Source organism: Allobosea thiooxidans (assembly GCF_900168195.1).
Lineage (GTDB): Bacteria > Pseudomonadota > Alphaproteobacteria > Rhizobiales > Beijerinckiaceae > Allobosea > Allobosea thiooxidans.
The window spans coordinates 1-112,585 of the sequence record NZ_FUYX01000003.1 but is presented as its reverse complement, the minus strand read 5'-3'; the positions used below and the strand labels follow the sequence as shown (position 1 = coordinate 112,585).

98 protein-coding genes and 2 tRNA genes (1 of these 100 cut by a window edge) are annotated in these 112,585 nt (G+C 67.8%); 45 read left to right on the top strand and 55 right to left on the bottom strand.

Annotated elements, in window-relative coordinates:
- Both B5Y19_RS06435 and dusB read right to left on the bottom strand, forming a co-directional pair.
- On the bottom strand, positions 1 to 1,034 hold the 5' portion of the coding sequence (locus B5Y19_RS06435) for a two-component system sensor histidine kinase NtrB (protein WP_079591320.1). Its footprint begins 106 nt before the window's first position; 1,034 of the gene's 1,140 nt are visible here — the first part of the coding sequence; it begins with the start codon at positions 1,032 to 1,034; its stop codon lies beyond the left edge, outside the window.
- Positions 1,035 to 1,060: 26 nt separating this feature from the next.
- A complete protein-coding gene (gene dusB / locus B5Y19_RS06430) occupies positions 1,061 to 2,050 on the bottom strand; it encodes a tRNA dihydrouridine synthase DusB (protein WP_055726987.1) in 990 nt (329 codons plus the stop codon).
- A 134-nt stretch (positions 2,051 to 2,184) separates the two neighbouring features.
- On the opposite strand from dusB, the gene B5Y19_RS06425 reads away from it, so the two are divergent.
- A complete protein-coding gene (locus B5Y19_RS06425; RefSeq protein ID WP_079591260.1) occupies positions 2,185 to 3,429 on the top strand; it encodes a bifunctional 2-C-methyl-D-erythritol 4-phosphate cytidylyltransferase/2-C-methyl-D-erythritol 2,4-cyclodiphosphate synthase in 1,245 nt (414 codons plus the stop codon).
- A 2-nt stretch (positions 3,430 to 3,431) separates the two neighbouring features.
- The gene (locus B5Y19_RS06420) at positions 3,432 to 3,929 is read left to right on the top strand and encodes a CinA family protein (RefSeq protein WP_055726988.1); all 498 of its coding nucleotides are present in this window, start codon (positions 3,432 to 3,434) and stop codon (positions 3,927 to 3,929) included.
- 4 nt (positions 3,930 to 3,933) lie between these two features.
- On the opposite strand, the gene B5Y19_RS06415 is transcribed toward B5Y19_RS06420, so the two are convergent.
- From B5Y19_RS06415 to B5Y19_RS06370, 10 genes are all read right to left on the bottom strand, one after another.
- Positions 3,934 to 4,404, bottom strand: a complete 471-nt coding sequence (locus tag B5Y19_RS06415) for a type II toxin-antitoxin system RatA family toxin (protein WP_055726989.1) — start codon at positions 4,402 to 4,404, stop codon at positions 3,934 to 3,936.
- A 14-nt stretch (positions 4,405 to 4,418) separates the two neighbouring features.
- Positions 4,419 to 5,414, bottom strand: a complete 996-nt coding sequence (gene lipA / locus B5Y19_RS06410; protein WP_055726990.1) for a lipoyl synthase — start codon at positions 5,412 to 5,414, stop codon at positions 4,419 to 4,421.
- A 98-nt stretch (positions 5,415 to 5,512) separates the two neighbouring features.
- Entirely contained in the window at positions 5,513 to 5,791 is a 279-nt protein-coding gene (locus B5Y19_RS06405) for a GlsB/YeaQ/YmgE family stress response membrane protein (protein ID WP_055726991.1), read from the bottom strand.
- 82 nt (positions 5,792 to 5,873) lie between these two features.
- Entirely contained in the window at positions 5,874 to 6,212 is a 339-nt protein-coding gene (locus tag B5Y19_RS06400) for a GlsB/YeaQ/YmgE family stress response membrane protein (RefSeq protein ID WP_055726992.1), read from the bottom strand.
- Positions 6,213 to 6,269: 57 nt separating this feature from the next.
- Complete coding sequence (locus tag B5Y19_RS06395) at positions 6,270 to 7,094, bottom strand: FkbM family methyltransferase (protein ID WP_055726993.1); 825 nt, start codon at positions 7,092 to 7,094, stop codon at positions 6,270 to 6,272.
- Positions 7,095 to 7,162: 68 nt separating this feature from the next.
- A complete protein-coding gene (lpdA, locus tag B5Y19_RS06390) occupies positions 7,163 to 8,602 on the bottom strand; it encodes a dihydrolipoyl dehydrogenase (protein ID WP_055726994.1) in 1,440 nt (479 codons plus the stop codon).
- A gap of 15 nt (positions 8,603 to 8,617) precedes the next feature.
- Complete coding sequence (locus B5Y19_RS06385; RefSeq protein ID WP_079591259.1) at positions 8,618 to 9,976, bottom strand: pyruvate dehydrogenase complex dihydrolipoamide acetyltransferase; 1,359 nt, start codon at positions 9,974 to 9,976, stop codon at positions 8,618 to 8,620.
- 14 nt (positions 9,977 to 9,990) lie between these two features.
- Positions 9,991 to 11,409, bottom strand: a complete 1,419-nt coding sequence (locus B5Y19_RS06380) for a pyruvate dehydrogenase complex E1 component subunit beta (protein ID WP_055729890.1) — start codon at positions 11,407 to 11,409, stop codon at positions 9,991 to 9,993.
- Positions 11,410 to 11,462: 53 nt separating this feature from the next.
- On the bottom strand, positions 11,463 to 12,560 hold the full coding sequence (gene pdhA / locus B5Y19_RS06375) for a pyruvate dehydrogenase (acetyl-transferring) E1 component subunit alpha (RefSeq protein WP_055729893.1): 1,098 nt from the start codon (positions 12,558 to 12,560) through the stop codon (positions 11,463 to 11,465).
- 168 nt (positions 12,561 to 12,728) lie between these two features.
- Complete coding sequence (locus tag B5Y19_RS06370; protein ID WP_055729889.1) at positions 12,729 to 13,040, bottom strand: FtsB family cell division protein; 312 nt, start codon at positions 13,038 to 13,040, stop codon at positions 12,729 to 12,731.
- 127 nt (positions 13,041 to 13,167) lie between these two features.
- On the opposite strand from B5Y19_RS06370, the gene B5Y19_RS06365 reads away from it, so the two are divergent.
- Positions 13,168 to 13,242 (top strand) — tRNA-Lys (locus tag B5Y19_RS06365).
- Positions 13,243 to 13,490: 248 nt separating this feature from the next.
- Here the strand turns inward: B5Y19_RS06365 and B5Y19_RS25610 are convergent.
- Both B5Y19_RS25610 and B5Y19_RS06355 read right to left on the bottom strand, forming a co-directional pair.
- The gene (locus B5Y19_RS25610; protein ID WP_139384285.1) at positions 13,491 to 13,694 is read right to left on the bottom strand and encodes a DUF4167 domain-containing protein; all 204 of its coding nucleotides are present in this window, start codon (positions 13,692 to 13,694) and stop codon (positions 13,491 to 13,493) included.
- 691 nt (positions 13,695 to 14,385) lie between these two features.
- The gene (locus B5Y19_RS06355; protein ID WP_055729887.1) at positions 14,386 to 14,661 is read right to left on the bottom strand and encodes a hypothetical protein; all 276 of its coding nucleotides are present in this window, start codon (positions 14,659 to 14,661) and stop codon (positions 14,386 to 14,388) included.
- 221 nt (positions 14,662 to 14,882) lie between these two features.
- Between B5Y19_RS06355 and B5Y19_RS26025 the strand changes: the two genes are divergently transcribed.
- Entirely contained in the window at positions 14,883 to 15,050 is a 168-nt protein-coding gene (locus tag B5Y19_RS26025) for a hypothetical protein (RefSeq protein WP_156367118.1), read from the top strand.
- Between the two features lie 17 nt (positions 15,051 to 15,067).
- Here the strand turns inward: B5Y19_RS26025 and B5Y19_RS06345 are convergent, their stop codons facing one another.
- A complete protein-coding gene (locus B5Y19_RS06345; RefSeq protein WP_244555497.1) occupies positions 15,068 to 15,334 on the bottom strand; it encodes a hypothetical protein in 267 nt (88 codons plus the stop codon).
- Between the two features lie 175 nt (positions 15,335 to 15,509).
- On the opposite strand from B5Y19_RS06345, the gene B5Y19_RS06340 reads away from it, so the two are divergent.
- Complete coding sequence (locus tag B5Y19_RS06340; protein ID WP_055729884.1) at positions 15,510 to 16,061, top strand: PRC-barrel domain-containing protein; 552 nt, start codon at positions 15,510 to 15,512, stop codon at positions 16,059 to 16,061.
- Positions 16,062 to 16,122: 61 nt separating this feature from the next.
- Here B5Y19_RS06340 and B5Y19_RS06335 read toward each other — a convergent pair whose 3' ends face one another.
- On the bottom strand, positions 16,123 to 17,619 hold the full coding sequence (locus tag B5Y19_RS06335; RefSeq protein ID WP_055729883.1) for an NAD(P)H-hydrate dehydratase: 1,497 nt from the start codon (positions 17,617 to 17,619) through the stop codon (positions 16,123 to 16,125).
- Between the two features lie 306 nt (positions 17,620 to 17,925).
- On the opposite strand from B5Y19_RS06335, the gene B5Y19_RS06330 reads away from it, so the two are divergent.
- Together B5Y19_RS06330 and glnA are read left to right on the top strand one after the other, a co-directional pair.
- Positions 17,926 to 18,264: a P-II family nitrogen regulator gene (locus tag B5Y19_RS06330; protein ID WP_055729892.1), complete on the top strand. Its 339-nt coding sequence runs from the start codon at positions 17,926 to 17,928 to the stop codon at positions 18,262 to 18,264.
- 100 nt (positions 18,265 to 18,364) lie between these two features.
- Positions 18,365 to 19,774, top strand: a complete 1,410-nt coding sequence (gene glnA, locus B5Y19_RS06325) for a type I glutamate--ammonia ligase (protein ID WP_055729882.1) — start codon at positions 18,365 to 18,367, stop codon at positions 19,772 to 19,774.
- A 117-nt stretch (positions 19,775 to 19,891) separates the two neighbouring features.
- Here glnA and B5Y19_RS06320 read toward each other — a convergent pair whose 3' ends face one another.
- The 4 genes from B5Y19_RS06320 to B5Y19_RS26020 form a co-directional block, all read right to left on the bottom strand.
- Complete coding sequence (locus B5Y19_RS06320; protein ID WP_139384284.1) at positions 19,892 to 21,109, bottom strand: glycosyltransferase family 4 protein; 1,218 nt, start codon at positions 21,107 to 21,109, stop codon at positions 19,892 to 19,894.
- 55 nt (positions 21,110 to 21,164) lie between these two features.
- Positions 21,165 to 22,115 (bottom strand): glycosyltransferase family 2 protein, encoded by a 951-nt coding sequence (locus tag B5Y19_RS06315; protein ID WP_244555496.1) that lies wholly within the window; start codon positions 22,113 to 22,115, stop codon positions 21,165 to 21,167.
- Entirely contained in the window at positions 22,100 to 23,482 is a 1,383-nt protein-coding gene (locus B5Y19_RS06310; RefSeq protein WP_079591256.1) for a hypothetical protein, read from the bottom strand. Before B5Y19_RS06310 ends, B5Y19_RS06315 begins: the two co-directional genes overlap by 16 nt.
- 182 nt (positions 23,483 to 23,664) lie before the next feature.
- The gene (locus B5Y19_RS26020; protein ID WP_156367139.1) at positions 23,665 to 23,826 is read right to left on the bottom strand and encodes a hypothetical protein; all 162 of its coding nucleotides are present in this window, start codon (positions 23,824 to 23,826) and stop codon (positions 23,665 to 23,667) included.
- A 303-nt stretch (positions 23,827 to 24,129) separates the two neighbouring features.
- On the opposite strand from B5Y19_RS26020, the gene parE reads away from it, so the two are divergent.
- From parE to B5Y19_RS06295, 3 genes are all read left to right on the top strand, one after another.
- Positions 24,130 to 26,211, top strand: coding sequence for a DNA topoisomerase IV subunit B (parE, locus tag B5Y19_RS06305; RefSeq protein ID WP_055730306.1), 2,082 nt, complete (start codon positions 24,130 to 24,132; stop codon positions 26,209 to 26,211).
- Positions 26,212 to 26,370: 159 nt separating this feature from the next.
- The gene (locus B5Y19_RS06300; protein ID WP_079591255.1) at positions 26,371 to 27,318 is read left to right on the top strand and encodes a LysR family transcriptional regulator; all 948 of its coding nucleotides are present in this window, start codon (positions 26,371 to 26,373) and stop codon (positions 27,316 to 27,318) included.
- A gap of 96 nt (positions 27,319 to 27,414) precedes the next feature.
- Positions 27,415 to 27,675 (top strand): hypothetical protein, encoded by a 261-nt coding sequence (locus B5Y19_RS06295; RefSeq protein WP_055730304.1) that lies wholly within the window; start codon positions 27,415 to 27,417, stop codon positions 27,673 to 27,675.
- A 2-nt stretch (positions 27,676 to 27,677) separates the two neighbouring features.
- Here the strand turns inward: B5Y19_RS06295 and B5Y19_RS06290 are convergent, their stop codons facing one another.
- On the bottom strand, positions 27,678 to 28,373 hold the full coding sequence (locus B5Y19_RS06290; RefSeq protein WP_079591254.1) for an alpha/beta fold hydrolase: 696 nt from the start codon (positions 28,371 to 28,373) through the stop codon (positions 27,678 to 27,680).
- Positions 28,374 to 28,547: 174 nt separating this feature from the next.
- On the opposite strand from B5Y19_RS06290, the gene B5Y19_RS06285 reads away from it, so the two are divergent.
- Both B5Y19_RS06285 and B5Y19_RS06280 read left to right on the top strand, forming a co-directional pair.
- On the top strand, positions 28,548 to 30,023 hold the full coding sequence (locus B5Y19_RS06285; RefSeq protein WP_055730310.1) for a DEAD/DEAH box helicase: 1,476 nt from the start codon (positions 28,548 to 28,550) through the stop codon (positions 30,021 to 30,023).
- Between the two features lie 189 nt (positions 30,024 to 30,212).
- On the top strand, positions 30,213 to 31,271 hold the full coding sequence (locus tag B5Y19_RS06280) for a GGDEF domain-containing protein (protein WP_055730302.1): 1,059 nt from the start codon (positions 30,213 to 30,215) through the stop codon (positions 31,269 to 31,271).
- A 27-nt stretch (positions 31,272 to 31,298) separates the two neighbouring features.
- On the opposite strand, the gene B5Y19_RS06275 is transcribed toward B5Y19_RS06280, so the two are convergent.
- Complete coding sequence (locus B5Y19_RS06275) at positions 31,299 to 31,688, bottom strand: HesB/IscA family protein (protein ID WP_055730301.1); 390 nt, start codon at positions 31,686 to 31,688, stop codon at positions 31,299 to 31,301.
- Between the two features lie 204 nt (positions 31,689 to 31,892).
- Between B5Y19_RS06275 and B5Y19_RS06270 the strand changes: the two genes are divergently transcribed.
- Positions 31,893 to 32,960, top strand: coding sequence for a malate/lactate/ureidoglycolate dehydrogenase (locus B5Y19_RS06270; protein ID WP_055730300.1), 1,068 nt, complete (start codon positions 31,893 to 31,895; stop codon positions 32,958 to 32,960).
- Between the two features lie 8 nt (positions 32,961 to 32,968).
- Positions 32,969 to 33,328: an MmcQ/YjbR family DNA-binding protein gene (locus tag B5Y19_RS06265; protein ID WP_055730299.1), complete on the top strand. Its 360-nt coding sequence runs from the start codon at positions 32,969 to 32,971 to the stop codon at positions 33,326 to 33,328.
- Here B5Y19_RS06265 and B5Y19_RS06260 read toward each other — a convergent pair.
- The 8 genes from B5Y19_RS06260 to B5Y19_RS06225 all read right to left on the bottom strand — a co-directional run bounded on the left by B5Y19_RS06260 (position 33,325) and on the right by B5Y19_RS06225 (position 41,234).
- Positions 33,325 to 34,212 (bottom strand): PhzF family protein, encoded by an 888-nt coding sequence (locus B5Y19_RS06260; RefSeq protein WP_079591252.1) that lies wholly within the window; start codon positions 34,210 to 34,212, stop codon positions 33,325 to 33,327. The two genes, B5Y19_RS06265 and B5Y19_RS06260, sit on opposite strands and share 4 nt — an antisense overlap.
- Positions 34,213 to 34,428: 216 nt before the next feature.
- Positions 34,429 to 34,767, bottom strand: a complete 339-nt coding sequence (locus B5Y19_RS06255; protein ID WP_411914145.1) for an SUF system Fe-S cluster assembly protein — start codon at positions 34,765 to 34,767, stop codon at positions 34,429 to 34,431.
- 61 nt (positions 34,768 to 34,828) lie between these two features.
- Positions 34,829 to 36,067, bottom strand: a complete 1,239-nt coding sequence (locus B5Y19_RS06250) for a cysteine desulfurase (RefSeq protein ID WP_055730296.1) — start codon at positions 36,065 to 36,067, stop codon at positions 34,829 to 34,831.
- A 4-nt stretch (positions 36,068 to 36,071) separates the two neighbouring features.
- Positions 36,072 to 36,281, bottom strand: coding sequence for a tautomerase family protein (locus B5Y19_RS06245; protein ID WP_055730295.1), 210 nt, complete (start codon positions 36,279 to 36,281; stop codon positions 36,072 to 36,074).
- Positions 36,281 to 37,630: a Fe-S cluster assembly protein SufD gene (sufD, locus tag B5Y19_RS06240; protein WP_055730294.1), complete on the bottom strand. Its 1,350-nt coding sequence runs from the start codon at positions 37,628 to 37,630 to the stop codon at positions 36,281 to 36,283. The genes B5Y19_RS06245 and sufD overlap by 1 nt, the downstream gene beginning before the upstream one ends.
- The gene (gene sufC / locus B5Y19_RS06235; protein WP_055730293.1) at positions 37,630 to 38,382 is read right to left on the bottom strand and encodes a Fe-S cluster assembly ATPase SufC; all 753 of its coding nucleotides are present in this window, start codon (positions 38,380 to 38,382) and stop codon (positions 37,630 to 37,632) included. Before sufC ends, sufD begins: the two co-directional genes overlap by 1 nt.
- A gap of 113 nt (positions 38,383 to 38,495) precedes the next feature.
- The gene (sufB, locus tag B5Y19_RS06230; RefSeq protein WP_055730292.1) at positions 38,496 to 39,968 is read right to left on the bottom strand and encodes a Fe-S cluster assembly protein SufB; all 1,473 of its coding nucleotides are present in this window, start codon (positions 39,966 to 39,968) and stop codon (positions 38,496 to 38,498) included.
- 60 nt (positions 39,969 to 40,028) lie between these two features.
- Positions 40,029 to 41,234 carry a cysteine desulfurase family protein gene (locus B5Y19_RS06225; protein WP_055730309.1) on the bottom strand — a complete coding sequence of 402 codons (1,206 nt, stop codon included), beginning with the start codon at positions 41,232 to 41,234 and terminating at the stop codon, positions 40,029 to 40,031.
- A 292-nt stretch (positions 41,235 to 41,526) separates the two neighbouring features.
- Between B5Y19_RS06225 and B5Y19_RS06220 the strand changes: the two genes are divergently transcribed.
- A complete protein-coding gene (locus B5Y19_RS06220; protein WP_055730291.1) occupies positions 41,527 to 42,198 on the top strand; it encodes an alpha/beta hydrolase in 672 nt (223 codons plus the stop codon).
- A 10-nt stretch (positions 42,199 to 42,208) separates the two neighbouring features.
- Here the strand turns inward: B5Y19_RS06220 and gcvA are convergent, their stop codons facing one another.
- A complete protein-coding gene (gcvA, locus tag B5Y19_RS06215; protein WP_079591250.1) occupies positions 42,209 to 43,162 on the bottom strand; it encodes a transcriptional regulator GcvA in 954 nt (317 codons plus the stop codon).
- A 122-nt stretch (positions 43,163 to 43,284) separates the two neighbouring features.
- On the opposite strand from gcvA, the gene B5Y19_RS06210 reads away from it, so the two are divergent.
- The gene (locus tag B5Y19_RS06210) at positions 43,285 to 43,512 is read left to right on the top strand and encodes a hypothetical protein (protein WP_055730290.1); all 228 of its coding nucleotides are present in this window, start codon (positions 43,285 to 43,287) and stop codon (positions 43,510 to 43,512) included.
- A 92-nt stretch (positions 43,513 to 43,604) separates the two neighbouring features.
- Entirely contained in the window at positions 43,605 to 44,849 is a 1,245-nt protein-coding gene (tyrS, locus tag B5Y19_RS06205; protein WP_055730289.1) for a tyrosine--tRNA ligase, read from the top strand.
- Positions 44,850 to 44,864: 15 nt separating this feature from the next.
- On the opposite strand, the gene B5Y19_RS06200 is transcribed toward tyrS, so the two are convergent.
- Complete coding sequence (locus tag B5Y19_RS06200; protein ID WP_055730288.1) at positions 44,865 to 48,284, bottom strand: YhdP family protein; 3,420 nt, start codon at positions 48,282 to 48,284, stop codon at positions 44,865 to 44,867.
- Positions 48,285 to 48,507: 223 nt separating this feature from the next.
- Here B5Y19_RS06200 and B5Y19_RS06195 point away from each other — a divergent pair, with 223 nt between their 5' ends.
- Positions 48,508 to 48,972 carry a peroxiredoxin gene (locus B5Y19_RS06195; RefSeq protein ID WP_055730287.1) on the top strand — a complete coding sequence of 155 codons (465 nt, stop codon included), beginning with the start codon at positions 48,508 to 48,510 and terminating at the stop codon, positions 48,970 to 48,972.
- Between the two features lie 79 nt (positions 48,973 to 49,051).
- A complete protein-coding gene (locus B5Y19_RS06190; protein WP_176168581.1) occupies positions 49,052 to 50,356 on the top strand; it encodes a M23 family metallopeptidase in 1,305 nt (434 codons plus the stop codon).
- A 66-nt stretch (positions 50,357 to 50,422) separates the two neighbouring features.
- On the opposite strand, the gene prfB is transcribed toward B5Y19_RS06190, so the two are convergent.
- From prfB to B5Y19_RS06175, 3 genes are all read right to left on the bottom strand, one after another.
- A protein-coding gene (prfB, locus tag B5Y19_RS06185; protein WP_139384283.1) for a peptide chain release factor 2 occupies positions 50,423 to 51,551 on the bottom strand; the annotation gives its coding sequence in 2 pieces (ribosomal slippage) (positions 50,423 to 51,481 and positions 51,483 to 51,551; 1,128 coding nt in all).
- 168 nt (positions 51,552 to 51,719) lie between these two features.
- Positions 51,720 to 54,167: a penicillin-binding protein 1A gene (locus B5Y19_RS06180; RefSeq protein ID WP_055730284.1), complete on the bottom strand. Its 2,448-nt coding sequence runs from the start codon at positions 54,165 to 54,167 to the stop codon at positions 51,720 to 51,722.
- A 193-nt stretch (positions 54,168 to 54,360) separates the two neighbouring features.
- Positions 54,361 to 55,566, bottom strand: a complete 1,206-nt coding sequence (locus B5Y19_RS06175) for an N-acetylmuramoyl-L-alanine amidase (RefSeq protein WP_079591246.1) — start codon at positions 55,564 to 55,566, stop codon at positions 54,361 to 54,363.
- 697 nt (positions 55,567 to 56,263) lie between these two features.
- Here B5Y19_RS06175 and B5Y19_RS06165 point away from each other — a divergent pair.
- Together B5Y19_RS06165 and B5Y19_RS06160 are read left to right on the top strand one after the other, a co-directional pair.
- Complete coding sequence (locus B5Y19_RS06165; protein ID WP_079591245.1) at positions 56,264 to 59,074, top strand: Rne/Rng family ribonuclease; 2,811 nt, start codon at positions 56,264 to 56,266, stop codon at positions 59,072 to 59,074.
- Positions 59,075 to 59,205: 131 nt separating this feature from the next.
- Complete coding sequence (locus B5Y19_RS06160) at positions 59,206 to 59,556, top strand: hypothetical protein (protein ID WP_055730331.1); 351 nt, start codon at positions 59,206 to 59,208, stop codon at positions 59,554 to 59,556.
- Positions 59,557 to 59,608: 52 nt separating this feature from the next.
- On the opposite strand, the gene B5Y19_RS06155 is transcribed toward B5Y19_RS06160, so the two are convergent.
- Complete coding sequence (locus B5Y19_RS06155; protein ID WP_055730332.1) at positions 59,609 to 61,900, bottom strand: mechanosensitive ion channel family protein; 2,292 nt, start codon at positions 61,898 to 61,900, stop codon at positions 59,609 to 59,611.
- 120 nt (positions 61,901 to 62,020) lie between these two features.
- Complete coding sequence (locus B5Y19_RS06150; protein WP_079591243.1) at positions 62,021 to 63,211, bottom strand: pyridoxal phosphate-dependent aminotransferase; 1,191 nt, start codon at positions 63,209 to 63,211, stop codon at positions 62,021 to 62,023.
- Between the two features lie 181 nt (positions 63,212 to 63,392).
- Here B5Y19_RS06150 and B5Y19_RS06145 point away from each other — a divergent pair, with 181 nt between their 5' ends.
- The 4 genes from B5Y19_RS06145 (at position 63,393) to accC (ending at position 66,724) form a co-directional block, all read left to right on the top strand.
- Positions 63,393 to 64,199: a DsbA family protein gene (locus B5Y19_RS06145; RefSeq protein ID WP_055730333.1), complete on the top strand. Its 807-nt coding sequence runs from the start codon at positions 63,393 to 63,395 to the stop codon at positions 64,197 to 64,199.
- Positions 64,200 to 64,328: 129 nt separating this feature from the next.
- Entirely contained in the window at positions 64,329 to 64,784 is a 456-nt protein-coding gene (gene aroQ / locus B5Y19_RS06140) for a type II 3-dehydroquinate dehydratase (RefSeq protein ID WP_055730334.1), read from the top strand.
- A gap of 72 nt (positions 64,785 to 64,856) precedes the next feature.
- Positions 64,857 to 65,321, top strand: a complete 465-nt coding sequence (accB, locus tag B5Y19_RS06135) for an acetyl-CoA carboxylase biotin carboxyl carrier protein (RefSeq protein WP_055730335.1) — start codon at positions 64,857 to 64,859, stop codon at positions 65,319 to 65,321.
- Between the two features lie 41 nt (positions 65,322 to 65,362).
- Positions 65,363 to 66,724, top strand: a complete 1,362-nt coding sequence (accC, locus tag B5Y19_RS06130; RefSeq protein ID WP_055730361.1) for an acetyl-CoA carboxylase biotin carboxylase subunit — start codon at positions 65,363 to 65,365, stop codon at positions 66,722 to 66,724.
- A 314-nt stretch (positions 66,725 to 67,038) separates the two neighbouring features.
- Here accC and B5Y19_RS06125 read toward each other — a convergent pair whose 3' ends face one another.
- Together B5Y19_RS06125 and B5Y19_RS06120 are read right to left on the bottom strand one after the other, a co-directional pair.
- A complete protein-coding gene (locus B5Y19_RS06125) occupies positions 67,039 to 68,151 on the bottom strand; it encodes a M20 family metallopeptidase (RefSeq protein ID WP_055730336.1) in 1,113 nt (370 codons plus the stop codon).
- 177 nt (positions 68,152 to 68,328) lie between these two features.
- Positions 68,329 to 69,681: an amidase gene (locus B5Y19_RS06120; RefSeq protein WP_055730337.1), complete on the bottom strand. Its 1,353-nt coding sequence runs from the start codon at positions 69,679 to 69,681 to the stop codon at positions 68,329 to 68,331.
- A gap of 411 nt (positions 69,682 to 70,092) precedes the next feature.
- Here B5Y19_RS06120 and B5Y19_RS06115 point away from each other — a divergent pair.
- Positions 70,093 to 70,166, top strand: a tRNA-Gln gene (locus B5Y19_RS06115).
- A 221-nt stretch (positions 70,167 to 70,387) separates the two neighbouring features.
- On the opposite strand, the gene glpK is transcribed toward B5Y19_RS06115, so the two are convergent.
- A complete protein-coding gene (glpK, locus tag B5Y19_RS06110; protein WP_055730338.1) occupies positions 70,388 to 71,890 on the bottom strand; it encodes a glycerol kinase GlpK in 1,503 nt (500 codons plus the stop codon).
- 214 nt (positions 71,891 to 72,104) lie between these two features.
- Here glpK and B5Y19_RS06105 point away from each other — a divergent pair, with 214 nt between their 5' ends.
- Together B5Y19_RS06105 and B5Y19_RS06100 are read left to right on the top strand one after the other, a co-directional pair.
- Positions 72,105 to 73,262, top strand: coding sequence for a Ppx/GppA phosphatase family protein (locus B5Y19_RS06105; protein WP_411914144.1), 1,158 nt, complete (start codon positions 72,105 to 72,107; stop codon positions 73,260 to 73,262).
- Positions 73,263 to 73,272: 10 nt separating this feature from the next.
- Complete coding sequence (locus B5Y19_RS06100; protein WP_055730339.1) at positions 73,273 to 74,031, top strand: RlmE family RNA methyltransferase; 759 nt, start codon at positions 73,273 to 73,275, stop codon at positions 74,029 to 74,031.
- 9 nt (positions 74,032 to 74,040) lie between these two features.
- Here the strand turns inward: B5Y19_RS06100 and B5Y19_RS06095 are convergent, their stop codons facing one another.
- Both B5Y19_RS06095 and B5Y19_RS06090 read right to left on the bottom strand, forming a co-directional pair.
- The gene (locus tag B5Y19_RS06095) at positions 74,041 to 74,661 is read right to left on the bottom strand and encodes a hypothetical protein (protein WP_055730340.1); all 621 of its coding nucleotides are present in this window, start codon (positions 74,659 to 74,661) and stop codon (positions 74,041 to 74,043) included.
- A gap of 36 nt (positions 74,662 to 74,697) precedes the next feature.
- Positions 74,698 to 76,155, bottom strand: coding sequence for an MFS transporter (locus B5Y19_RS06090; RefSeq protein ID WP_411914143.1), 1,458 nt, complete (start codon positions 76,153 to 76,155; stop codon positions 74,698 to 74,700).
- A 269-nt stretch (positions 76,156 to 76,424) separates the two neighbouring features.
- On the opposite strand from B5Y19_RS06090, the gene B5Y19_RS06085 reads away from it, so the two are divergent.
- The 8 genes from B5Y19_RS06085 (at position 76,425) to B5Y19_RS06050 (ending at position 86,210) form a co-directional block, all read left to right on the top strand.
- Positions 76,425 to 76,757 (top strand): hypothetical protein, encoded by a 333-nt coding sequence (locus B5Y19_RS06085; protein WP_055730341.1) that lies wholly within the window; start codon positions 76,425 to 76,427, stop codon positions 76,755 to 76,757.
- A gap of 184 nt (positions 76,758 to 76,941) precedes the next feature.
- Positions 76,942 to 78,435: an IMP dehydrogenase gene (guaB, locus tag B5Y19_RS06080; RefSeq protein WP_055730342.1), complete on the top strand. Its 1,494-nt coding sequence runs from the start codon at positions 76,942 to 76,944 to the stop codon at positions 78,433 to 78,435.
- Between the two features lie 69 nt (positions 78,436 to 78,504).
- A complete protein-coding gene (locus B5Y19_RS06075) occupies positions 78,505 to 78,915 on the top strand; it encodes an MAPEG family protein (RefSeq protein WP_176168580.1) in 411 nt (136 codons plus the stop codon).
- Positions 78,916 to 79,085: 170 nt separating this feature from the next.
- Positions 79,086 to 80,186: a DUF2865 domain-containing protein gene (locus tag B5Y19_RS06070; protein ID WP_055730344.1), complete on the top strand. Its 1,101-nt coding sequence runs from the start codon at positions 79,086 to 79,088 to the stop codon at positions 80,184 to 80,186.
- A 226-nt stretch (positions 80,187 to 80,412) separates the two neighbouring features.
- A complete protein-coding gene (locus tag B5Y19_RS06065) occupies positions 80,413 to 81,423 on the top strand; it encodes an extracellular solute-binding protein (protein ID WP_055730345.1) in 1,011 nt (336 codons plus the stop codon).
- On the top strand, positions 81,420 to 83,105 hold the full coding sequence (locus tag B5Y19_RS06060; protein WP_139384282.1) for an ABC transporter permease: 1,686 nt from the start codon (positions 81,420 to 81,422) through the stop codon (positions 83,103 to 83,105). The genes B5Y19_RS06065 and B5Y19_RS06060 overlap by 4 nt, the downstream gene beginning before the upstream one ends.
- 95 nt (positions 83,106 to 83,200) lie before the next feature.
- On the top strand, positions 83,201 to 84,955 hold the full coding sequence (locus tag B5Y19_RS06055) for an AsmA family protein (RefSeq protein WP_055730346.1): 1,755 nt from the start codon (positions 83,201 to 83,203) through the stop codon (positions 84,953 to 84,955).
- Positions 84,956 to 85,031: 76 nt separating this feature from the next.
- Entirely contained in the window at positions 85,032 to 86,210 is a 1,179-nt protein-coding gene (locus B5Y19_RS06050; RefSeq protein WP_055730365.1) for an E22 family MetX-like putative esterase, read from the top strand.
- A 143-nt stretch (positions 86,211 to 86,353) separates the two neighbouring features.
- On the opposite strand, the gene B5Y19_RS06045 is transcribed toward B5Y19_RS06050, so the two are convergent.
- The 3 genes from B5Y19_RS06045 to B5Y19_RS06035 are packed head-to-tail and all read right to left on the bottom strand — an operon-like array spanning position 86,354 to position 87,689.
- On the bottom strand, positions 86,354 to 86,977 hold the full coding sequence (locus tag B5Y19_RS06045) for an ATP-dependent Clp protease proteolytic subunit (RefSeq protein ID WP_055730347.1): 624 nt from the start codon (positions 86,975 to 86,977) through the stop codon (positions 86,354 to 86,356).
- Positions 86,978 to 87,024: 47 nt separating this feature from the next.
- Complete coding sequence (locus B5Y19_RS06040) at positions 87,025 to 87,378, bottom strand: SRPBCC family protein (protein WP_055730348.1); 354 nt, start codon at positions 87,376 to 87,378, stop codon at positions 87,025 to 87,027.
- Entirely contained in the window at positions 87,375 to 87,689 is a 315-nt protein-coding gene (locus B5Y19_RS06035; RefSeq protein ID WP_055730349.1) for an ArsR/SmtB family transcription factor, read from the bottom strand. The genes B5Y19_RS06040 and B5Y19_RS06035 overlap by 4 nt, the downstream gene beginning before the upstream one ends.
- A 754-nt stretch (positions 87,690 to 88,443) precedes the next feature.
- Between B5Y19_RS06035 and B5Y19_RS06030 the strand changes: the two genes are divergently transcribed.
- Together B5Y19_RS06030 and B5Y19_RS06025 are read left to right on the top strand one after the other, a co-directional pair.
- Positions 88,444 to 88,701, top strand: coding sequence for a YjhX family toxin (locus B5Y19_RS06030; RefSeq protein ID WP_055730350.1), 258 nt, complete (start codon positions 88,444 to 88,446; stop codon positions 88,699 to 88,701).
- 200 nt (positions 88,702 to 88,901) lie between these two features.
- Positions 88,902 to 89,540, top strand: a complete 639-nt coding sequence (locus B5Y19_RS06025) for a VOC family protein (RefSeq protein WP_079591241.1) — start codon at positions 88,902 to 88,904, stop codon at positions 89,538 to 89,540.
- A gap of 17 nt (positions 89,541 to 89,557) precedes the next feature.
- Here B5Y19_RS06025 and B5Y19_RS06020 read toward each other — a convergent pair whose 3' ends face one another.
- The gene (locus B5Y19_RS06020; protein ID WP_055730352.1) at positions 89,558 to 90,187 is read right to left on the bottom strand and encodes a MarC family protein; all 630 of its coding nucleotides are present in this window, start codon (positions 90,185 to 90,187) and stop codon (positions 89,558 to 89,560) included.
- 294 nt (positions 90,188 to 90,481) lie between these two features.
- On the opposite strand from B5Y19_RS06020, the gene gyrA reads away from it, so the two are divergent.
- Together gyrA and aat are read left to right on the top strand one after the other, a co-directional pair.
- Positions 90,482 to 93,199, top strand: a complete 2,718-nt coding sequence (gyrA, locus tag B5Y19_RS06015; protein WP_139384304.1) for a DNA gyrase subunit A — start codon at positions 90,482 to 90,484, stop codon at positions 93,197 to 93,199.
- 455 nt (positions 93,200 to 93,654) lie between these two features.
- Positions 93,655 to 94,326 (top strand): leucyl/phenylalanyl-tRNA--protein transferase, encoded by a 672-nt coding sequence (gene aat / locus B5Y19_RS06010; protein WP_079591319.1) that lies wholly within the window; start codon positions 93,655 to 93,657, stop codon positions 94,324 to 94,326.
- A 30-nt stretch (positions 94,327 to 94,356) separates the two neighbouring features.
- On the opposite strand, the gene B5Y19_RS06005 is transcribed toward aat, so the two are convergent.
- From B5Y19_RS06005 to B5Y19_RS26410, 3 genes are all read right to left on the bottom strand, one after another.
- Entirely contained in the window at positions 94,357 to 94,734 is a 378-nt protein-coding gene (locus tag B5Y19_RS06005) for a VOC family protein (protein ID WP_055730354.1), read from the bottom strand.
- Between the two features lie 3 nt (positions 94,735 to 94,737).
- Positions 94,738 to 95,355, bottom strand: coding sequence for a DUF2155 domain-containing protein (locus B5Y19_RS06000; protein ID WP_055730355.1), 618 nt, complete (start codon positions 95,353 to 95,355; stop codon positions 94,738 to 94,740).
- A 99-nt stretch (positions 95,356 to 95,454) separates the two neighbouring features.
- A complete protein-coding gene (locus tag B5Y19_RS26410) occupies positions 95,455 to 96,111 on the bottom strand; it encodes a CGNR zinc finger domain-containing protein (RefSeq protein ID WP_079591240.1) in 657 nt (218 codons plus the stop codon).
- Between the two features lie 84 nt (positions 96,112 to 96,195).
- On the opposite strand from B5Y19_RS26410, the gene B5Y19_RS05990 reads away from it, so the two are divergent.
- Complete coding sequence (locus B5Y19_RS05990; RefSeq protein WP_244555495.1) at positions 96,196 to 97,101, top strand: alpha/beta fold hydrolase; 906 nt, start codon at positions 96,196 to 96,198, stop codon at positions 97,099 to 97,101.
- Between the two features lie 95 nt (positions 97,102 to 97,196).
- On the opposite strand, the gene B5Y19_RS05985 is transcribed toward B5Y19_RS05990, so the two are convergent.
- On the bottom strand, positions 97,197 to 97,607 hold the full coding sequence (locus B5Y19_RS05985; RefSeq protein WP_055730358.1) for an NADH:ubiquinone oxidoreductase subunit NDUFA12: 411 nt from the start codon (positions 97,605 to 97,607) through the stop codon (positions 97,197 to 97,199).
- Between the two features lie 891 nt (positions 97,608 to 98,498).
- Here B5Y19_RS05985 and B5Y19_RS05980 point away from each other — a divergent pair.
- The gene (locus B5Y19_RS05980) at positions 98,499 to 102,224 is read left to right on the top strand and encodes a vitamin B12-dependent ribonucleotide reductase (RefSeq protein WP_055730359.1); all 3,726 of its coding nucleotides are present in this window, start codon (positions 98,499 to 98,501) and stop codon (positions 102,222 to 102,224) included.
- A gap of 392 nt (positions 102,225 to 102,616) precedes the next feature.
- Here the strand turns inward: B5Y19_RS05980 and B5Y19_RS05975 are convergent, their stop codons facing one another.
- Together B5Y19_RS05975 and B5Y19_RS05970 are read right to left on the bottom strand one after the other, a co-directional pair.
- Positions 102,617 to 104,227 (bottom strand): non-canonical purine NTP pyrophosphatase, encoded by a 1,611-nt coding sequence (locus B5Y19_RS05975; RefSeq protein WP_176168579.1) that lies wholly within the window; start codon positions 104,225 to 104,227, stop codon positions 102,617 to 102,619.
- On the bottom strand, positions 104,220 to 105,206 hold the full coding sequence (locus tag B5Y19_RS05970; RefSeq protein WP_176168578.1) for a beta-ribofuranosylaminobenzene 5'-phosphate synthase family protein: 987 nt from the start codon (positions 105,204 to 105,206) through the stop codon (positions 104,220 to 104,222). The genes B5Y19_RS05975 and B5Y19_RS05970 overlap by 8 nt, the downstream gene beginning before the upstream one ends.
- On the opposite strand from B5Y19_RS05970, the gene B5Y19_RS05965 reads away from it, so the two are divergent.
- From B5Y19_RS05965 to B5Y19_RS05955, 3 genes are all read left to right on the top strand, one after another.
- The gene (locus tag B5Y19_RS05965) at positions 105,169 to 105,828 is read left to right on the top strand and encodes an alpha/beta fold hydrolase (protein WP_079591237.1); all 660 of its coding nucleotides are present in this window, start codon (positions 105,169 to 105,171) and stop codon (positions 105,826 to 105,828) included. The two genes, B5Y19_RS05970 and B5Y19_RS05965, sit on opposite strands and share 38 nt — an antisense overlap.
- A 196-nt stretch (positions 105,829 to 106,024) precedes the next feature.
- Positions 106,025 to 107,074, top strand: coding sequence for an ABC transporter substrate-binding protein (locus B5Y19_RS05960; protein ID WP_055729989.1), 1,050 nt, complete (start codon positions 106,025 to 106,027; stop codon positions 107,072 to 107,074).
- Entirely contained in the window at positions 107,071 to 108,825 is a 1,755-nt protein-coding gene (locus B5Y19_RS05955; protein ID WP_079591236.1) for an ABC transporter permease, read from the top strand. Before B5Y19_RS05960 ends, B5Y19_RS05955 begins: the two co-directional genes overlap by 4 nt.
- Positions 108,826 to 108,972: 147 nt before the next feature.
- Here B5Y19_RS05955 and B5Y19_RS05950 read toward each other — a convergent pair whose 3' ends face one another.
- From B5Y19_RS05950 to B5Y19_RS05940, 3 genes are all read right to left on the bottom strand, one after another.
- On the bottom strand, positions 108,973 to 111,351 hold the full coding sequence (locus tag B5Y19_RS05950; RefSeq protein ID WP_055729990.1) for a heavy metal translocating P-type ATPase: 2,379 nt from the start codon (positions 111,349 to 111,351) through the stop codon (positions 108,973 to 108,975).
- Positions 111,352 to 111,429: 78 nt separating this feature from the next.
- On the bottom strand, positions 111,430 to 111,696 hold the full coding sequence (locus tag B5Y19_RS05945) for a heavy-metal-associated domain-containing protein (RefSeq protein ID WP_055729991.1): 267 nt from the start codon (positions 111,694 to 111,696) through the stop codon (positions 111,430 to 111,432).
- A gap of 84 nt (positions 111,697 to 111,780) precedes the next feature.
- Entirely contained in the window at positions 111,781 to 112,557 is a 777-nt protein-coding gene (locus B5Y19_RS05940; RefSeq protein WP_079591317.1) for an amino acid ABC transporter ATP-binding protein, read from the bottom strand.
- Positions 112,558 to 112,585 lie beyond the last annotated feature (28 nt).

The window sequence follows — 112,585 nt, the reverse complement described above, 5'->3', positions numbered from 1 at the left end:
CCGATCACCTTGGCGACGAGTGCAAGTCCAAGGCCACTTCCCTGCGCCTTGGTCGTCACGAAGGGATCGAACAGGTGCTGGACGAGGTCGGCCGGCACGCCGGGCCCGTTGTCGCGGATGCCGATTTCGAGCGGCAGCGCGATGCGCTCGGACGAGCCCGGAACCTGCAGGCGGATACCGGGGCGATAGGCCGTGGTCAGGATGATCTCGCCATCGACCGCTTGTTCGCCAATGGCTTCGGCCGCATTCTTGATCAGGTTGAGGAGCACCTGGACGAGCTGGTCGCGATTTCCGGCCACCGGCGGCAGGGAGGGGTCGTAGACCTCGCTGAACCGGATGTGCCGGGCGAAACCCGACTGTGCCAGGCGCTTCACATGGTCGAGCACGTCATGGACGTTGACGGGGTCGCGCTCGCTCGGCCGCTCGTCTCCGAACAGCTCGACGCGCTCCACCAGCTTCACGATCCGGTCGGTCTCGTCGCAGATCAGCTGGGTCAGCATGCGATCGTCGTCGGAGATCGAGCCTTCGAGCAGCTGCGCCGCGCCCCGGATGCCGGAAAGCGGATTCTTGATCTCATGCGCCAGCATGGCACCGAGTGCGGTGATCGACCGGGCTGCCCCGCGATGCGTCAATTGCCTGTCCATTTTTTCGGCAATTGTCCGTTCCTGCAGCATCAGCACCACCGCATCGCCCTGGCTGGGCAGGGGCGAGGCGAAGACGTCGACGACGCGGTCGCTGCCGAGCCGCGGCGAGCCCAGATCCAGCCGGTACTCGCTGACGCTGGCGCCGCGGCGCTGCACCTCCTCGATCAAGCCGAGCACGGGCGAGCCGAAGGCGATCAGATCGTCGATGCGCTGGCGCTTGAGCACGGCGGCACTCGACTGGAAGAAGTCCTCGGCCGCAGTGTTGGCGTAGATCACCGCATGGCCCTCCCCGATCACCAGCACCGGCATCGGCAGGACGTTCAGCGCCTGGACCTCGATCGGGTCGAGCAGATAGGACCGCTCGCTCCCGAGCCCCTTGTCGGCAAACATCGCCGTCATCGGCCCATCCTTTCCTCTCAGGCCGCTTCGCGGTTGCGCTCGGTCGAGAACAGCCCGGTCAGGGCCGCCTTGACGACGCGCGGATCGTCCGAGGTCAGCAGCAGGCGCCGCCGCTCCGGATCCGGCGCGCAGCCCTCCTCCAGGGCTTCGTCCGCATAGGCCGCGAGATGCTTGCGGGCGTGGCGCACGCCATGGGCCACGCCCATCAGCGCCAGCAGCCCCTCATAATGTTCGATCGCGACAGCGAGCTTCTCCGCCAAGGAGGGCGCGGCGATCTGTCGACCATCCAGCGCCGCTCCGATCGCGCCGGCAAGCCAGGGCCGGCCGAGCGCGGCGCGCCCGACCATCACGCAATCGGCGCCGGATTCTGCGAGGCAGGCCTCGGCATCGGCGAGGCCGTGGATGTCGCCATTGGCGACCAGCGGGAAATCGCCGGCCGCGCGCACGGCAGCGATGGCGCGCCAATCGGCCTTGCCCTTGTAGAACTGCTGCCGCGTGCGCCCATGGATGGTGATCATCCGGGCGCCGGCCGCGACCGCGCGGCGGGCGAGTTCCGGGGCGTTGCGGGAGGCATCGTCCCAGCCCAGCCGCATCTTCACCGTTACGGGGATCGTGACGGCGGCGACGGCGGCGTCGACCAGCGACACTGCATGGTCGAGGTCCCGCATCAGCGCCGAGCCGGCCCAGCCGCCGGTCACCTTCTTGGCCGGGCAGCCCATATTGATGTCGACGATCGCCGCGCCGTTCGCTTCCGCCAGCCGGGCGGCCTCGCCGAGCCAGTGCGGATCGCAGCCGGCGAGCTGGACGACATGCGGCGACACGCCCTCGCCTTCGGCCCGGATGCGCGCCTCCTCGCTGCCGCGGACGAATTCGTCCGACGCCACCATTTCCGAGACCACGATTCCCGCGTGGTAGCGGGCCGCGATCCGGCGCATGACGATATCCGTCACGCCCGACATCGGCGCCAGGAAGGCGCGGGTTTCGATCGGAATTCCAGCGATGTCCAAAGGGTGCAGCCTGATTTTGAGGCAATCGTCAGCATGCATATTTATTGGACAATGCTGCGCCAGCGCAAGCGCGCAGGAAATGCGCTGCATTGCAACATGGTCGCACCCCCTGCCCTCGGCCGCAGGAATTGGCTATGCCTGCCGCAAACTTGCTGTCAGCCAGGACCTTCCTCGTGCCGTACCCGACCGATACCTTCCCGCCCGTGGCCGCCCTGCTCGTCGCGGCAGGCCGCGGCCTGCGGGCCGGCGATGGCGAGCCGAAGCAGTATCGCCTCGTCAACGGCCGGCCCGTCCTCGCCCATGCGCTGATGCCGTTCCTCGCGGAGCCGGCGATCGAGCGCGTCGCGGTCGTCATCGGCGAAGGCGATGAAGCCCGTTATGCGAACGCCATCGCCGGCCTGGACAGCGCCCGACTTGTCGCCCCCACCTTGGGCGGCGAGACCCGCCAGGCTTCCGTGCGCCGCGGGCTGCTCGCCCTGTCCCGCGCCGGGTTCGACGGCATCGTGCTCGTTCATGACGCCGCGCGGCCCTTCGTTTCGCGCGCCCAGATCAGCGCGGCGATCCACAGGCTCGGCGCCGGTGACCTCGCCGCCATCCCGGCCATGCCCGTCACCGATACGATCAAGCGCACCGATACCAGCGGCCACGTCGCCGAGACCCCGCCGCGGGACCAGCTCGTCAGCGTCCAGACGCCGCAGGCCTTCCGCTTCGGGCCGCTGCTCGAGGCGCATGAGGCCGCTGCGGCTGCCTTGCAGCACGGCTTCACCGACGACGCCGCCCTGATGGAATGGGCCGGCCACACCGTCGCGACCTTCCGCGGCGACCCGGCCAATGTGAAGCTGACCCATGCCGAGGATTTCCTCAGGGCCAATGCCCGCCACGGCGCGGTGCTCGTGACGCGCGTCGGTACCGGCTATGACGTCCACGCCTTCGGACCGGGCGACCATGTCTGGCTCGGCGGCGTGCGGATCGGGCACGACCAGGGCGTCGTTGCCCATTCCGACGGCGATGTCGGCCTGCATGCGCTGACCGACGCCCTGCTGGGTGCGCTGGCCGATGGCGACATCGGCACGCATTTCCCGCCGAGCGATCCGCAATGGCGCGGTGCCGCCTCGGCCCAGTTCCTCGCCTTCGCGGCGCAGCGCGTGCGCGAGCGTGGCGGGCGGATCGACCATCTCGACCTGACGATCGTCTGCGAAGCGCCCAAGGTCGGCCCGCATCGCGAGGCCATCCGCGCCGAGATCGCGGCCATCACCGGCGTCGCCATCGGGAAAGTCGCCATCAAGGCGACCACCTCCGAGCGCATGGGCTTTACCGGCCGGCGCGAGGGGCTTGCGGCGCTGGCCACGGCGACGATCCGGCTTCCCGAGGAGGATTGACCGTGTTCGACCTCGACATTCGTTCACTGGCGGCAGAGCTGCTCGACTTGAGCAAGGAGCGTGGCTTCACGGTGGCGACGGTCGAGTCCTGCACCGGCGGCCTGGTCTGCGGCGCGCTGACGGCCATCGCCGGCTCCTCCGCCATGGTGCAGGGCGGGCTGATCACCTACGCGAACGAAGCCAAGGCCGCCCTGGCGGGAGTGCCGGCCGCTCTGCTCGAGAAATACGGTGCGGTGAGCGAGCCGGTCGCGCGGGCGATGGCGGAGGGCGGACGCCAGCGCCTGGACGCCACCTTCGCCGTCTCGATCACCGGCGTCGCCGGACCGGGCGGCGGAAGCGTCGAGAAGCCGGTCGGACTGGTACATTTCGCCTGCGCCGGTCCGTCGGGCACGCAGCATCGCGAGCGGCGCTTCGGCGAATTGTCGCGTGACGAGATCCGGCGGTTGAGCGTGCTGGAGGCGCTCGACCTGCTGCGCGAGACGGTCCTCGCCCGTCCCTGAGCCCTCAGCCGAGCGCCGGCGCCGCGCCCCGGCCATAGACCAGATCGGCACGCTTCTCGAAGGCTTCCGAGAACTTGTGGAAGGCCTTGTCGAACATCGCGCCCATCAGCATGCCGAGCATGCGGCTGGCGAATTCGTAGGAGATGAAGAACCCGACCTCGCAGCCGGCCTCATGCGGCTTGAAGGTCCAGCGGTTCTCCAGGTGGCGGAACGGCCCGTCGACATATTCGACCAGGATCTTGAGGCTGGCCGGGTCCAGCGTGACGCGACTGGTGAAGGTCTCGCGGATCGCCTTGTAGCCGACCGTCATGTCGGCCAGCAGCACCTCGCCGCCGCCGTCGCGCGGTATGCGCCGCCGCACCGTCAGCCCCTCGCAGAGCGGCAGGAACTGCGGGTATTTATCGACATCCGCCACGAGCGCGAACATCTGCTCGGGCGAGTGCTTCACCCGGCGGGTGCTGTTGAACATCGGCATGGGCAGCGGCGCCGCTACTGGCCCAGCCGCGCCGCCCGGTTCGCGCGCAGCCGCGCGAAATCCTCGCCGGCATGGTGCGAGGAGCGGGTCAGCGGCGTCGAGGAGACCATCAGGAAGCCCTTGGCATAGGCGATGGTCTCGAAGCTCTTGAACTCGTCCGGCGTGACGAAGCGGATCACCGCATGATGCTTGCGCGACGGTGCCAGGTACTGGCCGATGGTCATGAAGTCGACATCGGCCGAGCGCAGGTCGTCCATCAGCTGCAGGATCTCGTTCCGCTCCTCGCCGAGGCCGACCATGATGCCGGACTTGGTGAAGATCGTCGGGTCGAGCTCCTTGACCCGCTGCAGCAGCCGCAGCGAGTGGAAATAGCGCGCGCCCGGCCGCACCTTGAGGTACTTGCCCGGCACCGTCTCCATGTTGTGGTTGAACACGTCGGGCTTGGCCGCGACGACCACCTCGAGCGCCCCCGGCTTGCGCAGGAAGTCCGGCGTCAAGATCTCGATGGTGGTGCTGGGCGACATCTTGCGAATCGCGCCGATCACCTGCGCGAAATGCTCGGCCCCGCCATCCTTGAGGTCGTCACGGTCGACCGAGGTGATGACGACATGCTCGAGCCCGAGCTTGGTGACGGCCTCGGCGATCTTGCGCGGCTCCTCGGGGTCGAGCGCCTGCGGCACGCCGGTCTTCACGTTGCAGAAGGCGCAGGCCCGCGTGCAGGTGTCGCCCATGATCATGAAGGTGGCGTGCTTCTTCTCCCAGCACTCGCCGATATTGGGGCAGCCGGCCTCCTCGCAGACGGTGACCAGCTTCTCGGCCTTCACGATCGCCTTGGTCTCGGCCCATTTCGGCGAGCCCGGCGCCTTGACGCGGATCCAGTCCGGCTTGCGCAGGACCGGATTCTCCGCACGCTTCTGCTTCTCGGGGTGGCGGACTTCCGCCGGTTGCGCCTTCGGGTTGCCGGCATTGGGCCGCGGATCGCGGTTCAGCAGGTCGAGAACAAGCGCCATATCGGAGTCCGGGCTACATAAGCGGGAGCCGGTCTGGCCGGCTCCCTCTAGCTAATCCCCCGAGCGCGCTATCGCAACTGCCGGCGCCCTGGCGCAGGTCAACCGCGTCCGCGTGCCGCGTTCCAGATCGCGATCACGATGATGGCACCCGCCACCGCGGCGGCCAGGGTTCGCCAGAAGCCGTAGACCGGAATCTCCATGAGTTCCGCGACCTTGGCGCCAACGAAGGAGCCTGCGACACCGACGAGCATGTTGGTGAAGAGGCCGTGCCCGGCCGAAGTCAGGCGCTCGGCGATCCAGCCGGCGAGCAGGCCGATCAGCAGCGTCATGAAGAAGCCATAGCCCGGCTGGGCCATGGTGGCGGCAAAGCTTTCCATCGCAGAAGTCCCCCTAGCCATGCGCGAATGCGCGCCAACACAACCGCCGGCTCCTTGCCGGGTTCCGTGATCCAGCACGCCTTCAGGCGATGAAGCGCGCCAGCAGGATGACGAGGATCGCGCCCAGCACCGCCATGCCGGCCTCGTCGAGGAAACCATGGCCGGTTCGCAGCCGCCAGCCGGTCACCCGCACGATGCCCTGGCCAACCAGCATGCCGAGGACGCCGACCACCGCATGTCGGATCAATCCGCCGCCGCCGACCACTAGGCTGGCGACGAAGCCGGTCGCCGTGCCGAAGGCGACGGTCGGCACCACGACGCTCCAGTCGAGCGCCGTCGCCCGGCGCGGCGGCAGGATCTCGACCTCCTCGTCGCGGACGACACGGTCGGGCTTGGAGGATTTGCGGGAACGCGGGGCCATCAGCGCAGTATGCGGTTTCCGCGCCGCCCGGGCCAGAGCCCGGTTCGCCCGGCGCGTTCAGGCCCCGCGCCAGGCGTGGGTGTCGTACCATCCCGGCAGCGGATAGGGGCGGAAATGGCTGCCGAGGCGGACGAACTGGCCGATGACCGGCAGGTTCCTCAGGAAGGACTTGTCGCCGAACAGCCGGTAGAGCCGGAAGATACGGCGGTAATCCTCGATCACCGCGTCTCGTGACAGCCAGGGCTGGTCGAGATCGTCGCCGAAGGGGCCGGAGCCATGCCGCTCGAAGCGATGGACGACGGTGCCGCCGCCCAGCGTCCGGACCGGCAGGCGCCGGCCGACGACGTTGGCCTGCTGGACGGCGCGAAAGCGCCGATAGCCGAGCGAGACGAGGCGGTCGACCTCCTCGACCAGCACGTCGAAATCGACCTTCTCCGACTCGATGGAAATATGCTCCGGCGTCACGCCGGACGATGCGATCACGTCGAGGATATGGTGATCGGCGCCCTCGACGTCGATCTTGAGGAAATACGGCGCCTGATGGCGACGCAGCGCCTCGGCGAAATCCAGCCGCGGCAGCGTGATCGCCCCGCTCTGCCGGCCGAGCTTCTGGTTGCGCTCCTGCCAGTCCGGCGAGGTCGTACCCCAGACGGTCATCTCGTTGCGGTAGAAGGTGACCGCCTCGCCCGCGTCCGGCGGAGCGATGGCGCCGGACTCGATCGTCAGGCGTCCGTCGTCGATCTCGCGCGAGAAACGGCGCGCGCAGGCCTCGACCAGATCCGGATTGGCTTCGAAGGCGACGACGCGAAAACCCTTGGCCAGATAATAGGCCGTGTCCTCGCCCCGGTGCTGCCCGACATCGTAGATCAGGTCGTCCGGCATGGTTGTTTCCCGCCCGTTTGTTCTTGAACGAGGCAGGAAACACCGAATAGTGACGCTACGTCAACTCCTCAGGCGTTGAGGACCTTGCCATAGGCGTCGAGCACGCTCTCCTTCATCACCTCCGACAGGGTCGGATGCGGGAAGATGGTGTGCATCAGCTCTTCCTCGGTCGTCTCGAGATTCATCGCGACGACGAAGCCCTGGATCAGCTCGGTGACCTCCGGGCCGACGAGATGGGCACCGAGCAGCTTGCCGGTCTTGGCGTCGAAGATCGTCTTCGCCAGGCCGCTATCCTCGCCGAGCGCCACAGCCTTGCCGTTGGCGACGAAGTTGAAGCGACCGACCTTGATCTCGTAGCCGGCGGCCTTGGCCTTCGCCTCGGTCAGGCCGACGCTGGCGATCTGTGGATGGCAATAGGTGCAGCCCGGGATCATCGCCTTGTCCATCGGATGCGGGTGCAGGCCCTTGATCGCCTCGACGCAGATCACCGCCTCATGCTCGGCCTTGTGGGCCAGCATCGGCGGGCCGGCGACGTCGCCGATCGCGTAGACGCCCTTGACGTTGGTGCGGCAGAAATCGTCGATGACGATGCAGCCGCGGTCGGTCTTCACGCCGAGCGTCTCGAGCCCGATGTTCTCGATGTTGCCGACGACGCCGACGGCCGAGATCATGCGATCCGCCGTGATCGTCTGCTTGCCGCCCTTCTCGTCCTCGATATGGGCGGTGACGGAGTCCGCGCCCTTCTCGACCTTCGTCACCTTGGCGCTGGTGATGATCTTCATGCCCTGCTTCTCGAAGGCCTTGCGGGCGAAGGCGCCGATCTCGGCATCCTCCACCGGCACGACCTGCGGCAGCACCTCGACCACCGTCACCTCGACACCCATCGTCCGGTAGAACGAGGCGAACTCGATGCCGATGGCGCCGGAGCCCATCACGAGGAGCGATTTCGGCATCTTGGCCGGGACCATCGACTCGAAATAGGTCCAGATCAGCTTGCCGTCCGGCTCGAGGCCGGGCAGCGCGCGCGGTCGGGCGCCGGTCGCGACGATGATATGGTCGGCGGTATAGGTGCCCTCGCCCTTGGCGCCCTTCGGCACCGGTCCTTGCGGCTGCATCGCCGGCTTCTTGGTCGGCGCGACCGCGATCGTGCCGGGCTTGGTCAGCTTGGCCTCGCCCCAGATCACGTCGACCTTGTTCTTCTTCATCAGGAACTGGACGCCGTTGTTCATCCGCACGGCGATGCCGCGCGAACGCTTCACGATGGCCTCCAGATCGGCCTTGAACGAGCCTTCCAGCGTCAGGCCGTAGTCCTTGGCGTGCTGGCCGTAATGCAGGATCTCGGCCGAGCGCAGCAGCGCCTTGGTCGGAATGCAGCCCCAGTTCGAGCAGATGCCGGCGAGATGCTCGCGCTCGACGATCGCGGTCTTGAAGCCGAGCTGCGCGGCCCGGATCGCGGCGATGTAGCCGCCCGGGCCGGAGCCGATGACGATGATGTCGTAGTCAGCCATGATTGCCTCCGCCGCTCACACCAGCATCGCCATGGGCTTCTCGATATAGCCCTTGAACGCCTGCAGCAGCTCGGCGCCGAGCGCACCGTCGACGGCGCGGTGATCGGTCGAGAGCGTCACCGACATCACCGTGGCGACGGCCGGCTGGCCGTTCTTGACGACGACGCGCGGCTCGCCGGCGCCGACCGCCAGGATCGTCGCATGCGGCGGGTTGATCACCGCGGCGAAGTCCTTGACCCCGAACATGCCGAGATTGGAGACAGCCGTGGTGCCGCCCTGATACTCCTCGGGTTTCAGCTTGCGGGCCTTGGCGCGGGTCGCATAGTCCTTCATCTCGTTTGAGATCTGCGACAGCGTCTTGTGGCAGGCGTCGCGCACGATCGGTGTGATCAGGCCGCCGGGGATCGAGACCGCGACGCCGACATCGGCATGCTTGTGCTTGAGCATGGCGCCGTCGGTCCAGGAGACGTTGGCGTCGGGCACGGCCCTGAGCGCCAGCGCCAGCGCCTTGATCACCATGTCGTTGACCGAGAGCTTGTAGGCCGGCTTGCCGTCCTTCTCGGGAGCGGCGGCATTGAGCTCGGCGCGCAGCTTCAGGAGCGCATCGAGTTCGCAATCCAGCGTGACGTAGAAATGCGGGATCGTCTGCTTGGCCTCGGTGAGGCGGCGGGCGATCGTCTTGCGCATGCCGTCATGCGGGATCTCCTCATAGGAGCCCGGCTCGAACAGCTTCTTGATCTGCTCGTCGGACGGCCCGGCCGCGAGCGGCGCAGCGGCGGGCTTGGGCGCGCCCGGTGCGCCGGCGGGAACCGCCGCCGGAGCGGCCTTCGCACCGCCGCCCTTCTTCGCAGCCTCGACGTCCTTCTCGACGATGCGGCCATGCGGGCCGGAGCCCTGGATGGCGGCGAGGTCGAGCCCGGCCTCCTTGGCGAGACGCCGCGCCAGCGGCGAGGCGAAGGGCCGATTGCCGTCGGCCTTGGCCGGAGCCGCGGCTGCAGCCGGCGCCTCGGGCGCCTTGGCGGGAGCGGGAGCCGCCGCCGGCGCGGCTTCGGCCTTCGCAGGCTCGGCCTTGGGCGCCTCGGCCTTCGGAGCGCCGCCAGCCGCCGGAGCGGCGACGCTCTTGGCGTCCTCGCCCTCGCCGGCGATCACGCCGATGACCTCGTTGACGGCGACGTCGGCCGTGCCTTCCGGCACCACGATCTTGGCGAGGATGCCCTCATCCACCGCCTCGACTTCCATCGTGGCCTTGTCGGTCTCGATCTCGGCGATGATGTCGCCGGATTTGATCGTATCGCCTTCCTTCTTCAGCCACTTGGCGAGATTGCCCTTCTCCATCGTCGGAGAGAGCGCGGGCATCAGGATGTTGGTCGGCATCGGTCAGCCCCTTCTCAGCGATAGCAGACGGCCTTGGCCGCCGCGACGACCTCGCCGATGTTCGGAAGCGCGAGCTTCTCGAGGTTCGCGGCGTAGGGCATCGGCACGTCCTTGCCGGTGACGCGGGCGACGGGCGCGTCGAGATAGTCGAAGGCCGCCTCCATGATGCGCATGCCGATCTCGGCGGTGACGCCGGACTGCGGGAAGCCCTCCTCCACCGCGACGCAGCGATTGGTCTTCTGCACCGAGGCGACCACGGTCTCGATGTCCATCGGGCGGATGGTGCGCAGGTCGATGACCTCCGCCTCGATGCCGTCCTTGGCCAGTGCCTCGGCAGCGCCGAGCGCGTAGTTCATGCCGATGCCGAAGGAGACGATGGTCACGTCCGTGCCGGGGCGCACGACCTTGGCCTTGCCGATCGGAACCAGGAAATCGTCGCCCTTCGGCAGGTCGAAGGACTTGCCGTACATGATCTCGTTCTCGAGGAAGATCACCGGGTTCGGGTCGCGGATCGCGCTCTTGAGCAGGCCCTTCGCGTCCGAGGCGCTGTAGGGCACCACGACCTTGAGGCCCGGCACGTTCGAATACCACGCCGCATAGTCGTGGCTGTGCTGGGCGGCGACGCGGGCGGCGGCACCGTTGGGGCCGCGGAACACGATCGGGCAGCCCATCTGGCCGCCGGACATGTAGAGCGTCTTGGCGGCGGAGTTGATGATCTGGTCGATCGCCTGCATGGCGAAGTTGAAGGTCATGAACTCGACGATGGGCTTGAGGCCCGAGAGCGCCGCGCCGACGCCGACGCCGGCAAAGCCGTGCTCGGTGATCGGCGTGTCGATGACGCGCTTGGCGCCGAATTCCTGCAGCAGGCCCTGGGTGACCTTGTAGGCGCCCTGGTATTCCGCGACCTCCTCGCCCATGACGAAGACGTCCTTGTCGCGGCGCATCTCCTCGGCCATCGCGTCGCGCAGCGCCTCGCGGACCGTCATCGAGACGATCTCGGCGCCCGCAGGGAATTCGGAGGAGGCATCATAGGCCTTGGCCTGGGCCGGAACCGTGTCCGGCTTGCTGGCGGCCGGGGCATCGGCCGAAGCGGCCACCGCCGCCTCCTGCTTGGGAGCCTCGGCTGCGGGCGCCGGGACGGCCGGATTGATCTTCGCCGGGTCGGCCGCGGCCGCCTTGCTCACATCCTCGCCATCGGCGGCGATGATGCCGATCGGCGTGTTGACCGCGACGTTCTCGGTGCCGTCCGCGACGAGGATCTTGGCGAGGACTCCCTCGTCGACCGCCTCGACCTCCATGGTCGCCTTGTCGGTCTCGATCTCGGCGATAATGTCGCCTGCCTTGACCTGATCGCCCTCTTTCTTCAGCCACTTGGCCAGTTTTCCTTCCTCCATGGTGGGGGAAAGGGCAGGCATGAGAATGTCGATCGGCATGAACGCACCCGGATTCGAAGACGCGGGGAAAGGACGAAGCGGATGGCGCGGGCTCAGCCCTGCGCCGGCTCCAGCAGGATGTCGGTGAAGAGCTCGGACGGATCGGGCTCGGGGTCGTGCGTGGCGAATTCGGCGGCGTCGTTGACGATCTCGCGCACCTTGGCGTCGATCGCCTTGAGCTCGTCCTCGCCGATCTTGAACTCGCGGACGAGGCGCGCCCGGACCTGCTCGATCGGGTCGTGCTCCTCGCGCATCCGCTGGACCTCGTCCTTGGAGCGGTACTTCGCCGGGTCCGACATCGAGTGGCCGCGATAGCGGTAGGTCTGCATCTCGAGGATATAGGGCCCCTTGCCGGAGCGGGCGTGCTCGATGGCGCGCAGGGCCGCGTCACGGACGGCGCGGACGTCCATGCCGTCCACCTGCTCGCCGGGAATGCCGAAGGAAGCGCCGCGGCGGGAGAAATCCGTCTGGGCCGAGGCCCGGTTCACCGCGGTGCCCATGGCGTAGCGGTTGTTCTCGATGACGAACACGACCGGCAGCTTCCAGAGCTGGGCCATGTTGAAGCTCTCATAGACCTGGCCCTGGTTCGCGGCGCCGTCGCCGAAATAGGTCAGCGATACCGTGTTGTCGCCGCGATACCAGTCGGCGAAGGCGAGGCCCGTGCCGAGCGATACCTGCGCGCCGACGATGCCGTGGCCGCCATAGAAGTTCTTCTCGCGGCTGAACATATGCATCGAGCCGCCCTTGCCGCGCGAATAGCCGCCGCGCCGGCCGGTCAGCTCGGCCATGACGCCGCGCGATTCCATCCCGCAGGCCAGCATGTGGCCGTGGTCGCGATAGCCGGTGATGACCTGGTCGCCATCCTTGGAAGCCATCTGCATGCCGATGACCACGGCTTCCTGGCCGATATAGAGGTGGCAGAAGCCGCCGATCAGCCCCATGCCGTACATCTGGCCGGCCTTCTCCTCGAAGCGCCGGATCAGCAGCATCTCGCGATAGGCGTGGAGATCTTCTTCCTTGGTGAAGGTCGGCGTGTTGCTGAGGGCCGGGCCTGCCTTGCCGGCGCCGTCCTTCGCGGAACGCGCCCTTGCCGGCTTCCCGGCTGATTTCGATTGAGCGGGAGCTTTCGACTTGCGCGCGGCAACAGCCATCAGGCGGTCCTCCAAGGTCATTCGACCTTTGTTGTAGAGGATCGCAAAAACCTTGGCGAGCACGCTATCTCGCATTGCAGCATGAACTAAACCTTTGAAAACAAAGGCAGCTCAGCGCATAACCGAAATCAAGTTAATCGATACGTCCGGAACTAAATCCGGCCGTGATCAGCGGCCCATGACGACGACGTCGTTCTTGTGGGTCCGGCCGAGGACGTTGCGGGCATTCTCCTCGAGGAGGTCGCGATCGACCGCCTCGTCGCGGACGAGCGCGAGGTGTCGTTCCCAGGATTTGCGCTCGGCGACCAGGCTTGCGAGCTCCGCCTCGAGGTCGCGCAGCGACTCGCGCACGGCGCCGCGCGCCTCGAGGCCGCGCGCGCCATGCTGGGCGTGGAACATGAAATAGGCGACGGCCGCGCCCGACACGAGGTAGAGCGCCAAAGTCACGAAGATGGACCGGAGACCGCGACGGATGACCATGTCGCAACGCTATGACGGCTTGGTTTCCGGTCGGTTAACGCGCGCGGCGGGCGGTGGAAGGTGCTGGTGACATCTTCCTCGAAGAGTTGACCCGCGCCCAGCACCTCCGTATGTCACGGCGCGGTGAGGGCGGGTAGCTCAGTGGTAGAGCACGTGACTTTTAATCATGTGGTCGTGGGTTCGATCCCCACCCCGCTCACCACCGCAAGCCCCGGCCCGCGTATCGAGGCTTTGCCTCCCCCGCTTCCCGATCAGGCTTTGGGAAACCGTCTCCGCGCCGGGATGAGCGAATCTTCCGACCAGCTCGGTAACGGGCCGTGACCATTTCCCCTGGGGCGATCTCGGCTTCCCTGCCCGCGTGGATGGGATGAGCAAGCGGCTGGGCCGTGTTCGATACTCGTCCCCCGCTCCCGCGCCGCCAAGGATGCCGCGCGGCCTTTGGAGGGCCTTCTAGGCAGCTTCGCTGTTCAGCAGGCGACGCAGGTGATCGGCCTGCTGGTAAAAGCGTTCGGCTTCGACCCGGTCGCCTATGGCTTCGCACCCTCGCGCAAGCGCCAGGGCGCGGTCGTAGCGCATCTGCAGGCCCGCGCCTGCCCGTCGAGCAACCTGATCGCGCCTGAATCCATCCGTCGGCTTGCGATCATTGCGGTTCATGGTGTTCTCCTCAGCCCATGATCTGCGCGACGATCTCGCGCAGTTCCTCGCGCGAGAGGCCGCAAGATTCCGGCTTCCAGCCGGGTAGAGATTTCGGAGGCAAGGGGCGCGAGGCCGATGGAGTAACGCGCTTGGTGTTCTTGTGTTCGTATCGGGTTGTGTTTTTCATATCAGTCCAATGGCGCGCGGGTTTCCGCGCTGCCCGTAAGGCCGCCGGGCGCAATGCCGGCGGCAGCATGCCGCCGAGCGGCACTCAATTGTCGAAAGAGTGGAAAGTGGGGCACGCCTGTCGCGGCGAAGCCAGCCGAATAACTCGGTTCGATGCAGGCTTCTTAATGACCTATTGTGGCCGTTTGATGAGCCGAAAGCAGTGGCGGCAACGCAGGGCGGCCTCGCCACGACGGTCCGCAGGCAGGCTGGCCAGCGCGGCGATCCCCAGATCATCGATGGCCAGATAGGCAGCAAACAGAACGGTGATCGCCGCGCCTATGGCGAACCAGATCCAGAATTCAGGCGGCGGCCGTCTGCGGGACCCCGTTCTGGGGAAATCCCGGGCGAGCGCCCTTGTTCAATCCCGAAATCGCAGCGCCATTGTGGATTGCGCGATCTCCGGCTCCTCGCATTCGGGCCGGTCCCGCCGGCTTTCGCTTCGCGCAGGAGGCGCGGCATGCAAGCCTGCTCCTGACGACCGCTATCCCAATCTCTGGGTCACGCCGCCCTTCCGCCAGCGGGCGCCGGGCGCCGGCCCGAGGAAATAGGCTCCGCCCGCCCCGCCGACGCCAAGCGCCGGCCAGCCGGGATCGGCATAGGCGTTGAGCTCCCAGCAGCGCAGGTGCTGGCGCTCGGCCTCGGTGGTGGCGTCGTTGCAACGGGAAACCTGCGAGCGCTGCCAGAAGGCCGAGGCGCCCTGCGGCCCGGCCGCCACGGCGAAGCCGGACAGCAGCGTCAGGGCCAGCAGCCTCTTCATCACGGCGTTCCTTCCCAACATGGCAATCGACGTCCATGATGACGGCCCTGCCCTTGCCGAAGGCTTAAGCCCCAGGCGAGACCTGCAGCTGCCGTCATCCCGCGGCAGCCCCCCGGCGGGCGGCGGGGACGGCGAGGCGACGCCCCGTCACGATCGCGAAACCGTGGCGCGAGATGGCGCGCCATCCGCCCTGCCCTTTCGACCGCGACCAGGAGACCGATGTGAAACTGCCAATCGTGATCCACACCGATGAGGACTATGACCGCGCCCAGCAGCGAGTGAAGGAGCTCAACGCCATGCCCGACAGCGGCGAGAAGGAGCGTGAACTCGAGGCTCTGGCCGAGGCGATGCTGGCCTTCGAGCTCCGGCGCGACGACGCCGACGACTGACCGGCCGTCCGCGCCCTTCAGGAATCGTTGCTCGCATTGAGCTCCTCCGGGCGCATTCCTTCGTCGTGTGGCAGGGCGGCCTCCTTCCGGCCGGCCGTCCATCGCGAGACGATTTCCGCGACCAGATCGGCGCGTGACCGGCCGCGCCCCTGCGCCGCGATATAGCGGTCCAGCGCAGCGATATCCTCTTCACGCAAGCGGATGGTGACGGTAGCGGACGACATAACGGCCTCCCGGCGGGAACAGCGCCGCTCCCGCGGCGTTTCAGGCTGGCATTCGAGCACGCGCTCGTGCCGTGATCAAACATTCGATTTCGCACGCGTGGCTAGCTTCGCGCGAAGGATTATCGCGCCGGCATACCCATCGATCGATAGTTGTCACGAAGTCGTGATGAACAAAATCGCGTGTCGATCGTTGTTCAACCAGCCCGCACCACTGCGGAAAATCCAGGAGGAAGAAATGTTCAAACGCATCGTATTCGCTTCTGTCGGCGCGGGGCTTCTTGCGGCCACGGCCGTGGCGCAGACCAGCGCCCCGACGCCGCCCTCCTCTTCTTCGACCCCCGCGGCCCCGGCCGCCACCCCTGCCAGCAAGCCGGCGATGCCGGAGAACAACCTGGCGGGCAAGGGCAAGTGGCGGGCGAGCAAGCTGATCGGCGTCGACATCTACGGCCCCGACGACAAGAAGGTCGGCGACGTGACCGAGCTGGTCTTCGACAAGTCCGGTAAGGTCGAGATGGTCACGGTCGGCGTCGGCGGCTTCCTCGGCATCGGCTCGAAGGATGTCGCGATTCCCTTCGAGCAGGTAAGCTGGAGCGATCAGCCGATGGCTCCTGCAGCCCCCGCCCCTGCCGCAGGCGGCGGGACCGCCGGCACCGGAGCTGGTACGGCGTCGGCCCCGCCGGCGGCTGCTGCGCCCAAGGCTCCGGCCATGTATCCGGATCACGGCAAGATCACGCTGACCAAGGACCAGCTCAAGGAAGCTCCCGCGGTCACCTATTCCGGCTCCTGATCCGGTCGACCAGTCAAATCCGGGCCCGCCCCTGCCGGGGCGGGCTTGTTTCTGCGCGGTCTCAGACCGGCAGCGTTTCCCGCATCAGGGCCGGGATCGCCTCGGGCAGGTCGTCCGCGATCAGCCCGATTCCCAGGCGCTCGCCGGCGCGGCCATGAAGCCAGGCGGCTGCGCAGCTCGCCTCGAAGGCCGGCATCCCCTGCGCCAGCAACCCGCAGATCAGGCCCGCCAGCACGTCGCCGGACCCCGCCGTCGCGAGCGCCGGGCCGCCGGTCGTGTTGATCGCCGCCCGGCCATCGGGCGCGGCGACCACCGTGTCGGCTCCCTTGTAGACGACGATCGCCCCGCAACGCCGGGCAGCCTTGCGAGCCCGCTCCAGCTTCGAGCGCTCCTTGGCGATGCCGGCTTCTCCGCCAAACAGCCGCTGGAATTCGCCTTCATGGGGCGTGAGCACACAAGCCGCACGGCGACCCGCCAGCAGCGCGGCCGCCCCGCCCGGCGCTCTCGCCAGCAGGGTCAGGGCATCGGCATCGAGGACCGCAGGCGTGGCGCAGCCGGCGATCGCGCCGACCAGTTCGGCCCCACGTTCGCCGAGCCCCAATGCCGGCCCCGCAAGGACGGCCGACACGCGCGGATCGTCGAGGAAGGCCGTCAGCGCGGCGGCATCGGCGGCGGAGCGCTGCATCAGCGCATCCGGCCCGCGGGCAGCGTGCGCCATCAGGGCCGCGGGCTCGCACAGGATCGTCGCGAGCCCGGCCCCGATCCTGAGCGCGGCCCGTGCGCTCAGGCGCGGAGCGCCGACACCGGCCACTCCCCCCGCCACGACCGCGACGGCACCGCGCCGGAACTTGTGCGTATCGAGCCCGTGCCGCGGCCAGACGTCGCGCCAGAGCCCGACATCATTGCGGAACGTTGCTGCGCCGGCCGCGGCTTCCGGCAAGATTCCGATGTCGCTCAGGCTGACATGCCCGCACAGGCTTCGCCCGGGAAGCAGCAGATGGCCGGGCTTCAGCCGGAAGAAGGTCACCGTCTCGCTCGCCTTCACCGCGATGCCGTCGACCTGACCGGTATCGCCGGAAACCCCGCTCGGCACATCGACGGCGATGATCGGCCGTCCCGTTTCGTTCATGAAGGCGACCGCGGCCGCCGCCTCGCCGGCGAGGGCCCGCGTCAGTCCGGCTCCGAACAGGGCATCGATGAAGAGATAGCCCGGCGCTTCGCGGATCCGCGCCAGTGGCAGGATCGGGCCGTCCCAGCGCGCAGAGGCCGCAGCAGCGTCGCCGGTCAGCGCTTCCAGGCGTCCGTGCAGAAGGACGCGGACCTGCCGGCCGCGCTCGCGCAGGATGCGGGCGGCGACGAAGCCGTCTCCGCCATTGTTGCCGGGCCCGCAGACGACGGTGATGGCGGCGCCTTCCGCGCTGCGCGCCAAGGCCGCTGCCGCGACGGCCGCGCCGGCCCGCTCCATCAGGACGATCCCCGGCCTGCCTGCCGCGATCGTCATCGCGTCCGCCTGCTGCATCTGCCCGGTCGAGAGCAGGGCGAGTTCGGTTGCTTGCATTGCTTCGTTCACGGTCCTTCCACCGGCGACAGCATCGGACGGCACGGCCCTGCCGGGCAAGGGATGCCGAATGATCGACAATGGTCGCAGAATAGGCACATGATTATTTTTTGTGCTGTTTCTTGCCCCATCGGGAGGCGGGTCGCTCGGGCCTGCCGCATGGCGGGGCGTCTTCGCCGATGCTATGAGCAGAGGATGAAAGCGTCGGAGCTGAGCGCGCTACCGGATCGGTGCGCCGAAGCCCCGCGCAATCGATGATCCGGCGCAGGCCGGAGCCCGTGGAGCGGAATGGAGGCCGGTCGGCTCATGAAGAAGATCGAAGCGATCATCAAGCCCTTCAAGCTGGACGAGGTGAAGGAGGCGCTTCAGGAGGTCGGGCTTCAGGGCATCACGGTTCTCGAGGCCAAGGGCTTCGGCCGCCAGAAGGGGCACACCGAGCTCTATCGCGGCGCCGAATACGTCGTCGACTTCCTGCCCAAGGTGAAGATCGAGATCGTGCTGGCCGACGACATGCTCGACCGGGCGATCGAAGCCATCGTGAAGGCCGCGCAGACCGGCCGGATCGGCGATGGCAAGATTTTTGTATCGAGCATCGAGGGGGCGATCCGCATCCGTACCGGCGAGACCGGCGCGGACGCGATCTGAGGACCTTCCCCCCGCATCATTAGGGATCAAAGGTCGAGGCTGGACCGGAGCCAGCCGCGACCCACGAGTTTGAGAAACTGCTGGCAAGAGGAATGCTGAGATGAAGAGCGCCAAGGATGTCCTCAAGGCGATCAAAGAAAATGACGTCAAATACGTCGACTTCCGCTTCACCGACCCGCGCGGCAAGTGGCAGCACGTGACCTTCGACGTCGGCATGATCGACGAGGACATCTTCGCCGAGGGCACGATGTTCGACGGCTCGTCGATCGCCGGCTGGAAGGCGATCAACGAGTCCGACATGCTGCTGATGCCGGATCCGACCACCGCGACGATGGACCCGTTCTTCTCGGCGGCCACGATGGTGATCAACTGCGACGTGCTCGAGCCGGCGACGGGCGAGCCCTATGGCCGCGATCCGCGCGGCATCGCCAAGAAGGCCGAGGCCTATCTGAAGTCCACCGGCATCGGCGACACGGTCTATGTCGGCCCCGAGGCCGAGTTCTTCGTCTTCGACGACGTCAAGATCGCCGCCGACCCGTACCACACCGGCTTCAAGCTCGATAACATCGAGCTGCCGACCAACGGCTATGCCGACTATGAGGGCGGCAATCTCGGCCACCGCATCGCCACCAAGGGTGGCTACTTCCCGGTCCCGCCGCAGGATTCGGCGCAGGATATGCGCGGCGAGATGCTGGCTGCGATGCAGTCCATGGGCGTCACCGTCGAGAAGCACCATCACGAGGTCGCCTCGGCCCAGCATGAGCTCGGCATGAAGTTCGACACGCTGGTGAAGACCGCCGACCTGATGCAGGTCTACAAGTATGCGATCCACAACGTCGCCCAGAGCTACGGCAAGACCGCGACCTTCATGCCGAAGCCGATCTATGGCGACAACGGCTCGGGCATGCATGTCCACCAGTCGATCTGGAAGAACGGCAAGCCGGTCTTCGCGGGCAACAAATACGCCGACCTGTCGCAGGAGTGCCTGTGGTACATCGGCGGCATCATCAAGCACGCCAAGTCGCTGAACGCCTTCACCAACCCCTCGACCAACTCCTACAAGCGCCTCGTCCCGGGCTATGAGGCTCCGGTGCTGCTCGCCTATTCGGCACGCAACCGCTCGGCGTCCTGCCGTATTCCGTGGACGACCTCGCCGAAGGCCAAGCGCGTCGAGGTCCGCTTCCCCGATCCGATGGCGAACCCCTATCTCGCCTTCGCGGCCATGCTGATGGCCGGCCTCGACGGCATCGTGAACAAGATCGATCCGGGCCCGGCGATGGACAAGGACCTCTACGACCTGCCGCCGCGCGAGCTGAAGAAGATCCCGACCGTCTGCGGTTCGCTGCGCGAGGCGCTGGAAGCGCTCAAGAAGGACAATGCCTTCCTCAAGGCCGGCGGCGTCTTCAACGACGACTTCATCGAGAGCTATATCGAGCTCAAGATGCAGGATGTGGCGCGTTTCGAGATGACGCCGCACCCGGTCGAGTTCGCGATGTACTACTCCTACTGAGGGCTTCGGCCGGCTCTTGAGGCCGGCCACGGCATCCTCCCGGCCGCGGCTCCGCGGCTGGCCTCCACCGGGGCGGCGACGCCCCGGTTTTTTGTTGGGCCCGGCCGGCGCCCCGATTCAATGCCTGTCGTCGAGAAGGCCGCGATAGCTCGCGACCGTGCGCCGGACATGCCGCTCCGTCGTCAGCGGATCGGCCCAGTAGCGGCGATAGGCTGCTGCGCCCATGGCGCGTGCGCGCTCGTCGCCCTTCAGCTCGGCAAGCGCGGCCGACAGCCCCGCGACGTCGCCGCCATCGACAAGGAGACCGTCCTCGCCATCGACGACCCAGCTCGCCGGCCCCGTGCTCCGCGCCAGGACGACCGGCACGCCGAGGGAGCGTGCCTCGGCGATCACCAGCGGGCCGGGCTCGTACCAGAGCGAGGGCAGCACCAGGCAACGCGCCTGCGCGATCTCGTGAAAGACCTGGTCGGCCGGCACCCAGCCGCGGATCTCGGCCTGCGGGTTGATCCGTGCGATCGCCTCCGCCAGTTCCCCCTCGCCGACGAAGCGCACCGGCATGCCGGCATCCGCCGCTGCCTGCGCCAGGACATCGCCGGCCTTCTCCTGGGTGAAGCGCCCGAGGAAGAGCGCATGCCGATTGGCCGCCACGTCGGCGGGTCGCAGCTTCTGCGCCTCCATCATGTTCTCGACCACGACATGGCGCGCCCGCTTCGGCAGGAAGGGCTCGGCGAAGCGGCAGGCGAAATCGCTGACATGGATGAAGAGCGGTGCGGAGAGCTTCTGCATCGCCGCGTCGGAACGCCATTGGCGCGCGACCCGGACGAGCTTGTGGAGATAGGAAGCCCTGTCGCAGTTGCTGGCGATGCAGCCCGCGGACATCGGCTTTTTTCGGCAGGGCGCATTGGCCTTGTAGTCGAAATAGCTACCGACCGGGCAGAAGGAGAAATAGTCGTGCATGGTGATCGCGACCGGCAGCCCGCTTTCGCCGGCAGCCGCGATCGCGGCCGGGCTGAAGGCCTTGGTCCACTGGTGCAGGTGGACGAGCGTGTCCTGGCGTGGCTGGCGCGCCAGAAGTTCGGTCAGGAAGCGGTAGGCCCGCGCGTTCCAGACCCCTTGCCTGGCCGCGGCGAGCTTGCTGCCGACCTGCCAGATGTCCTCCCCGTCGAAGCAGGCGACGCTGATCAGCGGATGGTCGAGTCGTTCGGAAACGGGGCCGATGGCACAGGCGAAGACGATCTCGACGCCCGCTTCGGCAAGACCGCGCGCGCTCTCGATGGCGACCTTGGCGGCGCCACCGTTGACCGAGCCGAAATCGCTGATGATCACTGCGCGCACGAGGGCCTCCCGGCGGGAGACTGCCCGCCAAAGATTGAGGAAGCGCTGACGCCGCCTAGTTGAACGACAGGATTCGCCGCGGCGCGAGCCGGCCCCGGAGCATGTCGAACAGGGCAAGGCAATTGCCCTTGAGGCGACCGCGCCGGTCGATCAGGCCCTGCGGCTTCAGGCTGCCGAGGATGTTCGCCGCGACATTGCCGGCAGCCATGCGCAGCGCGCGACGCCGGCGCAGCGTTCCCTTTCCGACCAGATAGAACGGGTTCGCGATCTGCGAATAGCCGAGCCGCAGCCCCGAGCTGCGGCCGCGCTTGCTGCCGCGATGGACGCCACGCAGCGCCGTGCTGAGGATGATCCGCCCCTGCCCCGCGAGCTGGCGGCTGAAATCCGTGTCCTCCTGCCAGCCATAGAGCGGCAGGTTTTCGTCGAAGCGCGCCGCGGCAGCACGGATTGCCGCCATCCGGAACACCATGTTGCAACCATAGGCGTTCTCGACCGGCGTGATCGTGGCCGCGTCCGCCCCTGGGTCCCGCGCGAGGATGGCCCGGGCCTCGTCGGCGCCGAGCCCGGGTCCATGGATTCCGTCGGCGAGGACGAGGCCAGTCGCGACGACAACGTCCAGCTCCCCTGCGAACAGCTCCTCGACGGCGCCGACATAGGAGCGCGCGGGTAGGAAATCGTCGTCGAAGAACAGGATGATGTCGGCCTCGCCGGCGGCATCGAGAATCGCGTTGCGCTGGGCGCAGGATCCGGCGCGTCCGACGACACGGCGCACGGGCACGTCGAGCGTCGCCGCATAGGCCCAGTCCGCATCGCTCTCCTGGACCGGGCAGATCAGGATCGCCTCGGGCTTGCGCGCCTGCCCGGCGATCTGCGCCAGCGTGTCGGACAGGACCTCCCGTCGCCCCGTCGTCGCGATCCCGACGATGATCCTCATGCTCGTGCCTCTCGAAGCGGTGATCGCGGCCTGGCGCCCGGCGCCATCCGCCTGGTTCAGCGCGCCAGCCATCGCAGCATCCGGGGCAGGACCGGCAGGCTGGCCACGGCGGCGCCGGCGAGCGCGATGCCGGTCGACAGCCAGACATCGGCGCCGAGCCAGGCCCGCGCGCCCCAGGCCGCGGCCAGGGCAGCGAGGGCGGCGGCGAGTGGCAGCCGCGGCAGCTCGAAGGGCAGCAGCCGCAGGATGGCGAGGCCGCCGGCCAGGGCCAGCGCGGCGCCGGCGGCAGCGCCCGCGACGATCGCGACGTCGGAACCGCCGGACAGGCGGACGGCGAGGAGCGCGCCGCCGCACATCAGGACGCAGTCGACGACCGCCAGCAGCGCGATCGTCGCCAGGCGCCGGCGCAGATGCGCGGCCGTCGGCAACAGGGTCTGGATCAGCGCCCGCATCAGCGCCATCAGCGTGATCAGCGGTGCTGTCCGCAGGAAAGGCTCGCGCAGGTCGGCCGCGATCACCAGCAGCGCCGCCGCGTCCAGCGCAGCGATGATCCCCGCCGCGACCATGACGGCGAAGCCCGCCAGCAGCGCATAGTAGCGGCCGAGCTCGCGGCCGAGTTCGCCGGTTTCCGCCTCGCGGTCGAACAGCGTCACCAGCATCGGATAGCGGATCGCCTGGATGGCGGAGACGATCAGGACGAAGGGCTTCTGGAGCAGATCGAGCGCCAGCATCGGCCCGGCCGCCCCGGCCGGCCCGAGCGCGCCCGTCAGGATCGCCTTGAACCCGAGCGGCGCCAGCATGCCGGCCACGGAGGCGCCCGCCGAAACGCTGCCATAGGCGACATGCTGCCGCGATACCGCGGCGTCCCATCGCGGGGCGAAGGGCAGGATCCGGCGCGAGGCCACGAGCGCGACGAGGCCGTAGAGCAGGTTGCCGAGGAGCCCGGCGATGACGAGGTGCTCGAAATCGGCCGAAACCATCGCCCCGCCGAGCGTCGCCGCGGCGATGATGCTCGCCCGGCTGCCCTGCAGCCAGGAGAACAGGCGAAACTCCTGCCGGAAGCGCAGCATGGTCAGGTGCAGCTCGCCCCCGCCCTGCAGGATCGCCGTGGCCGCGCCCGCGATCCCGACCCAGCCGGGCATGTCGAGCACCAGCGCGAGCGCCGCGGAGAGCAGGCACAGCCCCGCGCTCGCCAGGAATTCGACGGTGATGACGCCCCGTTCCGTCGCCTCGCTTTGCGGATCCGGCCCCGGATAGAACCGGCTGCAGGCGAAGCGCAGCCATTCGAAGAAGGCGATGCCGGCGAACTGCACCAGCGAGACGAAGAGCGAATAGGCGGCGTAGTCGGCCGGCGTCAGCAGGTTGGAGATCGCGATCAGGAGGCCGAACGCCAGCGCGGCCTGGTAGAAATAGGCGGACAGGGCGGCAAGCTTGGCCATCGGCTCAGGCCCCGCCACCGCGCCGCGTCGTCACGCGGATTGCCTGCGACGGGCGGACCACGGCGCTGCCGATGCCACCTCCGGCGCAATCCCGATCACTCGAACCGACGCGAACCACCCTCTGCCCTCCACCCGCCGGTGTAGGGCCCAATGGTTGATATTTCCGCCACTACGGGCGGCGGTCAGTTGAAGTGCAGGACGGCCAAACCGGCCGCGGCGAGGAGCGCCGCCGTCCACCAGAGCCAACGGGTCGCGTGCCAATCGGTGCTTTCCGTGGCCATCAGCGCATCTTCGTGGCCGAAGGCCTCGCCGGCGAGCTGGGCAGCCCGCTTCAGGCCCGTCATGCGCATATCCGGTACAGAGCGACGCGACACCACGATCAGTCCCCCCAAGCAGTCCGATCCGGGCAGCTTGCCATGGCCCGATCGCGAATCCCATCTTCGATGTTCAGCCTTAACACCGCCTGAACGCGGCTGTTCCGCCCGGCGGGAAGCGGCGCCGGAAAGCCCTGCCGCCGGCAGGTGTCGCAGCCGGCGAAAAAGGGGTTTCTGACGGGTCGGGCGGGCGTCTATAAGCGGACCCTTGCAGAGCGTGGCGCGCGCCGATGCGCTAGAGTTCACGAGAACGAATCAGGAAGCGTTTGGCAGATGGAAGACAACGGCGATCTTTTCGGCTCGGAACCGGAACGGCCGCGCCCGGCTGCTCCGGGGCCGGAACCGCGCTCGCCGGCCGCGCCCGCAAAGGCGCCGGCAGCTTCGGGCGACGCGCCGCGCAACGGCACGCTCTCCGAGACCGGCTACGACGCCTCCGCCATCGAAGTGCTCGAGGGCCTCGAGCCGGTGCGCCGCCGGCCCGGCATGTATATCGGCGGCACCGACGAGCGCGCTTTGCATCACCTCTTCGCCGAGGTGATCGACAACGCCATGGACGAGGCGGTCGCCGGCCACGCCACCTTCATCGATGTCGAGCTGTTCGAGGACGGCTCGATCGCGGTGACCGACAACGGCCGCGGCATCCCGATCGATCCGCACCCGAAATTCCCGGGCAAGTCGGCGCTCGAAGTCATCATGACCACGCTGCATGCCGGCGGAAAATTCGATTCCAAGGCCTATGAGACCTCCGGCGGCCTGCACGGCGTCGGCGTCTCCGTGGTCAACGCGCTCTCCGACCGCCTCGAGGTCGAGGTCGCGCGCAGCAAGACGCTCTACCGGCAGGTATTCTCGCGCGGCCTGCCGCAGGGCCCGCTGGAGACGGTCGGGCCCGTCGCCAACCGGCGCGGCACGCGGGTGCGCTTCCACCCGGACGCACAGATCTTCGGCGAGGGCGCGCATTTCTCCCCTGCCCGCCTGTTCCGGATGGCGCGCTCGAAGGCCTATCTCTTCGGCGGCGTCGAGATCCGCTGGCGTTGTGCGCCCGCGTTGCTGAAGCCCGAGGGCGACGTCGCGGCCGAGGCCGTGTTCCGCTTCCCGGGGGGCTTGCGCGACTATCTCGGCCGCGAAATCGAGGGCAAGGACCTGGTCGCCGAGCCGATCTTCTCGGGCAAGATCACCAAGGAAGGCAGCCACGGCTCCCTCGAATGGGCGGTGGCCTGGCTCGCCACCGGCGAGGACGGCTTCTCTTCCTCCTATTGCAACACCATTCCGACCTCCGAGGGCGGCACGCATGAGCAGGGCTTGCGGATCGCCCTGCTGCGCGGCCTGCGCGACCATGCCGAGCGCATCGGCCAGTCGAAGCGCATGGCGCAGGTCACCTCCGACGACGTGATGGCGACCTGCGCCGCCATGCTCTCGGTCTTCATCCGCGAGCCGGAATTCCAGGGCCAGACCAAGGACAAGCTGGCGACGGTGGAGGCGCATCGCATCGTCGAGAATGCGGTGCGGGATGCCTTCGACCATTGGCTCGCGGCCGCGCCGCAGCAGGCGCTGCGCCTGCTCGACTGGTCGGTCGATCGCGCCGAGGAACGCCTGCGTCGGCGCCTCGAGAAGGAGGTTTCGCGCAAGACGGCGACGCGCAAGCTGCGCCTGCCCGGCAAGCTCGCCGATTGCTCCCATGCCGGCGCGGCTGGTTCCGAGCTCTTCATCGTCGAGGGCGATTCGGCCGGCGGCTCGGCCAAGCAGGCGCGGAACCGCGCCAACCAGGCGATCCTGCCGCTACGTGGGAAAATCCTCAACGTCGCCAATGCGACACGCGAGAAACTTCATCAGAACCAGCAGCTCGCCGACCTGATCCTGGCGCTCGGCTGCGGCATCGGCACGCAGTTCCGCGAGGACGATCTCCGCTACGAGAAGGTCATCGTCATGACCGACGCCGACGTCGACGGCGCCCATATCGCCTCGCTGCTCGTCACCTTCTTCTGGCGCCAGATGCCGCGTCTGATCGAGAAGGGGCATCTCTACCTCGCCGTGCCGCCGCTCTACCGGCTCCAGCATGGCGGAAAGAGCGTCTATGCCCGCAACGACGCCCATAAGGACGAGCTGCTCGAAACGGTGTTCAAGGGCAAGAAGCCGGAGATCTCGCGCTTCAAGGGCCTGGGCGAAATGATGCCGCAGCAGCTCAAGGAAACCACCATGGACCCGGCCAAGCGCATCCTGCTCAAGGTCATGGTGGACCACGAGGCCAAGGAGGAAACCTCCGACACCGTGGAACGGCTCATGGGCAACAAGCCCGAGGCGCGCTTCACCTTCATCCAGGAGCGTGCCGCCTTCGCGGGCGAACTGATCGATCTGTGACGGGCGAGGCCCGCAATCCTGGGGGGCTCGGCATCATCTCCGCCGGGCTGCCTGAAACCGCGCCGGCAGGCAGGGTTCGCGCATGCCGAGCCCTCCGCCCTTCCCCGATCGTCATGACCGCACGCACCGCACCGCCGCCTGTGGCTGGCAGCTGACCCTATGGCCGGGCCTGCTCCACCCCCATCTCGACGCGACGGCGATCTGGCATCGTCCACCGGGCAGATCTCCTGGGACGACATCCGGATCTTCCACGCCATCGCCATCGGCGGGTCGATGGCCGTGGCGGCGACGCAGCTCGGGCTGAGCGAGGCGACGGTCGCGCGCCGGCTGAAGGCGCTGGAGCGCGATCTCGGGCTGCCGCTCTTCACGCGGGAGGCCAATCGTCTTGCGGCCACCGCGATCGGGCTGGAGCTTGCGGCCGAGGCCGGCGAGGTCGAAGCCGCCGCCCGCCGCTTCGCGATCCGGGCCGGCGCCGCACGTCCGCAGGCGAACGCACCCGTCCGGGTCACCGCGACGACCTCGATCAGCCTGCTCCTGACCAAGCATGCGACCGCGCTCTCGGCCGCGGCGGGAGGCGTCGAGATCGTCATCATCAGCACCCGCAGCCGGCTCGATTTGGCGCGCGGCGAGGCCGATATCGCGCTGCGCATGAGCCAGGTGCCGACCGAGCCCGGCTATTACGCGCAAAAGGTCGGCCGGCTGATGCAGGCGCTCTATATCCGCGGCGATGCCGATCCTGCCGCGGCGCCGATCATCTCGGTCAACCGCGAAACCTCGTCCCGGATCGACGACTACATCATGGCCTATGCCGCCGGCCGGCCGATCGCCGCCCGCGTCGGCGATTCCGCCGCGCGCTACGAGAGCATCCGCGCTTCGGGCGCGCTGTCGATGGCGCCCTGCTTCATGGGGGACGCCGATCCGGCCCTGCGCCGGCTCGAGCCCCCGCCAGAGCAGACCGGGGACGACATCTATCTCGTGTCCCACGACGTCTCGCGCGGCAGGCCCGGCGTCGTCGCCGTCCTCGGCGCGCTGCGCCGGCTCTTCCGCGAGCAGCGGGCATTGCTGGCCGGCGACGCGGTCGCCCCTGTGGAAGATCGCTCGCATTGAGCGGTTTCGGGCAAGATCCGGCTAACCAAGCTTTTACGGCTCTCGCGTAGCGTCAGCTCCAGTGCTCGTGACGTGACGAGACGCGGAGAGTGCGCCATGCGCCTGATCGAACTGTTCTGGAAGAATGCCCGCGGCACGATGGCGATCGATATCGCCAAGGCCGGCGCGGCCATCGCCTTCCTGTCCGTCATCGCCGCGAACTTCATGGCCAGCCGGACACCGCCCTTCGACAGGGAGCGCCTGGCGCAGGTCAGCCTCGCCGCCTCCAAGCGCCAGCCGGTCGATCCTCTGACCACCGGCTCGATCAGCAAGGCCGCAGGCGAGACGCGTCTCGATCCCTGCGCGGTGCCGCGCTGAGCTCAGCCGAGCCAGCGCAGCAATTCCTCCGTCACCGCCTGCGGCGCCTCCAGCGTCGAGAGATGCCCGCTTTTCGGGATCACCGCCAGCCTGCCCCGCCCTCCGACGAGGCCGGCCATCTCCCGGGCTTCGGCGACAGGCGTGATCTCGTCCTCCGCACCGACCAGGACCAGCACGGGACAGGACGCATTGGCGAGCACCGGCCGTGAATCCGGCCGCCGCATGATGGCGCGCTGCTGCCGGATGAACCCGTCCGCGCCGACATCATCCGCCATCTGCCGCACAAGGAGCCGCAGCGGCTCGTCCGTTAGCCGGGACGGTGCGACGAGCTTCTGCCAGAGCAGCGTGGTGACGTTGTCGAACGCTCCCTTCTCCGCCAGCGCGATCATCTGCTCGCGGGGCAGGTTCGTTTCGGGCGTCGCGGGTTTCGCGCTGGTGCCGAGCAGGGCGAGCCGCGTCACGCGCTCCGGCGCCTGCCGCAAAACCTCGAAGGCGACATAGCCGCCCATCGACAGGCCGCAGAGCGCGAAACGCGCCGGCGCCGCCTCCAGCAGGCGCCGCACGATGCCCTGCAGCATGTCGTCATGGCTGTGATCGGCGACGAGGATCGGACGGCCGTCGGCGAGCGCCGGCCATTGCGGAACATAGAGCGCAGCGTTGCAACTCAGCCCGGGAACGAGAACAAGCGGCTCCTTCATAAGGCTAAAACAGTCCTTTCGAGGCTGGATGCGAGGCTAGATGATTGACTTTGCCGCGTTTTCTTTGCATTCCACACGGGTCCGAAGGCGCGCAGGAATTGTCGTCGCGCCAACGCGGTGGTCGAGCAGGTCATCCCGCCGCGTTTCACCGACCCTGAAGAAGCGCCATACGCGATGTCATTTGCCGAACTCGGCTTGAGCGAAAAGGTTCTGACGGCCGTCACCGCCGCAGGCTATAGCACGCCGACCCCCATCCAGGCCCAGGCCATTCCGCATGTCCTTGCCCGCAAGGACGTTCTGGGCATCGCCCAGACCGGCACGGGCAAGACTGCAGCCTTTACCCTGCCGATGCTGACCATCCTGGAAAGCGGCCGCGCCCGCGCCCGGATGCCTCGCACGCTGATCCTCGAGCCGACGCGCGAGCTCGCCGCGCAGGTCGAGGAGAACTTCACCCGCTACGGCGCCAATCAGAAGCTCTCCGTCGCGCTGCTGATCGGCGGCGTCTCCTTCGGCGACCAGGACGCCAAGATCACGCGGGGCGTCGACGTGCTGATCGCGACGCCCGGCCGCCTGCTCGACCATGTCGAGCGCGGCAAGCTCCTGCTCACCGGCGTCGAGCTGCTCGTCATCGACGAGGCCGACCGCATGCTCGACATGGGCTTCATCCCGGACATCGAGCGCATCTGCAAGCTGGTGCCCTTCACCCGGCAGACCCTCTTCTTCACGGCGACCATGCCGCCGGAAATCACCCGCATTTCCGAGCAGTTCCTGCACAATCCGGTCCGCGTCGAGGTTTCGCGTCCCGCGACGGCCGCTACGACGATCACCCAGCGCCTGATCGCCTCCAACTCCCAGGATTTCGAGAAGCGCGAGACGCTGCGCCGGCTCATCAAGGGCGCCACCGACCTGCAGAACGCGATCGTCTTCTGCAATCGCAAGCGCGACGTCGCGACCCTGCACCGCTCGCTGCAACGCCACGGCTTCCCGGCCGTCGCCCTGCATGGCGACATGGATCAATACGCCCGCATGGCGGCGCTCGAATCCTTCCGTACCGGCGAGAATCCGATCCTCGTCGCCAGCGACGTCGCCGCGCGCGGCCTCGACATCCCGGCGGTCAGCCACGTCTTCAATTTCGACGTCCCGACCCATGCCGAGGACTATGTCCATCGCATCGGCCGCACCGGCCGCGCCGGACGGCTCGGCGCTGCCTTCACCATCGTCACCCGCCACGACGACAAGCTCGTCTCCGCGGTCGAGAAGCTGATCGGCCAGACCATCGCCTTCGAAGGCCCCGGCCTCGACGCCCTGCCCCCGAGCGAGGCGCGCGAGGAGCGTCGCGGCCGCCGTGACCGCGACGACAAGCGCTCGCCCCGCGGCCGTGGGCGCAGCGAGCGCAGCTCGCGCACCGAACGCGTCGAGGCGGAGGCTCCTCAAGCCGACGCTCCCGCGAAATCCACCGATAGCGCGCGCCATTCCGGGCGGCACCAGCCGGTCAGGCCCGATTCCGAAGTCGCGGCAGCCCCTGCAGGCAGCCGGGACAGCGCCCGGCGCGGCCGCGGCCCCCGCACGCGGGACGAGGATGACGGCCCGCAGGTCAAGGGGCTCGGCGATCACGTGCCGGCCTTCCTGCTGCGCCCGGCGCGCGTCTGATAACCTTACGGCATCAACCCGTTATTAACCCCGTATTCCTAGAGTGCGATCTGCCGTAGCAAGGCTCTTGCTGCGGCGGACGGGCGCATGCCGCCGTATAGACGGACAGGATGTCCCGCTTCGATTGACCCAATCGAAGCTGACGTGGCCGAAGGCCGCGATCCGGCTTCATACCGGAATGGCGAAGGCATGGACGAAGCAGCTTCGGTCCCGGCGCCCACCAACGATTTGCCAGAGCGCGTGGTTGCGGCAATGCGGCAGCACGGCTCCCCGAGCTATCCCCGCGCCTTCGAGGTCTGGTACGCCCATCTGAGCGGCGAGATGCCGGCCGTCAGCATGGCGATGAACGCGATCATCGCCGGCAGCGAGGGCAAGGTCGACGCGGCCGACATCGACAGCCTCTACGAGCGCTTCATCAGCAGCGAGCGGTTCTCCCGCCAGGCCGAGCGCACCAGCCTGCAGGTCCTCGGCGAGATCGACGCCATGATGGCGCTGGTGGACAAGGCGCTCGGCTCCAGCGAGCTCTATCACGGCCGCCTCGCCGCCATGTCGGAGGACGTTCCGCCGACGACGGACCGGCTCAAGCTGCGTGAATGGGTCGAGGCGCTGGTGATGTCCACTCGCGAGGAGGTCGTCCGCAAGGCCCAGCTCGAAGCGGAGCTGCGCAACAGCGCCAACGAGATCCGCAACCTGCGTGAGGCGCTCGAATCGACCCGCGCCGAAGCCCTGACCGACCCGCTGACCGGGCTCGCCAACCGGCGCCATTTCGAGGAGATGCTGCAGAAGTCGATCGACCAAGCGACGTTGCGGCGCGAGCCTTTCGCCCTGGTGATGGCCGACATCGACTTCTTCAAGCGCTTCAACGACGCCCATGGTCACCTGACCGGCGATCAGGTGCTGCGCCTCGTCGCCCGCACCATGAAGGACAAGTTCAAGGAGAAGGCCGTCATCAGCCGCTTCGGCGGCGAGGAATTCGCCATCATCCTCCCCGAGGCCGATCTGATCGCCGGCAAGTTCGGCGCCGAGACCGTCAGGCAGGCGCTGCTGACCCGGGAGCTGATCAAGCGCTCCACCAACGAGAATCTCGGTCGCATCACCATCTCGCTCGGCGTGGCGAGCTATCGGCGCGGCGACACCGCCGGCTCCCTCGTCGATCGCGCCGACCAGGCGCTGATGCAGGCGAAGCGCGACGGCCGCAACCGCACCGTCACCGAGGACGGGCTCGAAACGACGAGCCGCGTCGCCTGATCCTCGGGAAAATCCGCGAGGCCGCCGTCAGGACGCTGCGAGCGCGCCCTCGCTGCGCGGCTTGATCTCGACCGACTCGCCGCAGCCGCAGGCCGAGACCTGGTTGGGATTGTTGAAGACGAAGGTCGAGGAGAAGCGGTCGGTCTTGAAGTCGAGCTCGGTGCCGAGCAGGAACAGCACGGCCTTGGCGTCGACGACGACGGTCGCCTCCTTGTCGGTCACCACCTCGTCGCCCTTGCCGATCTCGCGGGCGATGTCGAAGGTATACTCCATTCCGGCGCAGCCGCCCTTCTTGACGCCGACCCTGAGGCCCAGCGCCGGCGCTTCGCCTGCGGGGGCCTGCGCCATGATCGCACGGATGCGGGCGGCCGCGGCGTCGGTCAGCGAGACGACCTTGAGGCCCGGTATCGAAAACATCGTGGTTTCTCCTCGACCGGGTTCAAGGCCCGGTGAAGCCAGATTGCTTCCGTAACATAGGGATTGCGGAGCCTTGCGTCGAGATGGCCGGGCACCGCCATGCAATCGCCGGTCCGGCGCCTTTCGCCAGATGCATTGCGCAACGGGCTGCGTCATGCACTGTGACGCGACACCTCATAGATTTGCCAAGTCGCTGGAAGAACCATGCCCCATCGCCTGCACCGTCCGGAATCGCTGCGCTCCCTGATGCGCGACATGGTCGTGAAGGCCGGCTGGACGGAAGCGGAGGCGCAGGAGACGGCCGAGCATCTCGTGCTGGCCAATCTGAGCGGCCATGACAGCCATGGCGTCGGCATGATCCCGCTCTATTTCCAGTCGCTGGCCGACGGCAATCTCAGCCCGCAATCGCAGCCGCGGACCCGGCTCGACGCCGCCCCCTTCCTGATCATCGACGGCGAGGTCGCGCTCGGGCAGCCGAATGCGCGCAACGCCGTCGACCGCGCCGCCGCGATGGCGAAGACGAGCGGCGTCGCCATCGTCAACCTGCTCGACTCGCACCATATCGGCCGCATCGGCCACTATGCCGAGGTCGCGGCCGAGGCCGGGCTGATCTCGATCTTCTGGGTCAATGTCGCCGGCCGTCCGCCGATCGTCGCGCCCTACGCGGCCAAGGAGGCCCGCTTCGGCACCAACCCGCATGCGATCGGCATCCCGGTGCCGGGCGGAGAGCCGCTCATCCTGGACTTCGCCACCAGCCGCATGGCCCATGGCAAGGCCCGCGTCGCCCTCAACAAGGGCGAGCCGGTGCCGCCCGGCTACATCATCGACGGCGAGGGCCGGCCGACCACCGATCCGGCCCATGTCTTTGCCAGCCCCGACCATCCGCTGGGCGCGCTCCTGCCCTTCGGCGACCACAAGGGCGCCGGCCTGTCGCTGATCGCCGAGCTGCTTTCGGCCGGCCTGATGGGCGCGGCCCGCATCGACCAGAAGCCGCAGAAGACCTGGATCATCAACTCGCTCTTCGGCGTGATCATCGACCCCGCCCGGCTGGAGCCGGACGCCGCGCTGCGCAAGAGCCGCATCGAGAGCTATCTCGCCTTCGTACGTGCAGCGAAGCCGCAGGACGCAGCGAATCCGGTGCTGGCCCCCGGCGACAAGGAGCGTCAGCTCCGTGCCGAGCGCGGCGCCGCCGGCATCCCGCTCGACGACGAGACCTGGTCGCAGATCAGGGCCGCCGCGGCGCGCTTCGGCATCGACGCCGAGAGCTATTGAGCCGCACCATGTCGCCCGAGGCCTACAACGCCTTCTGCGCCTCGCTGCCGGCAACGCATCATGTCGTGCAATGGGGCGGCGCCGATGTCTGGAAGGTCGGCGAGAAGGTCTTCGCCCTCGCCCGGCCGCAGGAGGACGGCGAGATGGCGGTGAGCTTCAAATGCTCGCCGATGGCCTATGACATCCTCAAGGAGCAGCCGGGCCTGCGGCCGGCGCCCTATCTCGCCTCGCGCGGCATGAAATGGATCCAGTGGCTCTCCGGGGAGAGCATGCCGGACGACGCGCTGCAGGACTATCTGCGCGAGAGCCACCGCCTCGTCGCCGCCGGGCTGACGAAGCGGGTGCGCGCCGAGCTCGGGCTCGGCTAGAGCAGCGCCTCGCCGCGGAACATCGGCGCGCAGGCGCCGCCGACGCGCGAGCGATAGCCGTCCGCCGCGCGGCGCGAGGTGACGTTCAGCAGGCTGGGCCGGCCCATCTCGACGCCCTGCGTGATCGTATAGGCCGCTTCGTCCCCACCATCGAGGGAAAGCAGCAACGCGCCGAGCGTCGCGCTGGCGCTGCCGGTGGCGGGGTCCTCCCAGGTGCCGGCGAGCGGCGCGAACATCCGCGCGCGGACCGCATGGCCGTCGCGCGCATAGAGGAACAGCGACAGCCGACCTTCCAGCTCCGGGTTCCTGCCTTCCAGCTTGCGGAAGGCGGCGAGATCAGGCGCTGCCCGTCCCAGCGCTTCGGGACCGACCTGCGCCAGCACGAATTTGACGCCGAGCGAGGCCTGGACCGGCTTGTGCGCCGTCGTGACGATGTCGCCGGCACCAAGCCCCGCGCAGGCGGCAACGCCCTCGGCCGGCAATTCGATCCCCAGCGAAAGCGCCTGCGGTGCCGCGATTACGGCGCCGGTCACCTCGCCCGCCGCATTGCGTTCCACCGCGATCTCGACGAGGCCCGCCATCTGCTCGAAGCGCAGCACGCCGCCCCGATCGCGCCCATGGCGCGCCAGCACGCAGGCCGTGCCGACATTGGGATGGCCGGCGAAAGGCATTTCCGCCGTGCGGTGGAAGATGCGCACGCGCGCATCATTGGCCGGGTCTTCGGGCGGCAGGACGAAGGTCGTCTCGCTGTAGTTCATCTCCGCCGCCAGCGCCTGCATCTGGGCATCGGAGAGGCCATGCGCATCGGTGAAGACGGCGAGCGGATTGCCACCGAAGGGCTTGTCGGTGAAGACGTCGACGGTCTCGTAGGGAAAGCGCGGCATGGCGGGCTCCGAAGGCGGCTCAGGCGCGCATATTCCTGCCAGCGGAACGCGCGGAATGCCAATGAAGCGATGGAATGCGACCCATCACGCCGACGATATCGCCGTCATTATGAGGAGCGCAAGCGACGAAGCAATCCAGGAGAACCGGGTGGAACGTTGCGCCCGGCTCTCCTGGATTGCTTCGCTTTGCTCGCAATGACGGGGCGCGTCAGGCGCTCACCACATGTCGAGGGCGACGCGCGCCTCATCGGACATGCGGGACTGGTCCCAGGGCGGATCGAAGGTCATGTTGACGGTCACGCCTGAGATGCCCTGCACCGTGCTCACCGCGTTCTCGACCCAGCCCGGCATTTCGCCGGCGACCGGGCAGCCCGGCGCGGTCAGCGTCATGTCGATCGTCACCTGGCGGTCGTCGGCGATGTCGACGCGGTAGATCAGGCCGAGCTCGTAGATGTCGGCGGGAATCTCCGGATCGTAGACCGTCTTCAGCGCGGCGACGATGTCGTCGGTCAGCCGATCGATCTCCTCCGGCGGCAGGGCGGTGCCGGCGCCCATGGAAGGCGCGTTCGGCTTGATGTCTTCGGCGACGCTGTCGGTCATCTCTGAAAAATCCCGGTCAGGCGAACAGGCTCTCGGCCTTCCGCAGGGCCTCGACCAAGCTGTCGACCTCTTCAAGGGTGTTATAGAGCCCGAAAGAGGCGCGGCAGGTCGATGTCACCCCATATCGTGCCAAAAGCGGCATGGCGCAATGGGTGCCGGCACGGACTGCGACACCGGCGCGGTCGATCACGGTCGCGACGTCATGGGCGTGCGCGCCCTTCATCTCGAAGGCGATGATCGCGCCCTTCTCCCGCGCCTTGCCGAAGATGCGGATCGAGTTCATCTCGCCGAGCCGCTCCATCGCATAGGCGCCGAGCTTGGCCTCGTGCGCCGCGATGTTCTCGCGGCCAAGCGCCATCATGTAGTCGAGCGCGGCGCCCAGCCCCACCGCCTCGACGATCGCCGGCGTGCCGGATTCGAAACGATGCGGCGGATCGTTATAGGTCACCATGTCCTCGGTGACGGTGACGATCATCTCGCCGCCGCCTTCATAGGGCGGCAGCTTGTCGAGCCATTCCTTGCGGCCCCAGAGCACGCCGGAGCCGGTCGGCCCATAGGTCTTGTGCCCGGTGAAGGCGTAGAAGTCGCAGCCCAGCGCCTGCACGTCGACCGGCAGATGCACCGCGCCCTGGCTGCCGTCGACGACGAGCGGAATGCCATGCGCCCGGCAGATCGCGGCGACCTCGGCGATCGGGACGATCGTGCCGATCGCGTTCGACATCTGGGTCAGCGACACCACCTTGGTGCGCGGCGTGACCAGCTTCTCGAATTCATCGAGGAGGAAATTGCCGTCCTCGTCGACCGGCGCCCATTTGATCACGGCGCCGTGGCGCTCGCGCCAATAGTGCCAGGGCACGATGTTGGAGTGGTGCTCGAGGATCGAGAGGATGATCTCGTCGCCCTCGCCGAGTTTCAGGTAGCGGCCGAGCGAGGACGCGACCGTGTTGAGCGCCCCGGTCGAGGAGCGCGTGAACACGATCTCCTCCAGATGCGCCGCGTTCAGGAAGCGGCGCGCGCTTTCGCGTGCCGCCTCATAGGCTTCGGTCGAAGCGTTGGCGAGATAGTGCAGGCCGCGGTGGACATTGGCGTAGTCCTCCCGCATCAGCCGCGTCATCGCCTCGATCACCGCCTCGGGCTTCTGCGCCGAGGCGGCGTTGTCGAGATAGACGAGCTTCTTGCCGTAAACCTCCCGCCCGAGGATCGCGAAATCCTTGCGGATTGTCGAAACATCGTAGGGCTTCGCCAGCGCGTTCATCGGTTCAGGCCTTTCCGGGCGAGGCCGGAGCCTTGTCGGCGACCAGTTCGCCGCCATGGCCCCAATCCGCGCGCTCGATCTCCTGGATCACGATATGGGTGTTCTGCGGGTTCTTGCCGAGCACCTTCACCAGGGTCTCGGTGAACTCCTTGACGATCTGCGCCTTCTGCTGGCGCGTCGCTCCCTTGGTGATCTGGAGATTGATGTAGGGCATCAGACGGTGCTCACCTCGGAAGCGGCCTCGCGGGCCTTGAGCCAGGATTCGACCTCGGCCATGACGAGCTCGCGCACGTTCTCGTCGGCGACGAACTCGACCGCCTCGCCGGCGAAGGCCTGCAGCACCAGCGCCTCCGCCTGCGGCCGCGGCAGGCCGCGCGCCATCAGGTAGAAGAGCTGCTCGCCGTCGATCTGCGCGACGGTCGCGCCATGGCCGCAGACCACGTCGTCGGCGAAGATCTCGAGCTCCGGCTTGTTGAACATCGTCGCGCCATCGTTCAGCAGCAGCGCGTTGCTCTTCATGCCGCCATCGGTCTTCTGCGCATGCGGACGCACGATGACCTTGCCCTGGAAGACGCCGGTCGACTCGCCGCCGGCGATCGTCTTGAACAGCTCGCGGCTGATGCCGTGCGGCACCTCGTGGTCGACGATCAGCGTGACGTCGGAGTGCTGCGTCTTGTTGATCAGGTTGACGCCGCGCAGGCCGATCTCGCTGTGCTCGCCGGCAAAGCGGATGAAATGCTGCTGGCGCACCGTGCCGGCATTGGCGACCAGCGCGAAGGAATCGAACTTCGCATGCGCGCCGACGGTAGCGAGCAGGCTCTGCACCTCGACCGTCGCCCCCTGCTGACGGGTGACGAGCCGGACATGCTGGATCTCGCTCTCGTCGGCGGTCTCGAAGACGATGGCGCCGTTGATCTGCTGCGCGGCCGTGCCGGCCGCCTCGCTGACCTCGATGATCGAGCCCTTGGCGCCCTGGCCCGCGAGCACGACCGAGCGATGGAACACCGCCCGCTCCTCCTCGCCGGAAGCCAGCGAAACGATCACGATCGGCTGCTCCAGCTCCACGCCGTCAGCGATCGCGACGAACACGCCGTCGCGCATCAGCGCGGTGTTGAGTGCAAGCCCCATATCGTCGTTGCCGACCGAGGGGCCGGCCAGGATCCGGGTCAGGTCCTCGCGGGCTGAGACCAGCGCCTCGGCGAGCGATTGCACCGAGACTCCCTCGGGAATGGCGTTGAGCGTCGAAAGCTCCGGAGCGAAGACGCCGTCGACCAGCACGAGGCGCAGGCCCTCGAGCTTCAGCTCGTCGAGCCGGGCTTTGACGGCCGCCGTGACGGCGACGCCGTCAGCGAGCGGGCGCGCCTCGCGCAGCAGCGTGCGCAGATCGGTGTAGCGCCAGGATTCGAGCCGGCGATGCGGCAGGCCCTTGGCCTCGAAGCCGGCGAAGGCGTCCTCGCGCAGCTTGCGCACGGCCGGGCCGCCGGGCAGCTCGGCCTTGCTGTCCGCATATTGCTGGACGAGCTGCTGTTCGGCCGCCGTCTTCAGCGGGGTGACGATGGCCATTACGCGGCCTCCCCATAGGAAGCGTAGCCGCTCTTCTCGAGCTCGAGCGCCAGCTCCTTGCCGCCGGTCTTCACGATCCGGCCGTTCGACATGACGTGGACCGTGTCCGGCACGATGTGGTCGAGCAGGCGCTGGTAGTGGGTGATGACCAGGAAGCTGCGGTTCTTGGCGCGCAGGGCATTGACGCCCTCGGCGACGATGCGCAGCGCGTCGATGTCGAGGCCGGAATCGGTCTCGTCGAGGATGCACATGGACGGCGAAAGCAGAGCCATCTGAAGGATTTCCATGCGCTTCTTCTCACCGCCCGAGAAGCCGACATTGAGCGGCCGGCGCAGCATGTCCTTGGCGATGCCGAGCTTGTCGGCGGCGCTGTTCACGGCCTTGATGAAGTCCGGCGTCAGCAGCTCGTCCTCGCCGCGCGCCTTGCGCTGCGCGTTCATGGCGGCCTTCAGGAAGGTCATGGTGGCGACGCCGGGGATCTCCAGCGGATACTGGAAGGCGAGGAAGATGCCGGCGGCGGCGCGCTGGTCGGCCTCCATCTCGAGCACGTTCTCGCCATTGAGCAGGATCTCGCCGTCGAGGACCTCGTAGTCCTCCTTGCCGGCGATGACATAGCTCAGCGTCGACTTGCCGGAGCCGTTCGGCCCCATGATGGCGGCGACCTCGCCGTCGTTCACGGTGAGGTTCAGGCCATTGAGGATCTGCTTGTCCTCGTCGGCGATCTTGACGACCAGATTGCGAATTTCGAGCATTGTTCGTGTCCAGTGTTCTGCCGCGTCATGCTCGGCCCTGTGCCGAGCATCCACGACTTGAGCGTTCGAAAGAAAGACGTGGATGGTCGGGACGAACCCGACCATGACGGGCCTCAGCCGACCGAGCCTTCCAGCGAGATCGTGATCAGCTTCTGCGCCTCGACGGCGAACTCCATCGGGAGCTGCTGCAGCACCTCCTTGACGAAGCCGTTGACGATCAGCGCCACCGCCTCCTCCTCGGAGAGGCCGCGCTGCAGGCAATAGAAGAGCTGGTCTTCGCCGATCTTCGAGGTCGTCGCCTCGTGCTCGAAGATCGCCGTCGCGGTCTTCGCCTCGATATAGGGGATCGTATGCGCGCCGCACTGGTCGCCGATCAGGAGCGAGTCGCAATTGGTGAAGTTGCGCGCGCCGGTCGCCTTGCGATGGGCTGAGACCATGCCGCGATAGGTCGAGTCCGACTTGCCGGCCGCGATGCCCTTGGCGATGATCTTCGAGGTCGTGTTCTTGCCCAGATGCAGCATCTTGGTGCCACTATCGACCTGCTGCATGCCGTTCGACACCGCGATCGAGTAGAACTCGCCACGCGAGCCGTCGCCGCGCAGGATGCAGGACGGATACTTCCAGGTGATCGCCGAACCGGTCTCGACCTGCGTCCACGAGATCTTCGAGTTCTTGCCGCGGCAGTCGCCACGCTTGGTCACGAAGTTGTAGATTCCGCCCTTGCCCTCGGCGTCGCCGGGGAACCAGTTCTGCACGGTCGAGTACTTGATCTCGGCATCGTCGAGCGCGATCAGCTCGACCACCGCGGCGTGGAGCTGGTTCTCGTCGCGCTTGGGCGCCGTGCAGCCTTCGAGATAGCTGACATAGGCGCCCTCGTCGGCGATGATCAGCGTGCGCTCGAACTGGCCGGTGTTCTGCTCGTTGATGCGGAAATAGGTCGACAGCTCCATCGGGCAGCGCACGCCCTTGGGGACGTAGACGAAGGAGCCATCGGTGAAGACCGCGCTGTTCAGCGTCGCGAAATAGTTGTCCGTCACCGGCACGACCGTCGCGAGGTACTTCTTCACCAGCTCGGGATGCTCCTGGATCGCTTCCGAGATCGAGCAGAAGATCACGCCGGCCTTGGCGAGCTCTTCCTTGAAGGTGGTGACGACCGAGACGGAGTCGAACACCGCATCGACCGCGACGCGGTTCTCCGGTGCGACGCCGGCCAGGATCTCCTGCTCGCGCAGCGGGATGCCGAGCTTCTCATAGGTCGCCACGATCGCCGGATCGACTTCGTCGAGAGACTTCGGCGAAGCGCCCTTCTTCGGCGCCGCGTAGTAGTAGAGGTCCTGGTAGTCGATCGGCGGATAGTTCACGCGCGACCAGGTCGGCTCGGTCATCGTCTTCCAGCGCCGGAAGGCGTCGAGCCGCCATTCGAGCATCCATTCCGGCTCGTTCTTGCGGGCCGAGATATAGCGGACCGTGTCCTCGGTGAGGCCCTTGGCCGGCTTCTCGACCTCCAGCTCCGTGACGAAGCCGTATTTGTACTCGGTCACGTCGATCGACTTGACCTGATCGATGGTCTCTTGGACCGCTGCCATGTTCAGTCTCCAGTCGCGGGTTCAAGGGCCCGCCGGTTTGGTCTTCGTGTTGCGGAACGCTCAGGCGGCAGCCCTTGCGCTCCGATCGGTGTCTGCGGCCACGAGCTTGCCGTAGGCCGCGAGGAAAAGGTCGATATCTGCCTCGCAGGTGGTCCATCCGAGGGAGGCACGCAAGGCCCCCGCGCTCATGGCGGGGTCGATTTTCATCGCATCGAGCACATGCGAGCGCTTGACCTTGCCCGACGAGCAGGCCGAGCCGGAGGAGAGCGCAGCCCCCGCCAGATCGAGCTTGATCAGCACGGTCTCGGCCTTGAACCCCGGCGTCGCGAAGGCGCTGGTGTTGGGCAGGCGCGCAGCCGGGTGGCCGAAGATCGCCGTCTCCGGCGAAAGCGCCGCGAGCCCCGCCTCCAGCCGGTCGCGCAGGCGCCCCACCCGCTCGGCTTCGGTAGTCAAATCCTTGATCGCGACTTCAGCTGCCGCGCCGAAGCCGATGATTCCCGGAAGATTTTCGGTTCCCGCACGCCATCCGCGCTCCTGCCCGCCGCCGCGCATCGGCTTGTCGGCGAGTTCGAGGGCGCCCGTCCGGAAGACGATCGCGCCGACGCCCTTCGGCCCGCCGATCTTGTGCGCCGACAGCGTCAGCACGTCGGCGCCGAGCGCCGCGATGTCGATGGCGACCTTGCCGGCCGCCTGCACGGCGTCGCTATGCAGCAGCCCGCCATGGCGATGCACGATTCCCGCCGCCTCGGCGATCGGCTGGATCACGCCGGTCTCGTTGTTGGCGAGATGTATCGAGACGAGCGCGCGTGCGCCGGGATTGTCCGCCACGAAGTGCGCCAGCCTGTCGTCGAGCCAGGCGAGATCGACCACGCCGTCGCCGTCGACCGGGATCGCCTCGACGGCGCCGGCCGGGAAGCGATGCCCCTCGCGCACGCAGGCATGTTCCGTCGCGCTATGGAGCAGCAGCGAGGCGGGCGTCCGCACGCAGTCGCGGCCGCCGTCGCAATCCATCAGGCCGGGCGAGAGCACCGTGACATTGGCCTCGGTGCCGCCGCTGGTGAAGACCACGTTGGAAGCCTTGGCTCCGACGAGCGCCGCGACCTGCTCGCGCGCCCGCTCCAGCGCGCCGCGCGCGACGCGCCCTTCGCCATGGACGGAAGACGGATTTCCGGGCAGCGAAAGCGCATGCGCGACCGCCTCCACGACCTCCGGCCGAACCGGGGTTGTGGCGTTGTGGTCGAGATAGGCGCGTCCCGCCGTCACGATCCTGCCTGCTCCATCTTGGCCATCGCTCGGCCTGCTCACACGAAATGCTTGAATTCGCACCAGTGCGCCGTGCTATAGCCGCCCATCCGAACCGGCCGGAACGGTCGAAACGAGGTTCGCTTCCGCGATCCACCGTTTTGTTCTCGACTTGTTCACGGCTGTTAGAACTATTCTAAGCGCTCTTCATCTAGGGCGCGCATGGTGGCGCCGTCAAGGGTGGCCGGGTTTCGAGCGGGCATGCGCCTGCTTTCTGCCCGCCCGCGCCGGTGCCGCCGCAGCAAGCGGTGAGACGATGCCAGAGGTTATCTTCAACGGGCCCGCAGGCCGGATCGAGGGCCGCTACCAGCCGGCCAAGAAGCGGGGTGCGCCGCTCGCGATCATCCTGCACCCGCACCCGCAATTCGGCGGGACGATGAACAACCAGATCGTCTACAACCTGTTTTACACCTTCGTGAACCGCGGCTTCTCGGCGCTGCGCTTCAACTTCCGCGGCGTCGGCCGCAGCCAGGGGCATTTCGACCATGGCGCGGGCGAGCTCTCGGACGCCGCCGCGGCGCTCGACTGGATGCAGGCGCTGAACCCGGAAGCCAAGAGCTGCTGGATCGCGGGCGTCTCCTTCGGCGCCTGGATCGGCATGCAGCTGCTGATGCGCCGCCCGGAGATCGAAGGCTTCCTCTCGATCGCGGCGATGGCGAACCGCTACGACTTCTCCTTCCTGGCGCCCTGCCCGTCGTCGGGCCTGTTCGTCCATGGCTCGGAGGACCGCGTCGCCCCGGTCAAGGAGGTCATGGCGGTGATCGAGAAGGTGAAGACCCAGAAGGGCATCCAGATCGAGCACGCCGTGGTCGAGGGCGCGAACCACTTCTTCGACGGCCGCGTCGAGCAGCTGATGGAGCAGGTCGGCGTCTATCTCGACCAGAAAGTCGGGCCGGAGATCCTGAAGTCCGAGCAGGAACAGGTCTGAGGTCAGGCGATCAGGAAGCCGGGACCGTCTTCCCCCGGCTTCCGTCGATGACCGGCAGCTTCATGCAGGCGGCCTTGGCCTCGGCCAGGGCCCAGTCGCGGAACAGCCTGATCTTGCGCTCGCGCTGGCGTTCCTGCGGATAGACGATCCAATAGGCGCGCTCGTCGGGGACTGCGTGCTCGACCGCGAAGACCAGCCGCCCGGCCGCGATGTCGTAGGCGAAGAGCTCCGGCACGGCCATCGCGACGCCGTGCCCGCGCAAGGCCGCCTGAATGTTCATGGCCTGCATCTGCAGGGCCATCGTCGACCGCCCGCCGAGCTTCGGCGCATCGATGCCGACATCGGCGAACCAGACCTTCCAGAAATCGTCCGCCGGGCTGAGCAGCGGCGCGTTGAGCAGGTCTTCGGGGCGGCGCAGTTGCAGCCGCTCGCGCAGCTCCGGCGAGCACAGCGGCGCGAAATGGCAGCTGAACAATTTGTCCGCCACCAGCCCCGGCCATTCGCCCAGCCCGTAGCGTAGGGCGAGGTCGACCGATTCCGTGGCGAAATCGACCAGATGCTCCGAAGTGCCGACCCGCACCTCGAATTGCGGGTTCTCGATCTGGAACTGGGCAAGGCGCGGCGACAGCCAGGTGATCGCCATCGTCTGCAGCGAGGAGATCGTCAGGACCGTCTGGCTCTGCTCGCAGATGTCGCGAAACACCGTCCCGATATCGGCAAGCGCCTTTGCCACCGGCCCGGCGAGCCGCTGGCCGATCGCCGTCAGCACGACCTGGCGCGGCTGGCGTATGAACAAGGCCGCGCCGACGCGGTCCTCCAGGAGCCGGATCTGATAGCTCACCGCCGCCTGCGTCATGCCGAGCTCCTCGGCGGCGCGGGTGAAGTTCTGGTGGCGCGCGGCCGCCTCGAAGACACGGACCGCGGCAAGGGGCGGCAGCCTGGGCGGCGGCGGATGCGGGGGCATGCGTAAGCATAAGCTCTCTTTATGGCAGATGACAATCTTCCGCTTTGTCGCCCTGCCCGATCTGGCTCAGATTCCATCCCACATCGACGGGCGCGATCGCCCGCCCCTCCGAGGATCGGATCATGACCTGCCTTACGCAAACCGCACCGCTCGCCCCCCGGGGCGGCGCTTCCATCCTGCACGGCTGGCTGGTGCTCTGGCAGCGCCATGCGGCGACGGCCCGGGCGCAGCGCCGCCTCGCGATGCTGGACGGTCGCGCGCTCTGCGATCTCGGCCTCTCGCGCGACGCCGTCGATCCCCCACGCCGGCACGACCCGGCCGGGATCTGGCTCAATCCCATTCCCGGATGAGCCCGGCGCCGCTTTTGTCGCAAAAGCGGTTTCCACTTTGGCGGAACATGCTCTAGACGACGGCGGACGCATTCTTTCCAGATCGATCCGCCATGGCCGCCTTCAAATCAGACTTCCTGCGCACGCTCGACGAGCGCGGTTTCATCCATCAGATCTCCGACCCCGAGGGCCTGGACGCCGCCGCGGTGAAGGGCCCCGTCACGGCCTATATCGGCTACGACGCGACGGCGACCTCGCTGCATGTCGGCCATCTGATGCAGATCATGATGCTGCACTGGATGCAGGAGACCGGTCACAAGCCGATCGCGCTGATGGGCGGCGGCACCACCATGGTCGGCGACCCCTCCTTCAAGGACGAGGCGCGCAAGCTGCTGACGCCGGAGACGATCGAGCAGAATCTCAAGGGCATCCGCGGCGTCTTCTCGCGCTATCTCGACTTCTCGGGCGCGGCCCGGATGATGAACAATGCCGACTGGCTGCTCGGCCTCAACTACCTGGAATTCCTGCGCGACGTCGGCCGGCACTTCTCGGTCAACCGCATGCTGTCCTTCGACAGCGTGAAGCTCAGGCTCGACCGCGAGCAGTCGCTGTCGTTCCTCGAGTTCAATTACATGATCCTCCAGGCCTACGACTTCGTCGAGCTCTACAAGCGCACCGGCTGCACGCTGCAGATGGGCGGCTCCGACCAGTGGGGCAACATCATCAACGGCATCGATCTCGGCCACCGCATGGAGGGCGTCCAGCTCTTCGCGCTGACCTCGCCGCTGCTGACCACCGCCTCCGGCGCCAAGATGGGCAAGACCGCCTCGGGCGCCGTCTGGCTCGACGAGGCGCTGCTGCCGGTCTTCGAGTTCTGGCAGTACTGGCGCAACACCGAGGACGCCGATGTCGAGCGCTTCCTGAAGCTCTTCACCAAGCTGCCGCTCACCGAGATCGCGAAGCTCGCCGCCCTCGGCGGCGCCGAGATCAACGAGGCCAAGAAGGTGCTCGCCACCGAGGTCACCGCCCTGCTCCACGGCCGCGCCGCGGCCGAGGCTGCGGCCGAGACGGCCCGCAAGACCTTCGAGGAAGGCGCACTTGCCGCCGACCTGCCGAGCGTCGCCATCGCCCGCGGCGAGATCGAGCCCGGCCTCGGCGTGCTCACCGCCTTCGTCAAGGCGGGGCTGGTGCCCTCGACCGGCGAGGCGCGGCGCCAGGTCAAGGCCGGCGGCCTGCGCGTCAACGATGCGGTGGTGACCGACGAGCGCGCGACGCTCGGCCTCGCCGACCTGTCCTCGGACGGCGCGATCAAGCTCTCCTTCGGCAAGAAGAAGCATATCCTGCTGCGGCCGGAATAAGCCGCGGCCGATCGCTCAGCGCGGCGGCGCCTGGCCCGGCTGGACCGGGCGCTGCGCCGGCGCGCCGCCCATCGGGTCGACGAAGCGGCGCAGGATGCCGGGCGCGATGGCCGAGAGCGGGTTGATCGTCATGGTCGGCGCGCTCGCCGGACCGGAGATCCTGAAATTCACCGCGAACAGGCCGCCATACTGGCTGCCGCCGCCGAGCAGCGTGCCCACCACCGGCACCTGAGCGAAGGCGTTGTTGAAGGCGTAGCCCGGCACGAAGGTGCCGCCGATATCGACCCGGTCGCGGCCATAATCGACATGGCCCTGCAAGCTGAAGCCGATCTGCTGGCCCCAGATCACCATCTCGGAAACGTCGAGCCGGTTGGCCGAGCGCGTGAACTCGGCCTTGAGCTTGGTGAAGGCGACTTCGCTGGTGTCGATGCGCTGGTCGCCGCCCCGGTCGGCCGAGAAGGCGCTGGCCGATTGCGCGCCGACCACCCGGCGCAGCGCCGGCTCGTCGCGAACCATGAAGTTCCGGAAGAGCAGGTCGCCGCTCTGCCGCTCGCCGCCCCCCATGGTCAGCACCAGGTCGCCGCCATGCGCCCGGTTGTAGAGATCGAGGAAGCGCAGCAGCGAGCCGCCGTTCTCGGACTGCACGACGAGCTGCCCGCCCTGCCCCTGCCGGGCCGTGACGTCGGCCTTGCCGATCCGCCCCTTGAAGTTCGCGGTGCGCAGCTCGCCACCGCGCTTGGCGAGCTTGAGCGTCCCGCTGGTGACCGCCTCGTTGTTGAAACCGGTCAGGATCGGCACGTCGAGATCGACGTCGTAATCGCCGCCCTTCCCACCGGTGCGCTCGCCCTTCCCGGCCGGCCCCGCACCCTGCAGATCCTTGATGAAGGGCCTGAGATCCGCGACCGCGCCACGCACGGTCAGCTTCAGCACGCCGCCATCCTTGCGGACATCGACCTTGAGATTGTCGCCCGGTGACAACCTGAACTGCGAGAAGCTCGCGATCTCGAGCCCGTTCTGGCGGTTCAGCTCGAGCCGCCCCTTCATCAGGGCCGAGCCGGCCTCGAGCGAGAAGTCTTCGAGCTCGGGTCCGTCGGGATCGGCGACATAGGCGAAGGTCACCTTGCCGGGGCGCCCCGCCGGCTTGACGAGGCCGGGAACGACGCCGTCGAGCGCGACCTTGGCGAGGTCGATCTCGACCCGCGGCGCCGCATCGGCGCCCTTGCCGAGCGGCTTGGTGACCTTGACCGGGATCGTGCCGGTGATCCCCGTATCGGCGCCGAATCCGCGCCGCTGGCGGGCGGCCGCATCCAGGGAGAGCTGCAGGCTCGCCTCGCCCTGCCCCTTGGCATTCTGCTTGAGCTCGATCTGCCCCTTGTCGCCGCCGACCCGGGCCTCGCCCCGGAGCGACAGGCCGTTGCGGTCGACATTCACCGCGAAGCTGCCGCCTTCGAGCTTCTCCGTGCCCAGGAGCGTGTCGGAGCTGACATTCGACAGCGTCCCGGCGGCCGTGACGCTGATCTCGTCCGTCTGCAGATCATCGGCGAGCGGCAGGCCGAGGCTGACCTTGAGGTCGCTCGCGCCCTTGATCTCCGCCGGGTTGATCTGCCCGGAGTTGAAATCCTTCAGCGCCGGAAAGGCGAACAGCGCCGCCAGCGCATCCATCGGCCCGCGCTGGCGAAAGTCGATGCGGACGGGCGCCCGATGCGCCCAGAAATCCGCCATCGCGAAGCTGCCCTCGCTCAGCTGGAGCTGGCGCTCATTGCCGAGCTCGGCCGTCGCCTTCTCGATGGACAGCTGCACCGTCCGGCCGCTCACCTTGCCGGTGACGGTCGCATCGGCCAGAGGCGGCAGGCCCGGATCGGGCAGATAGCGCACGTGGTCGGCGTCGATCACGACGGAGAGCGCCCCGTCGGGCATGCCCTGGTGCTTCAGCAGCCGCGCATGATCCTCGGCCGGCAGGTCGAGATCGACCGTGAGCGATTTCATCCGCCCGGCGACGAGCTGGCGCCGCAGCGTGCCGTGCACCTCGGGCGAGGTGAAGCCGGGCCAGATCGCCAGCAGCGCGCGTACATCCGAATCCGCCGCCTTGATCGCGAAGCGCTGCAGCGGCGACGCCCCGACACGCTGGACGAAGGCCGTCATGTCGACGGACGCGGCCGGCCCGCGAATCGTCACCTGGTCGACGCTCACCGCCGCCTTGGCGGCATCGATCGTCAGCGCCGCCTTGAGCTCGTCGATCTTGATCGGCGGGTCGGCATCCAGCCCCGCGAGCTGCCCGCCCGCGTCGAGCGCCAGGCGCCAGGCGCCGTTCTCCTCGCGCAACGACCCGGTCGCGCGCATCTGCGTCGCTCCGGCGTTGATCTCGGCCCGGAGGATGTTCATCTCGGAGAGATTGGCGCCGCTCGCCAGCTCGAACTGGGCGGAGTCGAGCGTCAGCGGCGGGACCGGGCTTTCCGGAAACTTCACCGTGCCGCCCCGGACGTCGATGCGTGCGGTGATCGACTTGCTGCCGTCCGGCCCCTGGCGAAGCGTCGCCTTGCCCTGCAACGGCATGCCTTCGATGACCAGGCCGCCGGTCCCGAAGGCCAGTGCGACCGCTTCCGCCGGCTCGAAGCGCAGGATGTCGATGTCGGCCCGCTGGGTCCCGTCAGCTTCCGTCGAGAGGTCGACGGCGATCTCCTTCCAGCGCTGCCCGGTCCGTCCCTTCATGGTCAGGCGGGTGCCGCGCTCGCCGGTGCGGCTCAGCCGGATCTCGACATCCTCCAGCCCGGCCTTCAGGCGCCCTTCCGGGTCGACCAACGCGAGCCGCGCGCCGTTCATGCCCGCGGTGTCGAGCGAGCCGAGCAATCCGTCGCCCCGCGCCAGCACCGAAATCGCGCCCATGATGCCGGTGAAGGCGCTCCATTGCCCCGTATCGGGCAGGGTCGGCGGCGGCGGCGTTTCCGCCGGAGCCGAATCGGCATTGACGACGAGGGCGCCGTCCTTGCTCACGCCGAGCCGGACATTGACGCCGCGCAGATCGACCGAGACGAGCCGGATGTCGCCCTTCAGCAGCGCCAGCGGCTCGTAGCCGAGGACGGCTTCCGGCGCGCGGATGACGGCGCCGCTGGCGTGGCGAAACGAGACCTGCCTGACCCTGAGCTGGGAATGGCCGTCGATCCGGCCGAGCTCGGCCGATTCGGCCGTGACCTTCCAATCGGGTCCGAGGCGCTCCTCGATCGCCGTCGAGATGCGGCCTTCCAGCCCGGAGAGCGGGATGATGCCGGTCACCAGCAGCGTCGCCGCCGCTCCCGCCAGGACCAGGACCGCCACGCAGACCGCGACGCAGATGGTCGCGAGCCCGGCCCGGGCGCGACGCGCGACCACGTCGAGCTCGCAGGCGCGCGCGGCATCGTCCTGCCGCGTCGTCGCAGTCCTGGCTTCCTGATCCGACAAAATCGGCGTGATCCTTTCGGCCTGCTCCGGGCCACGGCAAGCTGCGGCCGATCGCCTCTTGCCCCGACGCCGCGAGACGGCATGCATGTCGATGCGGCCAGCTACATCGATTCGGCAATCCCGAAACCGGCCGGCCGCATCATGCCCCGGCCTTCCGGCCGGTCAAAGCTGCGACATGGCGCGGTCCATGCAACCAGAAGGCGACGAAAGGAAGGCAAGGCCGATGCTGCTGCAGGAAGGTGATCCGGCGCCCGATTTCACGCTGCCGCGCGACGGAGGCGGAGAGGTGAGCCTCGCGGCTCTGCGCGGCCGCAAGGTGGTTCTCTACGCCTATCCGAAGGACAACACGCCCGCCTGCACGCAGGAGGCCATCGACTTCAACCGCCTGCGCCGCGAATTCGCCGATTGCGGCACGGAGCTGATCGGCGTCTCCCCGGATTCCGTGAAGCGCCACGCCAATTTCAAGACCAAGCACGGGCTGGACTTCCCGCTGCTCGCCGACGAGACCCAGATCCTCGCCAACGCCTACGGCATCTGGGTCGAGAAGAAGATGTATGGCCGCAGCTATATGGGTATCGAGCGTTCGACCTTCCTGATCGACGCCGAGGGCCGGCTGGCCCGCATCTGGCGCAAGGTCAAGGTCGAGGGCCATGCCGAGGAGGTGCTCGCCGCGGCGCGCGCCCTCTGATCCGGCGGCGGGATTTGCGAAAGATTAACCCTAATACTTCCTAATGACGGCATCGGCAGCGTTCTTTCCGGTTCCGCGTATGCATCAGTCTCCCCCCGCCCCCGCCCTTTCGACCGTCGGCCTGGTCACCCACAGGACCTACACGATCCGCCGCTCGACCCTGCTGGCCGGCCTGGCATGGCTGGCCCTCAGCACCGCCTGCAGCGGCGCCGCCGGATGGTACATCCTCAGCCGCGACGACCTGGCCGCCCGGATGATCAGCCGGGAGACGACCCGGCAATACGCCTATGAGGACCGCATCGCCGCGCTGCGCGCCGATATCGACCGCTACGCCAGCCGCGCACTGCTCGACCAGGATGGCGTCGAGTCCCGCGTCGATGAGCTCGCCACCCGCCAGGCCGAGCTCGAATCGCGCCAGTCCCTCGTCGCCGCCCTGACCGACACGCTCCAGTCGAACGGCCTCCTGCCGGCGGCGAAGCTGCCGCTGCGCACCCGGGTGATCAAGGCCGGCGAACCGGTCCGCGCTTCGGGCGTGACCAGCTTCGCGCCGATCATGCCCGGCAAGCCGACGCCGGCGCCCGAGGCGCCGCCGCTGCGGGGCGCCGAGGCCGGTTCCGCCGAAGGCTGGCAGTCCGGCCAGGCTCCGGCCGAGCCGCCGGCCAAGCGCGTCGAGGCGGCGTTGAGCAGACTCGACCAGGCCATGGCCGGCACGGAAGACGCCCAGATCGCCGCGCTGAAGGACATGGACGAATCCCTGGTCGTGACCCAGAAGCGGCTGCGGAGCGCGCTCGCCGAAACCGGCCTCGACGCCGAGCGCCTCGCCGCGGCGAACATCGCCGGCGGGATGGGCGGGCCGCTGGTGCCGGTCAAGCTCGACGCCTCCGACGGCCCCTTTGCCGCCACCCTTGCAGCGCTGCAGCCGCGCGCCGCCTCGGTGATGCGCCTGCAGGCCGTGATCGGCCAGCTGCCCGTGGCCCGGCCGATGGCGGGCGACCACGACTTCACCTCGAATTTCGGTTACCGCACCGACCCCTTCACCCGCGGGCTGGCGATGCATACGGGCGTCGATTTCCGGGCCGAGACCGGTTCATCGATCATGGCCACCGCCCCGGGCAAGGTCGTGGTCGCGGAGTACAATGGCGGTTACGGCAACATGGTCGAGGTCGAGCACGCCAACGGGCTGACAACGCGCTACGCCCACATGTCGGCGATCTCCGTCTCGGTCGGCCAGATCGTCAAGACCGGCACCGTCGTCGGACGGGTCGGCTCGACCGGCCGCTCGACCGGCCCTCACCTGCATTACGAGACCCGCATCAACGACGAGCCCGTCGACCCGACGCGTTTCCTGCGTGCCGGCGGCAAGCTCCTCGCCAGCTCTCTCTGAGCCTCCAGCCACAACAAAAAAGCCGCGCGGAATGCGCGGCTTTTTTGTTTGGAACGAGCGGCTCGCTCAGTCGATATCCTCGACCTCGACCTCCGTCCCGTAGACGCGCTGGGCCAGCGACGCCTCCATGAACGGGTCGAGATCGCCGTCGAGCACGTCGGACGGCGCCGTCGAGCTCACGCCGGTGCGCAGGTCCTTCACCAGCTGGTAGGGCTGCAGCACATAGGAGCGGATCTGGTGGCCCCAGCCGATATCGGTCTTGGAGGCCGCCTCGGCATTCGCCTTCTCCTCGCGCTTCTTCAGCTCGACCTCGTAGAGGCGTGCGCGCAGCATCTCCCAGGCCTTGGCCCGGTTCTTGTGCTGCGAGCGTTCCTGCTGGCAGGCCACCGCGATGCCGCTCGGGATATGCGTGATGCGCACCGCCGAATCGGTCGTGTTGACGTGCTGGCCGCCGGCACCCTGGGCACGATAGGTGTCGATCCGGCAGTCGGATTCCTTGACGTCGATCTGGATGCGGTCGTCGACGACCGGATAGACCCAAACCGAGGCAAAGGAGGTCTGCCGCCTGGCGTTCGAATCGAAGGGCGAGATGCGCACGAGGCGGTGCACGCCCGATTCGGTCTTCAGCCAGCCATAGGCGTTGTGGCCCTTGAACTGCAGCGTCGCCGACTTGATGCCGGCCGTGTCGCCGTCCTGGTATTCGAGCGTCTCGACCTTGAACTTCCGCCGCTCGCCCCAGCGCCGGTACATGCGCAGCAGCATCTCGGCCCAGTCCTGGCTCTCGGTGCCGCCCGCGCCGGGATGGATCTCGATATAGGTATCGAGCATGTCGGCCTCGCCCGAGAGCAGCGTCTCGACCTGCAGGCGCGCAGCTTCGTCCTGCACGGCCTTGATCGCCTGCTCGCCCTCGGTGACGGTGGCCTCGTCCTCTTCCATCTCGCCGAGCTCGATCAGCGTCAGCGCGTCGTCGAGCTCGCGCTCGAGTCGCGTGATGCCTTCGATCTGGGTTTCGAGCGAGGTCCGCTCGCGCATCAGCTTCTGCGCGGCTTCGGCATCGTTCCAGAAATCGGGGCCCTCCGAGAGGGCGTTGAGTTCCGCTAGGCGGCGCTGGGCTTGATCCCAGTCAAAGATGCCTCCTCAGCAGTCCGATCGACTGCTTGGCGTTGTCGAGTTGCGTCTGGATTTCGGGGCGCATGATTCCGTCGCGGCGTCCTTGTGAGCGAATTTTTCGAGGCTTGAGATAGGGGCGAACGCTCCGGCTGTAAACGCCCGCGCCGGCCGGAGGCGCCGAGTGTGGACCGATGCCCTGAAAAAGCGAGGCCCGGAGCGGCGCCCCGGGCCTCGCGAAACATCGTGCCTGGCCTCAGTAGAGGCCGCCGGTTCCCGAGCCGATGGCCCGGCCGCCGCCGGGACCGACCGAAAGCGGCGCGCTGCCGTCGCCTGCGGCGCCGATCACCGAATAGCTGTCCGGCGGCGCGGTGCCGGGCTTGAAGGCTTCGAGGATGCCGCCCTCGCCGCCGGCACGCATGCCGCTGCGCGGATCGACGCGGATCAGCTTGATGCCGGCCGGCACGCGGAACGGCGTCGCCGGCTTGTCCTTCAGCGCGACCGTCATGAAGTCGCGGAAGATCGGCGCGGCATACTGGCCGGCCGTTGCGGAGGTGCCGAGCGATTTCGGCTTGTCGAAGCCCATATAGACGCCGACCGCGAGGTCCGGCGAGAAACCGACGAACCAGACGTCCTTGGCATCGTTGGTCGTGCCGGTCTTGCCGGCGAGCGGCTTGCCGACCGACTTGACCACCGTCGCCGTGCCGGCGTTGACCACGCCTTCCAGGATCGAGACCATCTGATAGGCGGTCAGCGGGTCGAGCACCTGGTCGCGATTGTCGACCAGGCGCGGCTCCGCCTGATTCGTCCATTTCTCGGCATTGCAGCCTTCGCAGACACGCTGGTCGTGGCGGAAGATGGTCGTGCCGGAGCGGTCCTGGATCCGGTCGATCAGGGTCGGCCGGATGCGCCGGCCGCCATTGACGAGCATCGAATAGGCGGCGGTCATCCGCATCACCGTCGTCTCGCCGGCGCCGAGCGACATCGAGAGCACCGGCTGCATGTCGTCATAGATGCCGAAGCGGCGGGCATATTCCGCGACCAGCGGCATGCCGACATCCTTGGCCAGCCGCACCGTCATCAGGTTCTTCGAGAACTGGATGCCGTAGCGCAGCGTGCGCGGCCCAGTGAACTTGCCGTCGTAGTTCTCCGGCCGCCACATGCCGAGCCCGGGGCCCTGATCGACCTCGATCGGCGCGTCGAGGATGATGCTCGAGGGCGTATAGCCGTTGTCGAGCGCCGTCGCGTAGACGAAGGGCTTGAACGACGAGCCCGGCTGGCGCAGCGCCTGGGTGGCGCGGTTGAATTCCGACTGGTCATGCGAGAAGCCGCCGACCATGGCGATGACGCGGCCGGAGAACGGATCCATCACCACGATCGCGCCGTTGACCTCGGGCAGCTGCCGCAGGCGGGCATAGCCGGGCTTGCTGTCCATCGGCTCGACATAGACGACGTCGCCGACCGACACCGCCTGCGAGACCCGCGCCCGGCGGGTCCATTTGATGCCGTCGCCGGCGAGCGTCAGCGTCTGGCGGGCCTTGTTGAGATGGCCGGCATTGTCCCGGAGCGGGTGCAGGCCGACCTTGGCGCTGTCGCCGTTCACGTCGAGCACGACGGCCAGGCGCCAGGGGGCGACGTCGCCGAGCACCGGCAGTTCGCCGAGGGGCACGCCCCAGTCGCCGCTGCCGAGATCGAGCTTCTGGATCGCGCCGCGCCAGCCGCGTGCCTCGTCGAAGCGCACCAGCCCGTCGACCAGCGCCTTGCGCGCCATCAGCTGGGTCTTCGGATCGACCGTCGCACGGACCGAGAGGCCGCCTTCGAGCAGCTTCTTCTCGCCATAGCGATCCTGCAGCTCGCGGCGGATCTCCTCGGCGAAGTAGCCGGCGGCGATCTGGTTGGGCGAAACCGTGCGCGGATTGACGCCGAGCGGCTGCTTCTTTGCCTCCTCGCCGGCCTCGCGCTTGACGTAGCCGTTCTCGACCATGCGATCGATGACGTAGTTGCGGCGCTCGATCGCGCGGTCGCGGTTGCGGAAGGGGTGCAGGTCGGACGGCGCCTTCGGCAGGGCTGCGAGGTAAGCGGCTTCCTGCAAGTTCAGCTCATGCACCGACTTGCCGAAATAGTTCAGTGCCGCCGCGGCGATGCCGTAGCTGCCCTGCCCCGGCGCCGGCGCGCCGAGATAGATCTCGTTCAGGTAGAGCTCGAGGATCTTGTCCTTCGAGTAGGTCGCCTCGAGCTTCAGCGCGACCAGCGCCTCGCGGATCTTGCGCTCGATCGACTGCTCCGGGCTCAGGAAGAAGTTCTTCGCGACCTGCTGGGTGATGGTCGAGGCGCCCTGCGGCCGGCGATTGGCGGCGCGGTTGCGATAGTTCGAGATCGCGGCGCGGACGAGACCTTCCGGATCGACGCCCATATGCTTGTAGAAGTTCTTGTCCTCGGCCGAGAGATAGGCGTCGACGACGAGCTTCGGCACGGCCTGGATCGGCAAATAGAGCCGGCGCTCGCGGGCATATTCGGCGATCAGGCTGCCGTCGCCCGCATGGACGCGGGTCATCACCGGCGGCTCGTAGTTCCGCAGCTGCGCATAGTCCGGCAGGTCCTGCGAATAATGCCAGATCAGCCCGCCGGCGATGGCGGCGCCGATCACGAAGGCGATCGCGCCGGCCGCGAACAGCCATCCGAAGATTCGCAGGACAAACCGCATCTCAGGCCTTGGACCCCATTCTGCCACCCGGCGGGCGCCAATTCGGGGCGCTTCGCAAAGCAGAGCTATAACATGACGTAGATGGCGGAACCGTGGCCTCACGACCACATTTCCGCATCCTGTGAACTGGCGCCGGAGCAACTATCGCTCCGTCCGCGGCGACTCAAGTTAATGATATCGCGCGGGCTCGTCTCTAGTTCCGGCTCTCCGCGGCCTGCCCGACGGAAGCCCGCTCCCGCGCGAAATAATCGTCGATCGCGGCCGAAACCGCCGAAACCGCCTTGCCACGCCATTCCGGCGAATTCAGCAGTTCCGCGTCCTTCGGGCTCGACATGTAGCCGAGTTCGATCAGCACCGACGGTACGTCGGGAGCACTCAATACCCAGAATCGCGCCGAGCGCAGCGGAATCTTGTGCATCTTGATCGAGCCGCCGAGCTTGTCGACCAGGTTGCGCGCGAACACGCCGGTGAAGGTCCGCGTCTCGCGGCGCGCCAGGTCCATCAGGATGCCGGCGACGTCCTGCACTTCCTCGCTCGTCTCCAGCCCCGCGGCGGAATCCGCCTCGTTCTCCTTGGCGGCGAGCTTGGCCGCCTCGGCGTCGGTCGCCCGCTCCGAGCGGGTATAGACGGTCGCACCGCGTACATCCTGCGCCTGTACCAACGAATCGGCATGGATCGAGATGAACAGATCGGCCTGCTCGCCGCGGCCGACCTGGACCCGGTCGGAGAGCGAGACGAACCGGTCGTCGTCGCGGGTCATCACCACGCGGTAGCGGTCATTGGCGGAGAGCTGCTCCTTGAGCGCCTTGCCGAAGGCGAGCACGACGGATTTCTCGGCGATCGCCGCGATCACAGCGCCGGGGTCGATCCCGCCATGGCCGGGGTCGATGACGATGGTGCGGCGGGTCTCGCCGGCCGGCTTGGCCGGTGCCGGCGGCAGAGCGGCCGCCTGGGGGCGCTTGGCCTTGGCCGCCTCGGCCAGGAAATCGGCGCGCTGCGCCTTGCGCAGCTCGATGGTCAGCTCGCCGAATCCGCCCCGGACCTCCTTCACCTCGGTCCTGACGATGGCCGCGGGGTGCGAGAGATCGACGATGATGCGCGCCTTGTCGGCGGTGAACAGGCCGTAGCGATAGGCGCTGACGAAGCCGGCCGCCTTCTTGGCGCTCGACTGGATCTGGAAATTGGTCGAGGGCAACTCGACGATCACGCGATCGGGGGCAGCCTGCACCCAGGCCTCGACGGCGACGACCGAGGACAGCATCAGGGTCAGCCGCACCGTCTCGCCGCTCTGTTCGAGGCGGGCGTCGGTCGCGACCGGATATTCGTTCTGGGGCTTGTTCTCGGCACGCGCAGGCGCCGTGACGAGAATCAGGCCTCCGGCGAGCAGCGCAGCCGCCACCCCCCGCCCCTCGGCGCGGGACAGGATGCTGCGACCGCGCGCAGCGGCTTGGCGGATAAGCGAAAACAGCTGAAAAATCCCGTCTGCTGTCACCGAAGTTTAACCATAACGGGGATGAAAACTTAAGAGGCGGTTACCATCTTGAGAGCGAGGGGTGAACCGCCCCGGGGCAGGGTCGGCGAATTGCGACCGTCATGTGACTTGCAAATCACCATCACCTGTCTGTAATGGAACTGGTTGCTTGTCAGCCTGCCCGAGAGACACATCCCGGATCGAGTTATCCGCGCCGTCCGAAGCAGGTTGGGCTGCCGTCCCTTCGGGAGCGGCAGCGGCAAGACGACCGCAATGGATCGTCCGCGGACGGTGGCTATCGGGATCGCGAGTTTTCTGCGCCCAGCCCTGTCTTGCGAGCGTGCAAACGCGATGTGCCCGGCCGAGAGGCGGACGCATCGCAGGTTAGGGCAGATGACGGGGCAAACGACGCCGCTAGCACCAACGGTGAGCCGTCCGAACCTGCGGGACCGCGCCGGGCTTCTGGCCCGGACGGCTGTCCCGAATCGCCGTCCTGTCCTGATCGATCACTCCCTCCTGCAACATGCCGGCGCCTGCCGGCCAGATCGCGGCGCCCCTGCCCGCGGCGGCGGATTCCAGTCCGTAGCCGCGCGTGTCCAGGCGGCCGCGCCAATGGACGTTTCTGATGGCCAACAAAATGCTGATCGACGCCACCCACCCGGAGGAGACCCGGGTCGTGGTGGTCCGCGGGTCCCGCGTCGAGGAATTTGATTTCGAATCCGCCAGCCGCAAGCCTCTCCGCGGCAATATCTATCTCGCCAAGGTGACGCGGGTGGAGCCTTCGCTCCAGGCCGCCTTCGTGGAGTATGGCGGCAACCGCCACGGCTTCCTCGCCTTCTCCGAGATCCATCCCGACTACTACCAGATCCCGGTCGCCGACCGGCAGGCCCTGCTCGAGGACGACGCCCGGGCCGAGCGGGACGAGGAGCGCGAGGAGGAGCGGCGCGAGAAGCGCGGCCGGCGCGACCGCGGCCGCCGCGGCAATCGCGACAACCGCGCCAAGTCGGCCGCCGCCGACGAGACCGTCTCCGCCGAGGTCGAGGCGACCGGGGAGATCGCCGAGGCGCGCATCGAGACCGACGGCAAGCAAGCCGCCATGGTCAACGAGGGCGCGCCGGCCTTCGGCGAGTTCTTCGCCCCGGCCGTCGCCGAATCGACCACCGAGGATGCGGCCGAGAACGCCGCGCCGCTGACCTTCGAGACCGTCGAGGCCGCCGCCCCGGCCGAAGAGGCCGCGCCGGAAGCGTCCGAGACAGCCGATGCCGAGGTCGAGGCCCGCAAGCCCTCCGACGACGAAGGCGCGGATGAAGGCGACGACGAGAACGGCGACGAAGCCGAGGAGCAGCCCGAGCAGCTCGGCGGCGGTGACGCCCTCGACGACATGCCGGAGCGCCCGCAGCGCCATTCGCGCCGCCAGTACAAGATCCAGGAGGTGATCAAGCGCCGCCAGATCATCCTGGTCCAGGTCGTCAAGGAGGAGCGCGGCAACAAGGGCGCCGCGCTGACCACCTATCTCTCGCTCGCCGGCCGCTACTCCGTGCTGATGCCGAACACCGGCAAGGGCGGCGGCATCTCGCGCAAGATCACCAATGCCGAGGATCGCAAGCGCCTCAAGGAGATCGCCCAGGAGCTCGAGGTTCCGGAGGGGATGGGCCTGATCCTGCGCACGGCCGGCGCCTCGCGCACCAAGGTCGAGATCCGGCGCGACTACGAATACCTGATGCGGATGTGGGAGAGCGTGCGCGAGCTGACGCTGGCCTCGGTCGCGCCGTCGCTGGTCTATGAGGAGGGCAACCTCGTCAAGCGCTCGATCCGCGACCTCTACAACAAGGACATCGACGAGGTTCACGTCGCCGGCGAGGAGGCCTATCGCGAGGCCAAGGACTTCATGCGCATGCTCATGCCGAGCCATGCCAAGAGCGTGAAGCCGTATCGCGAGCAGACCCCGCTCTTCGCCGCCTATGGCGTCGAGAGCCAGCTCGACGCGATGTTCTCGAACACGGTCACGCTGCGGTCCGGCGGCTACATCGTCATCAACCAGACCGAGGCTCTGGTCGCGATCGACATCAACTCGGGCCGTTCGACCCGCGAGCACAATATCGAGGACACCGCCCTCAAGACCAATCTCGAAGCGGCGGAGGAAATCTCCCGCCAGCTGCGCCTGCGCGACCTCGCCGGCCTCATCGTGATCGATTTCATCGACATGGAGGAGAACCGGAACAACCGCGCCGTCGAGAAGAAGCTGAAGGAGTGCCTGAAGGACGACCGCGCCCGCATCCAGGTCGGCCGCATCTCCGCCTTCGGCCTGCTCGAGATGTCGCGCCAGCGCATCCGCACCGGCGTGCTCGAGAGCTCCTCGGTGCCCTGCCCGCACTGCGCCGGCGCCGGCATGATCCGCTCGACGCCGTCGGTCGCGCTGCAGATCCTGCGCGCGCTGGAGGAGACGCTGATCAAAAGCGCCTCGCACAACCTCACGGTCCGCACCCGGCCCGAGGTCGCGCTCTATGTGCTCAACCAGAAGCGCGCCCACCTGGCCGATCTCGAGACCCGCTTCAACATCGCGATCACGATCTCGACCGACGCCAACCTGATCGGCACGCGCTACTTCGAGGTCGAGCGCGGCGAGTTCGTCGGCAATGAAGGCCGCGTCGTCCCGACCAGCTTCAAGGCCGAGGCGATCGCCTCCGATGTCGATGACGAGGCGCTCGACGCCGCGGCCGAGGCCGCTGCCCTCGATGCCGAGACCGGCGACAACGAGACCACCGCCGGCGAGGCCCAGGACGAACGCGGCGAAGGCGATCGCGAGGGCGGCCGCCGCCGTCGTCGTCGTCGTCGCCGCCGGCGTGGCGGCGAGCGCGACGGTGAGGGCCAGCAGCTCGGTGCGGACCAGGGCGGCGAGGATGAAGGCGACGAGGGCGAGGAAGGCGATGACGCCGCGGAGCCCGCGGCTGTCGAGGCCGCCGCCGAAGTCGTGACCGAAGAGGCCATCACCGAAGTCGCGGCCGAGCCCGCCGCCGAGGAGGTGCCGCCCGCCGAGCCGGCGAAGCCGAAGCGCAGCCGCGCGCGCAAGCCGAAGGCCGAAGCGGCCAAGGAGACCGAGGCCAAGGCGGAGACGGCCACGGCCGAGCCCGCCACTCCCGAGGCCGCCGAGGCGGCCCCCGAGAAGCCCAAGCGCAGCCGTTCGCGCAAGAAGGTCGTGCCGATCACCGAGGGCGGCGAAGCCGCGGCGGAAGTCGCTCCGGCTCCGGCCGAGGCGCAGCCCGAAGTCCCGGCTCAGCCTGCCGAGGCGCCTGTCGCCGCAGCGGAAGAGCCCGTCGCCGCGCCGGAGCCCGCTCCCGCCCCGGCCGAGGAGCCTGTCGCCGTCGTGCTGACCCCCTCCGATCCGAGCCGCCCCAAGCGCGGCGGCTGGTGGAACCGTCTCGCCGGCCGCTCCTGAGCGCGGCCGACCTGAACTGAACGATACGGGCCCGCTGCCATCCGCAGCGGGCCTTTTTCATTGGGCCTTGGCGTTTCCCGATCGGGTCGGCATGATGTCCGGCGGACAGCCCTCGTTTCAGGGACGAGCCGATGCCGCCACGCAACCGGGAGCGCGACGTTCTTGCCGTGATCTGCGCGATCGCGCTGCTCGCCCTGGCCTATCTCGCCTGGCGGGCGGTCGGCTGGTTCGGCGTCGGGCTGCTGGGCCTCTTCGTCCTCTTCATCGCCACCCGGGTCGAGCTCGAGGGCAACCGGCCGATCGGCCCCGAGATGACGCCCGGTCTCCACGCCAGCCAATATCGGAGCGAGACCGGCTCTGGCCATGCCGATCGGGCGAGCCACGCCGCCGATCGAGGCGGCGTCGTCTCGGCCGCGCGCCTCGCCACCCTGTTCGGCGGCTCGCTGGCGGTGGCCGGGTTCGGCCTGTTCTTCCTGCTCTAGATCGCCTCGCCTGCCATCGGATGCGATAACCGCGACCGATGCGATGGCCGGCTCAGCTCGCCGCCGGCGCGAGCGGGGTCGGTGGCGGCACGGTCGCGATCGCGGCGGCAGCACCCGCCCCGGCCTGCCCTCCGCCCTCGCCGCCCCGCACCGTGACGGCGTTGGAGGCGAAGGGAACATGCGCGTCGTTCAGCGCGCGATAGACCCGCTTCAGGCATTCGCGCTGCAGCATCGAGGCCTGGTTGGGCTTCCCCGTGAACTTCAGCCGGACCACGATGGCCTGGTCGGTGATGTCGGCCACGCCCTGCATCTTGAGCGGGGCGATGAAATGCGGCCCGTATTCGGCGTCTTCCAGCAGGGCCTGCCCGACCTTCTTGATCGCCTTGCGCGCCTGCTCGATATCGGCCGAATGGTCGAGGCGGACGTTGAACTTCACCGTCGCCCAGTCGCGGCTGGCATTGGTCAGCGACTGGACCTGGCCGAAGGGCACCGTGTGGATCTGGCCGCTCTGGTGGCGCAGTTGCATCGAGCGCAGCGATATCTTCTCGACCGTGCCCTTGAGCCGGCCGGTATCGACATACTCGCCGACGCGGAAGGCATCCTCCAGCATGAAGAACACGCCCGAGACGATATCGCGCACCAGCGCCTGCGAGCCGAAGGAGATCGCGAGGCCGAGGATGCCGAAGCCGGCGAGCAGCGGCCCGATATCGACGCCGAGGCGCGAGAGCACGATCAGGATGGTGAGGCCCAGCACCGCGCCGAGCACGACGCCGCGCAGCACCGGCAGCACCGTCGCGAGGCGGCTCGGAACCCCCTGCTCATGTGGCGCATCTTCGTCGGCGGGGCCGACGACGCGCGGCCGCGGCCTGTAGCCCTCGAAGAAGGCGTGCAGGAAGACGAGCGCCACCCAGCCGACGAAGGCGAACACGGCGACGCTGGCGATCTGGCGCATGACGGCAGCGAACTGTCCGGAGCTGACGCCGAGAAGCAGCCCGGCCCAGAGCCGGGCCAGGACGAAGAAGCCCGCCGCCCAGATGATGCCGACGGCGGACGCCCGCACGGCGGCGCTGCTGGCATGCATCATCGGTGTCGCTCCGTGCTCCGCCGCGCGACGGGCCGCGCGGCAATGCAGGAGGCTGGAGACGCCGACCACGAGGATGGGGATGATCACGATCGCCACCTGGGTCAGCGCCGAGGCTTCGGCCCAGCGGCCGCCATTGGTCATCATCGCCGCCGCGCTGCTGACCATCCAGAGCACGACCGTCGTCGCGATGTAGAACCATGCCGTTCCCCCCGCGATGAGGCGCCGCAACGGCCCGGGCTCGGAGGAGCCGGACAGGACCAGCGCCGCAAGATCGTACCTCGCCTCGTGGAACCACCACACCTTGAACAGCGTGACGGCGAGGCCGGTGAGCGCGATCAGCCCCGTCACCGGGCGCGGGCCCGAGCTGACGTGATGGGCCAGCAGGATCCCGCTGACGACCAGCGGCGTCACGATGGCGTAGACGACCAGCAGCCGGAAATGATGCTCGGCGCGCGGCAGCGGCATGAGGCGCCGGTCCGGAAATCCGGGCGAAAGCAGGAAACGGCCGACCGCGATGTAGAGCGCACCGATCGCCGCGCCGTTGGTGCCGGTCGTCAAGGCGACTTGCGCGAGATCGTTCTCGGGCAACCAGGCGTTGCGCGCCACCCGCACCACGACGAGGGCGAGCAGGATCGTGGCGACGTCCTGGAGCAGCCCCCAGGAGGCGGCGATGAGCCGTGGCGTGAATTCCGGTCCCGCCGGCTGGCGCTTGCGCGCGAACCAGCGGCTCGTCGCGAACCGGAATGCGAAGGCGATGGCGAGCGCCAGGCCGATGATCCCGGGCAGACGTCCGCCGGCCGGAAGGCCGAAGCGGCCGTTCTCATTGCGCTGCCAGGACCGCCCCCAGTCCTCCGGCAACTCGGCGACCGCGGGGATCGAGGCGCCGCCATATTGGACGCCGTCGACGAAACGGTCGACGAGCTCGTTGATTTCTGCCTGGAAGCCCGCCTCGTCCGCCATTGAGATTGCGGGCATCGCCGGCTTCGCGGGCTTGGCGGCCTTGCCGTTCTTGGCCGGCTCCGGCTGCGTGTCTGCAGGGGGGGCCGCGGCGGGCACGCCGCCGACCCGGATCTCGACCTGCCGCCCCGGCGCCGACAAGGCGTCGACCATCTTGCGGATCGTCTCGGGCGTTTCATCGCCGCTCAGGTTGAGGATGATCGGCGCCTGGGTCTCGGCGCGCGCCGACCCGGCCGCGCCGAACACCGCGAGGACGATGCCGAACAGGGCCGACGAGACGACGAGCGACAGCAAGAGACGCATCGAAGCGCGCCTCGGCGCAGCCCTGCCGGCTGTTGTGACGATCATGGCCTGCCTCCCCCGCATAGCGCCCGCAGAATGCGAAGCTTCCGCAGCTTCTGGCAAGGGGCGTCAGGTCATGGCTCAGCGTTTCCTGAGCCAGGTACCCAGGCGGGACACAGCTTCCTCGCATTCGGCGAGTGAGCCGGCGAAGGACAGGCGCACGGTGCGGGCGCCGCGTCCCTCGTCGAAATCGAGCCCGGGCGTGATCGCGACCCCGGCCTCTTCGAGCGCGCTGCGGCAGAAGGCCATGGAATCGTTCGAGTACCGGCCGATGTCGAGATAGATGTAGAAGGCGCCGTCCACGGGCAGGAAATCGCCGAGCCCGATCTCCGGCAGCGCCTTGAGCAGGAAGGCGCGGTTCTGCGCATAGCCGGCCTTGATCGCCTCGCACTCCGCCGTCGCGTCGAAGGCGGCCTCGCCCGCCACCTGGCTGAGATAAGGCACCGAGATCGAGAAGTTCTGCTGCAGCCGCTCGATGGCGCGCACCAGCCGTTCCGGCACCACCAGCCAGCCGACGCGCCAGCCGGTCATGCAGTAATATTTCGAGAAGGAGTTGACGATGATCGCGTCCGGATCGGCCGCGAGCGCCGTCGTCGCCGGGGTGTCGTAGGTCAGGCCGTGATAGATCTCGTCCGAGATGTACCAGAGCCCGAGCTTGCGGCAGCAGGCCGCGACCTCGGCGATCGCATCGGGCGTCATCACCACGCCGGTCGGGTTGGCCGGGCTCATCGTCAGCACGCCGGCGAGCGGCTTCTCGCGATGGGCGCGCTCGATCAGCTCCGGCGTCAGGGCGAAGCGCGTCTCGGGGCCGACCTCGATCGCCACCGGCTCCAGCCCCAGCGCGATCAGGATGTTGCGATAGGCCGGATAGCCCGGCGCCGTGATCGCGACGCGGTCACCCGGCTGGAAGCAGGCGAGGAAGGTCAGGATGAAGCCGCCCGACGAGCCTGTCGTCACCACGACGCGCTCCGCCGCCACCTCGACGCCATAAGCCTGTGCGTAATGGCGCGCGATGCGAGCCCTGAGCGAATCCGTGCCGAGCGCCTGCGTGTATCCGATGCGCCCGTCCTCCAGCGCCCGCGCGGTCGCGGCGCGGATCGAGGCCGGCGTCGGCGCCGAGGGCTGGCCGACCTCCATATGCACGACCGAGCCGCCGCGGCGTTCGATCGCGGCCGCCTGGTTCATCACGTCCATGACGATGAAGGGGGCGACGCGCTCGGCGCGGGCGGCGAGCGCTGGCAATTTGGCAGGCGAAAACGGGGGCTTCTGCATCGGCTCGTCCGGTTTCTCGAAAGGCCGGGCCGGCGTAGCCGAGCCGGCGCCGCCCCGCAACCGCCGCCCCGCTGGCAGAGCTGTGATTTGACCTGCGGGCGGCGAGGACACACAAGCTCGCGCAGAAGCGCTTCGTTCCGCCGGCGGAGTTTCCGCTCGGCGGCTTTGAAAGGACCATGAAATGGCTTTCCGCACCCTCACCAGCCTGGCGCGCGCTTGCCTGCGGCCTGCCGGCCTCGCGCTCGGCCTCTGGCTCGCGGCCTCCTCCGCGCCCGTGATGGCGCAGGGCCAGCCGCTCTCGCCCGAGCAGCGTAAGGCGGTGACCGATCTGATCCGCGAGACGCTCTTCAAGAATCCCGAGATCATCCAGGATGCCCTGATCGAGCTCGAGCGCCGCAACACCGTCGCCCAGGCCGAGGCACAGCGCAACGCCGTCGCCGCCGACAAGGCGCGGATCACCGACCCGGCGACCTCCGTCATCATCGGCAATCCGGAGGGCGACATCACCCTCGTCGAGTTCATGGATTACAATTGCGGCTTCTGCAAAAGGGCGATGGAGGACGTCACCGCCCTGGCCAAGGCCGATCCCAAGCTGCGCGTCGTGCTGAAGGATTTCCCGATCCTCGGCCCTGATTCGGTCGAGGCGAGCCGCGTCGCCGTGGCGGCCAAGAACCAGCTCCAGGGCCAGAAGTACTTCGATTTCCACAACAAGCTGATGTCCGTGAAGGGCAAGGTGAATGCCGCCAAGGCGCTGGAAGTCGCCAAGGAGGCCGGCGCCGACGTCGCCCAGCTCAAGAAGGATATGGAGGCGCCCGCCACCAAGGCCGCGATCGAGGACACCGTCGCTCTCGGCGATCGCCTCGGCCTCACCGGCACGCCGGCCTTCATCCTCGGCGACGAGATCGTCTTCGGCGCCATCGGCCAGGCGGCCCTCAAGCAGAAAATCGACTCGGTGCGCCGCTGCGGCAAGACCGAGTGCGCCGGCTGATCGCGCTCAAGGCGCCTGCCGCCGGCATCGCCGGGCCGGCAGGCGCCGTACAGGCTTCCCCTGCCGGCCCGCAACGTTTATGAGGGCGGCTTCTGCCGCCTGCGCGCGGCGCCGGAATCAACACCCTCCATGGTCGCCGTCCACGTCCTGAACGGACCTAACCTCAACCTGCTCGGCACCCGCGAACCGGGAACCTATGGCGCGGTCACGCTGGCTGGCGTCGAGGAAAGGCTGCAGCGCAGGGCCGAGGCCGCGGGCGTCGACCTTGTCTTCCGCCAGACCAATTTCGAGGGCGAGCTCGTCACCTTCATCCAGGAGGCGGGAATCGCCGGCGCCGGCGTCGTCATCAATGCCGGCGCCTATACCCACACCTCGGTGGCGCTGCGCGACGCGATCAAGGGCGTCGATGCGCTGGCGATCGAGGTTCATATCTCGAATGTGCATGCGCGCGAGGAATTCCGGCACCATTCCTATATGGCGCCGGTCTGCGTCGGCGTGATCTGCGGCTTCGGCGTCGCCAGCTACGAGCTGGCCTTCGACGCCATCGTGCCGCTGCTGGAAAAGCGGGCGGCGAAAGCTGCCTGAACCCGAACGAACGGGCCGGTGGCCTCTGCGGCCGGCCCATCCGAGAATCCTAAGAAGACGGTGACACCCGCCATGGCGACCAAGAGCCCGATCGATCCCGAACTTGTCCGCGAGCTCGCCGAGCTTCTGAACCAGACCGATCTCACCGAGATCGAGGTCGAGAAGGGTGATCTGCGCGTCCGCGTCGCCCGCAGCCTCACCGCGACCGTCCAGGTCCCGGCCGCCGCGCCTCTCGCCGTTGCCGCCGCTCCGGCCCCGGTTGCGGCCGCCGCCCCGGCCGAGAGCAAGCCGACCGCCGCCCATCCCGGCGCGGTCACCTCGCCGATGGTCGGCACCGCCTATCGCCGCCCCTCGCCCGAGGCCAAGCCCTTCGTCGAGATCGGCAGCGTCGTGAAGCAGGGCGAGCGCATCCTGCTCGTCGAGGCGATGAAGACCTTCAACGACATCGTCGCCCCCCGCGCCGGCAAGGTCACGGCCATCCTGGTCGAGGATGGCCAGCCGGTCGAATACGGTGAGCCGCTGCTGGTGATCGAGTGAGCGCGGCGCCGCGCACCGCCGGGCCGGATTTGGATTTCAAGATGTTCGACAAGATCCTGATCGCCAACCGTGGAGAGATCGCGCTGCGCGTGCTGCGCGCCGCCAAGGAGCTCGGCATCGCCACCGTCGCGGTCCATTCCACCGCGGACGCCAATGCGATGCATGTGCGCCTGGCCGACGAGAGCGTCTGCATCGGCCCGCCGCCGGCACGCGAGAGCTATCTCAATATCCCGGCCCTGATCGCCGCCTGCGAGATCACCGGGGCCGATGCGGTCCATCCCGGCTACGGCTTCCTCTCCGAGAACGCCCGCTTCGCCGAGATCCTGGAGCGGCACAACATCGCCTTCATCGGCCCCAAGGCCGAGCATATCCGCTCGATGGGCGACAAGATCGAGGCCAAGCGCACGGCGAAGCGCCTCGGCATCCCGTGCGTGCCCGGCTCCGAGGGCGGTGTCAGCGACGAAGCCGAGGCCCTGAAGATCATCCGGGAGATCGGCTTCCCGGTCATCATCAAGGCGGCCTCCGGCGGCGGCGGCAAGGGCATGAAGGTCGTACGGAACGAGGAGGAGCTTCCCGTCCTGCTCGCCACGGCCCGCAGCGAGGCCAAGGCCAATTTCGGCGATGACGCGGTCTATATCGAGAAATATCTCGAGAAGCCCCGCCATATCGAGATCCAGGTGCTCGGCGACGGCCGCGGCCATGCGATCCATCTCGGCGAGCGCGACTGCTCGCTGCAGCGCCGCCACCAGAAGGTCTGGGAAGAAGGCCCCTCGCCCGCCCTCAATGCCGGCGAGCGCGACCGGATCGGCGAGATCTGCGCCAAGGCGATGTGCGAGCTGCAATATCGCGGCGCCGGCACCATCGAGTTCCTCTACGAGGACGGCGAGTTCTACTTCATCGAAATGAACACCCGCATCCAGGTCGAGCATCCGGTTACCGAGATGATCACCGGCATCGACCTCGTCAACGAGCAGATTCGTATCGCGGCCGGCGCGCCGCTCTCGCTCAAGCAGTCGGACATCGTCATCGAGGGCCATGCCATCGAGTGCCGGGTGAATGCCGAGCATCCGGCGAATTTCCGCCCCTCGCCCGGCAAGATCGCCTCGTTCCATACGCCGGGCGGCCTCGGCGTGCGCGTCGATTCCGCCGCCTATCAGGGCTACACGATCCCGCCGCATTACGACTCGCTCGTCGGCAAGCTGATCGTCCATGGCCGCAACCGCGACGAATGCCTGATGCGCCTGCGCCGCTCGCTCGACGAGTTCGTCGTCGACGGCGTCGACACCACGCTGCCGCTGTTCCGCACGCTGGTCCGCAACCCGGACATCCTCAACGGCGACTACAACATCCACTGGCTCGAGAAATTCCTCGCCGCCGGTGGCATGGGCGAACCGCAGGCCTGAACGCGCCCGGCAGCGCCCGAAACGACAAAGCCCCCCGCGATCGCGAGGGGCTTTTTTTATTTCGGCACCTGGAGCCGATCCCGACCAGATCGAACCGCGCGAACCGTCTTGCGAGGCACGAAGCGACGAAGCAATCCAGGGGCGTAGAGCTGAATGTCTCACCCAGTCCGCTGGATTGCTTCGCAGCGCTCGCAATGACGGGTCGAACTGATCAAAAATGCTCCGGACTGAAATCCGCGGATCGTCCCGGGTTTCCCTGCGGTCGCCCGGGATGACCCGCGTTTCTCTTGCCAGGCCGTACCGCCCGGCAGCGCTCAGACCGTTTCCAGCAGCCCCTTGATCAGCGCCTGGCGCGGCGCGATCGAGGAGATCAGCGCATATTCCTGCAGCGTATGCGCGCCGTCGCCGTCGATGCCGAGGCCGTCGAGCGTCGGCACGCCGAGCGCCGCGGTGAAGTTGCCGTCGGAGCCGCCGCCCGTCATCGGGCAGTCCTGCAGGTCGAGGCCGATGCCGGCGGCGACCTTCTGCGCCTTCCCGAACAGCTCCGCCACCATCGCCGATTTCTCGTAGGGCGGGCGGTTCATGCCGCCGGTGATGCGCAGCTGCACGTCCGGATCATGCGCCTTGAGGCTGAGGATGCGATTCTCCATCATCGCGCCGTCGGCCAACGTGGTGACCCGGCAATCGACGCTGAACCAGGCATGCTGCGGGATGACGTTCGCCGCCGTGCCGCCGCCGACGAGCGCGACGCTCGTGGTGATGCCGCGCGCATAGTCGGTCATGCCCTCGATCGCGAGGATCTGGTGGGCCGCCTCGCGGATGGCGCTGCGCCCGTCGGCATGGCGCGAGCCGGCATGGGCCGGCCGGCCTTCGAGCCGGACATCGAAGCGGCCGACGCCCTTGCGGGCCGTGACGATCTTGCCACCGAGCCGCGCCGGCTCGGTGACAAGCACAGCCGCCGAGCTCCGGCCGATCTCCTCGATCAGCTTGCGGCTGGTCGGCGAGCCGATCTCCTCGTCCGGCGTGAACAGGAAGACCATCGGCCGCTTGGCCGTGCCGGCGGCGGCGACCTGCTTGAAGGCCTGCAGCGCGAGCCAGGCGCCACCCTTCATGTCGTAGACGCCCGGGCCGTAGAGCCGATCGCCCTCGATCCGGACCGGCAGCTCCTTGGCGCTGGTGCCGACCGGGTGCACCGTGTCGAGATGCGACATCACGGCGACGGCCGGCTGGCCGTTGTCGAGGCCGGCGCGCAGCATGACCATGTCGCCGAGCCCGTCACGGCCGGGGATGCGCTCGACCGCGATCGGCAGCCCCGCGACATCCTTCTGGACGAGATCCATCATGCCGTTCAGCCCGGCCGGGTGGTTCGTGGGGCTCTCGAGCGCAACCCAGACTGAGAGTGCGGCGGCGGCTTCGTTCTGATTCATGTGACGATGTTCTCCGATGAAATCCCTGGCGCGCGAGGCGCCCTCCATGCGCTGGGCACGGGCCGGCGGAGCGCATGGTGGCTCCCCGGCGTGCCGTCCGAGTGCGGAAGACGCACCGCGATTTTCAGTCCCATGCCCAGGGACCAGCCCCCCGGACACTCCGGTTGCGCAGCGCGCTCAGTCCTTGCCCGCGAGGGCGGCTTCCGCCGCGGCCGCGATCGCGAACAGGGCTGCGTCGCCGCCTCCGCTCCTCGACAGCATCAGCGCGGCAGGCGCCTCGCCCGGCCGGTGCATCGGCAGCGAGATCGAGCAGCCATCCATCATGTTGATCAGCGTGGGATTGCGCAGCATCAGCAGGTTTGTGCGGGTGAAGGCCTCGTCGTCCTCGGCGAGCTCGGCGATGGTCGGCGCGATCGTCGGCACGGTCGGCATCGCCAGCACGTCGAAGGCCGCGACCTCCTCCTGCATCGCCGCGACGAAGGCGGCCCGCGCCTGCAGCAGCTCGATATAGTCGGCGCAGTCCTGGTTGCGGCCGCGCAGGATGCGTGTCCGGACGCGGGGGTCGTAGCCCTCGCCCTTCGCCTCGACCAGCGCCCGGTGATGCGCATAGGCCTCCGCCGCGGCGAACCCGCCCTTGGCGTTGATCCGGGCGACTTCGGCAAAGCGCTCGAGCGGCGTGTCGATCACCTTGGCGCCGGCCTTCGCCAGCCGCTCCAGCGCGCGGTCGAAGCTCGCCGCGACATGCACGTCGAGCCCGTCGAGCGCCACCGTCTGCGGCACGGCGATGCGCAGCCCCGCAAGGCTGGTCGGCACCTCTTTCGACAGCGCGGCCCCGCTCATGATCTCGTGCAGCGCCCGGCAGCAGGAGACGCTGTTGGCGAGCGGCCCGATCGAGTCGAGCGACTGCGACAGCGGGAAGACGCCTTCGCGCGGAACGCTCGCAGCCGTCGGCTTATAGCCGACGATCCCGCAGAACGCCGCCGGGATGCGGCAGGAGCCGCCTGTATCCGAGCCGATTCCGGCAAAGGCCATGCCGTCGGCGACCGAGACGGCGGCGCCCGAGGAGGAGCCGCCGGGAATCCGGCGGGCGGCGCGGTCATAGGGCGAGGCCGGCGTGCCGTAATGCGGATTGAGGCCGAGGCCGGAGAAGGCGAACTCGGTCATGTTGGTCCGGCCGATCACGACGAAGCCGGCAGCGCGCAGCCTTGCGATCGCCGGCGCGTCGCGCAGCGCCGGCGGCGCATCGGCCAGCACCGTCGAACCGGCCGTCGTCGGCTCGCCGGCGAGGTCGAACAGGTCCTTCACCGAGATCGGAATGCCGGCGAGGGGCGACGGTGCAAGCCCGGCAGCCCTCAGCCGGTCCATCGCCTCCGCGGCGGCCAGCGCCGACTCGCGATGGACCTTGACGAAGGCCAGCCGGCCCTCGCCTTCCGGCGCGTCGATCCGTGCGAGCGCCTCGCGCGTCAGGGCCAGCGAGCTCGTCCGTCCGGAAGCGAGATCCTCGGCGAGGGCGGACAATGTGCGAGCCATGGGCGTAGCGGACCGAATCGGAGGCAGGAAAACCGGGACGCGGCAACGACGCCCGGCACGAGCCGCCATCTTTGGCATGCCGCAGTCGAAGCGCCTAGAGGCGCGGCCAAAGCCCCGACCTGCGCGCGGCGTCCGGAGCGCTGGCGCTCGCCCCTGCCGGCCAGATCCCGGCTTCCCGGCCCGGGCGCCCTGCCCGTGCTCGTCGTCCCCGCAAGGCGAAGGGAGAGATGGGGAGGCGCATCCAGCCGCCACTACCTTCCCGGTGCCGCTTCTGCGGAAGAGCGGAGCCTTCCCGGCAAGGCGTCGCCCTGCCCGGAATTCTGTGTCGGCGGAGAATTCTGCTCTTGCCAAGCCGGACCGCATTGATTAGACCCCGGCTCACCAACGCGGCGCCCCGAGCGCCCACGTCGTTGGGGGATCGTCTAACGGTAGGACCCCAGACTCTGACTCTGGTTGTCTAGGTTCGAATCCTAGTCCCCCAGCCACTTTGCGGTGGCCGCTTATCCCTCCCTGTTCTCCCGGAAGATCGAATAGCCCCAGCTGAAGCGCGGCGGTGTCTCTACTCGCGCCTGCCGCGCGTTTCCGGTGGCTTCCGACGGACGCCTGGTCGAGCGGCCGGCGCCCCAGCCGCTCGCGCGATCGATCCGACGAGCGGCCGCACGACCCGGCACGGCGACGAAGGATCGCTGCGCCGCCCGGCCGGCTTCTAGCCGGCGCTCAGCGTCCGCCGCACGCTGTCGCGCCAGCCGGCCACCTTGCGCTCGCGCTGGCTGGCCGGCATCGCCGGCGAGAAGCGCCGCTCCAGCCGCCACTGGTCGGCGAAGCGCTCCGGCTCCGGCAGCAGCCCGGCATCGAGCCCGGCGAGATAGGCGGCGCCCAGCGCCGTCGTTTCCAGCACGGTCGGCCGGTCCACCGGCAGGTCGAGAATGTCGGCCAGCCGCTGCATCGTCCAGTCGGAGGCGACCATGCCGCCATCGACGCGCAGCACCGCGCGCCCACCCTGCCCGCCTTCCGGCCAGTCGGCCCGCATCGCCTCGATCAGGTCGAGCGTCTGGTAGCAGACGCTCTCAAGGGCTGCCCGGGCGAATTCGCGCGGGCCGCTGTTGCGGGTCAGGCCGAACATCGCGCCGCGGGCATGGGCGTCCCAATGCGGCGCACCGAGCCCGACGAAGGCCGGCACCAGATAGACGTGCTGCTCCGGGTCGGCCGCTTCCGCCAGCGGCCCGGTCTCGCTCGCCTTCTCGATGATGCCGAGCCCGTCGCGCAGCCATTGCACCGCCGCCCCGGCGATGAAGATCGAGCCCTCGAGCGCATAGGTCCTCCGGCCGCCGAGTTGATAGGCGATGGTGCTGAGCAGCCGGTGCTTCGAGCGGACCGGCCTGTCGCCGGTGTTGAGCAGGGCGAAGCAGCCGGTGCCATAGGTCGATTTCACCATGCCGGGCGTGAAGCAGGCCTGCCCGATCGTCGCCGCCTGCTGGTCGCCGGCGATGCCGCGCACCGGAATCGGCGCTCCGAACAGCTCCGGAGCGGTATCCCCGAAATGCGTCGCGCAGTCGCGCACCTCCGGCAGTAGGGTCGCGGGGATGCCGAAGAGCGCGAGGAGATCGGCATCCCAGACGCCGCGGCCGATGTCGAACAGCATGGTCCGCGCCGCATTGGTCGCGTCGGTGGCGTGAACGGCGCCGCCCGTGAGCCGCCAGAGCAGGAAGGAATCGACGGTGCCGAAGGCGAGCTCGCCCGCTTCCGCGCGCCGCCTGGCGCCGGGAACATTGTCGAGCAGCCAGGCGATCTTGGTCGCCGAGAAATAGGGGTCGATGCGCAGGCCGGTCCGCTCGGCCACCAGCTCCTCATGGCCGGCGGCAACGAGATTCGCGCAGGCCTGGGCCGTGCGCCGGTCCTGCCAGACGATGGCCCGGTGAATCGCCCGGCCCGTCCGGCGGTCCCAGATCAGCGTGGTCTCGCGCTGGTTGGTGATTCCGATGCCGGCGATGTCGCTGGCAGCGAGGCCCGCCTGCGCGATGGCCTGGCGCGCGGTCGCCAGCACGCTCTCCCAGATGTCCTCGGGCTCGTGCTCGACCCAGCCGGAGGCCGGGAAGTGCTGCGGGAATTCCTGCTGCGCACTGGCCGAAACCGCGAGCGACGCATCGAACACGATGGACCGCGACGAGGTCGTGCCCTGGTCGATGGCGAGGATGTGTCTGGCGGCCATGTCGATTCCCTGCCCTGTCCGTCTTGGCCGGATGCCGGCCACCGGACACTGGCCGATGAGCCGGCGCCCGCGCAAGGGCGCCGAAACGCTGGCGCCGACCGGCCGCGCAGGCGCGATGGTTCCCGCCTGGCAAGGTTCCGCTTGGCATGGCGCTTGCGCTGTAGTTAGCTTCACGGCGAAGCAATTGGCCGCGACATGCGGCCCCGTCCGGGCGATGCGCCGGACCGGTCAGGGGATTGGGAAAACGGTGGCGGTCGAGGACCGGCAGCAACGGGACGCCACGCATGTGGCGCCGCCGCATAGGCACAACGCCGATCCTCAGCGGAACGGCGCGGTTGTGGTCGCGGTTGCCGCCTCCGCCAAGATTCGGGGCCCGGCCCCGCCGGCACCGCGGCCCATGGTGACCTATGCGGCACTCGATCTCGGCACCAACAACTGCCGTCTCCTGATCGCGCGCCCGGCGCAGCACGGCTTCCGCGTCGTCGACGCCTTTTCGCGCATCGTCCGCCTGGGCGAAGGGCTGGCGGCGAGCAGCCGGCTCGCCGACGCGGCCATGGACCGGGCCGTCGAGGCGCTGAAGATCTGCCGCGGCAAGATGGCGAATCGCGGCGTCACCCGCGCCCGCCTGGTCACCACCGAAGCCTGCCGGGCCGCGACCAACGGGCTCGAGTTCATCCGGCGGGTCGCGGCCGAGGCCGAATTATCGCTCGAGATCATCGACCAGCGCACCGAGGCGGCGCTCGCCGTCTCCGGCTGCGCGGCGCTGACCGACCCTGCAGCCGAGAGCGTCATCGTCTTCGACATCGGCGGCGGCTCGACCGAGATCGTCTGGCTCGGCGGGCGCAGCGAGGCGCGCGACCCCGCCGCCCGCATCCGCGAATGGGCCTCGCTGCCGATCGGCGTGGTGACCGTGGCGGAGCGCTATGGCGGCGTCGAGGTCAGCCGCGAGCTCTTCGAGCGTATGGTCGAGGATTGCGCGCAGACCCTTGAACCCTTTGTGAAAAAGGCCGCGGCTGCGCGCCATGCCAAGGGCTTCCATCTGCTCGGCACCTCCGGCACGGTGACGACCGTCGCCGGCATCCATCTCGACCTGCCGCGCTACGACCGGCGCGAGGTCGACGGGCTGTGGATGCATCAGCGCGATGTGGGCGCGGTCATCGACCGGCTGATCGATATGGACTATGCCGCCCGCGCGGCGAATGCCTGCATCGGCCGCGAGCGCGCGGATCTGGTGCTGGCCGGCTGCGCGATCTTCGAGGCGATCCATCGGGCCTTCCCGAGCGAGCGCGTCCGCATTGCCGATCGCGGGCTGCGCGAAGGCATCCTGCTGCGCATGATGCATGAGGACCGCGCCTGGTGGCGGCGGAAATAGGTTTGAGTCCATGACGACCGGAAAATCGGGTGGCAAGGCGGGCGGCAAGGCCTCCGCAGGCGCGCGCGACATGCGCGTCAAGGTCAAGAAGGCCGGCAAGCTCAAGCATTCCTCGCAGCTCTGGCTCGAGCGCCAGCTCAACGACCCCTATGTGAAGCGGGCCAAGGAGCAGGGCTATCGCTCGCGCGCCGCCTTCAAGCTCGTGGAGATGGACGATCGCTACAAGTTCCTGAAGCCCGCGCAGCGTCTTGTCGATCTCGGCTGCGCGCCCGGCGGCTGGTGCCAGGTCGCGGCCAAGCGCATCGGGCTCGAACAGGGCAAGGGACGCATCGTCGGCATCGACCTGCTGCCGGTCGATCCCATCCCGGGCGTGGACCTGATCCAGCTCGACTTCATGGCCGAGGAGGCGCCTGCCCTGCTGACCGAGCGCCTCGGCGGGCGGGCCGACGGCGTGATGTCGGACATGGCCGCCAACACCACCGGCCACAAGAAGACCGACCACCTCAAGATCATCGCGCTCGCGGAAGCGGCGCTGGAATTCGCGCATGACGTGCTGGCGCCGGGCGGCTTCTTCCTCGCCAAGCTCTTCCAGGGCGGCGACAGCGCCGAGCTGCTGGCCGGGCTGAAGCGCGACTTCACCACGGTGCGCAACGTCAAGCCGGCGGCGAGCCGCGCCGATTCCTCCGAGCTCTATGTGCTCGCGACCGGCTATCGCCGCGCCGCGCGCGAGGCCGAAGGCCGGGACGCCGAGCAGATGGGCGACGCCTGAGGCGTCCGGTCATTCCGGAAGGACGTCCCGTGGCGGCCGGCGCGGGTCGTAGGTCCCGGGCGCCGAACGGGCGACCGAGATCCACATCCAGGCCCCGAATCCCCCGAGGACGAAGAGCGGCACCGCCACTTCGAGGAAACCGACCCTGCCGCTGAGCCCGATCGAGAGGGCAAACAGCGCGGCGCCGCCGAAAATGACGGTGGCAAGGAGCACGAACCCGATCAGGAAGCGGTGGCGCCCCTCCGGGATGCCGCGTCGGAACGCGACATGGCCCTGCCCTCCCGCGAGGAGGCGGCGGTGCAGATCTTCGACGAAGGCGACGAAGCTCCTGTCGCGCTCGGGCTCGTCCACCCCCCAGGCCCCGCTCGAATGGACGATCAGCGGCAGCCCGGCGGCGAATGTCAGCTCGGCCAGCGCTTCCCAGCGCGAGCGCCGGCCGCCGGTCACCGCCTGCAGGCGCACGCCGCGCAGATCGGCGAAACGCCGGAGGCCCGAACGGCCATCGAGTTCGTAGGCAATGCCCTCGTCGCTGAGGGTCAGCTCGGTCTCGCCCTGCTTGAACCGAACGCCGCCCGCGTCTGCGCGGAGCCTGTAACGGGTCGCTGATCCGGGACCGGGCGCCGCCTGCATGGCCTGACCTTGCGGCAGGCGCCCCGCCGCAGCAAGCTATTCCAGCGGCTTCTGATCAGCGAGCGCCTCGGCGGTGGCCTTGCGCGCGCTCACCGGCACATGGCCCGAAACCTCGGCGCCGGCATCGGGAGCGAGCTGCGCCATCCACAGCGCCGAGGAGGCCGAGATCAGCCCGACCAGGGCGAAGGCTGGCCAGAAATCCCCCGCAGACAACGCCTTGCCGCCGTGGAACGCGTTCACGCTCTCCAGCGCGAAGGCGCCGATCGTGACGCCCATGCTGAGCGAGAGCTGCTGCGCGACGCTCGACAGGCTCGTCGCGCTCGACATCTCGCGATTGGAGACGTCGGCATAGCTCAGCGCGTTGATGCCGGTGAACTGGAGCGAGCGGAAGCAGCCGCCGACCAGCAACACGGACAGCATGATCGCGTGCGGCGTCGCCGGGGTGAACAGGCCCGATGCGGCGAGAAAGGCGGCGCCGATCACCGCATTGACGGTCAGCACGCGCCGGAAGCCGTAGCGCGCCAGGATGGTCTTGGCGAGGGTCTTCATGATCAGGGCGCCGGCGGCCGAGACGAAGGTGATCAGCCCGGATTGCAGCGCGTCCAGCCCGAAGCCGAGCTGCAGCATCAGCGGCAGCAGGAACGGGATCGCGCCGATGCCGGTGCGGAAGATCGAGCCGCCGATCACGCCGGTGCGGAAGGTCGGGATCCGGAACAGCGACAGGTTGAGCACCGGGTAGGGAATGCGCCTTGCGTGGAACCAGTAGACGACGAGCGCTGCCGCACCGGCCAGCACGCAGCCATAGGAGATGTATTCCGGCACCAGATGCCGCCCGCCCGTCGCGAGCCCCAGCATCAGCGCGGCGAAGCCGAAGGAGGACAGGATGAAGCCCTTGACGTCGAGCGGCGCGACGTCCTCCTCGCGGATATCCTCGAAGAACAGGCTCGACAGCACGATGCCGATGAGCCCGATCGGGATGTTGATGAAGAAGATCCAGCGCCAGTCGAAATAGGTGGTGATGAAGCCGCCGAGCGGCGGCCCGACCACGGGGCCGACCAGGGCTGGAATCGTCAGATAGGCGAGCGCGCCGACGATCTCGGACTTGCTGACGCTGCGCAGGATGACGAGGCGGCCGACCGGCACCATCATCGCCCCGCCCATGCCCTGGACGAAGCGCGCGCCGACGAAGGCTCCCAGCGAGCTCGAGATCGCGCACAGGATCGAGCCGAGCATGAACACGCACAGCGCCGAGCGGAAGATCGTGCGCGCGCCGAAACGGTCGGCCATCCAGCCCGAGATCGGGATGAAGACAGCGAGGCTGACGAGATAGGAGGTCAAGGCGAGCTTGAGCGCGATCGGGTCCTCGCCGAGCGACTTCGCGATCACCGGCAGCGAGGTCGCGATCACGGTCGAGTCGGTGTTCTCCATGAACAGCGCGCAGGCGACGATCAGGGGCAGGAGTTTGGCGCGCTGCAAGGCTTCGACCTTCCGCATGGACCGAGCGGGCCGCGACATCGTCGCGAGGGGCTTCGTTTAGCCGGCCGGAGCAGACCTGACGAGAGCCCGAAGGCCGGGTTTGGCACGCGAATCCGCGAGCGGCGCGCGGTTCGGCCATGCACGGTCTTTCTGCCTCTTCCCACAGAGCAAGTCCGCCATGCATCGGCCTCACTGCCGATCGCGATCCTGCGGCCCCATCTTGTGGCTGTCCGGCGAGGCCGGGCCGTCGCGAGGGGCGCGCGCCGTCGATTTTCGGAGAGACGAAGATGTCCCATATTTCAAAGCATTATTCCGAATCCCGCCCGCTCCTTCCCCGCCTGGGTCTCGTCGCCTCCCTCGCCCTCGCCGGGCTCGGCTTCGCTACGGCCTCGCAAGCGCAGACGGCGCCCGCGGCCGCCACGAATGGCATGTCGGCGATCTGCCAGTTCAAGACGATCCCGGGCAGCGGCGGCGAAGGGCTGCGCTACGACAATTGCGTCCGGCAGCAATCCTGCCAGAACATGGCGAATGCCGAGGGCCATATGATGAACAGCATGGGCTGCTTCGGCGTCGTGCCGGACGCTGCGGCCTCGCCCCCGGCACGCTATCTCTCGCGCTGATACCGACGACTCGGCCATGCGGCGGCCCGGCCATGCGCCGGTGCCGCTTCGGCACTGCAAAATAACCCGCCCGACGCACTAGCGAAGGCGGCCCGCCCGTGCTAACGGGCCTCGTCAACTCGGCACAGGGCCTATTGCCCCAGCCCCCTTGGAAAGCCGGTCCCTGCCGGCGTCGGAGTTGACGATGACGCTTTCCCTCGACGGTCTTATTCGCGACGGCCTCACCTTCGACGACGTGCTGCTCGAGCCCGGCCCGTCCGAGGTCATGCCCGCCGATGTCGATGTCCGCACCCAGCTCACCCGCTCGATCTCGCTGAACCTGCCGATCATCGCCTCGGCGATGGACACGGTCACCGAAGCCCGCATGGCGATCGCCATGGCGCAGGCCGGCGGCCTCGGCGTGATTCACCGCAATCTCGAGGCCGACCAGCAGGCCGAGCAGGTCCGGCTGGTCAAGAAATTCGAATCCGGGATGATCGCCAACCCGATCACCATCCACCCGGACGAGACGCTGGCCGATGCGCTGGCGCTGATGAAGCACAACGGCATCTCCGGCATTCCGGTCGTCGAGCGCGGCCCGCAGGGCCACAAGGGCAAGCTCGTCGGCATCCTGACCAATCGCGACGTCCGCTTCGCCGCCAACCCGGCCCAGCCCGTATCGGAGCTGATGACCAAGGAGCGGCTGATCACGGTGCGGGAGGGCGTGAGCCAGGAGGAGGCGCGGCGCCTGCTGCACCAGTTCCGCATCGAGAAGCTGCTCGTCGTCGATGATCACTACCGCTGCATCGGCCTGATCACCGTCAAGGACATGGAGAAGCAGGTCGCCCACCCCAACGCCGCCAAGGACGCGCAGGGCCGCCTGCTCGTCGCGGCTGCGACCACGACGGGTGAACAGGGCTTCGAGCGCTCGGAGATGCTGATCGACGCCGGCGTCGACCTCATCGTCGTCGACACCGCCCATGGCCATTCCGCCAAGGTGCTGGACGCCGTCAGCCGGGTGAAGAAGCTCTCGAATGCGGTGCAGGTCATCGCCGGCAACGTCGCCACCGCCGGCGGCGCCCAGGCGCTGATCGACGCCGGCGCGGATGCGGTCAAGGTCGGCATCGGCCCGGGCTCGATCTGCACCACCCGGATCGTCGCCGGCGTCGGCGTGCCGCAGCTCACCGCGATCATGGACGCGGCCTCGGCGGCGTCGAAGGCGGGCGTCCCGATCATCGCCGATGGCGGCATCAAATATTCGGGCGACCTCGCCAAGGCCCTCGCCGCCGGCGCCTCCTGCGCCATGGTCGGCTCGCTGCTCGCCGGCACGGACGAGACCCCGGGCGAGACCTTCCTGTACCAGGGCCGCTCCTACAAGGCCTATCGCGGCATGGGCTCGGTCGGCGCGATGGCGCGCGGCTCGGCCGACCGCTACTTCCAGCAGGACATCAAGGATTCGCTGAAGCTCGTGCCCGAGGGCATCGAGGGCCAGGTCGCCTACAAGGGCCCGGTCTCGAACGTGCTGCATCAGCTCGCCGGCGGCCTGCGCGCCGCCATGGGCTATGTCGGCGGCAAGGACCTCAAGGACTACCAGGCCAAGGCGCGCTTCATCCGCATCACCAGCGCTGGCCTGCGCGAGAGCCATGTCCACGACGTGACGATCGTGCGCGAGAGCCCGAACTACCCGACGCGCTCTTGAGTCCGCACCGCCCTTGTGCAGCACTGGCCGGAATCGATCGGGCCAGAGCTGCCCATGCGGAGCGCCATCATGACCCTGAAGCTGATCTATCCGGCGCTGGCGATGATCTTCTGGATCTTCGTCGTCGGCGTCATCCTGGCGTTGCGCCGCAAGGACGCCTTCACCTCGGGCGCCGTCCGCATGGATGAGGTCTCGGTCTCGACCGAGCGCTACCCGCTTCCCGCCCGGCTCGCCTCGGCGAACTTCTCCAACCAGTTCGAGACGCCGGTCGTCTTCTTCGCGCTGATCATGCTGGCGATGGAGGCGGGAGCGACCGGCTACGCCATGGCATTGCTGGCCTGGCTCTATGTCGCGAGCCGCATCGTCCACACCTTCATCCATATCGGCCCCAACCGGCTGCCGCTGCGCGGCGCGGTCTACGGCGTTGGCGTGCTCGCCCTGTTCCTGATGTGGCTCGGCATCCTGCTCGCGGTCCTGTGAAACCCGCTCCGGGAGCGAGGGCCGGACAACGGCGCCGGAACGCCTTGCCCGTTAAGCATTCTTCCCCGTTTTCGCGGCGGGAGCGGGCAGGAACGTTGAAGCTTAACGAAAAGTAAACTACACCCCAAGACGCGGCGGACGGTGAACAAGCGCAGTTTTGGAGTGACGCGATGTTGCGTGTCCGCGAAATCGCGGCGCGGGTTCCGCCCCGCGACGGCAAGGGCCTGTCCGCCGAAGGCGTGGACGGTGTCTCTCCCCGCGGCGCCGGCCCTGCCCGGCTGATTGCCCTCGCGGCGCTCGGCATCGCGCTGGGCTCGGGCAGCATGGTGCTGACCGCCTCGCTGGTGGCGGCCGACGACGACGCCGGCATCCGGGCATTCTATGTCGAGGAAGCCGCCCGCAAGGCGGCCCAACTGCGCGCTCAGCACGCCGCCTACATGCCGCCCCGCGCCAGCGCCTATGCGCCGGCCGCGCAGGGCTGGCGCCTGCCGCTCCTGCAGACGCGCCCGGACGGCCGGATCGCGCATCCGCCGGTCGCGCTCAACCCCTTCCGGCAGGTCGCACGCAAGGAAACCGCCTCCCGCTCCCGGAAGCACCAGAACGGCGCCGTGGCACTTGCCCCTGCCCCTGCCCATGGCGTCGCCGCGCGAGGCCAGACCTTCTGCGTGCGCCTGTGCGACGGCTTCCACGCCCCGATCGGCCAGTTGCGCGCGGCGGGCGACATGAAGGCGCATGAAGCGCTGTGCAAGGCGATGAATCCGGGCGTGCCGGTCAAGGTCTTCCGTGCCGCCATGGGCAGCTCCGGGATCAACGATGCCGTCGCGGCCGACGGCCAGCGCTATACCGCGCTGCCGATGGCCTACAGCCATGAGAAGGCCGCCGATCCTGCCTGCCGGCCCGCCATCGTCCAGGCCGGCGAGCGGCGGATCTCCCTGCTGCGCGACATCACGCTGCGCCCGGGCGACAGCGTGGTCCTCGACGGCAAGGTCTCGACCTTCGCCGGTTCCTCGACATGGCCCTATAGCCGCCACGATTTCCGCGATTTCCGCACGGCCTCGGAACTGTCCAAGGGCCAGCGTCGCCAGATCGACGAGCAGGTCGGGGTCTCCCGCATGGAGGCGGAAGCGGGCAGCGTCCGCCGGCAGATGCGGGTTCGCGAAGCGCGCCTGCTTGACGACGCCGTCGGCAGCGATGCCCTGCTGCGCGGCTCGCTCGACCCCGTCTCGCATGGGCCGGTCCGGCAGATCCCCCTGCCCACGCGCAATCCCTAGGCCGCGACAAATCGCCTTGGGCGAAAGACATGCGACCCGAGGCGCGAAAAATCCCGGTGCGTTTTCAAGGCGATGATCCAGAGATTAGAATTTATCCAAATAACGAGAACTCTAGAACTCCTATAAGACATTGATATCAAAGGATTACTTGGTTGACGCCCCGTCGGCGGCGAATTATCGCTCGCCCCAATGCGCGTTCCTGGCGCGACACCGACGGAGCAAGACAATGATCGGAAAAACCGCAATCCATGCGCTGGCGCTGTCGTCCTGCCTGCTGGCTGTCCCGGCCCTGGCGCAGAGCGTCAACCTCTACACGACGCGGGAGCCGAGCCTGCTCAACCCGGTGCTTGAAGCCTTCACCAAGGACACCGGCGTCAAGGTCAATGCCGTCTTCCTCAAGGACGGGCTCCAGGAGCGCATCCGTGCCGAGGGCGCCAACAGCCCGGCCGACGTCATGCTGATGGTCGATGTCGGCGAGATCGCCGCCGCGGTCGACGCCGGCATCACCCAGCCGGTCAAGTCCGAGGTCGTCGACAAGGTCGTTCCCGCCCAGCTTCGCCCCGACAACAACTGGGTGACCCTGACCAAGCGCGCCCGCATCGTCGTCGTCTCGAAGGACCGCGTCTCCCAGGACGCCATCACCTATGAGGACCTTGCCGATCCGAAGTGGAAGGGCAAGTTCTGCATCCGCGCCGGCCAGCACCCCTACAACAACGCCCTCTTCGCCGCCTATCTCGTCCATAACGGCGCCGAGAAGTCGGAGGCCTATCTGAAGGCGCTGCGAGCCAACGCGGCCCGCAAGCCCGGCGGTGGCGACCGCGACGTCGCCCGCGACATCCAGTCCGGCCTCTGCGACATCGCCGTGATCAACACCTACTATATCGGCCTGATGAGCCAGGCGAAGAACGAGCAGAAGGGCTGGTTCGACGCGATCAAGCCGCTGAAGACGACCTTTGCCAATGGCGGCACCCATGTGAACGTCTCGGCCGCCGCGATCGCCAAGAACGCGCCGAACAAGGACAATGCGGTCAAGCTGATCGAGTACATGCTCGGCGAGAAAGCCCAGGCCCTCTACGCCAACGGCAATTTCGAGTTCCCGGTGAACGCCGCCGTGACCGACTCCGCCGCCGTCAGGCTGCTCGGCGCCGTGACCCCGGACAAGCTGCCGCTCTCCGAGGTCGCCAAGCAGCGCAAGGCCGCCGCCGATCTCGTCGACAAGGTCGGCTTCGACAATTGAGCCTGAGCCACCCGCTCGCCGACATGCGGCGGCCGTCACCTTCGTGGCGGCCGTCGACTCGTTTCGCCTATCTCTCGCTGTTCGGCGCCGGGCTCGTCCTGCTGCCGCTGCTCGCGCTGGCCGCGACCGCGCTGTCCTCGACGCAGGCCGCCGAGATCTGGCCGCACCTCGTCGCCAATGTGCTGCCCGGCGTGCTCATGCAGACGGCGCTGCTCCTCCTCGGGGTCGGGCTGCTCAGCGCCGGCATCGGCGTCGGGGCTGCCTGGCTGGTCTCGCAGTTCGAGTTTCCCGGCCGGCGCAGCCTGGAATGGCTGCTGGTCCTGCCGCTGGCGCTGCCGACCTATCTGACCGCCTATATCTACGTCGAATTCCTCGGCTTCCAGGGCCCCCTGCAGAGCGCCTTGCGGGCCATGACCGGCTGGCGCTCGCTGCGCGACTACTGGTTTCCCGATCCGCGCAACCTGCCCGGCGCCATCGCGATCATGGCGATCGTGCTCTACCCTTACGTCTATCTCAGCACCCGCGCCCTCTTCAGCCTCCAGGGCGCCACCATCGTCGAGGCGGCGCGCAATCTCGGCGCCACGCCCGGCCGGCTGTTCTGGCGCATCGGGCTGCCGCTGGCGCGCCCGGCGCTGGCCGCCGGGCTGACGCTGGTGCTGCTCGAGACGCTCAACGACATCGGCGCGACCGAGTATCTCGGCGTCCGCTCGCTCACGCTCTCGATCTACACCACCTGGATCAACCGGGGCTCGCTGCCCGGCGCGGCGCAGATCGCCTGCGTGATGCTGCTCGTCGTCTTCCTGCTCATTTTGGCCGAGGCCCGGCTACGCGGCCAGCGCCGCTTCACCCTGCCTGTGCGGCAGCCGCGCCATGTCGGCCGCAAGCTCCTGACCGGCCGTGCGGCCGCGGCGGCGGCCTTCGCCTGCCTGCTGCCTGTCCTGTTCGGAGCGATCCTGCCGATCGGCTATCTCGTCGCCGAGATCCTGCAGCGCGGCCTGCTCGACCAGTTCGATACCGGGCTGCTCAAACTGCTGGGCAATGCCGTCCTGCTCGCCGGGACCGCTTCCATCATCGTCCTCGCCCTCGGCCTGGGTATCGCGACCGCGAGCCGCAGCGGCCGCGAAACCTGGCTGAAGCCGCTCGCCCGCCTCGCCTCGCTCGGCTACGCGGTGCCGGGGACCGTGCTCGCACTGGGCCTGCTGATCCCGCTCGCGGCCTTCGACAATGCGCTGGCGAATGCGAGCCGGGCCCTGTTCGGCTTCAATCCGGGCCTCGTGCTGATCGGGTCCGGCGCCGCGCTGGTGATCGCCTATGCGGTCCGCTTCCTCGCCATCGGCGTCTCCGGTGTCGAGAGCGGGCTGGCGCGCGTCTCGCCCCGGATCGACGATGCCGCCCGCGCGCTCGGCGCCGGCCGGCAGGAGATCCTGCGCCGGCTGCACTGGCCGCTGGCGCGCCCGGCCGTCGCGGCCGCGGCCCTGCTGGTCTTCGTCGACTGCCTCAAGGAACTGCCGGCGACCCTGCTGCTGCGCCCGCTCAACATCGACACGCTGGCGACCGTCGTCTACGGCCATGCCTCGCGCGGCGTGTTCGAGGACGGGGCGCTGGCCGCCCTGCTGATCATCCTCGCCGGGCTCTATCCGGCCGTGATCCTGGCGAAAACCAGCGTGAATCGCGTGGGATAGCCGGCTCGCCAGCCTCGACAATCCGCCGGCATCGGCCTAAATCCTGTGCCGCCAGGGGGCTGGCTGACTTTCGGCCGATGCCGATTCGGAAGTCCATGACCAGACGTACTGCGATCCTTGCCATCTGCCTCGTCGCCGTGGTCGGCCTGCTCGGCCTGCGGTCCTGGGAGCTTGCGCTGGGTCGCGTCGAGCGCAGCGCCGTCGCCGCCATCGAGCGGAAGACCGGCTTCGTGGTCAAGACGGTCGAGCGCGCCGAGTTCGCGCTGCTGCCCCTGCCCCGCATCAGCCTGTCCTCGGTCGGCTTCGCGCAGCGCGACGGCGTGCTGTCGGGCGAGGCCGTGCGCGTGCGGGCGCATCTGCGCCTGCTGCCCCTGCTGACCGGCGAGCTCAGCTTCGACCGGGTCGACCTGGTCGCGCCGCGGATCGATGTCGCCGTCCCCGTCGGCAGCGACGGCGTGACCGACTGGCTGGCGCCACCGCTCGCCGAGCTCGAGCGCCTGCGCAGCCAGAGCAAGATCGTCCTGCAGGGCGGCTCGGTCTTCCTGCGCGCCGACGGCGCGATCCAGAGCGTCGTCCGCGACGTCAATCTGGTGATCGACGAGCGCAGCCAGAACGAGCCGCTCGACCTCTCGGGATCGCTGACCTGGCGCGGCGTCCCGACCGAGGTGAGCCTGCGCTGGCCGATGGTCGGCGGCAGCGCCAAGGCGGCGCTCTCCGCAACCTCCCCGCTGCTGAAGCTGCGCTTCGAGGGCACGCGCTCCGGGCCAAGCGAATCGATGATCAGCGGCCTGCTCGCGCTCTCCACGCCGTCCGTGCCCCAGCTCCTCGGCTGGTTCGGCGAGGATTCGCGCCTCGCGGCCGCCCTCGGCGCCCTGACGCTGTCGGCGGACATGCAGCTGAAGCCGCATGAGGCCTCCTTCAACAACGTCGTCGCCAGCCTCGACGGCGAACGCCTCGACGGCGTTCTCAAGCTCTCCGACAATGCCGGGCGCTTCGCCCTCTCCGGGACGCTGGCCGGCGCCGCGCTGGATCTCGGCCGCCTGATCGACCGCCTGCCGGTGCCGAAGGTCGATGCGGCCGATCCGTCTCCCTTGGACCTCGAGGCCTGGACCGCCCGCGAGATCGACCTACGGGTCTCCGTCGATGCGGCCAGGCTGAAAGGCGCCCGCCTCACCGATGTCGCGACCTATCTCCTCGTCAAGAAGGGCCGCTTCGAGGCCGGCCTGCTGCGGGCCAATGCCTATGGCGGCACCGTCAAGACCCGCCTGCTTGCCGTCAGCGCGCCGAGCGGCGTCGACGTCAAGGTCCAGGCCGGGCTCGACAAGGTCAATTTCGGCCAGGCGGCGGCCGATTTGCCGCAGATCGCGCGGCTGAGCGGCACCGGCGGCTTCCAGCTGGCGCTGGACGGCGCCGGCCGCACCTTCGACGAATTGCTGGGCTCGCTGACGGGGCGCGCCAACCTTTCCCTCCGGCAGGGCGAGATCGGCGGCATGGCGCTGGCCGACCTGCTGCGCCGGGCCGAACGCAACCCGGTCCAGGCTCTGCGCGACTGGCGCCAGGGCAAGACCGCGTTCGACACGCTGGTCGCGAATGCCGGGATCGCCGGCGGCCTCTTCGTGCTCACCGATGCCCAGATGAGCGGACAGGCCTACCAGCTGAACCTCTCCGGCAACGCCGCGCTGCGCACGCGCGTCCTCGACATGACGGCGGTCCTCTCCTCGACCACCAGTGCGCTGAGGCTGCCTTTCGGCCTCAAGGGCCCCCTGGCAGCACCGCTCTTCGAGCTGGAGACGGATGCCATGCTGACGCCCACCGGCGCCTCCCTCGCCCCCACGCTCCTCACCCGCTGACGCGCCTCGCTTCCGCAGGCGGCGGAAATCCGCTCTGATGGCAGCGCATGTCACAAGCAGCCGGAAGGATGTGGTGATGAATCGATGGATCATGGGCGCGCTCGCCCTTGCAGGATGGATCACGACAGGCATGGCGCAGGCGCAGGAACTGATCGTCGAGAAGAAGATCTTCGAGCTGCCGAGCTTCACCACCCAGTCGGGCCGCACGCTGAAGCAGGTCCGCGTCGGCTGGGAGAGCTACGGCACGCTCAACGCCGACAAATCCAACGCCGTGCTGATCTGCCACTTCTTCTCCGGCAACTCGCACGCCGCCGGCAAATACGCGGCCGCGGACCCGCAGCCCGGCTACTGGGACGCGATCATCGGCCCCGGCAAGGCGATCGACACCGACAGGTACTTCGTCATCGCCTCCGACACGCTGGTGAACCTCAACACCGGCGATCCCAAGACGACCACGACCGGCCCGGCCTCGATCGACCCCGACACCGGCAAGCCCTATGGGCTCGATTTCCCCGTCGTCACCGTTCGCGACTTCGTCGAGGTTCAGAAGGCCTTGGTCGAAAGCCTTGGAATCAAACGGCTCGCGCTGGTCGCCGGCCCGTCCATGGGCTCGCTCCAGACCTTCGAATGGGCGGTGAGCCACCCCGAGATGGTCGCCAAGGCGATGCCCGTCATCGGCGCAGCCGAGGCCGACGCGATGCTGATCGGCTGGCTCGACGTCTGGGCGGCGCCGATCCTGGTCGATCCGGACTGGAACGGCGGCGACTATTACGGCAAGGCGCCGCCGCTCGCCGGCCTCGCCAAGGCGCTGACCGCCGTGACGCTGCAGGCCAACCATCAGGACTGGGCGAACGCCACCTTCGGCCGCCGCCCGGCGAAGGAGGGCGAGGAACCGGGCAAGGCCCTCGCCAACCGTTTCCAGGTCCAGAGCGTGCTCGACAATGCCGGCATGGCCCGCGCCAAGCTCTCCGACGCCAACCATTTCCTCTATCTGATCAAGGCCAACCAGCTCTTCGCCGCCGGCGGCATCTCGCTCGCGGACGGCATGGCGAAGATCCGGGCGCCGATGCTCTACATCACCCAGCCCAAGGATCTCGTCTTCACCCCGGACATGGTCGCCCGCACGGTGAAGGCGGCGCAGGACGCCGGGCGCGACGTCACCCATGTCACCATCGACGGCGTCCGCGGCCATCTCGACGGGGTGATGTCGATGAAGCAGGCGGAAGGCGCGATCCGGGCGTTCCTGGCGAAGTAGCGCCGTCTGATCTCGGGCGGAACCACGCCGTCATTGCGAGGAGCGAAGCGACGAAGCAATCCAGGGCGGCAGAGCTCTACGTCCCCCCTGGACTGCTTCGCGGCGCTCGCAAAGACGGCTCAGACTGATGGGAAAATGGGACTCTAGCCCTGCCCGGAGACGTCCGGCAGGCCTTCCGTCTTGTGAATGATCCGGTCGATCAGCCCCCATTCGAGCGCTTCTTCCGCCGTCATGAAGCGGTCGCGATCGAGCGTGCGCTCGACCTCCTCGTAGCTGCGCCCGCAATGCTCGGCATAGAGGCGCGTCACCCGACGCTTGGTCTGCTGCATCTCCTCGGCATGGATCAGGATGTCCGAGGCCTGCCCCTGGAAGCCGCCGAGCGGCTGGTGGACATGCAGGCTCGCATTCGGCAGGGCGGCACGCTCGCCCGGCTCCCCCGCCATCAGCAGGAACGACCCCATCGAACGGGCCGTGCCCATGCACAGCGTATGCACCGGCGCGCGGATGTAGCGCATCGTGTCGTACATGGCGAAGCCGCTGGTGACCACGCCGCCCGGCGAGTTGATGTAGAGATGGATCGGCCGCTTCGGGTTCTCCGCCTCGAGGAAGAGAAGCTGCGCGCAGACCAGCGCGCTCATCGCGTCGTTGACCTCGCCATTGACGAAGACGATCCGCTCCCGCAGCAGCCGGGAATAGATGTCGAAGGACCGTTCGCCGCGGCTGGACTGCTCGACGACCATAGGGACGAGTTGCATCGTTTCGCGCATCGGCGAACTCCGGTCTTGCTTGCAGGAAGAAGGTGTGTCGGGCCGGGTCAGGCGGCCCGCATCAGCGGCGGATCGTTGCTGTTTGCCGGAGTGCGGCGAACATGGCCCTGGCCCGGCAGTTCGTGGATCACGTGCAGGCTGCTCCCGCCGCCCGGGCTGGCGGCGACCCGGAAGGTGACCGTGCTTTCGCCGTAGGGGGGCTCGCCATCGCGCATCCGGTAGCGCAGGGCTGTGCCCGGCGTGACCACGCTCGGCTCGGGATCGGCCAGATCCGCCGCCGGCAGCCAGCTCTCGCGCAGCCCGGGCGTGCTGATGGCGCGCCAGAGCTTCTCGGGCGGCTCGTCGAACTGGAATTCGAAGACGAGGCTTGCGGACGGTTTCCGGCTCGTATCGCCCTTCATTGGTCCATCCCTTTCAGCAGATCCCTGAGCGCATCGATGCGTGCCGGCCAATAGGCGCGATACTTCGCCAGCCATTGCGCGATCTGCGCCAGCCCCTCCGGGTCCACCTCGTAGTTCACGAAGCGCCCCTGCCTTTCCTCGCGCACCAGACCGGCACCGCGCAGGACCGACAGGTGCTGCGACATCGCCGGCTGGCTGATCGCCATGCCCTCGCGCAAGGCGCTGGCATTCATCGCGCCCGTGGCCAGCTTCTCGAAGATGGCCCGGCGCGTCGGATCGGCCAGCGCCCTGAAGATGTCATTCTCGACCATGGCATGACATAAGCATTCACTTATATTATTGGCAAGCCCCTTTCGCCACCGAGGCCAGCGGCGCGCGCCGAAAGCCCCGTCCGGCCTCGGGCCGCGGGGTTTCTCGAGCAGCGATCCCCGAGGGGATGCGCGGGGTCGGGCGGCGCACGGCCGTGGACCGCGTGCCGAATGTCGATGTCGAATGTCGAAGTCGATGCGGCCGGCCGGCGCCGCCCGAACCCCGCGCGCGGCTCTCTCGCGCCTCCCCGCCTCAAGCTCTCACCGGGCCTGCCTGTTCGGCCCGGCGGCGGGAAGACGCTCCGGGAGAAGCCGCCGGCAATGGCGGCAGGCCCGGACACCGCATCCCGCCCGGCCGCACGATGCCTCGCGACAGCCCCCTTGGTCGGGCGGGACGGCTGGATGATAAGCCCGGAACACGGTACCGGGGATAAGTCCGTTGGTCGGCCGACGCGGGAGCGACAGCCTTCAAGAGCGCCCGGCGCCGCCACCACGCTCCGCGATCGACACGAAAAGCGCCCGCCGGGGGCTCCGGTAGAGGCCGGCCTGCAACAGTCGGGCAACATTCCGGCGACAGAGGTCGCAGAGGCGATTTACCGCCGCCCCCGTCGAGAGCTAGGGATCGTCCATGTTGGAGATTGTGACCACCCGCTGATCGTCTCGCCCGAGCGAGACACCCAGCCGCATCATCCGCCACGGCGCACCCTGCCCCGCGGCGCGCCGATGCGCGTGTGCTTTCAAGTCACAGGCTCACCCAATGAACATCTCACGTTGCGAGCAGCGCGTGCTGCACGTGCTCGCGCAGGGCGGATTCATTCGCCATCAGCGGACCGATTCCGGCCGCATCTTCGAAGTCCTCTGCTTCACCCGCGAGGGCCACATCCTCACCGACTGCACGCTCGAAATCTTCTCCAGCCTTCGCCGCAAGCGGCTGGTCGAATCGAAGGCGTCCAGCCCCTATCGGATCTCGGACAAGGGGCGCCGCTCCGTGCGCTCCCAACTCGACAACCGCTGACGCCGATCGAGCGATGCCAGCCGGCTGCCCGGAACGGAGAGCACCCCGCTCCGGGCGGCTCCCCATCCCACCCGGCCGCACGATGCCTCGCGACAGCCTCTTGGTCGAACAGAACGGCTGGATGATAAGCTTGAAATACCAATGGCGGCGAGAGTCGCGCCGGTCGCGAATGTCCGTAACGCCGCAGCCCTGGATGGACCATGCTCGCGCTCGACCACCTGACCGTCATCGCGCCGACCCTGGCGGAGGGCGTGGCGCATGTCCGCACCTGCCTCGACCTCGACGTGCCGTTCGGGCAGCGCCACAGCTACATGGGCAGCTGGAATCATCTGCTCCAGCTCGGCGACGGAACCTATCTGGAGATCGTCGCCCTCGACCCCGAGGCCGCAGCGCCCTGCCGCGCACGCTGGTTCGGCCTGGACGACCAGCGGCTGCTGCGCGCAGACTGGGATGCCGGCCGGCGCCTGCGGGGCTGGGTCGCACGTACCGATGCCATCGATGCCGTCCTCGCGACGCATGGCCGGATCTTTGGCGAGAAGGTCGCGCTGCCCTGGGCCGAGCCTTCCTTCGACTTTGCGATCCCGCCGGACGGCTCGCTGCCGCTTGACGGCGCCGCGCCGTCGCTCATCGACCGGCGCGGCAAGCCGCGCTCGATGGCGACCATCGCGGATCTGGGCGCCAGGCTCGAATCGTTCGCGCTCAAGCACCCCGATGCCGCGGCCATCTCCGCGCTCTATCGCGAGATCGGCATCACCGGCGGGCCTGAAATACGGCGCGGGCCGGCCCTGCGCTACTGCGCCCGGATCGGCACGCCGCGCGGTCCCAGGCAGCTGTCCTGAGACCCGGCGCGGTCGCCCTACCCCGCCAGCGCCGCCTTGATGCCGTCGATCACGAACTGCACCGCCAGCGCCGCCAGGATCACGCCGAGCAGGCGCGTCAGCACGACATTGCCGGTGACGCCGAGCAGCTTCGCGATCGGCGTCGCGGTCAGGAACACGGCGAGGCAGGAGAGGATCACCAGCCCGCAGATCGCCGCCAGCGTGACCAGCAGCAGCGGATCGCCGCCGGCCCGGCCGGCGAGCAGGATCATCGCGGTGAGCGCGCCGGGCCCGGCCATCAGCGGGATGGCCAGCGGGAAGGCCGCGACGTTGCGGATATGGTCGAGCGTGATCGCGGTCTCCGCCGTCTGCTGCTTGCGCTCGGTGCGGCGCTCGAACACCATCTCGAAGGCGATCCAGAACAGCAGCAGCCCGCCGGCGATGCGGAAGGCCGGCAGCGAGACGCCGAGCGCCTTCAGCACCACGTCCCCCGCCACGCCGAAGAAGCCCATGATGCAGAAGGCGATGATCGAGGCGCGCACCGCGACCTGCCGCCGCTCGCCCGCCGACATGCCGCGCGTCAGCGACAGGAAGATCGGCGCGAGGCCCGGCGGGTCGAGCGTGACCAGCATCGTGACGAGGGCGGAGGTGGCGAATTCGACGAACATGCGGCACGACTTGACCACGGCTTTTGCCCGCCGTCACCCACGAAGAAAGGCGGGATTGTGGCAGCGCCTGTGGACGGCTTTCCAAACGGCCCGCAACGCATTGATATCGCTTGTTTTATTTTTGCCGGGACAGGGCCCGCTTTTGCTGGCGCGAAAAGCCGGAATCGGATAGCCAGAAGCCTGAAAAAATAGCAGGAATCGGGATATTTCTCCTTGAGCGACGATACCGACGACAAGCGCGACGACGCCCCGGATTTCGGCGGCGACATCAAGCCGATCGCGATCACCGACGAGATGAAGAAGAGCTATCTCGATTACGCCATGAGCGTGATCGTGAGCCGCGCTCTGCCCGATGTCCGCGACGGCCTCAAGCCGGTCCATCGCCGCATCCTGTTCTCGATGCACGAGAACAAGAACCTGCCCGAGCGGCCCTACACCAAATGCGCCCGCATCGTCGGCGACACGATGGGTAAGTACCATCCGCACGGCAACCTCGCGGTCTATGACGCGTTGGTGCGCATGGCGCAGGATTTCTCGCTGCGCCTGCCGCTGATCGACGGCCAGGGCAATTTCGGCTCGATGGACGGCGACAGCCCGGCCGCCGACCGTTACACCGAGGCCCGCCTCGACAAGGCGGCGATGCCGCTGCTCGCGGACCTCGACCTCGAGACGGTCGATTTCCAGCCGAACTACGACGGCAAGGAGCATGAGCCGACGGTCCTGCCGGCGCGCTATCCGAACCTGCTCGTCAACGGCGCCGGCGGCATCGCCGTCGGCATGGCGACCAACATCCCGCCGCACAATCTCGGCGAGGTCATCGATGCCTGCGTCGCCTATATCGACAACCCCGAGATCTCGATCGACAGCCTGATCGAGATCGTCCCAGGCCCGGACTTCCCGACCGGCGCCTCGATCATGGGCCGCAGCGGCATCCATTCGGCCTATCACACCGGCCGCGGCTCGATCGTGATGCGGGCCAAGACCCATATCGAAGAGCTGCGCAAGGAGCGCGAAGCGATCATCGTCACCGAGATTCCCTATCAGGTGAACAAGGCGACGATGGTCGAGAAGATCGCCGATCTGGTGCGCGAGAAGCGCATCGAGGGCATCTCCGACCTGCGCGACGAATCGAGCCGCGAGGGCGTGCGCGTCGTCATCGAGGTCAAGCGCGACGCCGTGGCCGACGTGGTGCTGAACCAGCTCTACCGCTTCACCCCGCTGCAGACCTCCTTCGGCGCCAACATGGTGGCGCTGAACGGCGGCCGCCCCGAGGTGCTCAACCTCAAGGACTTCATCTCGGCCTTCGTCGAGTTCCGCGAGGAGGTCGTCTCCCGGCGCACGCGCTACCTGCTCAACAAGGCCCGCGAGCGCGCCCATGTGCTCTGCGGCCTCGCCACGGCGGTCGCCAATATCGACGAGGTCATCCGTCTGATCCGCACGGCGCCGACGCCCTCCGACGCGCATGAGGCGCTGATGGCGCGCGACTGGCCGGCCGAGGACATCGCCCCGCTGATCGCGCTGGTCGACGACCCGCGCCACCCGATGAACCCGGACGGCACCTACCGCCTCTCCGATGCGCAGGCCAAGGCGATCCTCGAGCTGCGCCTCGCCCGCCTCACGGCCCTCGGCCGCGACGAGATCGGCGACGAGCTGGAGAAGCTCGCCAAGGAAATCGCGGACTATCTCGACATCCTGCGCTCGCGCGCCCGCATCCAGTCGATCGTCAAGGCCGAGCTCGACGAGGTGAAGACCGCCTTCGCCACGCCGCGCCGCACCGACATCCAGGACTGGGGCTCCGACCTCGACGACGAGGACCTGATCGCCCGCGAGGACATGGTCGTCACCGTCTCGCATGGCGGCTACATCAAGCGCGTGCCGCTCTCGACCTACCGGGCGCAGCGCCGCGGCGGCAAGGGCCGCTCCGGCATGGCGACCAAGGACGAGGATTTCGTCGCGCGGCTGTTCGTGGCCAATACGCACACCCCGGTGCTGTTCTTCTCCTCCGAAGGCCAGGTCTACAAGGAGAAGGTCTGGCGGCTGCCGCTCTCGGCACCGAATGCGCGCGGCAAGGCGCTGGTCAACATGCTGCCGATCGAGGCCGGCGAGCGCATCACCACCATCATGCCGCTGCCTGAGGACGAGGCGAGCTGGGAGACGCTTGACGTGATGTTCGCCACCGCCTCGGGCGGCGTGCGTCGCAACAAGCTGTCCGACTTCGTCAACGTCAACCGCGCCGGCAAGATCGCGATGAAGCTCGACGAGGGCGACCACATCGTCGACGTGCAGATCTGCACCGAGAACGACGACGTGCTGCTGACCACCGCCGGCGGCCAGTGCATCCGCTTCGCCGTGCCGGAAGTGCGCGTCTTCAAGGGCCGCGACTCCACCGGCGTGCGCGGCATCAACCTGGCCAAGGGCGACAAGGTCATCTCGCTCGCGATCCTGCGCCACCTCGACGCCACGCCCGACGAACGCGCCGCCTATCTCAAGCGCGCCGCCGCAGCCCGCAGGGCGCTCACCGGCGAGGCCGAGGACGGCCCGGAGACCGCTGCCGTGGTCGAGGCCGATGCCGAGGAGAGCGCCGGCGACATCGAGCTCGGGCTCGAGAAGTACACCGCGATGGGTGCGGCCGAGCAGTTCATCCTCACCGTCTCGGAAAAGGGCTACGGCAAGCGCACCTCGTCGTTCGAGTACCGGGTCACCGGGCGCGGCGGCAAGGGCATCGTCGCCATGGTCGTCAACGACCGCAACGGCAAGCTCGTCGCCTCCTTCCCGGCCCTCGATTCGGACCAGCTCATGCTCGTCACCGATGGCGGCCAGCTCATCCGCGTGCCGGTCGATGCCGGCCCGGACAACCGCATCCGCATCGCCGGGCGCTCGACCCAGGGCGTGACGGTGTTCAACACCGCCAAGGACGAGAAGGTCGTCTCCGTCGAGTGCATCAACGACGACGGCGAGAACGGTGAGGAAGCCGGCGACGAGGCGGCGGGCGAAGAGTCTACGGAAGGCTGATTTATCAGCCTCTTGCGGCCATGACCTCAGGCCCTGCCTGAAGCCATGGCCGATAGGCTCGGATGAATCCGCGCCAGCTCGCGTCAGCCCCGGCATGACGGTGCGCGGCTGCCTCTACCCCGGGCCACGGCAGCCATTCCGGGCTTCGCGACGGCGAAGAGCCCGGAAGCCATGGACACCGCGTTTCCGTCATGGTCGGGCTTGTCCCGACCATCCACGTCTTCCTTCCGCAAGGGCGGTGTTCAAGACGTGGATGCTCGCCACAAGGGCGAGCATGACGATGGCTAGGATGGTTCTGGGTTTCGGGCTCAGGCCTTCGGCTTGCCCCGGAAAGACGGCGGCGTGAACCGCCGCCCTCTGCCCTCGTCCTGAGGAGCGCTTTGCAGAAGCGCGTCTCGCCCGGCGATCCGGAAACGGCGTTTGACTCGCCGCCCGGCCCGCGCTCCCATCGCGTCATGAAGGCCCGTTCCGTGCCCGTCCGTTCACCCGCGATCACGCCGGAGATCATGCTGCGCGCCTATGCGGCCGGCATCTTCCCGATGGCGGAAACCGCCGACGATCCCGGGCTGTTCTGGGTCGAGCCGGAGTTGCGCGGCATCATCCCCCTCGCCGGCTTCCATCTGTCCAGCCGCCTCGCCCGCACCGTCCGCTCGGACCGCTTCGAGATTCGCGTCGACAGCGATTTTGAGGCCGTGATCGCCGCCTGCGGCGAAGCTCGCCCGGACCGTCCCGAGACCTGGATCAACGCCCGCATCCGCGTGATCTTCGCCGAACTCTTCGCGCTCGGCCATGTCCACACGGTGGAGTGCTGGCGCGAAGGCAGGCTCGTCGGCGGGCTCTACGGGCTGTCGCTGGGCGCCGCCTTCTTCGGCGAGAGCATGTTCCACCGCGAGACCGACGCCTCGAAGGTGGCGCTCGTCCATCTGGTCGCCCGCCTCCGGCGCGGCGGCTATCAGCTGCTCGACACGCAGTTCCAGACCGGCCACCTCGCCCAGTTCGGCACCCTCGAGATCGCGCGCGACGACTATCGCCTGCTGCTCGACGAGGCGCTGCGGCACCGGGGCGAATGGCATGCCTGGCCGCAGGGCCAGCGCGTCACCGGCCGGGAAGCCCTGGCCGAGCTCTGAGGTTCCGCACGCAGAATCCCGAAGACCGGCTCAGCCCGCCTTGCCGTCGAAACCCGGTGCCGGCTGCCAGAGCTCGATCGGATTGCCTTCGGGAGCGTGGATGCGGCAGAAGCGCCCGACCTCGGAATCCCATTCCGCCCGCGTCTCGACCGCGATCCCGGCGGCACGCAGATCCGCCATCATCGCGTCCAGGTCGTCGACACGGAAATTGACCATCCAGTGCTGCTCGCGCCGGCCGAAATACTCGGTCGCCTCGGCGAACGGGCCGAAGATCGTCGCGCCCGCCTCCTGGCGCCATACCGACTTGTTCAGGTCGTCGACGCCGAGATGGCGCTCATACCAGGCGGCAAGGGCCTGCGGATCCCGCGCACGGAAGAAAAGCCCTCCGATGCCGGTCACGCGGGCCATGGATCAGCCGCCTCCGCCCGTCGGGTCGCGCCCCTGGCCCGGATTGGTGGGGAAGAAGCGCTGGCTCGGCCGCTGCGGCTGCACCGGTACGCCGCGCGGCGGCTCGACATCGATGCGCCCGCCGGGGACCGGCTGCGTCGGCTGAGCCTGGTTGCGGGGGCGGCGCGGATCCTCCGCCGGCGCAGCCGGCGGCGGCTCGGGCTCCTTGGGATCGACCACGAGCTCGGTCCCGCCTTTGCAGTCGGTCAGCCAGACATCGTAGATCGCATGTTCGACGCCGTGCAGGCCGGGGCTGGCGGCGAACATCCAGCCCGTGAAGATGCGCCGGTACTCGTTCTTGAAGGTCACCTCGTCGACCTCGACGAAGGCGTCGGTCTGCGGCGCCTCGGTCGGCGGCCTGGTCCAGCAGACGCGCGGCGTCAGCTGCAGCGCGCCGAACTGCACCGTCTCGTCGACTGCCACCTCGAAGGAGATGATCCGGCCGGTGATCTTGTCGAGCCCGGCGAAGACCGCGGTCGGATTGCGGATGCGGTCGGCATGGGCCGGGCCGATCACGGCCAGCATCGCTGCGGCACTCGTGACGAGGCCGGCCAGGGTTTGAAAGCGGAACAACGACGGCATGCTGGCGCGAATCTCTTCGACAGCGCGGAAGGACCGCGACGAGGCGCAGTAACACGGTAAACGCAGCGGAAAAAGGGCGTTGCCCCAGGCAAGGCCGGTTCAGCCGCCGGCGCCGACGCGCCGAGCGCGGAAGCGGGCGACCTTGTCACGGTTTCCGCAGGCGCTCATCGAGCACCAGCGCCGCGTATTGTTCCGCCCCCTGTCGTAGAAGACGAGCGAACAGCAGTCGCTGGCACAATGCCGTAGGCGGTCCGGCTCGGCCTCGCAGACGAAAGCGGCGAAATCCCGGGCGATGAGGGCCGCAGGCGCCGCCACTCCCCTGTCGAGGACAAAGCTCAGCGCAAACCCCTCGGATCGCTGCTGCAATTGATGGCGCCCCGTCAGACCGGCGAGCCGGCGGTTGACCGATGCCATCAGGCTCTCGGCCAACGGCTCGCCTCTGGCCAGGATCTCCACTGCCGGGCGCAATTCCTCACGCAGGGCGCGCAGCTCGGCTCCGATCTCATCAGGCGTCGGCGTGCCGGTGCTGCCGGCGAGCCCTGAAGCAGCAAGCCAGCGCGCGGCATCGCCGGGAGTCGCGATCAGGTCCTGAGCGACACCGCCAGGCGTCGGAGTCGTGTTCAGCAGGTCGAGCCAGAGCTGCCCGGCCAGAAACGGAAAACCGTCCCGGAACTCGTCGCTGGTTGCAGCCGCCATCATCCAGATCTCACGCCCAGTCGTAACCTCTAAAATATCGATTGACTGGTTTCTCGTCAAATGTCACCGATGAAATCGATATTGAGAGGTTACATCGTGATTGCACGACATCTCCGCTTCGCCCTTCTGATGGGAGTTCTGTCCATGTCCATTCCCCCGATCGCAGCTCATGCCGACGCGCCGCCCGTTCTGTCCCGCACGGTCGAGGTCGAGGGCGTTCAGCTCTTCTATCGCGAGGCCGGCCCCGCCGATGCGCCGGTCCTGCTGCTGCTCCACGGCTTCCCATCCTCCTCCCACATGTTCCGTGATCTGATGCCGCGGCTGACGGACCGCTATCGCGTGATCGCCCCGGACTATCCCGGCTTCGGCCACAGCGCCGCCCCTGCGCTTTCGGCCTTCGCCTATCGCTTCGACCGGCTCGCCGACATGATCGAGGGGCTGGCCGACAAGCTCGGCCTGAAGCGCTACGTGCTCTACCTTCATGACTATGGCGGCCCGGTCGGCTTCCGCCTTGCCCTGCGCCAGCCGGAGCGGGTGCGCGGCCTGATCATCCAGAACGCGGTCGCCAACGCCGAGGGCTGGAACCCCGACGTGACCGCGCCGATGGCGCCTTTCTGGGCCAAGCGCAACGCCGTGACGGAACAGCCGTTTCGCGACCTGTTGCAGCCGCAGACCACGCGCTTCCAGTACGAGCACGGCGCGACCTTGAAGGAGCGCCTGTCTCCCGATGGCTGGACGATGGACCAGGCCGGGCTCGACCGGCCCGGCAACCACGCGATCCAGCTCGAATTGCTGCACGACTACCAGAGCAACTTCGCCGCCTATCCGGCCTGGCAGCGCTATCTGCGCGACCGGCAGCCGCCGATTCTGGTCACCTGGGGCCGGAACGACCCGTTCTTCACGCTGAAGGCCGTCGAATTCTACAGGGAGCAGGTGCCCGGCACCGAGGTCCATCTCTTCGACGCCGGCCATTTTGCGTTGGAAACGCATGCGCCCGAGATCGCCAGGCATATCCGGGACTTCATGGCACGGCTGCCGCCGCTGGAATGAGGTTTCGCCGAGCCATGGCAGAAGACATGAAAAGGGCCGCGCCCTTCAACGCGGCCCTTTTCATTGGGAATCTCTGGTTCGGACGCCTTCGGCGCTCAGCGCCCCGGGGTCCAGGCCTGGTAGTCGCCGGTCGCGGCCGGGCGCTCGCCCTCGGCCAGCGTCGAGCCCTGCGGCCGGTAGGCCAGCGCCGTGCCCGTCCAGTTCTGCTGGTGCGGCTGCTGCCACTCGCGCGGCTGGTAGTTCTCTTCGGAGGGCGCGACGTCGACGGTGTGGTGCAGCCAGCCGTTCCAGCCGGGCGGCACCTTGGAGGCCTCGGCCTCGCCCTTGTAGATCACCCAGCGGCGCTGGAAGCCGAGCGCCTTGTCCTTCACCCCGCCCTTGGTGCGGTAATAGACATTGCCGAACTCGTCCTCGCCGACCTTCTCGCCGAAGCGCCAGGTGTGGAAGCGCGTGCCGATGGTCTGGCCGTTCCACCAGGTGAAGATCTGCAGCAGCCAGTCCTTCATCGTCTTCGTCCATGCGTGCAAGGCGCCGTGCAAAGATGCAGGCGCGTCCGGGCCGACTTATGGCCCCAGCGCCTTGCCCTGTCCAGTCTCGGAACCCGGATTCGGCGACGCAGGGGCCATGCGACCGGCCGCCACGCGATCCGACATATCACGATGTCGCGCAACCGCCCGTCATCCCATCGCAGCGAAGCGGAGAACCGGAGGACGACGCGGCCCGATGGATAGCCGGCCAATCCACAGCCGATTGTTTCGGGCCTGATTCTCTTGCCGCACCCCGCCGGAATTTCGCCGTGATTCGGCCGGTCCCTCGCCACGATCAGGCCGTGAAACGCACCGTGTTCAAGCACTTGCGGCGGACGCTGAAACCGCTGCCTGCGGCGCCCCTCCTCGGCAGCCGGTCTTCAGTCTTCGTCAACTATGAATAGCGGGGATTTTAGGGACTGATCTCGGCGCGCCCCTGTGGCAATCTAGCCCGGCGCTGGCGATTCTCGCCGCCATTTCCTAGGCTTAGCCAAGGCCTTGCAACTTATCCCCACAACCCACACATTCCTACCAGATGTCGTGTCCACGGGGATCAGTCAGCACTATTCCTTGACGCGCAACCGCAACCGGCGCTAGATTTTGACCATCGCATGACGGCCGGCGGCACCCCCTCTGGATGACTGCGAGACCCTAGTTTTCCAGAGTGCTCACGGGCCTGCCGCCGCATCCGCGCAAACGGAAGCGAACGGGATCGCGCGTGCATTTTGGGCGCGTCCGGGGCCATCGGCGGGGCGACACCGCGGAGGACCCACAAGGCATCGAACCGAGTTTGGGCAGACATCCGGAGCCGGTGATCCACCGGCCGCGCGAGGCTTCTGGCAAGTCCGCGGCACATAAGGGACGAAGATCATGCGCATCGAGCGCCGCTACACCACCGCCGGACAGTCGCCCTACGCCGCGATCCCGTTCCGATCGGCCGTCAGCGAGATCAAGAACCCCGACGGCTCGATCGTCTTCCGTCTGGAAGGCATCGAGGTGCCGGAGGCCTGGTCGCAGGTCGCCAGCGACGTCCTCGCGCAGAAGTATTTCCGCAAGGCGGGCGTGCCCGCGCGCCTGAAGAAGTTCGAAGAGAACGACGTCCCCTCCTTCCTCTGGCGTTCGGTCGCCGACGAGGCCGCTCTCGCCGAGCTGCCCGAGGGCGAGCGCTACGGTTCCGAGATTTCCTCCAAGCAGGTCTTCGACCGCCTTGCCGGCTGCTGGACCTATTGGGGCTGGAAGGGCGGCTATTTCACCTCGGAAGAGGATGCCCAGGCCTTCCATGACGAGCTGCGCTTCATGCTCGCCACCCAGCGCGTCGCGCCGAACTCGCCGCAATGGTTCAACACCGGCTTGCACTGGGCCTATGGCATCGACGGCCCGAGCCAGGGCCATTTCTACGTCGACTTCAAGACCGGCAAGCTGGTGAAGTCGAAGTCGAGCTACGAGCACCCGCAGCCGCATGCCTGCTTCATCCAGGGCGTGCAGGACGACCTCGTCAACGAGGGCGGCATCATGGACCTCTGGGTCCGTGAGGCCCGCCTGTTCAAGTACGGCTCGGGCACCGGCTCGAACTTCTCGATGCTGCGCGGCGAGGGCGAAAAACTCGCCGGCGGCGGCAAGTCCTCGGGCCTGATGTCCTTCCTCAAGATCGGCGATCGCGCCGCCGGCGCCATCAAGTCGGGCGGCACGACGCGCCGCGCCGCCAAGATGGTCGTGGTCGATGCCGACCATCCGGATATCGAGGCCTATATCGACTGGAAGGTGAAGGAGGAGCAGAAGGTCGCCGCTCTCGTCACCGGTTCCAAGACCGTCAAGAAGCACATGAAGGCCGTGCTCAAGGCCTGCGTGAACTGCGAGGGCGACGGCGATTCCTGCTTCGATCCCGAGCAGAACCCGGCCCTGAAGCGCGAGATCAAGCTCGCTCGCAAGGCGCTGGTGCCGGACAACTACATCAAGCGCGTCATCCAGTTCGCGAAGCAGGGCTACAAGGACATCTCCTTCGACACCTATGACACCGACTGGGATTCCGACGCCTATCTCACCGTTTCCGGCCAGAACTCGAACAACTCGGTCTCGCTGACCGACGACTTCCTGCGCGCCGTCGAGACCGACAGCGACTGGAACCTGACCGCGCGCACCACCGGCAAGGTCCACAAGACGCTGAAGGCCCGCGACCTCTGGGAGAAGATCGGCTACGCCGCCTGGGCTTCGGCCGATCCCGGCCTGCATTTCAACTCGACGATGAACGATTGGCACACCTGCCCGGCTTCCGGCCGGATCCGGGCGTCCAACCCGTGCTCCGAGTACATGTTCCTCGACGACACCGCCTGCAACCTGGCTTCCGCCAACCTGCTGCAGTTCTACGACACCGAAACCAAGAGCTTCGACGTCGCGGCCTATGAGCATCTCTGCCGGCTCTGGACCGTCGTGCTCGAGATCTCGGTGACGATGGCGCAGTTCCCGAGCCGCGAGATCGCCGAGCTCTCCTACGAGTACCGCACGCTCGGCCTCGGCTATGCCAATATCGGCGGCCTGCTGATGACCATGGGCCTCGGCTACGACAGCGACGAGGGCCGCGCTCTCGCCGGCGCGCTCACCGCGATCATGACCGGCGTCGCCTATGCGACTTCGGCCGAGATGGCCGGCGAGCTCGGCCCCTTCCCCGGCTACAAGAAGAACGCCAGCCACATGCTGCGCGTCATCCGCAACCACCGCACGGCGGCGCACGGCCTCGCCGACGGTTATGAGGGCCTGAGCGTCACCCCGGTTCCGCTCGACCATGCGACGCTCGCCCGTCTCGGCGGCTCGGCCGTCACCATGGCGGAGCGCTCGCGCATCGTCTGGGACGAGGCTCTGGAGCAGGGCAAGCGCTACGGCTACCGCAACGCCCAGGCGACCGTGATCGCGCCGACCGGCACGATCGGCCTCGTCATGGATTGCGACACCACCGGCATCGAGCCCGATTTCGCGCTGGTGAAGTTCAAGAAGCTCGCCGGCGGCGGCTACTTCAAGATCATCAACCGCGCCGTACCGGATGCGCTCCGCGCACTCGGCTACCGCGAGGCTGATATCGCCGAGATTGAGGCCTATGCCGTCGGCCATGGCTCGATGAAGCAGGCGCCGGCCATCAACCCGGGCTCTCTCAAGGCCAAGGGCTTCACCGATGAGAAGATCGAGGCGGTCGAGAAGGGGCTGAAGAGCGCCTTCGACATCAAGTTCGTCTTCAACAAGTGGACGCTGGGCGAGGACTTCCTCACCGGTACGCTCAAGGTCCCGGCCGAGAAGCTCAACGACATGTCGTTCGAGCTCCTCCCCTTCCTCGGCTTCACCAAGGCCGAGATCGAGGCGGCCAACGTCCATGTCTGCGGCGCGATGACCCTGGAAGGCGCCCCGCATCTGAAGACCGAGCACTACAACGTCTTCGATTGCGCCAACCCCTGCGGCCGCATCGGCAAGCGCTATCTCTCGGTCGAGAGCCATATCCGCATGATGGCGGCGGCGCAGCCCTTCATCTCGGGCGCGATCTCCAAGACCATCAACATGCCGAACGAGGCCACGGTCGAGGACTGCAAGAGCGCCTATATGCTCTCCTGGAAGCTGGCGCTGAAGGCGAACGCCCTCTACCGCGACGGCTCCAAGCTCTCGCAACCGCTGAACGCGGCGCTGATCTCGGACGATGACGACGAGGCCGACGACGCCGTCGACACGCTGGTCGCCCAGCCGATGGCGGCGCGTGCCACGCAGATCTCTGAGAAGATCGTCGAGCGCATCGTCGAGCGCATCGAGCGCAAGCGCGAGCGCGAGAAGATGCCGGATCGCCGCACGGGCTACATCCAGAAGGCCACGGTCGGCGGCCACAAGGTCTATGTCCACACCGGCGAATATTCGGACGGGCGCCTCGGCGAAATCTTCATCGACATGCACAAGGAGGGCGCGGCCTTCCGGGCGATGATGAACAACTTCGCCATCGCGGTCTCGCTCGGCCTGCAATACGGCGTGCCGCTGGAGGAGTATGTCGAGGCCTTCACCTTCACCCGCTTCGAGCCCTCGGGCTTCGTCGCCGGCAACCAGTCGATCAAGAACGCGACCTCGATCCTCGACTACGTCTTCCGCGAGCTGGCGATCTCCTATCTCGGCCGCAACGACCTCGCCCATGTCGACCCGAGCGAGATCGGCCACGACGTGATGGGCAGCGGCGTCGGCCAGGACAAGGCGCCGGATGCGACCCCGGTCGTGACGACCCCCCTCGCCTCCACCGGCTTCCGCCGCGGCAAGCCGATCAACCTGCTCGCCATCCAGGGCGGCGGCGCGGCCAATGACGCAGTCGCCCGCTCGATGGCTCCGGCAGCGACCGGCCTCGCAACCGCCGGCGCGACCGCGCTGAAGGACGAGCCGGAGGCCTATAGCGAGGCGGAAATGGCCAAGCTCGGCTTCTCGGCCCCGGCCGCCCAGCCGACCCAGTCGGAGCGCCGGGCCGAAGCGATCATGAAGGGCTATGTCGGCGATTCGTGCGGCGAATGCGGCAACTTCACGCTGGTCCGCAACGGCACCTGCCTGAAGTGCAACACCTGCGGTTCAACGACCGGGTGCTCGTGATCGCTCCGATCTCGGTGAATGAAGAGAGAGGCATAGTGTTGCCGCGATTGTCGGTCGAGTTCCGCAATCTGCCTCTGGACGCCCGGCCTAAGCCGGGCGTCGAGCTCACTTCCAAGGTGATGATTGACTCATATCGCCCGCGTACGAATCGCCCGTAGGCGTCACGTCTTTGTCGCCCCAGCCTCGACGCCGTTAGAGGTCGGCGCGCTGGTACGCATGAGCAAGGCAATCCTCGCCACAAGGCTCGCATCTGCCAGGGGCGGACTTCGCCAACTGGCCCTTACCGGACTCTGGCGATGTCTGCTTGTGGGCAATTTGATCAGCCAGCAGATCTCCTACGGCTCGTCGGAATTCTCACATGCAATTTTAGCAGAGATCGGAGCGCCAGATGCTTACGAAGAATTCACGACATTAAGTACTTCGCGAATCGCCTTGATGGCAATTCCATAGCCTGTATTATACAATCGATATCTTCTTTTTCCTCGGCTTGGCGCGCTTGATATTTCATAATATGCATAAAAGTCTTGATTAAAGTACCTACTGACATTGTCTTTGTGTTTTGGCTGTATTGACCGAAAGACGCTGGAAATAAGAGCGGCAATCTCTGTGGTAGTGTAGAATTTTCTCGACTCGGTATTCTCCCAGACAGTAAGAAGTGCTATAAGGATTGCTTCCTGCAGTGCAACCTCACGCACACAGTCGAGCGCCGATATGGCCTTCGGGATGTCGAGATCGAGTCCGGATCCGCCTCCAGCCAACTCGTCGACTTGCTCAAGATAAGCGTCCAGGCTGCCCTCATTGCGAATTGCGAGCATATCTGGCAGATCGGAAATCAAATCGAGGCCCATACGCTGCTGCTGACGGTCACGTTCCCGGAATTGATCAAGCGTAAGGTTGTCGCCAGGTCTGGCTCTTGCCTGTAACCTCGCGTATCGAATTTCTTCCTTGGCGCCAACGAATCTTTCCGTGGATGCCCTGCCGTGCGTCTTCATAGCCTGCCGAAGAAACTCAACCTCCAATGGTGACCGGAATCCGGAGATGACAATCGGATCAGAAATATGATCCTGCATATACTCGACAACTTTTTCGGCAGCGATAGTCGGCATTTGTGATAGCGCCTGCTCAGCAAAATCACCGATTGAGGCTACATCGCGATAGCCATGCCGATAATAATAGCTAAGATGCATGAAATCGCTTGCTTCAACATGAAGGTAACCGAATTTTCGAGCCAACCGTTGGCTGGCCGTTGTCTTCCCAGAACAAGTGTATCCGGACAAGATAATGTTGGGGCGGTCATCAAAATTAAGCTGAAGCTGCGTCATGGGGACGTCAAAGAAGCCGCGGCTTTCAAAGAAATCGAAGAGAGGACCGAAGGATTTGCGTCGAAAATCCACTTCGTAGGCATCGTCAATCGGCAATGCGCCGAATGGCAGTGTATGCCCATCTGGAACGAACCACTTATTGAATGACCGATTGTCGAGCCAGGGGCAAAGTTGATTCGTGTCAAACCGATGCTCAGCTTCAACGATCGAGCCTTGCTGCTCACCTGTGAAGATCAGGAATGGTTGATCGACCCGCCACACGCGACGAAAGGCGCTGGGCACGTGAAGTAGAACATCGGACCGCACCACCGCCCGTCGATCATTGCCGGCGTTGCGCAACGCGGCGTCGAGACGAGCGAAGGTTTGCTCTTCCATCCAGAATTTGACGTCGACGCCGGGCACTTCGACGCCATCGTGGCTCAGCGCTTCAATTCGGACCGAAGTGTCCTCAAGAATGAAGGGATGACTCGCCTCCGAGAAACCAGCCTTGGCGAGCTGAGCTTTGGCGCTTTCGTAGCTGCCTGTCAGAATCTCATCGCGGGAGGATAGCCGCGGCTCGACATATCCCGCGTGGTAGGTTCGCTGGCGGAACCCTTTGATGCGGACGCGCTGACCTTCGGCCAGATAGCGAGCGTGCGCCAACTTGGTTTGGTTGCTTGTGAAGAAGGTAAGCTCACGCATCGTGGCAATGAATTTCGCGACCACAGTTCCTGGGGGTCGTTTGATGGGCATCGCAGCCCATCAAACGAGCGGCTTGCGCGATCGCGCTCATCTGAGCTGGAGCAGCGAAGCAAAACAGCAATGGCCCGAGACTAGACATTCCGACGCAGTCGGCGCCTGCTCTCAATAAGGCGTCGCCTATGCCTGCCAGCGCGCAACCATATTCCGAGCGCTCGGCGCGCTTCCAGGCTGTTTGCTGCATTCGCTCGACGCCTCGGCAAAAGCTAGCGTAATCCGATTCAGCAGCTGATGCGTAGATCTCAAAAAGCGCCACGTAGGCTGCCTCGAAGCTGGTGCCTTCGGGAAGTGGTGCTGTTCGCGAGAAAAAATCTATCTCCTCCTCCTGCGTCTTGGGCGCGATCGAGCGAGGGATGCAGATGAGAACAGGCCACTCGGGCATGGCGAGCGCGGGAAGAGCCAGAGGTAGCCGGGATGGATCTGCGCGGGACGAAGGCAGAACGGGCTGGCCTTCGTTGCGCTTCCCGACATCGCATATCAGCCCGCCATCAAAATAGGTATTGATGCCGACACCCGACGTTCCTCCTCTTCCTGACGCGTTGACGAGTTCGACCCTGCTCGCGCCACACCCGTTCAGGATTGCCAGCGCCTCGATTGCGCCAAGGCGAATGGCGGTGGCCGAGCCGAGGCCGACATGGGTCAGCATGTCGCCGAAGATTCGAATACTTGCCGCTCGCTCCATTCCGCGTGCAATCAGAAAGCCTTCCAGCGCGCCTTGCAGTTGAGACAACTCAGCGGCCGCCATCGGGCAGCTGCGCTCATCGCGCACTGTTAGGGTCCCGGCCTCGCTGATCTCGATCAGGGCGGCCGGCCCGTTGATGGCGAATCCAATGCCTCCGTTAAGTCGAGGCGACTCTCGGTGCATCGACAGCAGCCCGAGATGAATGCGAGGATGCACAATAACATCAACTCTATTGGCCACTGCTGCGCTTCCACTCCGCGTCGAAAAACGCGCTGTACTTCTGTCCAAACAACGTGTCCGCAGCGACGTGGCCGACGATCTCGCTGCCCTGCTCGCCGCGCTCGCCATCACCGGGCCGGTCGCAATTGTCGGCGCCGCCGTCGGCGCAGCAGTGGCGGCCGCCTTCGCTGCGCGCCACCCGCAGCCGGTCGCCGCGCTCGCCTTGCTCGCGCCAGCGACGATGTTGGACGAAGCGAAGCGAGCCAGGACCGAGCAGCGGATCGCGACGATCGAGCGCCTCGGCATCCGCCGGGCCTTCGCCGACGAGACGGGAGAGCCGCGCTCGCGCTATGAGGAGTTGCGTCTCGCGGCCGATCCAGCCGGGCTCGCCGCGACCTGGCGGATGCTGGCCGGGCTCGATCTCGACGCCGATCTGGCGGCGATACGCTGCCCCACGCTGGTCGTCGCCGGACGCCAGGATGCGGCGCGCCCGCCCGAACATGTCGCAGGCGTCGCCGCCAGGATCGCGGGGGCCGAACTCCTGGTCCTGGAGACCGGGCATGTCATGGCGATCGATACACCCGAGCTCGTGGCTTCGACGCTCCGGGATTTCCTTGCCCGAACCGGTTTCCTGATCGCTTGACCGGCGCGTGGTCAAGCCCGCAACCATTGAGAATTCCTCATGCGCCTGTCTCGTTTACTCGTTTGACCCGCCACGGCCAGCCAGTCAGTTTTCCTACCATGCTCCTCTCTCGGCCACAGGGAGCATCACGGCGGCATCAGACCGCCAGGAGCGCGAGCGTCGGCATCGGCGCAATGTGAGGATTGGGAGGAAGGACATGCAGACCAGACGCGGCTTCATTGCCGGGGCGAGCACGCTTGCGCTGTCGCCGACCGCCAGCTTCGCCCAGAGCCAGCCGCCAGCCGAGTTGATCGCCAAGGCCAAGGCCGAGCGCCAGCTCGTCTGGTACACCGGCATGGTGGTCAGCCAGGTGGTGCGCCCGCTCGCCGAGAAGTTCCAGGCCAAATACGGCGTCGAAGTCCGCTATGCGACGACGGGCGATTCCGACACGGTCCTGAAGATCACCAGCCAGGCGCGGGCCGGCAAGATGGAGGTCGACCTGTTCGACTCGCCCGGCACCTCGATCCCGCCCCTGAGCAAGGCCGGGCTGATCGAGCCCTTCGCGCCCGCGGCGCTGGCGAAATATGCGTCGACCTTCAAGCCGCAGAGCCAGCTCTACTCCGGCATCTACGCGCTCTATCTGACCACGACCTACAACACCGATCTGGTCAAGGCGGCCGAGGCGCCGAAGACTTATGAGGACCTGCTCGACCCGAAATGGCAGGGCAAGATGGTCTGGACCGACACCCGCGCGATTTCCGGCCCGCCAGGCTTCATCGGCAACGTCCTCTCGGTGATGGGCCAGGACAAGGGCATGGCCTATCTGCGTGAGCTCGCGAAGCAGAAGATCGTGCGCGAGCCCGGCAACCAGCGCGTCATCCTCGACAAGGTGATCTCCGGCCAATACGCGATCGGCCTGATGACCTATAACCATCACGCGGTGATCAGCCGGGCCAAGGAAGCGCCGATCGCCTGGGTCAAGATGGAGCCGCTCGTCGCCAATCTCGGCGTCATCGCGCTGGCCAAAAACGCGCCGCATCCGAACGCCGCCAAGCTCTTCCTCGAATTCATGTTCTCCGATGACGGCCAGAAGGTCATCGCCGAGGCCGGCTATCCGCCGGGCAATCCCGACGTGTCGCCGAAGGACCCCTCGATCGGCCCCGTGACCGGCCAGTTCACGTCGACCCTGCTCGCGCCGGAAATCTCCTCCCAGGAGAGCGAGCCGCTGGCCGGCTGGCTGAAGATCTACGACGAGCTGTTCAAATGACCGAAGTCATCGACGCTGCCGCGGCACTGCCGCAGCAACGCCGCGCCGGGCTGACCAGACGCCCGGCGCAGACCAATCTGCTGGCGCTGGCTATGCTTCTCGTCATCGCCTGCCTGGTGCTGCCGCCGGTCGTCACGCTGGTCCAGAACAGCCTGTTCGTGACGAACCCGGACGGCTCGCACGGCGCCTTCACCCTCGACAACTTCGCACATCTGGTCGGCGAGAAGGGCATTCTCGCCAGCGGCTGGAATTCGGTCCGGTTCGCGGCGCTCTCGACTTTCTTCTCGCTCGTCTTCGGCGCCTCGCTCGCCTGGGTGGTGGAGCGGACCGACGCGCCGCACCGCTCGCTCGCCTATCTGATGACGGTGGTGTCGCTCGGCATCCCGCTGATCATCTACGTCCCGGCATGGCTCTTTCTGCTCGGCCCGGTCGGTCCGTTCAACGAGCTCTACCGCAACCTGACAGGGAATGGCGGCAACCTGTTCAACGTCAATTCGATCGCCGGCATGGTCGCGATCGAGACGCTGGGCTGGCTGCCGATGTCGTTCCTGCTCTTCGCGGCGAGTTTCCGCACCGCCAATGCCGAGCTGGAGGAAGCCGCGCGGATGAGCGGCGCCGGCATCCTGACCATGGTGCTGCGCGTCTCGATCCCGCTGGCGGCGCCGGCCGCGCTGGCGACGGGCCTGTTCATTTTCATCAAGACGTTGCAGGCCTTCGACGTTCCCAAGCTCGTCGGCACCTCGGCCGGCATCAAGCTCCTGACCACCGACATCTATGACGACATCCGCGCCGCGGTGCCGCCGCGTGTCGGCCATGCCAGCGCCTATTCGGTCGTGCTGACCGTGCTCGTCGCCGGCTTGATGTATCTCTACAGCCGCCTGTCCCTCAACGCCTCGCGCTTTGCCACGGTGACCGGCAAGGGCTTTCGCCCGCGCGCCCTGCCACTCGGGCGGCTGCGCTGGCTCGGCGGCGCGCTCATCTGGGCCAATTGCATCGTCGTGCTGGTGCTGCCGATCCTGACCCTGCTCTGGATCGCGCTGACGCCCTTCGTCCGGCCGGTCCGTGTCGTGGCGTTCAAGTCGCTGACGCTCGACAATTTCAGGGTCGTGCTCGGCAGCCAGGGCTATCTCGAGCTGATCGTCAACACGCTGATCACAGCGGCCGCCGCCGCGAGCGTGACGATGGCGCTGATGGTGGTCTGCGGCTGGCTCGTCGCGCGCCGGCAGGCCTTCCACGCCGTCACCGACCAGCTGATCACGTTGCCGATGATCCTGCCCGGCATCGTGCTGAGTGTCGCGATGATGGATGTCGCGCTGCGCTCGCCGATCCCGCTCTACTCGACGCTGACGATCGTGGTGATCGCCTTCGTCATCCACTTCCTGCCCTTCGGCATGCGCTATACCTATGGCGGCGTGTTGCAGATCCACAAGGAGCTCGAGGAATCCGCCGGCGTCTGCGGCGCCTCGCCCGGCAGGACGCTGTTCAAGATCGTGATGCCGCTGCTCTGGCCGGCGATCATGGCGGGCTGGGTCTTCATCTTCCTGAACGCCTCCCGCGACCTTTCGACCGCAATCATCCTCGCCGGCCCCGACACCAAGACGATCGCCGTCGCGATCTTCGACCGGGCGGTCAATGGCGAGTTGAGCGAGGTCGCGGCGCTAGGCCTGCTCTGGTCGCTCCTCATGAGCAGCACCGCGGTGGCCTTCTATCTCGTGATGAAGCGCCGCGGCACGATGATCTTGGGGATGTGAGAGCCAGAGAAGGCGGGAAGCAGGGTACTCCGTCCAACCAAGGCCGATGGGCTCAAGGGAGGGACCTCGAATGGCATCCTTGCGGGCCGGTCGCCGGCCCTCGATGGCGCCGGAGGCTCGGCCTCGCAAGTCATGCCGAAACCGCCCCTATCGGAGCGACACGGTGCGCAGGCGCAGCGCATTGGCGATCACGCTGACCGAGGACAGCGCCATCGCCGCCGCCGCGATGATCGGGGACAGCAGCAAGCCGAAGAGCGGGTAGAGCACGCCGGCCGCGACCGGGACGCCTGCCGCGTTGTAGATGAAGGCGAAGAACAGGTTCTGCCGGATATTGCTCATCGTCGCCCGGCTGAGCTGAAGCGCGCGCACGATGCCCTCCAGATCGCCCTTGAGCAGGGTCACGCCCGCGCTTTCGATCGCGACGTCGGTGCCCGTGCCCATGGCGATGCCGACATCGGCCGCGGCCAGGGCGGGGGCGTCGTTCACCCCGTCTCCGGCCATCGCGACCACCCTGCCCTGCGCGCGCAGCTTGTTGACGACCGCGCTCTTGTCCTCGGGCAGGACCTCGGCCTCGACCTCGTCGATGCCGAGCCGGCGCGCCACCGCCTGCGCCGTCGTCCTGTTGTCACCCGTCAGCATCACCACCCGGATGCCGGCGCCCTTGAGGGACTCGATCGCCCTCGGGGTGGTCTGCTTGACCGGATCGGCGATCGCCAGCAGCCCGGCGACGCGGCCATCGACCGCGACGAAGATCACTGTGCCGCCCTCGGCGCGGAGTGCTTCCGCCTCGGCGGCCTGCGCGGCCGTGTCGATGCCGGCTTCGCTCATGATCCGGTGGCTGCCGATCACCAGCGCGCGGCCCTCGACCGTTCCGGTCACCCCCTTGCCGACCGGGCTGTCGAAATCCTGCGCCTCGGCCAGGGCGAGGCCACGCTCCTTCGCCGCGTCGACGATCGCGGCGGCGAGCGGATGCTCGCTCGCCCGCTCCAGCGAAGCGGCGAGCCGTAGCAGCTCGCTTTCGGTGATCGTGCCGACCGGCTTCAGCCCGGTCAGCCGCGGCTTGCCTTCGGTCAGCGTGCCGGTCTTGTCGACGACGAGGGTATCGACCTTCTCGAAGCGCTCCAGCGCCTCGGCATTCTTGATCAGCACGCCGAGATGCGCGCCGCGCCCGACCCCGACCATGATCGACATCGGCGTCGCCAAACCGAGCGCGCAGGGGCAGGCGATGATCAGCACGGCGACGGCGGCGACGAGCCCATGCGCGAAGCGCGGCTCCGGCCCGAACGCCATCCAGGCGGCGAAAGCGACGATGGCGATGACGATGACGAGCGGAACGAACCAGCCGGACACCTGGTCCGCCAGGCGCTGGATCGGCGCCCGCGAGCGCTGGGCCTCCGCCACCATCGCGACGATCCGGGCCAGCATGGTGTCGCTGCCGACCTTGCCGGCGCGCATGATGAAGCCGCCGGTGGTGTTGAGCGTGCCGCCGATCAGGGTCGCGCCGACCTCCTTGGTGACCGGCATCGATTCACCGGTGACCATGGATTCATCGATCGAGCTGCGGCCCTCGATCAGTTCGCCGTCGACCGGCACGGTCTCGCCCGGGCGGACACGCAGGCGGTCCCCGACATGGACCGCGTCGAGGTTGATATCCTCGTCCTCGCCGTCGTCGCGCACCCGCCGGGCGGTCTTCGGCACGAGGTCGAGCAGGGCCCGGATCGCGCCACCGGTCTGCTCGCGGGCCCGCAATTCGAGGACCTGGCCGAGCAACACCAGGACGGTGATCACGGCCGCCGCCTCGAAATAGACTGCGACCGCGCCTTCCGCGGAGCGGAGCGTTTCCGGGAACAGGTTCGGAGCGACGGTGGCGACGACGCTATAGATCCAGGCGACGCCGGTGCCCATCGCGATCAGCGTGAACATGTTCAGGCTGCGGTTGACGAGCGAGGCCCAGGCCCGCTGGAAGAACGGCCAGCCGGCCCAGAGCACGACGGGCGTCGCCAGGACCAGCTGCAGCCAGTTCGAGCTCTGCTGGCTGAGCAGCCTATGCAGATCGACGAGGTGCCCGCCCATCTCCAGCACGAACACCGGCAGGGCGAGCGCGAGGCCCACCCAGAACCGGCGGGTCATGTCGACGAGCTCGGCGCTGGGCCCTTCCTGGAGCGTCGCGATCTCCGGTTCGAGCGCCATGCCGCAGATCGGGCAATTGCCCGGGCCAGGCTGGCGGATCTGGGGATGCATCGGGCAGGTGTAGATCGCGCCCTCGGGCGCCGGCTTTGCGGCAGGCGCCTCGGCCTTCTCGCCGGCATAGGCTGCCGGATCGGCCTCGAACTTGTTCTGGCAGCCGGCGGAACAGAAGAAATAGGTCTGCCCCGCATGCGCGGCGCGATGCTTTGCCGTGGCGGGATCGACGGTCATTCCGCAGACCGGGTCCTTCACACTCCCCCCTGCGCCATGAGAATAGCCGTGGTGGTGGTGTGAATGGTCATCGTGCCGATGACCGCCGTGATGCTGATGATCTGCCATGGCTCGCCGCTTTGCTCTCCTGCCCCTTTGCCTTGCCAATGCGTGAGCGGACGGCGGGTTCGCGCCGGCCGCCCGCGATCAGCCGATGCGATCCGCGCCGGGCGTGTATCCGGCGCCCGCCACGATCGACCTGACGGCGGAGAAATCGGCCGCGCCGACGACGTTGACGAGCTTCGAAGCCGGGTCGGCGGTGACCGCGGTTCCGGGCAGTTGATCCTCGATCGCCTTCTTGATCGTGCCGGCGCAATGGCCGCAGGTCATGTCCTCGACGCGAAAGCTGATCGCGCCCTCAGGCGCGGTGGTCGCCTTGGCGGCGGTATCCGAATGTTGCTGGCAGGAGCACATCGCTGCAATGTCCCATGGTTGACGATTGCAGCAGCCTGCAGCTTCCCACAATGGGAAGGTCAAGCGCCTTTCGCACGCTTCCCGTCAGTGCAGGATCTGGCTGAGGAAGAGCTTGGTGCGCTCGTGCTGCGGGTTCCTGAAGAACTCGTCCGGGGTGTTCATCTCGACGATCTGGCCGGCGTCCATGAAGATCACCCGGTCGGCGACCTGGCGGGCGAAGCCCATCTCATGGGTGACGCAGAGCATGGTCATGCCCTCCTCCGCCAGCGACACCATGGTGTCGAGCACCTCCTTCACCATCTCCGGGTCGAGCGCCGAGGTCGGCTCGTCGAACAGCATGATCTTCGGGCTCATGCACAGCGAACGCGCGATCGCCACGCGCTGCTGCTGCCCGCCCGAAAGCTGGCCCGGATACTTCGCCGCCTGCTCCGGGATCTTGACGCGCTTGAGATAGTGCATCGCGATCTCCTCGGCGTCCTTCTTGGGCATCTTCTTCACCCAGATCGGCGCCAGCGTCAGGTTCTCCAGGATCGTCAGATGCGGGAACAGGTTGAAGTGCTGGAACACCATGCCGACGTCGCGGCGGATCTCGTCGATCTTCTTCAAGTCGTTCGTCAGCTCCGTCCCGTCGACGACGATCTGGCCCTTCTGGTGCTCCTCCAGACGGTTGATGCAGCGGATCATCGTCGACTTGCCCGAGCCAGACGGACCGCAGATCACCAGCTTCTCGCCCCGGCTGACCTTCAGGTTGATGTCGCGCAGCACGTGGAACTCGCCATACCACTTGTTGACGCCCGTCATCTCGACCGCCGTCGCCGTGTTCAGCGAGGTCGGCTTCAGCGCCGCGGGCCGCGTGTCCATCATCTTCGTTTCTGCCATTGCCATGGTC

What these genes read in the sequence shown, in the direction of transcription:
- B5Y19_RS06425 (WP_079591260.1), top strand. Translation starts at nt 2,185, where the DNA reads ATGCCTGCCGCAAACTTGCTGTCAGCCAGGACCTTCCTCGTGCCGTAC.
- B5Y19_RS06415 (WP_055726989.1), bottom strand. Translation starts at nt 4,404, where the DNA reads ATGCCGATGTTCAACAGCACCCGCCGGGTGAAGCACTCGCCCGAGCAG.
- lipA (WP_055726990.1), bottom strand. Translation starts at nt 5,414, where the DNA reads ATGGCGCTTGTTCTCGACCTGCTGAACCGCGATCCGCGGCCCAATGCC.
- B5Y19_RS06405 (WP_055726991.1), bottom strand. Translation starts at nt 5,791, where the DNA reads ATGGAAAGCTTTGCCGCCACCATGGCCCAGCCGGGCTATGGCTTCTTC.
- B5Y19_RS06400 (WP_055726992.1), bottom strand. Translation starts at nt 6,212, where the DNA reads ATGGCCCCGCGTTCCCGCAAATCCTCCAAGCCCGACCGTGTCGTCCGC.
- B5Y19_RS06395 (WP_055726993.1), bottom strand. Translation starts at nt 7,094, where the DNA reads ATGCCGGACGACCTGATCTACGATGTCGGGCAGCACCGGGGCGAGGAC.
- lpdA (WP_055726994.1), bottom strand. Translation starts at nt 8,602, where the DNA reads ATGGCTGACTACGACATCATCGTCATCGGCTCCGGCCCGGGCGGCTAC.
- B5Y19_RS06385 (WP_079591259.1), bottom strand. Translation starts at nt 9,976, where the DNA reads ATGCCGACCAACATCCTGATGCCCGCGCTCTCTCCGACGATGGAGAAG.
- B5Y19_RS06380 (WP_055729890.1), bottom strand. Translation starts at nt 11,409, where the DNA reads ATGCCGATCGACATTCTCATGCCTGCCCTTTCCCCCACCATGGAGGAA.
- pdhA (WP_055729893.1), bottom strand. Translation starts at nt 12,560, where the DNA reads ATGGCTGTTGCCGCGCGCAAGTCGAAAGCTCCCGCTCAATCGAAATCA.
- B5Y19_RS06370 (WP_055729889.1), bottom strand. Translation starts at nt 13,040, where the DNA reads ATGGTCATCCGTCGCGGTCTCCGGTCCATCTTCGTGACTTTGGCGCTC.
- B5Y19_RS25610 (WP_139384285.1), bottom strand. Translation starts at nt 13,694, where the DNA reads ATGAACCGCAATGATCGCAAGCCGACGGATGGATTCAGGCGCGATCAG.
- B5Y19_RS06355 (WP_055729887.1), bottom strand. Translation starts at nt 14,661, where the DNA reads ATGAAGAGGCTGCTGGCCCTGACGCTGCTGTCCGGCTTCGCCGTGGCG.
- B5Y19_RS06340 (WP_055729884.1), top strand. Translation starts at nt 15,510, where the DNA reads ATGTTCAAACGCATCGTATTCGCTTCTGTCGGCGCGGGGCTTCTTGCG.
- B5Y19_RS06335 (WP_055729883.1), bottom strand. Translation starts at nt 17,619, where the DNA reads ATGCAAGCAACCGAACTCGCCCTGCTCTCGACCGGGCAGATGCAGCAG.
- B5Y19_RS06330 (WP_055729892.1), top strand. Translation starts at nt 17,926, where the DNA reads ATGAAGAAGATCGAAGCGATCATCAAGCCCTTCAAGCTGGACGAGGTG.
- glnA (WP_055729882.1), top strand. Translation starts at nt 18,365, where the DNA reads ATGAAGAGCGCCAAGGATGTCCTCAAGGCGATCAAAGAAAATGACGTC.
- B5Y19_RS06315 (WP_244555496.1), bottom strand. Translation starts at nt 22,115, where the DNA reads ATGGCTGGCGCGCTGAACCAGGCGGATGGCGCCGGGCGCCAGGCCGCG.
- B5Y19_RS06310 (WP_079591256.1), bottom strand. Translation starts at nt 23,482, where the DNA reads ATGGCCAAGCTTGCCGCCCTGTCCGCCTATTTCTACCAGGCCGCGCTG.
- B5Y19_RS26020 (WP_156367139.1), bottom strand. Translation starts at nt 23,826, where the DNA reads ATGACGGGCCTGAAGCGGGCTGCCCAGCTCGCCGGCGAGGCCTTCGGC.
- parE (WP_055730306.1), top strand. Translation starts at nt 24,130, where the DNA reads ATGGAAGACAACGGCGATCTTTTCGGCTCGGAACCGGAACGGCCGCGC.
- B5Y19_RS06300 (WP_079591255.1), top strand. Translation starts at nt 26,371, where the DNA reads ATGGCCGGGCCTGCTCCACCCCCATCTCGACGCGACGGCGATCTGGCA.
- B5Y19_RS06295 (WP_055730304.1), top strand. Translation starts at nt 27,415, where the DNA reads ATGCGCCTGATCGAACTGTTCTGGAAGAATGCCCGCGGCACGATGGCG.
- B5Y19_RS06290 (WP_079591254.1), bottom strand. Translation starts at nt 28,373, where the DNA reads ATGAAGGAGCCGCTTGTTCTCGTTCCCGGGCTGAGTTGCAACGCTGCG.
- B5Y19_RS06285 (WP_055730310.1), top strand. Translation starts at nt 28,548, where the DNA reads ATGTCATTTGCCGAACTCGGCTTGAGCGAAAAGGTTCTGACGGCCGTC.
- B5Y19_RS06280 (WP_055730302.1), top strand. Translation starts at nt 30,213, where the DNA reads ATGGACGAAGCAGCTTCGGTCCCGGCGCCCACCAACGATTTGCCAGAG.
- B5Y19_RS06275 (WP_055730301.1), bottom strand. Translation starts at nt 31,688, where the DNA reads ATGTTTTCGATACCGGGCCTCAAGGTCGTCTCGCTGACCGACGCCGCG.
- B5Y19_RS06270 (WP_055730300.1), top strand. Translation starts at nt 31,893, where the DNA reads ATGCCCCATCGCCTGCACCGTCCGGAATCGCTGCGCTCCCTGATGCGC.
- B5Y19_RS06265 (WP_055730299.1), top strand. Translation starts at nt 32,969, where the DNA reads ATGTCGCCCGAGGCCTACAACGCCTTCTGCGCCTCGCTGCCGGCAACG.
- B5Y19_RS06260 (WP_079591252.1), bottom strand. Translation starts at nt 34,212, where the DNA reads ATGCCGCGCTTTCCCTACGAGACCGTCGACGTCTTCACCGACAAGCCC.
- B5Y19_RS06255 (WP_411914145.1), bottom strand. Translation starts at nt 34,767, where the DNA reads ATGGGCGCCGGCACCGCCCTGCCGCCGGAGGAGATCGATCGGCTGACC.
- B5Y19_RS06250 (WP_055730296.1), bottom strand. Translation starts at nt 36,067, where the DNA reads ATGAACGCGCTGGCGAAGCCCTACGATGTTTCGACAATCCGCAAGGAT.
- B5Y19_RS06245 (WP_055730295.1), bottom strand. Translation starts at nt 36,281, where the DNA reads ATGCCCTACATCAATCTCCAGATCACCAAGGGAGCGACGCGCCAGCAG.
- sufD (WP_055730294.1), bottom strand. Translation starts at nt 37,630, where the DNA reads ATGGCCATCGTCACCCCGCTGAAGACGGCGGCCGAACAGCAGCTCGTC.
- sufC (WP_055730293.1), bottom strand. Translation starts at nt 38,382, where the DNA reads ATGCTCGAAATTCGCAATCTGGTCGTCAAGATCGCCGACGAGGACAAG.
- sufB (WP_055730292.1), bottom strand. Translation starts at nt 39,968, where the DNA reads ATGGCAGCGGTCCAAGAGACCATCGATCAGGTCAAGTCGATCGACGTG.
- B5Y19_RS06220 (WP_055730291.1), top strand. Translation starts at nt 41,527, where the DNA reads ATGCCAGAGGTTATCTTCAACGGGCCCGCAGGCCGGATCGAGGGCCGC.
- gcvA (WP_079591250.1), bottom strand. Translation starts at nt 43,162, where the DNA reads ATGCCCCCGCATCCGCCGCCGCCCAGGCTGCCGCCCCTTGCCGCGGTC.
- B5Y19_RS06210 (WP_055730290.1), top strand. Translation starts at nt 43,285, where the DNA reads ATGACCTGCCTTACGCAAACCGCACCGCTCGCCCCCCGGGGCGGCGCT.
- tyrS (WP_055730289.1), top strand. Translation starts at nt 43,605, where the DNA reads ATGGCCGCCTTCAAATCAGACTTCCTGCGCACGCTCGACGAGCGCGGT.
- B5Y19_RS06195 (WP_055730287.1), top strand. Translation starts at nt 48,508, where the DNA reads ATGCTGCTGCAGGAAGGTGATCCGGCGCCCGATTTCACGCTGCCGCGC.
- B5Y19_RS06190 (WP_176168581.1), top strand. Translation starts at nt 49,052, where the DNA reads ATGCATCAGTCTCCCCCCGCCCCCGCCCTTTCGACCGTCGGCCTGGTC.
- B5Y19_RS06180 (WP_055730284.1), bottom strand. Translation starts at nt 54,167, where the DNA reads ATGCGGTTTGTCCTGCGAATCTTCGGATGGCTGTTCGCGGCCGGCGCG.
- B5Y19_RS06165 (WP_079591245.1), top strand. Translation starts at nt 56,264, where the DNA reads ATGGCCAACAAAATGCTGATCGACGCCACCCACCCGGAGGAGACCCGG.
- B5Y19_RS06160 (WP_055730331.1), top strand. Translation starts at nt 59,206, where the DNA reads ATGCCGCCACGCAACCGGGAGCGCGACGTTCTTGCCGTGATCTGCGCG.
- B5Y19_RS06155 (WP_055730332.1), bottom strand. Translation starts at nt 61,900, where the DNA reads ATGCGTCTCTTGCTGTCGCTCGTCGTCTCGTCGGCCCTGTTCGGCATC.
- B5Y19_RS06150 (WP_079591243.1), bottom strand. Translation starts at nt 63,211, where the DNA reads ATGCAGAAGCCCCCGTTTTCGCCTGCCAAATTGCCAGCGCTCGCCGCC.
- B5Y19_RS06145 (WP_055730333.1), top strand. Translation starts at nt 63,393, where the DNA reads ATGGCTTTCCGCACCCTCACCAGCCTGGCGCGCGCTTGCCTGCGGCCT.
- aroQ (WP_055730334.1), top strand. Translation starts at nt 64,329, where the DNA reads ATGGTCGCCGTCCACGTCCTGAACGGACCTAACCTCAACCTGCTCGGC.
- accB (WP_055730335.1), top strand. Translation starts at nt 64,857, where the DNA reads ATGGCGACCAAGAGCCCGATCGATCCCGAACTTGTCCGCGAGCTCGCC.
- accC (WP_055730361.1), top strand. Translation starts at nt 65,363, where the DNA reads ATGTTCGACAAGATCCTGATCGCCAACCGTGGAGAGATCGCGCTGCGC.
- B5Y19_RS06125 (WP_055730336.1), bottom strand. Translation starts at nt 68,151, where the DNA reads ATGAATCAGAACGAAGCCGCCGCCGCACTCTCAGTCTGGGTTGCGCTC.
- B5Y19_RS06120 (WP_055730337.1), bottom strand. Translation starts at nt 69,681, where the DNA reads ATGGCTCGCACATTGTCCGCCCTCGCCGAGGATCTCGCTTCCGGACGG.
- glpK (WP_055730338.1), bottom strand. Translation starts at nt 71,890, where the DNA reads ATGGCCGCCAGACACATCCTCGCCATCGACCAGGGCACGACCTCGTCG.
- B5Y19_RS06105 (WP_411914144.1), top strand. Translation starts at nt 72,105, where the DNA reads ATGCGCCGGACCGGTCAGGGGATTGGGAAAACGGTGGCGGTCGAGGAC.
- B5Y19_RS06100 (WP_055730339.1), top strand. Translation starts at nt 73,273, where the DNA reads ATGACGACCGGAAAATCGGGTGGCAAGGCGGGCGGCAAGGCCTCCGCA.
- B5Y19_RS06095 (WP_055730340.1), bottom strand. Translation starts at nt 74,661, where the DNA reads ATGCAGGCGGCGCCCGGTCCCGGATCAGCGACCCGTTACAGGCTCCGC.
- B5Y19_RS06090 (WP_411914143.1), bottom strand. Translation starts at nt 76,155, where the DNA reads ATGCGGAAGGTCGAAGCCTTGCAGCGCGCCAAACTCCTGCCCCTGATC.
- B5Y19_RS06085 (WP_055730341.1), top strand. Translation starts at nt 76,425, where the DNA reads ATGTCCCATATTTCAAAGCATTATTCCGAATCCCGCCCGCTCCTTCCC.
- guaB (WP_055730342.1), top strand. Translation starts at nt 76,942, where the DNA reads ATGACGCTTTCCCTCGACGGTCTTATTCGCGACGGCCTCACCTTCGAC.
- B5Y19_RS06075 (WP_176168580.1), top strand. Translation starts at nt 78,505, where the DNA reads ATGACCCTGAAGCTGATCTATCCGGCGCTGGCGATGATCTTCTGGATC.
- B5Y19_RS06070 (WP_055730344.1), top strand. Translation starts at nt 79,086, where the DNA reads ATGTTGCGTGTCCGCGAAATCGCGGCGCGGGTTCCGCCCCGCGACGGC.
- B5Y19_RS06065 (WP_055730345.1), top strand. Translation starts at nt 80,413, where the DNA reads ATGATCGGAAAAACCGCAATCCATGCGCTGGCGCTGTCGTCCTGCCTG.
- B5Y19_RS06055 (WP_055730346.1), top strand. Translation starts at nt 83,201, where the DNA reads ATGACCAGACGTACTGCGATCCTTGCCATCTGCCTCGTCGCCGTGGTC.
- B5Y19_RS06050 (WP_055730365.1), top strand. Translation starts at nt 85,032, where the DNA reads ATGAATCGATGGATCATGGGCGCGCTCGCCCTTGCAGGATGGATCACG.
- B5Y19_RS06045 (WP_055730347.1), bottom strand. Translation starts at nt 86,977, where the DNA reads ATGCGCGAAACGATGCAACTCGTCCCTATGGTCGTCGAGCAGTCCAGC.
- B5Y19_RS06040 (WP_055730348.1), bottom strand. Translation starts at nt 87,378, where the DNA reads ATGAAGGGCGATACGAGCCGGAAACCGTCCGCAAGCCTCGTCTTCGAA.
- B5Y19_RS06035 (WP_055730349.1), bottom strand. Translation starts at nt 87,689, where the DNA reads ATGGTCGAGAATGACATCTTCAGGGCGCTGGCCGATCCGACGCGCCGG.
- B5Y19_RS06030 (WP_055730350.1), top strand. Translation starts at nt 88,444, where the DNA reads ATGAACATCTCACGTTGCGAGCAGCGCGTGCTGCACGTGCTCGCGCAG.
- B5Y19_RS06025 (WP_079591241.1), top strand. Translation starts at nt 88,902, where the DNA reads ATGCTCGCGCTCGACCACCTGACCGTCATCGCGCCGACCCTGGCGGAG.
- B5Y19_RS06020 (WP_055730352.1), bottom strand. Translation starts at nt 90,187, where the DNA reads ATGTTCGTCGAATTCGCCACCTCCGCCCTCGTCACGATGCTGGTCACG.
- gyrA (WP_139384304.1), top strand. Translation starts at nt 90,482, where the DNA reads ATGAAGAAGAGCTATCTCGATTACGCCATGAGCGTGATCGTGAGCCGC.
- aat (WP_079591319.1), top strand. Translation starts at nt 93,655, where the DNA reads ATGAAGGCCCGTTCCGTGCCCGTCCGTTCACCCGCGATCACGCCGGAG.
- B5Y19_RS06005 (WP_055730354.1), bottom strand. Translation starts at nt 94,734, where the DNA reads ATGGCCCGCGTGACCGGCATCGGAGGGCTTTTCTTCCGTGCGCGGGAT.
- B5Y19_RS06000 (WP_055730355.1), bottom strand. Translation starts at nt 95,355, where the DNA reads ATGCCGTCGTTGTTCCGCTTTCAAACCCTGGCCGGCCTCGTCACGAGT.
- B5Y19_RS05990 (WP_244555495.1), top strand. Translation starts at nt 96,196, where the DNA reads ATGTCCATTCCCCCGATCGCAGCTCATGCCGACGCGCCGCCCGTTCTG.
- B5Y19_RS05985 (WP_055730358.1), bottom strand. Translation starts at nt 97,607, where the DNA reads ATGAAGGACTGGCTGCTGCAGATCTTCACCTGGTGGAACGGCCAGACC.
- B5Y19_RS05980 (WP_055730359.1), top strand. Translation starts at nt 98,499, where the DNA reads ATGCGCATCGAGCGCCGCTACACCACCGCCGGACAGTCGCCCTACGCC.
- B5Y19_RS05975 (WP_176168579.1), bottom strand. Translation starts at nt 104,227, where the DNA reads ATGCGTGAGCTTACCTTCTTCACAAGCAACCAAACCAAGTTGGCGCAC.
- B5Y19_RS05965 (WP_079591237.1), top strand. Translation starts at nt 105,169, where the DNA reads ATGCGAGGATGCACAATAACATCAACTCTATTGGCCACTGCTGCGCTT.
- B5Y19_RS05960 (WP_055729989.1), top strand. Translation starts at nt 106,025, where the DNA reads ATGCAGACCAGACGCGGCTTCATTGCCGGGGCGAGCACGCTTGCGCTG.
- B5Y19_RS05955 (WP_079591236.1), top strand. Translation starts at nt 107,071, where the DNA reads ATGACCGAAGTCATCGACGCTGCCGCGGCACTGCCGCAGCAACGCCGC.
- B5Y19_RS05950 (WP_055729990.1), bottom strand. Translation starts at nt 111,351, where the DNA reads ATGGCAGATCATCAGCATCACGGCGGTCATCGGCACGATGACCATTCA.
- B5Y19_RS05945 (WP_055729991.1), bottom strand. Translation starts at nt 111,696, where the DNA reads ATGTGCTCCTGCCAGCAACATTCGGATACCGCCGCCAAGGCGACCACC.
- B5Y19_RS05940 (WP_079591317.1), bottom strand. Translation starts at nt 112,557, where the DNA reads ATGGACACGCGGCCCGCGGCGCTGAAGCCGACCTCGCTGAACACGGCG.